Origin of the sequence: Domibacillus mangrovi (assembly GCF_001906925.1) — a bacterium.
GTDB classification, from domain to species: domain Bacteria; phylum Bacillota; class Bacilli; order Bacillales; family Domibacillaceae; genus Domibacillus; species Domibacillus mangrovi.
Genome location: NZ_MRWQ01000006.1, coordinates 173,015 through 288,357, shown reverse-complemented (window position 1 = coordinate 288,357; position 115,343 = coordinate 173,015). Strand labels below are relative to the sequence as shown.

At 38.4% G+C, this 115,343-nt stretch carries 113 protein-coding genes, 1 tRNA gene and 1 pseudogene (1 of these 115 cut by a window edge); 71 read left to right on the top strand and 44 right to left on the bottom strand.

Annotation, left to right across the window (positions count from 1 at the left end):
* On the bottom strand, positions 1-104 hold the 5' portion of the coding sequence (locus BLL40_RS18005) for a hypothetical protein (RefSeq protein ID WP_281247245.1). 19 nt of this gene lie to the left of the window's left edge; the window shows 104 of its 123 coding nt (coding positions 1-104); it begins with the start codon at positions 102-104; the stop codon falls past the left edge of the window.
* 118 nt (positions 105-222) lie between these two features.
* Between BLL40_RS18005 and BLL40_RS08670 the strand changes: the two genes are divergently transcribed.
* Both BLL40_RS08670 and BLL40_RS17540 read left to right on the top strand, forming a co-directional pair.
* Positions 223-645: an acyl-CoA thioesterase gene (locus BLL40_RS08670; protein WP_073711517.1), complete on the top strand. Its 423-nt coding sequence runs from the start codon at positions 223-225 to the stop codon at positions 643-645.
* A 34-nt stretch (positions 646-679) separates the two neighbouring features.
* Positions 680-847: a hypothetical protein gene (locus tag BLL40_RS17540; protein ID WP_173799908.1), complete on the top strand. Its 168-nt coding sequence runs from the start codon at positions 680-682 to the stop codon at positions 845-847.
* A 221-nt stretch (positions 848-1,068) separates the two neighbouring features.
* Here BLL40_RS17540 and BLL40_RS08665 read toward each other — a convergent pair whose 3' ends face one another.
* A complete protein-coding gene (locus BLL40_RS08665; protein WP_073711516.1) occupies positions 1,069-1,362 on the bottom strand; it encodes a HesB/YadR/YfhF family protein in 294 nt (97 codons plus the stop codon).
* 106 nt (positions 1,363-1,468) lie between these two features.
* Positions 1,469-2,068 (bottom strand): glycerol-3-phosphate 1-O-acyltransferase PlsY, encoded by a 600-nt coding sequence (plsY, locus tag BLL40_RS08660; RefSeq protein ID WP_173799916.1) that lies wholly within the window; start codon positions 2,066-2,068, stop codon positions 1,469-1,471.
* 232 nt (positions 2,069-2,300) lie between these two features.
* Here plsY and parE point away from each other — a divergent pair, with 232 nt between their 5' ends.
* The 4 genes from parE to mscL all read left to right on the top strand — a co-directional run bounded on the left by parE (position 2,301) and on the right by mscL (position 9,038).
* Entirely contained in the window at positions 2,301-4,277 is a 1,977-nt protein-coding gene (gene parE / locus BLL40_RS08655) for a DNA topoisomerase IV subunit B (RefSeq protein WP_073711514.1), read from the top strand.
* Between the two features lie 3 nt (positions 4,278-4,280).
* A complete protein-coding gene (gene parC / locus BLL40_RS08650; RefSeq protein ID WP_073711513.1) occupies positions 4,281-6,707 on the top strand; it encodes a DNA topoisomerase IV subunit A in 2,427 nt (808 codons plus the stop codon).
* 249 nt (positions 6,708-6,956) lie between these two features.
* Complete coding sequence (locus tag BLL40_RS08645) at positions 6,957-8,405, top strand: ATP-binding protein (protein WP_073711512.1); 1,449 nt, start codon at positions 6,957-6,959, stop codon at positions 8,403-8,405.
* Between the two features lie 252 nt (positions 8,406-8,657).
* A complete protein-coding gene (gene mscL, locus BLL40_RS08640; RefSeq protein ID WP_073711511.1) occupies positions 8,658-9,038 on the top strand; it encodes a large conductance mechanosensitive channel protein MscL in 381 nt (126 codons plus the stop codon).
* 168 nt (positions 9,039-9,206) lie between these two features.
* Here the strand turns inward: mscL and BLL40_RS08635 are convergent, their stop codons facing one another.
* A complete protein-coding gene (locus BLL40_RS08635; RefSeq protein ID WP_073711510.1) occupies positions 9,207-9,830 on the bottom strand; it encodes an HAD hydrolase-like protein in 624 nt (207 codons plus the stop codon).
* Between the two features lie 156 nt (positions 9,831-9,986).
* Here BLL40_RS08635 and map point away from each other — a divergent pair, with 156 nt between their 5' ends.
* Positions 9,987-10,730 (top strand): type I methionyl aminopeptidase, encoded by a 744-nt coding sequence (map, locus tag BLL40_RS08630; protein WP_073711509.1) that lies wholly within the window; start codon positions 9,987-9,989, stop codon positions 10,728-10,730.
* A gap of 280 nt (positions 10,731-11,010) precedes the next feature.
* Here map and BLL40_RS08625 read toward each other — a convergent pair whose 3' ends face one another.
* Both BLL40_RS08625 and BLL40_RS08620 read right to left on the bottom strand, forming a co-directional pair.
* Positions 11,011-11,664 carry a CoA transferase subunit B gene (locus BLL40_RS08625; RefSeq protein WP_073711508.1) on the bottom strand — a complete coding sequence of 218 codons (654 nt, stop codon included), beginning with the start codon at positions 11,662-11,664 and terminating at the stop codon, positions 11,011-11,013.
* A 238-nt stretch (positions 11,665-11,902) separates the two neighbouring features.
* Positions 11,903-12,598, bottom strand: a complete 696-nt coding sequence (locus BLL40_RS08620) for a CoA transferase subunit A (RefSeq protein WP_073711507.1) — start codon at positions 12,596-12,598, stop codon at positions 11,903-11,905.
* 338 nt (positions 12,599-12,936) lie between these two features.
* Between BLL40_RS08620 and BLL40_RS08615 the strand changes: the two genes are divergently transcribed.
* From BLL40_RS08615 to BLL40_RS08590, 6 genes are all read left to right on the top strand, one after another.
* The gene (locus BLL40_RS08615) at positions 12,937-14,076 is read left to right on the top strand and encodes an acyl-CoA dehydrogenase (protein WP_073711506.1); all 1,140 of its coding nucleotides are present in this window, start codon (positions 12,937-12,939) and stop codon (positions 14,074-14,076) included.
* Between the two features lie 227 nt (positions 14,077-14,303).
* A complete protein-coding gene (locus BLL40_RS08610; RefSeq protein WP_073711505.1) occupies positions 14,304-15,656 on the top strand; it encodes an acetyl-CoA carboxylase biotin carboxylase subunit in 1,353 nt (450 codons plus the stop codon).
* A gap of 195 nt (positions 15,657-15,851) precedes the next feature.
* Positions 15,852-16,064, top strand: a complete 213-nt coding sequence (locus BLL40_RS08605) for an acetyl-CoA carboxylase biotin carboxyl carrier protein subunit (protein ID WP_073711504.1) — start codon at positions 15,852-15,854, stop codon at positions 16,062-16,064.
* Between the two features lie 40 nt (positions 16,065-16,104).
* Positions 16,105-17,007: a hydroxymethylglutaryl-CoA lyase gene (locus tag BLL40_RS08600; RefSeq protein ID WP_073711503.1), complete on the top strand. Its 903-nt coding sequence runs from the start codon at positions 16,105-16,107 to the stop codon at positions 17,005-17,007.
* Positions 17,008-17,082: 75 nt separating this feature from the next.
* Entirely contained in the window at positions 17,083-18,627 is a 1,545-nt protein-coding gene (locus BLL40_RS08595; RefSeq protein WP_073711502.1) for an acyl-CoA carboxylase subunit beta, read from the top strand.
* Between the two features lie 306 nt (positions 18,628-18,933).
* Positions 18,934-19,728, top strand: coding sequence for an enoyl-CoA hydratase (locus BLL40_RS08590; protein ID WP_073711668.1), 795 nt, complete (start codon positions 18,934-18,936; stop codon positions 19,726-19,728).
* Positions 19,729-20,191: 463 nt separating this feature from the next.
* Here the strand turns inward: BLL40_RS08590 and BLL40_RS08585 are convergent, their stop codons facing one another.
* From BLL40_RS08585 to BLL40_RS08555, 6 genes are all read right to left on the bottom strand, one after another.
* Positions 20,192-20,443, bottom strand: a complete 252-nt coding sequence (locus BLL40_RS08585) for a DUF2535 family protein (RefSeq protein ID WP_073711501.1) — start codon at positions 20,441-20,443, stop codon at positions 20,192-20,194.
* A gap of 418 nt (positions 20,444-20,861) precedes the next feature.
* Positions 20,862-21,989, bottom strand: coding sequence for a carboxynorspermidine decarboxylase (nspC, locus tag BLL40_RS08580; RefSeq protein ID WP_073711500.1), 1,128 nt, complete (start codon positions 21,987-21,989; stop codon positions 20,862-20,864).
* Position 21,990: 1 nt separating this feature from the next.
* Positions 21,991-23,229 carry a saccharopine dehydrogenase family protein gene (locus BLL40_RS08575; RefSeq protein ID WP_073711499.1) on the bottom strand — a complete coding sequence of 413 codons (1,239 nt, stop codon included), beginning with the start codon at positions 23,227-23,229 and terminating at the stop codon, positions 21,991-21,993.
* A gap of 1,303 nt (positions 23,230-24,532) precedes the next feature.
* Positions 24,533-25,138 carry a YdhK family protein gene (locus BLL40_RS08565; protein WP_073711497.1) on the bottom strand — a complete coding sequence of 202 codons (606 nt, stop codon included), beginning with the start codon at positions 25,136-25,138 and terminating at the stop codon, positions 24,533-24,535.
* A 196-nt stretch (positions 25,139-25,334) separates the two neighbouring features.
* Positions 25,335-25,568: a hypothetical protein gene (locus BLL40_RS08560; protein ID WP_073711496.1), complete on the bottom strand. Its 234-nt coding sequence runs from the start codon at positions 25,566-25,568 to the stop codon at positions 25,335-25,337.
* A gap of 90 nt (positions 25,569-25,658) precedes the next feature.
* Entirely contained in the window at positions 25,659-25,892 is a 234-nt protein-coding gene (locus BLL40_RS08555; protein WP_073711495.1) for a hypothetical protein, read from the bottom strand.
* Positions 25,893-26,375: 483 nt separating this feature from the next.
* On the opposite strand from BLL40_RS08555, the gene BLL40_RS08550 reads away from it, so the two are divergent.
* The 9 genes from BLL40_RS08550 to BLL40_RS08515 all read left to right on the top strand — a co-directional run bounded on the left by BLL40_RS08550 (position 26,376) and on the right by BLL40_RS08515 (position 32,458).
* The gene (locus BLL40_RS08550) at positions 26,376-27,359 is read left to right on the top strand and encodes a metal ABC transporter solute-binding protein, Zn/Mn family (RefSeq protein WP_073711494.1); all 984 of its coding nucleotides are present in this window, start codon (positions 26,376-26,378) and stop codon (positions 27,357-27,359) included.
* Positions 27,360-27,545: 186 nt separating this feature from the next.
* Positions 27,546-28,028: a hypothetical protein gene (locus BLL40_RS08545; protein WP_073711493.1), complete on the top strand. Its 483-nt coding sequence runs from the start codon at positions 27,546-27,548 to the stop codon at positions 28,026-28,028.
* Between the two features lie 144 nt (positions 28,029-28,172).
* Positions 28,173-28,373 carry a cold-shock protein CspD gene (cspD, locus tag BLL40_RS08540; protein ID WP_018392868.1) on the top strand — a complete coding sequence of 67 codons (201 nt, stop codon included), beginning with the start codon at positions 28,173-28,175 and terminating at the stop codon, positions 28,371-28,373.
* 213 nt (positions 28,374-28,586) lie between these two features.
* Positions 28,587-28,934 carry a SunI/YnzG family protein gene (locus tag BLL40_RS08535; RefSeq protein WP_073711492.1) on the top strand — a complete coding sequence of 116 codons (348 nt, stop codon included), beginning with the start codon at positions 28,587-28,589 and terminating at the stop codon, positions 28,932-28,934.
* 383 nt (positions 28,935-29,317) lie between these two features.
* Positions 29,318-29,617, top strand: a complete 300-nt coding sequence (locus BLL40_RS08530; protein ID WP_073711491.1) for a hypothetical protein — start codon at positions 29,318-29,320, stop codon at positions 29,615-29,617.
* Positions 29,618-29,679: 62 nt separating this feature from the next.
* Positions 29,680-30,309 carry a metal-dependent hydrolase gene (locus BLL40_RS08525; protein WP_073711490.1) on the top strand — a complete coding sequence of 210 codons (630 nt, stop codon included), beginning with the start codon at positions 29,680-29,682 and terminating at the stop codon, positions 30,307-30,309.
* A gap of 130 nt (positions 30,310-30,439) precedes the next feature.
* Positions 30,440-30,844, top strand: a complete 405-nt coding sequence (locus BLL40_RS08520) for a sporulation protein (protein WP_073711489.1) — start codon at positions 30,440-30,442, stop codon at positions 30,842-30,844.
* Between the two features lie 393 nt (positions 30,845-31,237).
* Positions 31,238-31,375, top strand: a complete 138-nt coding sequence (locus BLL40_RS17535) for a hypothetical protein (RefSeq protein WP_173799910.1) — start codon at positions 31,238-31,240, stop codon at positions 31,373-31,375.
* A gap of 645 nt (positions 31,376-32,020) precedes the next feature.
* Positions 32,021-32,458 (top strand): hypothetical protein, encoded by a 438-nt coding sequence (locus tag BLL40_RS08515; RefSeq protein ID WP_073711488.1) that lies wholly within the window; start codon positions 32,021-32,023, stop codon positions 32,456-32,458.
* Positions 32,459-32,728: 270 nt separating this feature from the next.
* Here BLL40_RS08515 and BLL40_RS08510 read toward each other — a convergent pair whose 3' ends face one another.
* From BLL40_RS08510 to yfkAB, 4 genes are all read right to left on the bottom strand, one after another.
* A complete protein-coding gene (locus tag BLL40_RS08510; RefSeq protein WP_073711487.1) occupies positions 32,729-32,908 on the bottom strand; it encodes a hypothetical protein in 180 nt (59 codons plus the stop codon).
* A 138-nt stretch (positions 32,909-33,046) separates the two neighbouring features.
* Positions 33,047-33,331 (bottom strand): DUF6509 family protein, encoded by a 285-nt coding sequence (locus BLL40_RS08505; RefSeq protein WP_018392904.1) that lies wholly within the window; start codon positions 33,329-33,331, stop codon positions 33,047-33,049.
* Positions 33,332-33,349: 18 nt separating this feature from the next.
* The gene (locus BLL40_RS08500; RefSeq protein WP_073711667.1) at positions 33,350-34,723 is read right to left on the bottom strand and encodes an aminotransferase-like domain-containing protein; all 1,374 of its coding nucleotides are present in this window, start codon (positions 34,721-34,723) and stop codon (positions 33,350-33,352) included.
* Between the two features lie 4 nt (positions 34,724-34,727).
* Entirely contained in the window at positions 34,728-35,927 is a 1,200-nt protein-coding gene (yfkAB, locus tag BLL40_RS08495) for a radical SAM/CxCxxxxC motif protein YfkAB (RefSeq protein ID WP_073711486.1), read from the bottom strand.
* 202 nt (positions 35,928-36,129) lie between these two features.
* Between yfkAB and BLL40_RS18205 the strand changes: the two genes are divergently transcribed.
* Positions 36,130-36,270, top strand: a complete 141-nt coding sequence (locus BLL40_RS18205) for a recombinase family protein (protein WP_143180102.1) — start codon at positions 36,130-36,132, stop codon at positions 36,268-36,270.
* Positions 36,271-36,344: 74 nt separating this feature from the next.
* Here BLL40_RS18205 and BLL40_RS08485 read toward each other — a convergent pair whose 3' ends face one another.
* The 3 genes from BLL40_RS08485 to rpsN form a co-directional block, all read right to left on the bottom strand.
* Positions 36,345-36,545: a CobW C-terminal domain-containing protein gene (locus tag BLL40_RS08485; RefSeq protein WP_083566428.1), complete on the bottom strand. Its 201-nt coding sequence runs from the start codon at positions 36,543-36,545 to the stop codon at positions 36,345-36,347.
* A gap of 381 nt (positions 36,546-36,926) precedes the next feature.
* A complete protein-coding gene (locus BLL40_RS08480) occupies positions 36,927-37,283 on the bottom strand; it encodes a hypothetical protein (protein ID WP_073711485.1) in 357 nt (118 codons plus the stop codon).
* Positions 37,284-37,395: 112 nt separating this feature from the next.
* Positions 37,396-37,665, bottom strand: a complete 270-nt coding sequence (gene rpsN / locus BLL40_RS08475) for a 30S ribosomal protein S14 (protein WP_073711484.1) — start codon at positions 37,663-37,665, stop codon at positions 37,396-37,398.
* 403 nt (positions 37,666-38,068) lie between these two features.
* Here rpsN and folE2 point away from each other — a divergent pair, with 403 nt between their 5' ends.
* The 12 genes from folE2 to cntE (BLL40_RS08415) all read left to right on the top strand — a co-directional run bounded on the left by folE2 (position 38,069) and on the right by cntE (BLL40_RS08415) (position 52,582).
* The gene (gene folE2 / locus BLL40_RS08470) at positions 38,069-38,974 is read left to right on the top strand and encodes a GTP cyclohydrolase FolE2 (RefSeq protein ID WP_083566425.1); all 906 of its coding nucleotides are present in this window, start codon (positions 38,069-38,071) and stop codon (positions 38,972-38,974) included.
* 222 nt (positions 38,975-39,196) lie between these two features.
* Positions 39,197-40,372 (top strand): FAD-dependent oxidoreductase, encoded by a 1,176-nt coding sequence (locus BLL40_RS08465; RefSeq protein ID WP_073711482.1) that lies wholly within the window; start codon positions 39,197-39,199, stop codon positions 40,370-40,372.
* A gap of 295 nt (positions 40,373-40,667) precedes the next feature.
* The gene (locus BLL40_RS08460) at positions 40,668-41,726 is read left to right on the top strand and encodes a metal ABC transporter solute-binding protein, Zn/Mn family (protein ID WP_073711481.1); all 1,059 of its coding nucleotides are present in this window, start codon (positions 40,668-40,670) and stop codon (positions 41,724-41,726) included.
* A gap of 350 nt (positions 41,727-42,076) precedes the next feature.
* Entirely contained in the window at positions 42,077-43,168 is a 1,092-nt protein-coding gene (locus tag BLL40_RS08455; RefSeq protein WP_083566423.1) for an NAD(P)/FAD-dependent oxidoreductase, read from the top strand.
* Between the two features lie 11 nt (positions 43,169-43,179).
* Positions 43,180-44,796, top strand: coding sequence for a nucleoside recognition domain-containing protein (locus BLL40_RS08450; protein ID WP_073711479.1), 1,617 nt, complete (start codon positions 43,180-43,182; stop codon positions 44,794-44,796).
* Positions 44,797-45,103: 307 nt separating this feature from the next.
* Positions 45,104-46,717, top strand: a complete 1,614-nt coding sequence (gene nikA, locus BLL40_RS08445; RefSeq protein ID WP_073711478.1) for a nickel ABC transporter substrate-binding protein — start codon at positions 45,104-45,106, stop codon at positions 46,715-46,717.
* Between the two features lie 6 nt (positions 46,718-46,723).
* Complete coding sequence (gene nikB, locus BLL40_RS08440) at positions 46,724-47,665, top strand: nickel ABC transporter permease (RefSeq protein WP_073711477.1); 942 nt, start codon at positions 46,724-46,726, stop codon at positions 47,663-47,665.
* Complete coding sequence (locus tag BLL40_RS08435; RefSeq protein ID WP_073711476.1) at positions 47,662-48,477, top strand: ABC transporter permease; 816 nt, start codon at positions 47,662-47,664, stop codon at positions 48,475-48,477. Before nikB ends, BLL40_RS08435 begins: the two co-directional genes overlap by 4 nt.
* A gap of 14 nt (positions 48,478-48,491) precedes the next feature.
* Positions 48,492-49,349 carry an ABC transporter ATP-binding protein gene (locus BLL40_RS08430; RefSeq protein WP_073711475.1) on the top strand — a complete coding sequence of 286 codons (858 nt, stop codon included), beginning with the start codon at positions 48,492-48,494 and terminating at the stop codon, positions 49,347-49,349.
* 15 nt (positions 49,350-49,364) lie between these two features.
* Positions 49,365-50,195 carry an ABC transporter ATP-binding protein gene (locus tag BLL40_RS08425; RefSeq protein ID WP_083566421.1) on the top strand — a complete coding sequence of 277 codons (831 nt, stop codon included), beginning with the start codon at positions 49,365-49,367 and terminating at the stop codon, positions 50,193-50,195.
* A gap of 17 nt (positions 50,196-50,212) precedes the next feature.
* Entirely contained in the window at positions 50,213-51,370 is a 1,158-nt protein-coding gene (gene cntE / locus BLL40_RS08420; protein WP_073711473.1) for a staphylopine family metallophore export MFS transporter CntE, read from the top strand.
* 30 nt (positions 51,371-51,400) lie between these two features.
* Positions 51,401-52,582 carry a staphylopine family metallophore export MFS transporter CntE gene (gene cntE / locus BLL40_RS08415; protein ID WP_073711472.1) on the top strand — a complete coding sequence of 394 codons (1,182 nt, stop codon included), beginning with the start codon at positions 51,401-51,403 and terminating at the stop codon, positions 52,580-52,582.
* 131 nt (positions 52,583-52,713) lie between these two features.
* On the opposite strand, the gene BLL40_RS08410 is transcribed toward cntE (BLL40_RS08415), so the two are convergent.
* Together BLL40_RS08410 and BLL40_RS08405 are read right to left on the bottom strand one after the other, a co-directional pair.
* Positions 52,714-53,223: an IS630 family transposase gene (locus BLL40_RS08410; protein WP_073711471.1), complete on the bottom strand. Its 510-nt coding sequence runs from the start codon at positions 53,221-53,223 to the stop codon at positions 52,714-52,716.
* A gap of 7 nt (positions 53,224-53,230) precedes the next feature.
* Entirely contained in the window at positions 53,231-53,650 is a 420-nt protein-coding gene (locus BLL40_RS08405; protein WP_083566419.1) for a winged helix-turn-helix domain-containing protein, read from the bottom strand.
* A gap of 193 nt (positions 53,651-53,843) precedes the next feature.
* On the opposite strand from BLL40_RS08405, the gene BLL40_RS08400 reads away from it, so the two are divergent.
* From BLL40_RS08400 to BLL40_RS08390, 3 genes are all read left to right on the top strand, one after another.
* Positions 53,844-54,560, top strand: a complete 717-nt coding sequence (locus BLL40_RS08400) for a glycerophosphodiester phosphodiesterase family protein (RefSeq protein ID WP_073711470.1) — start codon at positions 53,844-53,846, stop codon at positions 54,558-54,560.
* Between the two features lie 103 nt (positions 54,561-54,663).
* Positions 54,664-55,167: a hypothetical protein gene (locus tag BLL40_RS08395; protein ID WP_073711469.1), complete on the top strand. Its 504-nt coding sequence runs from the start codon at positions 54,664-54,666 to the stop codon at positions 55,165-55,167.
* A gap of 102 nt (positions 55,168-55,269) precedes the next feature.
* A complete protein-coding gene (locus tag BLL40_RS08390) occupies positions 55,270-55,599 on the top strand; it encodes a hypothetical protein (protein WP_073711468.1) in 330 nt (109 codons plus the stop codon).
* A gap of 33 nt (positions 55,600-55,632) precedes the next feature.
* Here the strand turns inward: BLL40_RS08390 and BLL40_RS08385 are convergent, their stop codons facing one another.
* From BLL40_RS08385 to BLL40_RS08375, 3 genes are all read right to left on the bottom strand, one after another.
* On the bottom strand, positions 55,633-56,874 hold the full coding sequence (locus BLL40_RS08385; RefSeq protein WP_073711467.1) for a glutamate-5-semialdehyde dehydrogenase: 1,242 nt from the start codon (positions 56,872-56,874) through the stop codon (positions 55,633-55,635).
* 11 nt (positions 56,875-56,885) lie between these two features.
* Positions 56,886-58,001 (bottom strand): glutamate 5-kinase, encoded by a 1,116-nt coding sequence (gene proB, locus BLL40_RS08380; protein ID WP_073711666.1) that lies wholly within the window; start codon positions 57,999-58,001, stop codon positions 56,886-56,888.
* Positions 58,002-58,437: 436 nt separating this feature from the next.
* The gene (locus tag BLL40_RS08375; protein WP_073711466.1) at positions 58,438-59,073 is read right to left on the bottom strand and encodes an NUDIX hydrolase; all 636 of its coding nucleotides are present in this window, start codon (positions 59,071-59,073) and stop codon (positions 58,438-58,440) included.
* A gap of 161 nt (positions 59,074-59,234) precedes the next feature.
* Here BLL40_RS08375 and BLL40_RS08370 point away from each other — a divergent pair, with 161 nt between their 5' ends.
* Entirely contained in the window at positions 59,235-60,320 is a 1,086-nt protein-coding gene (locus tag BLL40_RS08370; RefSeq protein WP_095532835.1) for a branched-chain amino acid aminotransferase, read from the top strand.
* A gap of 180 nt (positions 60,321-60,500) precedes the next feature.
* Here the strand turns inward: BLL40_RS08370 and BLL40_RS08365 are convergent, their stop codons facing one another.
* The gene (locus tag BLL40_RS08365; protein ID WP_073711465.1) at positions 60,501-61,580 is read right to left on the bottom strand and encodes a tyrosine-type recombinase/integrase; all 1,080 of its coding nucleotides are present in this window, start codon (positions 61,578-61,580) and stop codon (positions 60,501-60,503) included.
* Positions 61,581-61,897: 317 nt separating this feature from the next.
* On the opposite strand from BLL40_RS08365, the gene BLL40_RS08360 reads away from it, so the two are divergent.
* Both BLL40_RS08360 and BLL40_RS17395 read left to right on the top strand, forming a co-directional pair.
* On the top strand, positions 61,898-63,841 hold the full coding sequence (locus BLL40_RS08360) for an S-layer homology domain-containing protein (protein ID WP_073711464.1): 1,944 nt from the start codon (positions 61,898-61,900) through the stop codon (positions 63,839-63,841).
* Positions 63,842-64,135: 294 nt separating this feature from the next.
* On the top strand, positions 64,136-64,285 hold the full coding sequence (locus BLL40_RS17395; protein ID WP_159434211.1) for a hypothetical protein: 150 nt from the start codon (positions 64,136-64,138) through the stop codon (positions 64,283-64,285).
* A gap of 177 nt (positions 64,286-64,462) precedes the next feature.
* On the opposite strand, the gene BLL40_RS08355 is transcribed toward BLL40_RS17395, so the two are convergent.
* A complete protein-coding gene (locus tag BLL40_RS08355; RefSeq protein ID WP_073711463.1) occupies positions 64,463-64,957 on the bottom strand; it encodes a L,D-transpeptidase family protein in 495 nt (164 codons plus the stop codon).
* 174 nt (positions 64,958-65,131) lie between these two features.
* Between BLL40_RS08355 and purT the strand changes: the two genes are divergently transcribed.
* The gene (gene purT / locus BLL40_RS08350; RefSeq protein ID WP_073711462.1) at positions 65,132-66,298 is read left to right on the top strand and encodes a formate-dependent phosphoribosylglycinamide formyltransferase; all 1,167 of its coding nucleotides are present in this window, start codon (positions 65,132-65,134) and stop codon (positions 66,296-66,298) included.
* Positions 66,299-66,336: 38 nt separating this feature from the next.
* Here the strand turns inward: purT and BLL40_RS08345 are convergent, their stop codons facing one another.
* The gene (locus tag BLL40_RS08345; protein WP_073711461.1) at positions 66,337-66,900 is read right to left on the bottom strand and encodes an SLOG family protein; all 564 of its coding nucleotides are present in this window, start codon (positions 66,898-66,900) and stop codon (positions 66,337-66,339) included.
* Between the two features lie 83 nt (positions 66,901-66,983).
* Between BLL40_RS08345 and BLL40_RS08340 the strand changes: the two genes are divergently transcribed.
* A complete protein-coding gene (locus BLL40_RS08340; RefSeq protein ID WP_073711460.1) occupies positions 66,984-68,858 on the top strand; it encodes an ABC-F family ATP-binding cassette domain-containing protein in 1,875 nt (624 codons plus the stop codon).
* Between the two features lie 118 nt (positions 68,859-68,976).
* Here the strand turns inward: BLL40_RS08340 and BLL40_RS08335 are convergent, their stop codons facing one another.
* From BLL40_RS08335 to BLL40_RS08325, 3 genes are all read right to left on the bottom strand, one after another.
* Positions 68,977-69,678: a hypothetical protein gene (locus BLL40_RS08335; protein ID WP_245797921.1), complete on the bottom strand. Its 702-nt coding sequence runs from the start codon at positions 69,676-69,678 to the stop codon at positions 68,977-68,979.
* 162 nt (positions 69,679-69,840) lie between these two features.
* Positions 69,841-70,089: a hypothetical protein gene (locus BLL40_RS08330; protein WP_073711458.1), complete on the bottom strand. Its 249-nt coding sequence runs from the start codon at positions 70,087-70,089 to the stop codon at positions 69,841-69,843.
* A gap of 140 nt (positions 70,090-70,229) precedes the next feature.
* Positions 70,230-71,126 (bottom strand): HNH endonuclease, encoded by an 897-nt coding sequence (locus tag BLL40_RS08325; protein WP_073711457.1) that lies wholly within the window; start codon positions 71,124-71,126, stop codon positions 70,230-70,232.
* A gap of 235 nt (positions 71,127-71,361) precedes the next feature.
* Between BLL40_RS08325 and BLL40_RS08320 the strand changes: the two genes are divergently transcribed.
* Complete coding sequence (locus BLL40_RS08320; RefSeq protein ID WP_073711456.1) at positions 71,362-72,375, top strand: zinc-dependent alcohol dehydrogenase family protein; 1,014 nt, start codon at positions 71,362-71,364, stop codon at positions 72,373-72,375.
* A 279-nt stretch (positions 72,376-72,654) separates the two neighbouring features.
* On the opposite strand, the gene BLL40_RS08315 is transcribed toward BLL40_RS08320, so the two are convergent.
* Positions 72,655-72,900, bottom strand: coding sequence for a YkuS family protein (locus BLL40_RS08315; protein ID WP_073711455.1), 246 nt, complete (start codon positions 72,898-72,900; stop codon positions 72,655-72,657).
* A gap of 169 nt (positions 72,901-73,069) precedes the next feature.
* Between BLL40_RS08315 and BLL40_RS08310 the strand changes: the two genes are divergently transcribed.
* Complete coding sequence (locus BLL40_RS08310) at positions 73,070-73,198, top strand: YuzL family protein (RefSeq protein ID WP_073711454.1); 129 nt, start codon at positions 73,070-73,072, stop codon at positions 73,196-73,198.
* A gap of 175 nt (positions 73,199-73,373) precedes the next feature.
* Here BLL40_RS08310 and BLL40_RS08305 read toward each other — a convergent pair whose 3' ends face one another.
* Complete coding sequence (locus BLL40_RS08305; protein WP_073711453.1) at positions 73,374-73,928, bottom strand: helix-turn-helix domain-containing protein; 555 nt, start codon at positions 73,926-73,928, stop codon at positions 73,374-73,376.
* Positions 73,929-74,035: 107 nt separating this feature from the next.
* Between BLL40_RS08305 and BLL40_RS08300 the strand changes: the two genes are divergently transcribed.
* The 6 genes from BLL40_RS08300 to BLL40_RS08275 all read left to right on the top strand — a co-directional run bounded on the left by BLL40_RS08300 (position 74,036) and on the right by BLL40_RS08275 (position 82,329).
* The gene (locus tag BLL40_RS08300; protein ID WP_073711452.1) at positions 74,036-74,620 is read left to right on the top strand and encodes a LysE family transporter; all 585 of its coding nucleotides are present in this window, start codon (positions 74,036-74,038) and stop codon (positions 74,618-74,620) included.
* Positions 74,621-74,872: 252 nt separating this feature from the next.
* Positions 74,873-76,531, top strand: a complete 1,659-nt coding sequence (locus tag BLL40_RS08295; protein ID WP_245797920.1) for a LytS/YhcK type 5TM receptor domain-containing protein — start codon at positions 74,873-74,875, stop codon at positions 76,529-76,531.
* The gene (locus BLL40_RS08290; protein ID WP_073711450.1) at positions 76,500-77,225 is read left to right on the top strand and encodes a LytR/AlgR family response regulator transcription factor; all 726 of its coding nucleotides are present in this window, start codon (positions 76,500-76,502) and stop codon (positions 77,223-77,225) included. The genes BLL40_RS08295 and BLL40_RS08290 overlap by 32 nt, the downstream gene beginning before the upstream one ends.
* 125 nt (positions 77,226-77,350) lie before the next feature.
* Positions 77,351-78,799, top strand: coding sequence for a carbon starvation CstA family protein (locus BLL40_RS08285; RefSeq protein WP_073711449.1), 1,449 nt, complete (start codon positions 77,351-77,353; stop codon positions 78,797-78,799).
* Between the two features lie 284 nt (positions 78,800-79,083).
* A complete protein-coding gene (locus BLL40_RS08280) occupies positions 79,084-80,052 on the top strand; it encodes a cation diffusion facilitator family transporter (protein WP_073711448.1) in 969 nt (322 codons plus the stop codon).
* A 165-nt stretch (positions 80,053-80,217) separates the two neighbouring features.
* The gene (locus BLL40_RS08275) at positions 80,218-82,329 is read left to right on the top strand and encodes a sensor domain-containing protein (RefSeq protein WP_073711447.1); all 2,112 of its coding nucleotides are present in this window, start codon (positions 80,218-80,220) and stop codon (positions 82,327-82,329) included.
* 24 nt (positions 82,330-82,353) lie between these two features.
* Here BLL40_RS08275 and BLL40_RS08270 read toward each other — a convergent pair whose 3' ends face one another.
* The gene (locus BLL40_RS08270; RefSeq protein ID WP_073711446.1) at positions 82,354-82,653 is read right to left on the bottom strand and encodes a hypothetical protein; all 300 of its coding nucleotides are present in this window, start codon (positions 82,651-82,653) and stop codon (positions 82,354-82,356) included.
* Between the two features lie 203 nt (positions 82,654-82,856).
* Here BLL40_RS08270 and BLL40_RS08265 point away from each other — a divergent pair, with 203 nt between their 5' ends.
* Positions 82,857-83,435, top strand: coding sequence for a spore coat protein (locus BLL40_RS08265; RefSeq protein ID WP_073711445.1), 579 nt, complete (start codon positions 82,857-82,859; stop codon positions 83,433-83,435).
* 87 nt (positions 83,436-83,522) lie between these two features.
* Here BLL40_RS08265 and BLL40_RS08260 read toward each other — a convergent pair whose 3' ends face one another.
* Positions 83,523-84,104, bottom strand: coding sequence for a YitT family protein (locus BLL40_RS08260; protein WP_073711444.1), 582 nt, complete (start codon positions 84,102-84,104; stop codon positions 83,523-83,525).
* A 91-nt stretch (positions 84,105-84,195) separates the two neighbouring features.
* On the opposite strand from BLL40_RS08260, the gene BLL40_RS08255 reads away from it, so the two are divergent.
* From BLL40_RS08255 to BLL40_RS08210, 10 genes are all read left to right on the top strand, one after another.
* Complete coding sequence (locus tag BLL40_RS08255) at positions 84,196-84,444, top strand: spore coat associated protein CotJA (RefSeq protein ID WP_073711443.1); 249 nt, start codon at positions 84,196-84,198, stop codon at positions 84,442-84,444.
* Positions 84,437-84,700, top strand: coding sequence for a spore coat protein CotJB (locus BLL40_RS08250; protein ID WP_073711442.1), 264 nt, complete (start codon positions 84,437-84,439; stop codon positions 84,698-84,700). The genes BLL40_RS08255 and BLL40_RS08250 overlap by 8 nt, the downstream gene beginning before the upstream one ends.
* A 24-nt stretch (positions 84,701-84,724) precedes the next feature.
* The gene (gene cotJC, locus BLL40_RS08245) at positions 84,725-85,294 is read left to right on the top strand and encodes a spore coat protein CotJC (protein WP_073711441.1); all 570 of its coding nucleotides are present in this window, start codon (positions 84,725-84,727) and stop codon (positions 85,292-85,294) included.
* Positions 85,295-85,445: 151 nt separating this feature from the next.
* On the top strand, positions 85,446-86,480 hold the full coding sequence (locus tag BLL40_RS08240) for an FUSC family protein (RefSeq protein WP_245797919.1): 1,035 nt from the start codon (positions 85,446-85,448) through the stop codon (positions 86,478-86,480).
* Between the two features lie 341 nt (positions 86,481-86,821).
* Positions 86,822-87,697, top strand: coding sequence for a dimethylarginine dimethylaminohydrolase family protein (locus BLL40_RS08235; protein ID WP_073711439.1), 876 nt, complete (start codon positions 86,822-86,824; stop codon positions 87,695-87,697).
* A gap of 235 nt (positions 87,698-87,932) precedes the next feature.
* Entirely contained in the window at positions 87,933-88,136 is a 204-nt protein-coding gene (locus BLL40_RS08230) for a DUF1657 domain-containing protein (RefSeq protein ID WP_018393045.1), read from the top strand.
* A 101-nt stretch (positions 88,137-88,237) separates the two neighbouring features.
* Positions 88,238-88,717: a stage V sporulation protein AC gene (spoVAC, locus tag BLL40_RS08225; protein ID WP_073711438.1), complete on the top strand. Its 480-nt coding sequence runs from the start codon at positions 88,238-88,240 to the stop codon at positions 88,715-88,717.
* A complete protein-coding gene (gene spoVAD / locus BLL40_RS08220; protein WP_073711437.1) occupies positions 88,717-89,727 on the top strand; it encodes a stage V sporulation protein AD in 1,011 nt (336 codons plus the stop codon). The genes spoVAC and spoVAD overlap by 1 nt, the downstream gene beginning before the upstream one ends.
* A 75-nt stretch (positions 89,728-89,802) precedes the next feature.
* Positions 89,803-90,009 (top strand): DUF1657 domain-containing protein, encoded by a 207-nt coding sequence (locus tag BLL40_RS08215; RefSeq protein ID WP_073711436.1) that lies wholly within the window; start codon positions 89,803-89,805, stop codon positions 90,007-90,009.
* Between the two features lie 33 nt (positions 90,010-90,042).
* Positions 90,043-90,903, top strand: coding sequence for a DUF421 domain-containing protein (locus tag BLL40_RS08210; protein WP_073711435.1), 861 nt, complete (start codon positions 90,043-90,045; stop codon positions 90,901-90,903).
* Between the two features lie 70 nt (positions 90,904-90,973).
* Here BLL40_RS08210 and BLL40_RS08205 read toward each other — a convergent pair whose 3' ends face one another.
* The gene (locus BLL40_RS08205) at positions 90,974-91,657 is read right to left on the bottom strand and encodes a DUF421 domain-containing protein (protein ID WP_073711434.1); all 684 of its coding nucleotides are present in this window, start codon (positions 91,655-91,657) and stop codon (positions 90,974-90,976) included.
* A 139-nt stretch (positions 91,658-91,796) separates the two neighbouring features.
* On the opposite strand from BLL40_RS08205, the gene BLL40_RS08200 reads away from it, so the two are divergent.
* The 3 genes from BLL40_RS08200 (at position 91,797) to BLL40_RS08190 (ending at position 94,880) form a co-directional block, all read left to right on the top strand.
* Positions 91,797-92,426 (top strand): MBL fold metallo-hydrolase, encoded by a 630-nt coding sequence (locus BLL40_RS08200; RefSeq protein WP_073711433.1) that lies wholly within the window; start codon positions 91,797-91,799, stop codon positions 92,424-92,426.
* A 320-nt stretch (positions 92,427-92,746) separates the two neighbouring features.
* On the top strand, positions 92,747-93,706 hold the full coding sequence (locus tag BLL40_RS08195; protein WP_073711432.1) for an aldolase catalytic domain-containing protein: 960 nt from the start codon (positions 92,747-92,749) through the stop codon (positions 93,704-93,706).
* Positions 93,707-94,049: 343 nt separating this feature from the next.
* On the top strand, positions 94,050-94,880 hold the full coding sequence (locus BLL40_RS08190; protein WP_073711431.1) for a 3'-5' exonuclease: 831 nt from the start codon (positions 94,050-94,052) through the stop codon (positions 94,878-94,880).
* A gap of 210 nt (positions 94,881-95,090) precedes the next feature.
* Here the strand turns inward: BLL40_RS08190 and BLL40_RS08185 are convergent, their stop codons facing one another.
* Positions 95,091-95,681 carry a branched-chain amino acid aminotransferase gene (locus BLL40_RS08185; protein ID WP_073711430.1) on the bottom strand — a complete coding sequence of 197 codons (591 nt, stop codon included), beginning with the start codon at positions 95,679-95,681 and terminating at the stop codon, positions 95,091-95,093.
* Positions 95,682-95,969: 288 nt separating this feature from the next.
* On the opposite strand from BLL40_RS08185, the gene BLL40_RS08180 reads away from it, so the two are divergent.
* A tRNA-Arg gene (locus BLL40_RS08180) sits at positions 95,970-96,043 on the top strand.
* Between the two features lie 240 nt (positions 96,044-96,283).
* On the opposite strand, the gene BLL40_RS08175 is transcribed toward BLL40_RS08180, so the two are convergent.
* Positions 96,284-96,544 carry a site-specific integrase gene (locus tag BLL40_RS08175; RefSeq protein ID WP_073711429.1) on the bottom strand — a complete coding sequence of 87 codons (261 nt, stop codon included), beginning with the start codon at positions 96,542-96,544 and terminating at the stop codon, positions 96,284-96,286.
* Positions 96,545-97,257: 713 nt separating this feature from the next.
* On the opposite strand from BLL40_RS08175, the gene copZ reads away from it, so the two are divergent.
* The 3 genes from copZ (at position 97,258) to BLL40_RS08160 (ending at position 100,737) form a co-directional block, all read left to right on the top strand.
* The gene (gene copZ, locus BLL40_RS08170) at positions 97,258-97,491 is read left to right on the top strand and encodes a copper chaperone CopZ (protein WP_073711428.1); all 234 of its coding nucleotides are present in this window, start codon (positions 97,258-97,260) and stop codon (positions 97,489-97,491) included.
* An 80-nt stretch (positions 97,492-97,571) separates the two neighbouring features.
* Positions 97,572-99,986: a heavy metal translocating P-type ATPase gene (locus BLL40_RS08165; RefSeq protein ID WP_073711427.1), complete on the top strand. Its 2,415-nt coding sequence runs from the start codon at positions 97,572-97,574 to the stop codon at positions 99,984-99,986.
* A 121-nt stretch (positions 99,987-100,107) separates the two neighbouring features.
* The gene (locus BLL40_RS08160; RefSeq protein WP_073711426.1) at positions 100,108-100,737 is read left to right on the top strand and encodes a YdhK family protein; all 630 of its coding nucleotides are present in this window, start codon (positions 100,108-100,110) and stop codon (positions 100,735-100,737) included.
* A gap of 186 nt (positions 100,738-100,923) precedes the next feature.
* On the opposite strand, the gene BLL40_RS08155 is transcribed toward BLL40_RS08160, so the two are convergent.
* From BLL40_RS08155 to BLL40_RS17775, 5 genes and pseudogenes are all read right to left on the bottom strand, one after another.
* Positions 100,924-101,439, bottom strand: a complete 516-nt coding sequence (locus BLL40_RS08155; RefSeq protein ID WP_083566413.1) for a DUF1131 family protein — start codon at positions 101,437-101,439, stop codon at positions 100,924-100,926.
* 137 nt (positions 101,440-101,576) lie between these two features.
* Positions 101,577-102,548 (bottom strand): F510_1955 family glycosylhydrolase, encoded by a 972-nt coding sequence (locus BLL40_RS08150; RefSeq protein WP_073711425.1) that lies wholly within the window; start codon positions 102,546-102,548, stop codon positions 101,577-101,579.
* Positions 102,549-102,580: 32 nt separating this feature from the next.
* On the bottom strand, positions 102,581-103,264 hold the full coding sequence (locus tag BLL40_RS08145) for a response regulator transcription factor (protein ID WP_073711424.1): 684 nt from the start codon (positions 103,262-103,264) through the stop codon (positions 102,581-102,583).
* Positions 103,261-104,634, bottom strand: a complete 1,374-nt coding sequence (locus BLL40_RS08140) for a sensor histidine kinase (RefSeq protein WP_245797918.1) — start codon at positions 104,632-104,634, stop codon at positions 103,261-103,263. Before BLL40_RS08140 ends, BLL40_RS08145 begins: the two co-directional genes overlap by 4 nt.
* A 330-nt stretch (positions 104,635-104,964) precedes the next feature.
* Positions 104,965-105,167: pseudogene (locus BLL40_RS17775) on the bottom strand (four-helix bundle copper-binding protein); the annotation flags it as partial.
* Positions 105,168-105,519: 352 nt separating this feature from the next.
* Between BLL40_RS17775 and BLL40_RS08130 the strand changes: the two are divergent.
* Positions 105,520-110,454 (top strand): DUF4011 domain-containing protein, encoded by a 4,935-nt coding sequence (locus BLL40_RS08130; RefSeq protein WP_073711422.1) that lies wholly within the window; start codon positions 105,520-105,522, stop codon positions 110,452-110,454.
* Between the two features lie 465 nt (positions 110,455-110,919).
* On the opposite strand, the gene BLL40_RS17770 is transcribed toward BLL40_RS08130, so the two are convergent.
* Entirely contained in the window at positions 110,920-111,663 is a 744-nt protein-coding gene (locus BLL40_RS17770; protein WP_073711421.1) for a hypothetical protein, read from the bottom strand.
* Positions 111,663-111,812, bottom strand: coding sequence for a hypothetical protein (locus BLL40_RS08120; RefSeq protein WP_159434210.1), 150 nt, complete (start codon positions 111,810-111,812; stop codon positions 111,663-111,665). Before BLL40_RS08120 ends, BLL40_RS17770 begins: the two co-directional genes overlap by 1 nt.
* 751 nt (positions 111,813-112,563) lie before the next feature.
* On the opposite strand from BLL40_RS08120, the gene BLL40_RS08115 reads away from it, so the two are divergent.
* Complete coding sequence (locus BLL40_RS08115) at positions 112,564-115,167, top strand: hypothetical protein (protein WP_073711419.1); 2,604 nt, start codon at positions 112,564-112,566, stop codon at positions 115,165-115,167.
* Positions 115,168-115,343 lie beyond the last annotated feature (176 nt).

Here is a 115,343-nt window from a genome sequence, read left to right as displayed (position 1 = left end):
AGCGATTTACAAAGTAATTTATTGTAAGAAGGGCTGTCTGTATTGACGAGTTTTTCAAGAAGTGCAATCATGTTCTTTTTTTCGTTTTTTAAATACGTAATCAAAATAAATTCCTCCTTGGGGCTGACCTTTAGCTGTACCTGAAAAGATAAAAAAGATAAACGTTAGCCGAAAACATGGTAAAATAGATAGTGATGCAAGTGAGATAAAGGAGTTTTTATATTGTTTATTTCAGAAATAGAGGTAGAAGTTCGCTATGCGGATACAGATGCGATGCAAGTCGTTTACCACGGCCAGTATGTGATTTGGTTTGAGATTGGCCGTACACGTTTAATTAAAGATCTTGGTTTCAATTATGCAGATATGGAGAAAAAAGGATTTGTTTCACCTGTTGTCGATATTCGCTTATCCTATAAACAGCCATTTCGCTACGGAGAAACAGCGACCGTACGGACGTGGATTGAGGCAAACAGTGGTATTCGCACGACGTATGGATACGAGATTGTCAATGAAAAAGGCGACGTATGTGTGTTAGGTTCAAGTGTGCATACGATTGTTAACAAAGATACATTTCGGCCAGTGAAATTTAAAAAAGAATTTCCAAAATGGTATCATGTATATGAACAGAAAAAGAAACCAGTTTAATAGCATTTGGACTTAAACGGGTCGATGTAGAACGATGGGAACAGGTCATATTGCATTTTTAACACATTACTGGTGCGATGAGCAGTTTCCATATTACCGCACTGTAACGAAAGTGGGCTGTATTTATCCCGCATTAACGGGCAGTAAGACCCCCGCTTCAAGCCGTCGAAAAGAAAAGGAGGATAAGCGGAACGCAGACTAAGATCGTCACGTCCTGTGAACCTAACCCCTACTGAATGAAAGTTTTACTTTATGTAGACAGATTGGCGGAATGGGGATATAGATACGGATTGATGCCGGAATGGATTGACATGCGTCCCCCATCCCGGCCGCATATTATTGACTTATTCGGTGAAAAACAGCTATTTATTTTAAAGCATGAAGGGTTAGAAAATCATATACGGAAATTTCAATTGGAATAGATCAATCGCGTATGTAATTATAAATTGGTTCGTCTAATTGTTCATCAAAATCGACGACTAGATGATGGCCGTCAAAATACCATAGATCTTTATCTTCAACAAAATAGGTGACATCGTTGTAAATGGCCGTCACAGCTGCTTCAATCGGTTCTTCTTTCGAAATGCCAAGTGAAAACCCATCATGCAAAGGACTAGATCCGCCATAGCGTACATAAAAACGGATAAAGTCTCCTTTAACTGCATACATTTCTTCTTCAAACCATTTTTTTGCTAGATTGTTCAATTCAATTTTCATGCGGAAATAACTCCAATTCTTTTTTCTCAGTGTAGCATGGAATAATGTGCCGTCAAAATAAAACATGAAATAAGCGGCTTAACGTGATAACGTTAAACCGCTTGTTTCAATTTTTTTTACCAAAATTGGCTTTCGGCTCTGTTTTATTTTTAAGACGGACAATATTGGCTCGATGACGGAAAAGGACGAAAAAGAATATAGCTGTAATCGCTGCGAGAAATGGGAGATCATTCGTATAAAACGTATGAATGATCGCATAAATGAATGCGACTGCAGCGGTCAACACTGAAGCAAGAGATACGTATTTTGTCAGTAAAAGGATAATAACAAAAATCGCGGCTAAAAATAAAAAGACGAGCGGATTGTAGGCAAGTAAAACACCAGCGGACGTCGCCACAGCTTTACCACCGCGAAAACCGGCAAAAATAGGAAACATATGCCCGATAACCGCAACAAGTCCAGCGATCAGTGGATGAATGCCTGCATCGAACGAGAGGGGCAGTAATGTAGCGACTGTTCCTTTTAAAATATCGGCAACAGTGACGACGGTACCTGCTTTTTTACCGAGAACACGGAATGAATTAGTCGCGCCAAGGTTCCCGCTGCCATGCTCACGTATATCAAGACCGAAAAAGACTTTGCCGGCAATGAGTCCAGACGGGATTGAACCGAGTAAATAGGCGATAATTAAAATAAGTGCTTGAATCAATTTCTCAATCTCCCTTTTCATAATGTATAATCATTTGAATAACGTACCTTCATCATTTTACCATGACGGGTGATGCGGCGGGAAAAATATTTCGGTTGATTCTCCCTTAAAAGTGACGTACTCTTTTAACGAAATACAGATGATATTGGTGAACGATTGACAAGTATGATATGATAGTCAGGAACATACGTTTCATCGTGCGGTTTTTTAGAAAGAGAGGGAAATTTTTATGGCGGATTCAAAGCAACGAGCAGTATACAATGATGAATCCATTCAGGTGCTTGAAGGACTTGAAGCAGTCCGGAAGCGACCGGGAATGTATATAGGTTCGACGGATGGGAGAGGACTGCACCATCTTGTTTATGAAATTGTAGACAACTCAGTCGATGAAGCACTCGGCGGACATGGCAAAGAAATCAGTGTGACAATCCATGCGGATAACTCGATCAGCGTGCGCGACTATGGCCGCGGTATGCCGACTGGGATGCATCGCACAGGGAAACCGACAACAGAAGTCATTTTGACGGTTCTTCATGCAGGCGGGAAATTTGGTCAGGGCGGTTATAAAACAAGCGGCGGATTGCACGGCGTAGGGGCATCGGTTGTAAATGCTTTGTCTGAGTCATTGACTGTCACTATATGGCGTGATGACTTCCGATATGAACAGCATTTTCGAGATGGTGGAAAGCCTGCCACGACACTTGAGAAAAAAGGTAAAGCCAAAACGACCGGAACAGAAATCCATTTTAAACCCGACCCGGCTATATTTTCGACGACAGTGTATCAATTTGATACGCTTGGTGAACGGTTGCGAGAGTCTGCGTTTTTATTAAAAGGATTAAAAATAACACTTGAAGATAAAAGGAAGGATCAGGAACAAGTAGAAGAATATTACTATGAAAATGGCATTGAAGAATTCGTCAAATACTTGAATGAAGAAAAAGACGCTCTTCATCCCGTTGCGTCTTTTTTCGGCACACAAAATGACATTGAAGCAGAATTTGCGTTTCAATTTAATGACGGTTTTTCAGAGAATGTTCTGTCATTTGTCAATAATGTCCGGACGAAAGACGGCGGAACACATGAAGCAGGGGCACGTGCAGCGATGACGCGCACATTTAATGAATATGCGCGGAAAAGCGGTCTGTTAAAAGAAAAGGATAAAAATTTAGAAGGAACGGATATCCGTGAAGGGCTGACAGCGATTGTATCCGTCCGTGTGCCGGAAAACCTGCTACAGTTTGAAGGACAGACGAAAGGAAAGCTTGGCACAGGAGAAGCGCGCTCGGCAGTTGATCAAATCGTATCGGAAAAGCTTCTTTATCTTTTAGAAGAAAACCCAGAAGTCAGTACATTACTCATAAAAAAAGCAGTAAAAGCGGCACAAGCGCGTGAAGCGGCCCGAAAAGCACGTGAAGAAGCCAGAAGCGGAAAAAAACGTAAAAAAGGCGAATCTATTTTGTCAGGAAAACTAACACCAGCACAGTCGCGCAATCCAGAAAAAAATGAACTGTACCTCGTCGAAGGAGACTCGGCAGGCGGTTCAGCGAAACAAGGACGAGACCGCCGTTTTCAAGCTGTTTTGCCGCTTAGAGGGAAAGTCATTAATACAGAGAAAGCAAAACTCGCCGATATTTTTAAAAATGAAGAAATTAATACAATTATTCATGCAGTCGGTGCCGGTGCGGGACCAGATTTTTCCGTAGAAGACGCAAATTACAATAAAGTGATTATTATGACGGATGCCGATACAGACGGTGCACATATTCAAGTGCTTCTTTTGACCTTTTTCTACCGATACATGAAGCCGCTCATTGATAGTGGAAAAGTATTTATTGCGATGCCGCCATTATTTAAAGTAAGCAAAGGCACCGGCAAAAAGGAAGTTGCAGAATATGTTTGGACAGAACGTGAACTTGATTCTATGCTGAAGAAAATGGGGAAAGGGACGACGATTCAACGCTATAAAGGTCTTGGTGAGATGAATGCTGATCAGCTCTGGGATACGACCATGAATCCAGAAACGAGAACGCTGATTCGTGTAACGATTGACGACATCGCCCGTGCAGAGCGCCGCATTACGGTTTTGATGGGGGATAAAGTCGAGCCGCGTAGAAAATGGATTGAGTCAAATGTTGCATTTGGGCTTGAAGAAGAAGCCGTACTCTTAGAAAATGATCAGTTGTCGGGCATCAGGGAGGAATAATTAATGGAAAAGGAAAACATTCAAGATTTACCGCTTGAAGACGTCGTAGGTGACCGATTCGGGCGGTACAGTAAATACATTATTCAAGAGCGTGCGCTTCCTGATGCACGTGACGGATTAAAACCAGTACAGCGCCGTATTTTATTTTCGATGCATACAGAAGGAAATACGCATCAAAAACCGTTCCGAAAAGCTGCTAAAACGGTCGGGAATGTCATTGGTAACTATCATCCTCATGGCGATTCATCCGTCTATGACGCAATGGTCCGTCTTAGTCAGGATTGGAAAATACGAACACCGCTCATTGAAATGCATGGAAATAATGGTTCTGTAGATGGCGACCCGCCTGCAGCCATGCGTTATACTGAAACAAGATTGTCTGCTATTGCAGGTGAATTGTTAACAGATATTGAAAAACAGACGGTTGATTTCATTCCGAACTTTGATGAATCAACAAGTGAGCCGGTTGTTCTTCCAGCGAGGTTTCCAAATTTGCTCGTTAATGGATCAACAGGAATTTCAGCCGGGTATGCAACAGAAATTCCACCGCATCGCCTTGATGAAGTAATTGACGCGGCGATTATGCGAATGGAACAGCCCGATTGTACGATTGAACAGTTGATGACTGTTATTCCAGGCCCTGACTTTCCAACGGGGGGGATTATTCAAGGTGTTGATGGCATTGAAAAAGCGTATAAAACAGGAAAAGGCAAAATAGTTATCCGCAGCCGGACAGAAATTGAAGACATCCGCGGCGGCCGTCAGCGCATCGTTGTGACGGAAATTCCATATGAAGTGAATAAAGCGTCACTTGTGAAAAAAATGGATGAACTCCGCATTGATCGAAAGCTTGATGGGATCTCGGAAGTACGTGATGAAACGGACCGAACGGGACTTCGAATTGTTATTGATTTGAAAAAAGAAGCCAACGCTGAGCTTACATTAAATTATTTGTACAAAGCAACGGATTTACAGGTCGCGTACAATTTCAACATGGTGGCGATTTACAACAGGCGTCCTGTTTTAATGGGGCTGAACCGTATGCTCGATGCGTATATTGAACACAGGAAAGAAGTCGTGACAAATCGGTCTATATATGACCTTGAAAAGGCAAAAGCGCGTCACCACATTGTAGCGGGCTTAATGAAAGCTTTGTCGATTCTCGATGAAGTGATTGCTTGCATTCGTGCATCTAAAGATAAACAAGATGCGAAAAACCGTCTTGTAGCGGAATTTTCTTTTACAGAAGCACAGGCGGAAGCCATTGTTACATTACAGTTATACCGGTTAACGAATACGGATATTACCGCCCTTGAGAAAGAATCGGCAGAGCTTGAAAAGACAATTGAGCAGCTGGAAGCTATTTTAGGGAGTGCCAATAAACTTGTATTAGTAGTTAAGCGCGAATTAAAAGAATTAAAAAAAACATATGCAACAGAGCGGCGAACGAGCATTGAAGAAAAAATACAGGAAATAAAAATTAATCGCGAAGCAATGATTACAAGTGAAGATGTCATTGTGTCTGTCACGCGCGAAGGATACATTAAACGAACGGGCATCCGCTCTTATACGGCATCCGGAGGGCTTCCGGCAATGAAAGAATCAGATGGTCTTTTATTTAAACAGGAGATGAACACGACCGATGTTCTTCTCGTGTTCACAAGCAAAGGCAGTTACTTGTATTTGCCGGTGCATGAGTTGCCAGATATTCGATGGAAAGATACTGGTCAGCATGCTGCTGGGCTCGTAAATGGGTTAAAAGATGAATCCATTATAGCCGTTTTCCCTGTCCATGATTTCACAAAATCGAACTACATTCTTTTTGCAACACAAACAGGCATGGTGAAACGAACGGAGCTGTCCCAATTTAAAGTACAGCGCTACTCGCGACCACTGGTGGCAATGAATGTAAAAGGCGATGATGAAATATGTACAGTCGTGATGACAGATGGCGGTTCGGATGTAATGATCGTCACTCATTTTGGCTATGGTGTCCGATTTGGAGAAGAAGAAGTACCAGTTGTCGGTCCTCGTGCTGCCGGAGTGAAAGGTCTAAGTTTAAAAGACGATGATTATGCGATTGCGGCCATCGCCTCTTCGAAAGGAGATGATGCGCAGTTTGTCGTTGTGACAAATCGGGGAGCTGTGAAACGGAGCGGATTTGATCAATTTGAACGAACGACACGTGCGAAACGCGGTGTAGTGTTGTTAAGAGAACTGAAAAATAATCCGCATCGTGTCGTCGGCGCTGCTCTTATTGATGAACATAATGCATACTGGTTGAGAACAAAAAAAGGGGAAGATACTGAGGTACATATACAGTTATTCAAAAAAGTAGATCGTTATTCAAATGGTTCTTTTGTTGTTGATGAAAAAGAACAGGGGATGGTTCAACGTCTTCTGTTGTCGGAAAAAACAGCAGATTTATAAAAAAGCTTTGCGTCATATTAACTGACGCAAAGCTTTTTTATAATAATTAGTTATTTATTTACAAAATTAACTATGTGCAAAATTCAAAATAATATAATTAAAAAACAATCAAACAGATAATATAAGTAAGGACATTTGCATAATTTATGGTAAGGGAAGAGGGATTTTCTATAAATATGCCGAAATGAAGTTACTAAATGAGTATAGTGTCTTGATTTTTTTGTAGAAAGAAAGGGGAATACACGATCAGTGGACAAACTTTTAAAATTAGAATGTCAGAAGCAGGGATTACTGTCTGCCAATCGTTTTACACACGTAAAGGGCAATCAATTTGAAGAAATTTGTGGACATGTAACAGAAGGGGTTTTATTTATTGATGATGAATGGAGATTAACATATATAAACGAGCAGTATGAATCACTACTAGGTGTTGAAAGTGGGGCATTGATCGGGGGAAATATATGGAGTATATTCCCAGATTGGAGCGGCAGTTTATATGAGCGGAATCTGCAAGAAGCGGCCGAGACACGACAGGTGAAGAAATTTGAGGTTTTTTCAAAAATGTATAGCCGTTACTTTGAAATATGTGTGTATCCTCAGCCAACAGGCTTGTCCATATTTACGAAAGACATACATGATCAATATATGATGTATGCCCGTCTGAGAGAAACAGAGCAGCAAATGACAGAAATGGGCGAAAATATAAGAGAAATGATTTGTATTTATACCGTTGGTGATATCGATATATTATATATAAGCGAAGCATTTGAAGATATATGGGGAATTAAGAGAGAAACGATTTATAAAAACCCTTTATCACTTATTGAAACTGTTTGTCTAGAAGACAGAGATATGTTTATTAGACAACTACACCACCCTGAAGGCACGTTTGATTATCAGATTATTCGGGCTGATGGCTGTATTCGCTGGATCCGCTCCCGCCAGAATGTCGTGTATAATAATCAGGATGAACCTGTACGTGTGATTAGTGTTTCTGAAGACATCACGGAAATAAAAGAAAAAGAGGAACTTATTCGCAATGCCGATACACTCAGAGCAATTGGCCAACTGGCAGCGGGTATTGCCCATGAGATTCGTAATCCAATGACGGCTATTAAAGGATTCGTCCAACTCTGGCAGCAAGAAACATTCAATCCTTATAGTGAAATTATTTTATCGGAACTCGCCCGGGTTGAGTTTATAATGAACGAATTTTTAATGCTTGCAAAGCCGCAGAAAACGAAAAAAATGAATGCAGTTAATTTGCGTGCCCTAATTGATGAAGTGGTCACATTTATGCGTGCGGAAGCGTCTTTAAAAGATATTGAAATTAAAATGGATATAGAAGATTCGCTGCCATTAATTGAGGCGGAACCAAAGCAAATTAAACAGGTCATGATTAACTTGATAAAGAACGGCATGGAAGCGATGTGTGATGGAGGATGTGTGACGGTTTCAGCAACAAGTGCACAGGAGTCCGTCCTCATCGATATTATTGATCAAGGAGTAGGTATTCCAAAAGAGGCTATTCCACGCCTTGGAGAAGCATTTTATTCAAATAAAGAAAAAGGAACGGGACTCGGTCTGATGGTCAGCATGAAAATGATTGCTCATCACAATGGCAATTTGTCTTTTACAAGTGAAGAAGGAAAAGGAACGAAAGCAACGATCACATTACCTGTAAATAAGGAAACTTGAGGTGAATATCGTGCAGATAATTAGTTTTTTTATTCATCTTTTCATTTACGCTATTCCTGTTTTTTTCGTGATGCTATTTATCCGCTTATTTAAATCAGAACAAAAATTGAATCGGCGTTTAGGGGAAAGAGATCAGTTGGAGAGAGAAGAGTAAGTCATTTTCACTCAATTCAATATTTTGTCGAAAAATAGGTTTCGCCACGCTAAAATGGTGATATATTGAAGTAGACAAAAGAATGAGAGGTGAAAATGATGATGAAAGAATTTAAAAAGTTTGCGATGCGCGGGAACGTCATTGATCTTGCAGTCGGGGTTATTCTCGGTGCAGCATTCGGTAAAATTGTGGCGTCACTTGTTAGTGACATCATTATGCCGCTTATCGGTCTTTTACTCGGCGGAATTAATTTCTCCAATTTATCAATTACTGTTGGCGATGCGGTCGTAAAGTACGGACTGTTTATTCAAACGATTGTTGATTTTGTGATTATCGCCTTTTCTATTTTCCTATTTATTAAACTATTTAATAAAATTTACATTCGTGAGAAAAAAGCTGAAGAGGCACCTCCTTCTTTAACGAAAGAAGAAGAGCTGTTAACTGAAATTCGCGACTTATTACAAACGAAACAGCTATAAAGAAATGTCCAGGCAGACGCCTGGACATTTTTTAATGAACTTTTTTCGTACGTATTTAATCTACGTGTACTAGAATTGAACGTTCAGTCATTATAGAAACGGATGTACATAAGGGAAACAGAGAAATTTTATTTGAAACGATAAAGTTGTTTACAGCTACTTTATCTGTTATCCTCTTGACGCAAACTCGACAATATCATCTGGTGTTGTTGCTTTAAAATCGGGACCGTTAATCAATGACTCGTCGTCATAGCCCCACGACGTCCAGACGACACGAAGACCGGACTTTTTACTTGCATCGATATCACGCTGTTCATCGCCTGCATAAAAGGCATCCTCTACTGCGTAACCGTACTGTTTAAGGAGCTTTTTAATAAGTTTGTCTTTGCTGAAAATGTATTTGGAAGATAAAATATCATGTACATAGTTGATGCCATTTAATTCAAGGCAATTTTTAATAATATCGCTTGCGTTAGATGAAATAATAGCAATATGAATGCCACGGCTGTTCAATTCGTCAAGCATTTGCTTTATACCGGGAAAAAGCGGAAGTGTTTCTCGGGATTCACGTATGTAGCGGTATAATTTCGGAGCGGCAAATGGTATGCTACGCATCGGAAAATTTAAATGACGGCACCGCTCAGGAATACTCATTTTTTTTAAATCATCCAAATCGTCCAGGTCAACTTTATTATAGCCTTCCTGTTCAGCAAAATTGTTATAGGCTTTAATAAACACCTGGAGAGAATCAGAAAGCGTTCCATCAAAATCAAATATTACACATTTTGCCATAAACATATCATCCTTTCGAATAAGGACAGAGTCGTCCACGTATACTGTTAGTTTAACACTGGAACGGTATGTCAAACATAAAAAAGATTTTTTTTCACGATGTACGCGTTCTGTTATAATAAGAAATGGAAAATCAAAAGAGAAGGAATGACCAAAATGATTGTAAAAACAGATAAAGAGCTACAAGCGTTAAAAAAAATTGGCGGCATTGTCGCAGTGATTCGTAATGAAATGCGAGCTTATACGAAACCAGGTGTAACAACAAAAGAAATTGATGAACTGGGGGGGCGTTTATTTAAAGAGCACGGTGCCATCTCCGGTCCTAAAAGTGAATATGATTTCCCGGGCTTTACATGTATTAGCGTTAACGATGAAGTAGCACATGGTATTCCAGGAAGCCGTGTTATTCAAGAAGGCGATCTTGTCAATATTGATGTATCTGGTTCCTATGATGGCTATTTTGCGGATACAGGCATTTCATTCGTCGTCGGTGAAGGCGAACCGATTTTAACAAAATTATGTGAAGCAGCAGAGCAGTCATTTGAACGTGGCCTTTTAAAAATAAAAGCAGGTGCCAAGCAAAATCAAATCGGGAAAGCCGTTGCTAATGAAGCACGCCGGAATGGATTTGCAGTCATTAAAAATTTAACAGGCCATGGTATCGGTAAATCACTTCATGAAGCACCGGAGCATATTATGAATTATTTTGATCCTTGGGATAACGCGCTTTTAAAAGAAGGCATGGTACTTGCGTTTGAACCGTTCGTATCGGAAAAAGCGGATATGATTAAAGAATCAGGAGACGGATGGACGTTCATAACACCTGATGGCAGTCGAGTCGCGCAAATTGAACATACGGTCATTGTAACGAAAGGCGAGCCAATTATTTTAACAAAGTAATCGGTCGCCGCTGCTGAATAGCTAATACATATCCTTCAAAATGCTCATATCTCAATGTTTCAAGCCCCATATAACAACAAATTATGGGGCTGTTTTTTTATGATAGTTACACTCTCTAATCATAAATTGACCATATTTAATTTGATTCCATGTAATCTATTTCTAAAAAATCTTCTTCTTTTTTTGGAACGACAACATGTTGCATAGGATTTCTTTCAATGTACTCCATTGATTAAATGTTTGATCTCTCTCCTAATGCTGACTGGGACAGTAATTTCATTCATTCAAGCTTCAACAATTCTGCAGAAACGTGAAATGCTGCTTCCGTTTTTTCTTTCACTTCCTCTATGGTCACACTATCCATTATTTCAATCAGTACCATGCCATCCGGTGTAAAATCAAATACAGCAAGGTCCGTAATCAACCGGTGTACAACGCTTTGACCCGTTAGAGGCAAAGTACATTCTTTTTTTATTTTCGACTCGCCATGCTTGTTTATATGTTCCATGACGATGACGATGCGTTTGGCTCCATTGACAAGATCCATGGCGCCGCCCATGCCTTTGATCATTTTGCCCGGAATCATCCAGTTGGCAAGATCCCCTTTTTGGGACACTTCCATTCCACCAAGAATGGCAAGATCAATATGACCGCCACGAATCATCGCAAATGATTCAGCGCTGTCAAAAAAAGAGGACCCAGGAACTGTTGTAATCGTTTCTTTTCCAGCATTGATCAAATCCGGATCTTCCTCACCATTTATCGGGTATGGACCCATGCCAAGTAGTCCATTTTCCGACTGCAATAATACGTTGATATGTTCAGGAATCTCATTTGCGACCAGTGTCGGCATTCCAATTCCGAGGTTGACATTCATCCCATCTTTAATTTCCTGCACTGCTCTTTTAACAATCGTTAAACGTGTGTCTTTCATTTTCATCCGCTCCTTTTATCCCGCATTAACGGGCTGTAAGACCTCCGCTTCAAGACTTAGAAAAGAAAAGAAGGATAAGTGGGGGATCAACTGCCCGTAAAAACCCGGTTGGTTCGGGCCAGGCTGAGCCCGGTCACTCAGGTATGGCCGCAGGACGCGGTGCTCATTACCTGAGTTTCTGTTTATTCATTGAGGGATGAAGAAAACCCCCCACTGAATGAAGTTTCACTTTATCGGGTTATGCTTGTCCAACAGTACGCCGCTCGATCCGCTTTTGATAGTTAGTGCCCACCAGAATACGCTGCACAAAAATACCTGGCGTGTGGATTACATCTGGATCTAGCTCGCCCGCCTCTACGATTTCTTCGACTTCAGCAATCGTGATTTTTCCTGCCATCGCTGCCAATGGATTAAAATTGCGGGACGTTTTACGGTATACAAGGTTGCCAAGAGTATCTGCTTTCCAGGCTTTCACGAGCGCAAAATCCCCAATGATTCCTCGTTCAAGAAGATAGGTTTTCCCGTCAAATTCTTTCATTTCTTTTCCGTCTGCGACGGATGTCCCAATACCGGTTGCCGTGTAAAAGCCCGGAATACCAGCTCCGCCAGCTCTCATCCGTTCAGCGAGTGTACCTTGAGGCGTTAACTCTACTTCGAGTTCGCCACTTAGATACTGCTGTTCAAAAATTTTGTTTTCTCCTACATAAGAAGAAATCATTTTTTTTATTTGCCGATTAGCTAAAAGAAGGCCAAGGCCCCAGTCATCTACGCCGCAGTTATTGCTTACAACGGTTAAATTTTTTGTACCTTGTTCGCGAAGTGCCTGAATAGAGAATTCCGGAATGCCGCACAAACCAAATCCGCCAACAATAAGCGTCGTGCCGTCTTGAATGTCTGAAACCGCTTTTTGAAAGGATGTCATCACTTTCTCCATAAAAATCCCTCCCCCATTTTTTTCTTATATAAGAGTTTATATATTGATTTTCTATAAAATACATAAAAAGAATAAAATCTACAGGAAGGAAACAGCGTTAAATAAATAGCATTAAATAACAAAATCAAGAATACTTTATAGATTATAAGACAAAACCACAAATTGTATTATCAATCTTATTTTCTATAATTAATCATCCAACGGTATTTTTATGTAAAATCTATAAATTTTAAATTTTCATGGAATAGAAAATCTAAAATGGGTATTTCTATTTCACTAACTAATTAGATAGTATTAATAAAATTTTTGAAAATGAAAAAAGAAAGGATCGAAGTTTAATGGATTTTGATTTAACGAAAGAACAAACGATGATCCGTAAGTTGATTCGTGATTTTACGGAAGCTGAAGTTGCTCCAGGTGCAGATCAAAGGGATCGTACAGGTGAATTTCCAAAGAAGATATTCGATCAATTAGCAGAATTAGGGATAATGGGTCTTCCTTTTCCTGAACAATATGGTGGCAGTGATGCAGATACAATCAGCTTTGCTGTTGTTGTAGAAGAGTTAAGCCGAGTATGTGGATCTACAGGTATCACCTATTCTGCGCATATTTCATTAGGTGGAGCACCTATCCATTTATTTGGTACGCATGAGCAAAAGGAGAAATATTTAACGCCACTTTGTACAGGGGAGTACTTGGGTGCTTTTGGTTTGACTGAACCAAATGCAGGTTCTGACGCAGGCGGAACACAAACAACAGCGATTTTTAATGAGGATCAGTGGGTACTTTCTGGTTCTAAATGTTTTATTACCAATGCAAGCTATGCCAAAAACCTCGCAATCACTGCGGTAACAGATCGATCAAAAGGAATTAATGGAATTAGTGCGTTTATTGTACCTACTGATGCACCAGGATTTACTGTGATAAGTAATTATGAAAAGATGGGACTTCATTCTTCAAATACAACGGAGCTAATCTTTAATGATGTAAGCGTTGCGAAAGAGAATCTTCTTGGTGTAGAAGGAAATGGATTTAAGCAGTTTTTAGCTACTCTTGATGGAGGAAGAATCGGGATCGGGGCAATGGCTGTTGGAATTGCTCAAGGAGCTTATGAGAAATCGCTTCAATATGCAAAAGAAAGAAAACAATTCGGTAACAGCTTATCTGCTTTTCAAGTCATCCAATTTAAGCTGGCTGACATGGCTATGAATATTGAATTAGCTCGCAACATGGTTTATAAAGCAGCATGGTTGAAAGATCAAGGAAGGGTATTTAAAAAAGAAGCAGCCATGGCTAAATTATATGCTTCGGAAATGTGTATGAAAGTATGTGATCAAGCCGTACAGATCCATGGAGGTTATGGTTATATGAAGGAGTATCAAGTGGAGCGATTCTTCCGTGACGCTAAGCTTTTAGAGATTGGTGAAGGAACCTCTGAAGTACAAAGAATGGTTATTGCTCGTCAAATCGGCTGTTAAGAAAAATACCCTATTTAAAAGAGATGGATCTCCTGTAAATGTTTACCATTAACCTACATGATGTGATTAATATGCAATACACATCGGGGTTTCCTAAAGGTATCATGTTCATTCATACAAACTTAGTCAACAATGCAGCGAATATAACATCCTATATGAATTTTGACTTATGTGGATCGTATGTGCATACCTGTCAAAAGATAGAGCAAAGGCAGAGGAGGCAAAGAATGTTTACAAAGGTTCTGGTCGCTAATCGAGGAGAAATCGCAGTTCGGATTATGCGAACGTGCAAGTCTTTGGGTATTTCTACGATAGGGGTTTACTCAGAAGCCGATGCGGAAGCGCCCCATGTCAAAATGGCCGATGAGGCCTATTTAATTGGAGGTCCGCGAGTAGCTGAGAGTTATGTAAACATTGATAAGATTTTAGAAGTCGCCCGATTATCTAAAGTGGAGGCAATTCACCCCGGATATGGCCTTCTCTCAGAAAATGCTGAATTTGCGCGCCGTTGTGAGCAAGAGGGGCTTATATTTATTGGTCCTTCTTCTGAAGTTATTTCTCGCATGGGCAGCAAAATTGAATCACGGAAGACTATGGAAGAAATTGGTGTTCCGGTAGTTCCGGGTATAACATATCCATTAGTTGACGCGGAGGAAGCGGTGCAAGTCGCCGATCGTATAGGTTACCCGGTTATGCTCAAAGCCTCAGCAGGTGGGGGCGGTATTGGGATGCAGATTGTTCGCAGTGCAGATGAAATTCGTAAAGCGTTTGGCGGGAATCAAAAACGAGCAACGGATTTTTTTGGTGATGGTGCTATGTACGTAGAGAAATATGTAGACAATCCAAGACATATTGAGATTCAAATCTTGGCTGATGGATTTGGAAATACCGTTTACTTATGGGAACGTGAATGTTCGGTACAGCGTCGTCATCAGAAAGTAGTAGAGGAAGCTCCTTCATCGTTTCTGGATGAAGTTACTCGCATCAAGATGGGGGAGGCATCAGTAAAGGCAGCTAAATCAATCGGATATCGAAATGCTGGTACGATTGAGTTTTTGGTTGATGCAGATAAGAATTTCTACTTTCTTGAAATGAATACTCGCCTGCAAGTTGAACATCCGGTCACGGAAGAAATTACTGGATTGGATTTAGTTGCAGAACAACTCCGGATTGCAGCCGGTGATTCCTTAAATATTATTCAGTCTGATGTAAAACTTGATGGGCATGCGATCGAAGTACGAATCTATGCGGAAGATCCGAAGACATTCTTCCCGTCACCTGGCACGATTACAAAATTAGTGTTACCCGAAGGACCAGGTATTCGCCATGAATTAGCAGTGAGCGATAAGTCAATCGTTACACCATTTTATGATCCGATGATTGCCAAACTCGTAATAAAAGGGAAGGACCGTAATGAGGCGATTAATCGTCTCCAATTTGCGTTAGCCCATTATCAAGTTCAGGGAATCAAAACGAATATTCCGCTGTTACAAGAAGTGGCAGCACATTCGGCATTCCGTTCAGGCGATACGACAACGAACTTTGTGGAAAAGTATTTATCCCGCATTAACGGACAGTAAGACCCCCGGCTTCAAGACTTCGAAAAGAAAAGAAGGATAAGCGGGGGATAGCGGGGAACGCAGACTAAGATCGTCACGTCCTGTGACAACGTCTGCATGATTCACATCCTGTGAACCTAACCCCCACTGAATGAAGTTTCACTTTATAAGAAAAACAAGGAACCACATAAACCGCGTGAAATAGGAGGAATAAAGATGAGTCAAGTATTAGCGATTATGGCGGGGAGTGTATGGAAGATTCTTGTTCAAGTTGGGGATCAGGTAGATGCAGGACAGGATGTGGTTATTTTAGAATCGATGAAAATGGAGATTCCAATTGCAGTGGACTTCCCCGGGACTGTCAAAGAAGTAAAGGTGAGTGAAGGTGATTTTGTTAATGAAGGCGATGTAATGGTGGAGTTTGAGTAATCCCCTAAAGATATGAAACGGGATGAAGGGAGACGTGGCGATGAACTGGCCGACCAGCGTAACGATAAAAGAAGTAGGACCAAGGGATGGATTGCAAAATGAGAAGGTGTTTATTTCTACGGAGGATAAAATCGCTTGGATCAATCAATTGTCTGGGAGTGGCTTGAAAAATATCGAGATTACTTCCTTTGTCAATCCGAAATGGATTCCTGCCCTTTCAGATGCAGTTGCGGTAGCAGCAGGTATTACGCGTGTGCCGGGTGTAACCTATACGGCTCTCGTTCCGAATCGCCAAGGTCTGGAGCGGGCGCTAGAAGCCAACATTGATACAGTGGCTGTGTTTATGTCAGCCAGTGAAACACATAATCGGAAAAATATTAACAAATCGATAGAGGATACGTTTCCTATTTTAAAAAAAGTGGTGGAAGAGGCCCAATCAGCAGGAAAGTCTAGTCGAGGATATGTTTCAACCGTATTTGGATGTCCTTATGAAGGTATCGTTGATATAGAAAAGGTTATTAGTGTATCGGAAACTTTATTTGAGATGGGAATTGGAGAGTTGTCTCTTGGTGATACGATCGGTGTGGCTAATCCGAAGCAAGTCCAAGAAGTGTTAGAGGCATTATTAAAACGTTTTCCTGCAAATAAATTTGCTTTACACTTCCATGATACTCATGGGATAGCATTAGCTAACATTTTAGTATCGTTAGACATGGGGATTACCATATTTGATGCCTCCCTTGGCGGTTTAGGGGGATGCCCATATGCACCCGGTGCATCTGGCAATGTGGCTACAGAAGATTTTCTTTACATGTTGAACAGTATGGGGATTAACACAGGGGTGAATCAGGAAAAGCTGCTTAGCGCATCCCGTTTTATTCAGGATAAGGTGGGAAGACCTTTACCGAGCCATAGTCTTCAAGTATGCAGCTTGACTGGATAAGCTAGGGGGTTATTCGGTATATGAAAATTTGCGTTGGCTTGTGGCATCCGGGTCGCGAATAAGGGAGGGAAAGCAATGTCATTTGATGCGAACTTCATGCAGCAAACGCTTCAAAAAAGAATGGAACGGATTCAACAAGGAGGAGACCCTAAATATCATCAGAAAAATAAAGAGCAGGGTAAACTGTTTGTTCGTGACCGTTTAAAGTTATTGTTTGATCCGGGCTTTGAGCTAGAGGACGCACTCTTCGCAAACTGCTTAGCTGAGGATCTTCCGGCGGATGGAGTAGTGACTACGATGGGGAAGATCAACGGCCAGGTTGTTTGCATTATGGCTAATGATTCAACGATAAAAGCGGGTTCTTGGGGATCTAGGACCGTAGAGAAAATGATTCGGATTCAAGAAACGGCTGAAAAAATGAGAGTGCCACTTATCTACCTTGTAGATTCAGCGGGGGCACGTATTACAGATCAAGTAGAAATGTTTCCAGGGCGTCGTGGGGCTGGCCGGATTTTTTATAACCAGATCAAACTTTCAGGTAAAATCCCTCAGATTTGTATTTTATTCGGTCCATCTGCGGCAGGGGGAGCTTACATCCCTGCGTTTTGTGACATTGTCATAATGGTAGATAAAAATGCATCGATGTATCTTGGGTCCCCGAGGATGGCAGAAATGGTTATTGGGGAAAAAGTAACATTGGAAGAGATGGGTGGTGCACGTATGCATTGTTCTCTTTCAGGATGCGGGGATGTACTGGCTAAAGATGAAGAAGAAGCCATTACGATAGCCCGAAATTATCTTTCTTATTTTCCTGCTAATTTTTCTGAAAAACCGCCGGTTCAGGAAGCATTCGCACCTAAACGCTTTGAGAAAACGTTGGAAGAACTTATCCCTTCCAATCAGAATACTCCGTTTAATATGTATGATCTGATCGATGGGATTATAGATAAAGGGTCATTCTTTGAGATTAAGAAGCTATTTGCGAGCGAACTCATCACGGGTTTGGCCCGAATGAATGGAAATTCAATCGGTATTATTGCTAATCAGCCACGTGTCAAGGGAGGCGTGTTGTTCCACGATACAGCGGATAAAGCAGCTAAATTTATTACCCTTTGTGACGCGTTTCATATCCCGCTTCTGTTTCTTGCTGATGTTCCTGGTTTTATGATTGGTACCAAGGTAGAACAGGCAGGTATCATTCGCCATGGTGCGAAAATGATTTTCGCTATGTCTGAAGCGAGTGTACCTAAAATTTCGGTCATCGTCCGTAAAGCATACGGAGCAGGTCTCTATGCCATGGCCGGCCCTGCGTTTGAACCGGATTGTTGTCTCGCCTTGCCTACAGCTCAAATTGCTGTTATGGGACCAGAGGCTGCGGTGAATGCCGTGTACGCCAAAAGAATTGCTCAATTACCTGAAAATGAAAGGGCCTCTTTTATTGAACAAAAGCGGGAAGAATATAAGCAGGATATTGATATTTATCGCCTAGCTTCCGAAATGATTATCGATGGGGTCATTCCGACCAATTCGTTACGTGACGAGTTAGTGAATCGATTTGAGGTGTATTCATCAAAGTATGTTGTCTGCTCTGAGCGAAAGCACCCAGTGTATCCAGTTTAAGCTACTATCATTTTGAAGTAAGCACGTTTTCCATGCATGTCTATGCCATAAGAGAAACATCACGAGCAAAATCACTTGAAATGGGAATCACAACTTTTGACAGTGCATTTGGAGGATTAAAAAGGATCCCGAAGAAACGTGGACACTGAGGACTTGCTGTATATGCTCCGTGAAATGAGTATAAAAACAGAGATTGACTTCAACGCAGTGGTGAAATCAGCTCAGCTTATTGAAAAAATACTCGGTAAAAAGCTGAATAGTCGCCGAATGGATATTTGGCATAAAGGAAGAAAGGAGGGAGTTGTTATGAATGAAGTCGTAAAAAAGACAGTAAGAGTTGAAAAGCGAAGTGACGGAATTGCTATCGTCATACTAAGTCGTCCAGATGCTGCTAACGCCTTGTCAAAGCAGATGCTCGATGATCTAAATAATATTGTATATGATTTGAAAAATGATCTGGATGTTCGAGTGGTCATCCTGACAGGTGCCGGAGAAAAAGCCTTTTGTGCAGGAGCTGATTTAAAAGAACGTAAAGGAATGACGGACAATGAGGTCAAGCAAGCCGTCCGGTTGATTGGTGCGACAGTGAATGAAGTGGAATCATTGCCACAGCCAGTCATTGCTGCTTTGAATGGGGTGGCGTTCGGAGGTGGACTCGAATTGGCGTTGGCATGTGATCTTCGCGTCGGTGCGCTCGAAGCAAAAGTTGGATTAACTGAGACATCCCTTGCGATCATACCAGGGGCTGGTGGAACGCAGCGGTTGCCACGCTTAATTGGTCTTGGTAAAGCAAAGGAACTAATATTCAGTGCTAAGCGGCTGACAGCAGAGGAAGCCGCAGCCATTGGTATCCTTGAATATGCGGTCCCACGTGAAAAACTGCTGGAGAAGACGCTGAAGATTGCTGAATCAATGGTGAAAAATGCCCCGCTTGCACTTATCCAGGCAAAAGCAGCGATCAACAATGGGGTGGAAGTGGATCTTTCTACCGGACTAAAAATAGAAGAACTGGCATACAACACATTAATATCCACTGAGGACAGGCTGGAAGGCTTAAGGGCTTTTGCAGAAAAACGTTCACCTCAATACAAGGGAAAATAGGAGGTAACAAGATAAACGTGACACAACCAAGAACAGACTGCCAAATCAAAAAAGATTCAATCTTTCAGGGTGCTAAGTAAATGGATAAAGTTCAACCACCATTTTCTTAAAATCGTCGTTATATTTACGCCTGTTTCTTGATTTCATGCCGGACACTACCTTTCTTATTTTCAGCATAGAGAGTTAACTAAACCGTGCCCATGAAACTATACTAACTCCACTACTAATAATAGCAATTTAGTTAGTATATAAAACCGCACTTAGACTACTTACGGAGAGCCTTATCGCAAGTAAATGAGGTTATTTTAGATTAATTATAATAAACCTGCCATAAGTAACTTGAAAATTCAAAAAAATCCAGCGGCACGTAGCTGCTGGATTACATTTTAGGTCATAATATAAATGTTTATTTTATTTCTTTATAGATCATATAAAATGCCAGGGAGCAAGACTGAATGTTTTCTTAAGCGTTGCTGCTGAATTCTTGAATACTAAATAAATCAATGAAATCAGACCATTTCATTTTTCGTTTCAAATAATCATAAAAGGAATAGCAGTTTTTTTGCTCAGGTTTATTGTAAATTGTTGAAATAAAAACTTGTAAACGAACTTGAATCATAAAATGATAACGATTATTTTTTTCTAATACAGGAATTTCAATGATTTTTACTTTCTGTCCAACAATATTTTTGAACTCAAGGCTCTTATATAACAAAAATATCATCCTCTTTTACCCGTTTTTTTATATTATACCTTATTATCATCCAAAACATGTATAAATAGGATGTGTTAAATAAAATTCGATATCCTTTTTAATCAACTGAAAAATATCGTTTATTTCGAGAAACATCTAGCTGATCTCTTAAGAATGGTGATTTATTAAGAAAGACTTCCTGCTACTTGCATTCCTCCACACAGATCAGCATCTTATCTAATATCAACATTAAAGATTACCAGAGCTTTTCTTAAAATTATGTTAAACCCGTCAAACAGGATTTTATATGATTTTGCACAAAAAACCAGATTCATGTTTCAGAATCTGGTTCTTTCAAAGGTACTATGTGAGGAGCTTCAATTTTAAGCCGTGCTCTCCATTACGGAAACAAATAACCTGTGAATTTTATACTGCTTCTTTAAGATAGCCTCATTTTAAAATCTTGATAGCCAAATTCACGCACGACCTGACAATCTCCATCTTTATCTTGTACAGCAATGGCTGGAAGTGCCATACCGTTAAACGTAGTATTTTTCACCATCGAGTAAATGGCCATATCACCAAAAACTAATCGATCCCCGCTCTTTAACGGTTGATCAAACGAGTAATCTCCTATCACATCGCCTGCCATACAAGTTTGGCCGCCAAGTCGATACAGAAATGGCTTTTCTCCTGCTTCCCCAGAATCAAAAAGAGGGGGACGATAAGGCATTTCCAACACATCAGGCATATGACAAGACGCAGAAGTGTCAAGAATAGCAATCTCTATTCCATTTTGAATCGTATCAAGGACAGTCGTAACCAGATATCCTGCATTGAGAGCAACGGCTTCACCTGGTTCGAGATAGACTTCTAAACCATATTTCTCTTGCATTCTCTTAATACAATCTTCAAGTAACGAAATGTTATAATCTTCCTTCGTGATATGGTGGCCGCCTCCAAAGTTGATCCATTCCATCTGCGGAAGCCATTGTCCAAACTTTTCTTCCACTGCCTGAAGAGTGGTTGCTAAATCGTCAGAGTTTTGCTGACAAAGTGTGTGGAAATGCAGCCCTGAAACACCTTCAAGCAATTCAGGTCGAAACTGCTCTTTGGTTACACCGAACCGAGAACCTGGTGAGCAAGGATCGTAAATGGCATGCCCATCTTGGGTCGAGCATTCTGGATTGATACGCAAGCCAACTTTTTTACCAGCTTGAAGCACTTTCGCTTTAAATTTTTCCACCTGTGAGAAAGAATTAAAGATGATATGATCACAAATCGAGATAATTTCGTCGATTTCATCCTCACGATAGGCAGGGGCAAAGACATGATTTTCTTTGCCCATTTCCTCGTAACCGAGGCGAGCTTCAAATAAGCCGCTTGCAGTCGTACCACTTAAATACTCTGCAATGAGCGGATACATCTTATACATTGAAAATGCTTTTTGTGCCAAAATAATCTTACATCCTGTACGTTCCATGACTCCATTCAGGATTTTTAGATTTTTTTCCACAAGACCTTCGTCGACTACATAACATGGCGTTGGTAATTGTTCAAACCGCATCTTAACGAACAAGCCCGGATTCTTTCACTTTAATAGGATCAGAATCTACAAGATCTGGATAAAGATCTTCTTGCCATGGAAGTCCCCACTTGTTCAATGCATCCATAAATGGATCTGGATCAAATTCTTCAATATTGTATACGCCCGGTTTATTCCATTTACCAGTCATCAACATCATGGCACCGATCATAGCAGGAACCCCTGTTGTATAAGAAACTGCTTGAGAACCCACTTCTCTGTAGCATTCTTCATGGTCACAAACATTGTACACATAATACGTTTTATCTTTTCCGTCCTTTTTCCCTTTGAAGATACAGCCAATGTTCGTTTTCCCTTTTGTGCGTGGCCCAAGTGAAGCAGGATCTGGTAATACTGCTTTCAAGAATTGAAGCGGAATGATTTGTTTTCCTTCGTATTCAATAGGTTCAATAGAAGTCATACCTACATTTTCAAGGCACTTTAGGTGAGTAAGGTAACTTTGGCCAAATGTCATGAAGAAGCGGATACGCTTAATACCTGGGATGTTTACAGCAAGAGATTCAAGTTCTTCGTGGTAAAGCAAATACATATCTTTTTCGCCAACTTCAGGGAAGTTATAAACGCGTTTGATTTCCATTGGTTTAGTCTCGATCCATTCGCCATCTTCCCAATATCTTCCGTTAGCTGAAACTTCACGGATATTAATTTCAGGATTGAAATTTGTTGCAAACGGATAGCCGTGATCCCCTGCATTACAGTCGAGAATATCGATATACTCAATTTCATCAAAATGATGCTTAAGTGCATGAGCAGAAAATACACCTGTTACACCAGGGTCAAATCCACTGCCTAAAAGAGCTGTAATACCAGCCTTTTCAAAGCGTTCGCGATAATCCCACTGCCATTTATATTCAAACTTTGCCGTATCTTCCGGCTCATAGTTTGCTGTATCCATATAGTTTGTTTTTGTTGCCAGGCAAGCATCCATGATTGTTAAATCTTGATACGGTAAAGCTAAGTTCATTACGATATCTGGTTTTACTGCTTCAATCAAAGCAATCAGCTCGTCCACATTGTTTGCATCAACCTGTGCAGTTGTAATTTTTGTTTTGCCGCCATCTAGTTTGGCTTTTAAGTCATCACATTTTGACTTTGTACGACTTGCAATACAAATTTCTTCAAATACGTCACTGTTTTGAACACATTTATGGATGGCTACTGATGCCACTCCACCACAACCTATAATAAGCGCTTTTCCCATTCTCTTATCATCTCCTAATAGATTTTTGTAAAGCAAAGAGGGACTCCATAACAGTCTATGGAAAAGATTATTGTAAAACCCCTCAAAGTTTTGAACAACAAAAAAAGCAAGTGCATAACGCATAATGGCGCACAACACTTGCTTTAAATATATTTACCAATATTAAAAAGAATAAGTATATCTATGATAAAAGTCATATGTATACGGCTACCTTAAAATGTTCTGGGACATTGTAGTAGAAGCTTATTAATATTCAAATATATCTTTATAAGATCAGAGTCTAAATAGCAAATAATTACTTTTATCACTCTTATTGACCGTTTCACAAGTTGTATGCATATGCACTGGTTGTAAAGTAACCAACTTATAAAATTTGAGCTTTTAACTCAATCAATAAGGCAACTGAAGTTGCCAATCGGCATTTGACCCGGCTGTCCGTATGGCCTTAACTACCTTAAGGGAAGTGGTCAAAAATTATCTGCTTGGAAAGACTCAAAAATTTTGAATATAAGCTTTCCAATTCATGCTTCTTCATATTATCAGCATATAATGAAAATAGCAATGAGCAAGTTTAGAAATTAATTAAAAACTTTGGCTAGCAATATAATTCATTGGCAGAAGCTTTAAGAGTAGTTCAAGAAACCAAAAAACGCTTATTTGTGAATTGACAGGGTAGAGGTCGCTGGTTTGAACCGAGTAGGAATCGTCTGGTGCCAAACCCTTGAAATTTCCGTCTTAACAAAGAAAATTGTCAGAAAAGATTATAGAAGGAGGAAACAGAAGTGGGTAACATAAAACGATATTAGCGACGGAACATATTCACAACGTCCTGTCACACGGGAGGAAGTTTGGTCTACGCTGCACCGGATGCTAAAATGAAAAAAGCAAAGCTCTGGTTAAGCCCAGAGTTACCTTTTATTTTTGCCTGTTATAATTTGATATATAGAAATCAGTAGCATGATTAGAAGTATCGGATAAATGATGACTATATCAACTCTTATTATTGGTCCAGAAACAGTACTAGCCCAATTTCTGACGTAAATTTCCCAAACGATATAACCAAGAATCAGTATTATGGTCATTACTTGTGTTTTAGTTATTTTTTTCATCCTATTCTCCTTGTTATTCATAAATCGTAGAGTGTATATTAGTCCGCTTTAATATTATCTACTAAATGACTATATCATAACATTTTATGACAAGAGAAGGAGTGTGGTCTATACTGTACCGGATGAGAGTAAGGTAAAATAATCGTGAGAATACCCCGGTTACGCGTTTGCAGCCGGGGCTGTTTAATTTATCTTTATTTAGCTGAAAGTTCACTTTCTGTTACCCATTTATGGTTTACTACTTTTTCTCCACCCGTAGTTGGAACGTAATCAATCATATACACAGTTGTTTGTTCAGCAGAATCAATTTCAGCAGTTGCACCATTCATCCCTTTCATATGGTCTGCTTCTATGGTAACTTCTGTCCCTGATTCTAACGTTCTGTCACCAGGATTTTCAATTTCTTCGTGAATCACCCACTTGTGATTTGTTACTCTTTCTCCACCAGTTGTAGGAGTATACGAAACTGCATAGGCTGTCGTATCATAGGCCCCGACAATTGTTGCTTCAGCTCCATCCATGCCTTCCATGTGGTCTGTTTTAATAATTGCTTGGTCCCCAATTAAAAAAGTTGGATTTTCTGTTGCTTTTAGATTTTCAGGAACTTCACTTGAACTGGAATGGTTCATGCCTTCGTGGTTATCCATGTTCATTTCTTCATTTGTAGTTTTTTGTTCTTCGGTACTGGTAGTTTCTTGTTCATTAGTACCGGTGGATTGGTTTTCAGAGGTTTTATCGTTTCCACATCCACTTAAACCAATAATTGCAGCGGTACCCAGAAAAGCTAGTTGCTTTTTCATCCAGTAACACTCCTTTTAATACTTAAAGTTGATCTTGGTAAAATAGTATACCTGCATATGGTATAAAAGCAAATGAAAAGGATTTTTAATTATCTTATTTAAGTCTATTCTTGGTACAATACAAACCTTGATAGAGCAAAAAGTTCTCAAGTTGGCTAGAATGGATTCTAAATAAAAAAAGACCGGCCGCAACCAGTCATCCTTGATCTTTGATCATCATTGGCAAAACTTGAACCTTCATTACCTTCCAGTTATCAAAATTAATTTCCTCTTCATGATACCAATCCAACATACCAGGATCCCAATCATTACTGTCGTCAACAATGCATTTTAAAATCTCACTAAAGACAAGGGGTTCAGTTACTTCTTTCTCTTGGATATTCCATAATCGAAATAAATCCTGATGCTTGACTGCTTCGAGTAATATCAACTTGATCAGCTCCTTCTCTTCTATTATATAAGGGAGAGATAAGGAGGTTTGTAAAGTTTAGGTAAAGAAAAAGACCGGCCGAAGCCGATCTTATATCATCATTCCGTTACACATATCATGTACCTGATCTAATCTAGCGGTTAAGATTTCTGCTTTTACAGGTTCATTAAGCTGAGCGCATAATTTTACATAACTCATCATAAACATTTCATCATTGCCGTTATCCACACAATCTGTCCAAAATGCAGCTTGCTGTTTGATATGGTCTTCATTCATTTTTTCTTTTAACATTTTTCCTTCGTTAAAAAAAAATCCATTAATCATAAATATCACCTCTAACGCTAATATACCCAATAAATAAGACAGGTGGTTTACAGTAGGGTAACATTTCCATAAATTTTTAGTGAAAAAGAATATACGTTTGTGTTTTTTGTTAATGAAAGAACACTTGTTTGGTTAAGTGAATATATTTAAAGAAGGGGGCTAGTAAAATGAACAGATTATTGCGTACCTCGAAAGAAGAAGAAGACGTTTATGTGTAGGAAAGAATGTATTCCTTCTGCGATATTCAAAAAATGAAATGACCATTAAAGATATTCTATGGTATAGCTATCTTTAAAAAACTCACTGAAGTGCCCATACACTGAAGAATATGATACAGTAACACTCGATATAATGTACATATGATTAAATAGAGGCATTCATCTGAAAATTGGTGAATGCTCTTTTAAATCGTAACAATTATTATTTGCAAATCGGAACCGTTACTATATAATAGACGATAGATCATCTATGGAGGGATTTATTGTGAGAAAATGGGCAGTTATTGCGGCCGTTATGTCGTTAGCATTAGCGGCATGCAGCAATGGAGAAGATAAGGGAGCAACATCAATAGAAAAAAATGAGGACAGCCGCATGACGGTTTATACAACCATTTATCCGCTTGAATATTTTGCTGAGCGGATTGGCGGTGATACAGTGAACGTGGAAAGTATTATGCCGGCAGGTGCAGATGAACATACGTACGAACCGACAACGAAAACAATATTAGAGCTGGCTAAAGCCGATTTGTTTTTATACAACGGGTTGAACCTTGAACCATTCGCAGAAAAAGTGGAAGAAACGCTGACAGAAGAAGATGTCAAGATCGTGAATATTGGTGAGCATGTTGATGTAGAAGTGGACAGCCATGAGGGGCATTCACATGCAGATGAACATATGCATGAAGGTGAAATAACAGAAGATGGTCATGATCATGATCACGGCGGTGTTGACCCGCATATTTGGATTGATCCGATGTTGGCGATTGAAATAGCAAGCGTTGTGAAAGATGAACTAGTAACGTTAAATCCTGATGATGAAGGGACGTATAATGAAAATTTCAAATCGCTAAAAACAGATCTTGAATCGCTGGATGAAAAGTTCCATGTGATGACTGAAGCTGCAGCACATAAAGAAATTCTTGTGTCTCACGCTGCTTATGGCTATTGGGAAAAATCATATGGTATCGAGCAAATTAGCATAGCTGGTCTTTCGCCAACAGAGGAACCGTCACAAAAAGAATTGAAAGAAATTGCCGATACGGCAAGAGAGCATGGTATTAAATATGTTATTTTTGAACAAAATATTACACCGAAACTAGCAAAAGTCATTCAAAATGAAATTGGTGCTGACTCTCTTCGTCTGCACAACCTGGCAACATTAACAGAGGAAGACATTGAAAATGGCGATGATTATTTTTCTATTATGGAGCAAAATATTGAAACATTGAACCTGGCTTTGTCCAAATAATGAAATGAAGGGTAAAATTTTGACGATTAAATAATAGACTGCCTTGATTCGCGTAAATATGAGAAAAAGCAGTTCGCTGCAACTAAATTTAGCGTATCTACCATTGTATGAAAAGTGATTCAATAAACAGGAATGTATTGTTTGAAAGTAGAATAATAAAAAATGAAGAGGAATGGAGGGGGACTCGTGCCAATTAGTTTAGAACGTTTAAAAGTACCGGATGAATTTATATTAACTCAGGAAGAAATTGTAAAAGAAGCGGTTCAGTTTTTAAATCAAAATGGCTGGACCGCTCATGTTGAATCTGCAACAGGAGGTCACGACATTCAAGCTGAAAAAATGGAGTGGACTGTCTATGTAAAGTGTAAAGGATCAAGAGGAAAACGTCAGCAAGAAGGAATGGTATATGATAATACACAACTCCGCTCAAATGCTGCCGATCAAGTGGAAAAACTAATGCGTATACAGGAAGAAGCGGAAACGCCGAGTCTATTTGTTATGGCTAATCCAGGACTTGAACGGATGAAATGGATTGTTTCAAAATTGTCTGGGGGCCTTGATAAACTTGATATTATTCGCATGTGGATTTATCCGGATGGCGTTGTAAAATGGGACGTTCCAGCACACCTTTTACACGTTGCAAAATCACTTGAAATTGAGAAAAATTGAAAGGTTTAGTTGCAAGAGAAAGGGAAAAATGGTACATTAGAGACAGCTGTTCGTACGTTTCAAAAGAGAATAGTTTATTATTTTTCCATCTTGAAATAGTCGCAAGCAGCAAGAATGATTGTGAAAGCATAAGGAGGACATGACATGTTACAAGGTAAAGTAAAATGGTTTAACGCAGAAAAAGGTTTTGGTTTCATCGAAGTTGAAGGACAAGATGATGTATTCGTACATTTCTCAGCTATTCAAGGTGAAGGCTACAAATCACTTGAAGAAGGCCAAAGTGTGACATTCGAAGTAGTTGAAGGACCACGTGGCCCACAAGCTGCTAACGTTGAAAAAAACTAATCTGATTGAAACTATAACAGGTGAAGCCTCGGCTTCATCTGTTTTTTGTTGTAGTTTTCTTTAGACATATTTCGTAAGCGCTGTCAATATGTTTGTGGAAAAAATGTCACGAAAACGTTATAAATTGGTCAAAGAATTGGATCTATTTTTATAAAAAGAGAGTACAATGGGTGAGAAGAGAGAAAATGAAATAGAACGATCAGGAGGATGAGCATGTTATATATCGCAGCAGCTATTGCCGTTGTTGTAGGTGTTGTACTCGTTAACCATTATTTAGCCGGCCATAAAGTAGAAGAAGGATTGCTTGTTGTCAAATCAGGGGACAGAGAAACGGCTATTCCGATGAATGAAATTGTTGAAGTATTTGAAATGGATCAATTCCCGAAAGATCCATCATTTATTGAAAAATATATTGTCCGTCCGTACGTCAAAAAGAAACGTGTAGCTGTTTACACTCGTTCCAATGTATCTTATTTATTTGTATTACGCAACAAAGATCGTCTTGTAAAATCAGTAAAAGCACAAAATCCACACGTTCATATAAAAGCAAAAGTTTTGTAAAAGCGGATGTTGATCTGTTTTATCTCACATTAACCGGCAGTAAGACCCTCGCAGGAGATCAACTGCCGGTAAAAGCACGATTGGTTCGGGCCGGCTGAAGCCGATCACACAGGTATTGCCGCAGGACGCGGCGCCCTTTACCTGAGTTCCTGTTTTATTCAGTGGAGGATAGCGGAACGCAGACTAAGATCGTCACGTCCTGTGAACCTAACCCCGATTGAATGAAGTTTCACTTTATTTTTCGTTTAAATAAATCATAATTTTATTATGTAAACTTAATGTTTTTTATCCATCAAATTTAAAGAAGAGAAAGTGACTATTTACAAAGGCTTTAGAAGCTGTTACGTTAGAGTAGTTATCATCAAGAAATGGGGTTATCTATAATGGTGATCTTTACAGAAGAGCAACCGGAGGCTATCGTAACTGGCATCTCATATTGCTGGAAGAAAAATATAGTCAAGATAGAAGATGGATACTTAAAAAGTACTGGCATGATCACGAATACGCGTATTCCTATTGTTCATATTGATACTGTTGTGTACTCTTACAATCCGAAAAAACCGGCCATTGTCCCGGTTTTAAAAATTATCGGCAAAGGTGCAGTTTTGTGTGAAATGGAGATTTCAGCTGAACATATTGAAGCTGTCCAAGACTGGATATTGTATGTGATTAATCCGTCGTGACCATACAGAGCCGCCTTTTATTAGGCGGTTTTTTTATTTGCAAAAAGAAAGGGAGTTAATCAATGAAAGGATCTACTCACGCGGTAATTGGTGCTGGATCAGGGCTTGCCGTCTCTGTTTGGATCAATGCTGCACCACTTGAAATGGTTATTTTAGCGGGAATTGGTTCCGTTGCTGCACTCGTTCCGGATCTAGACGTAAATGGGAAATTAGCTAATAAAATTACAGTTGAAAAGAAATGGCTTATTTTGTTTTTTTCGATAGCCGGTCTTTTTTTGATGTTTTACAGTTATTTTATGCTAATCGGCATTAAGCAGATAAGCGGTTTTCTAATTAGTATAGGTTTTCTTCTATTACCAAAGTTGTTCATTAAACAGCGAACAATGTTATTTGTCACTGGAATACTTGTGCTGTATGCAGGATGGTATATGAAAGAGATATGGGTCATGTATATAGGGTTGTTTATTATATTTGCTTCACTTGTCTCGCACCGTACATGGACACATTCTATTATTGGTGTTACATTTTTTTATTTTGTCGCCGTAGAAATTGTTAAAGAATATCCATTGCCTGGTTTATTTATGACGCTTTTGATTAGCTATATTTCTCACTTAATTGCTGATATGAAAATACTGCCGGTAAATAAAAAAGGAATAAAATGGTTTTATCCATTATGGAAGAAAGAATTTTAAAAAGTCATTTAAACGACTTTTTAATTTTTAATACACTATGTGTAAAATTCAAATAATAAATAAATAAAATAAGTATTTAACATATAAATTACGGGAATAGAAATAAATAAACGAATAGGAGATTATTTATATGTGGAAAAAATTTTTTTCAAGTATTGGCATCGGAAGTGTAAAGGTAGATACAATTTTACATGATAAAAAAGTGGCACTAGGTGAAACAATACAAGGGGATGTGGTGATTTATGGTGGCCAGACAGATGAGCCTATTCAAAAAATACATCTCCTTCTGTATTTGCAATATGAAGAAGTACGTAAAGACAGCGATTTTTCGTGGCATGATAAACATATAGACGAATTAACAATTGTTGTGAATCGACATATTAAAGCCGGGGAGAACGAGCGTATTCCATTTACGATAAAAATTCCAGATGAAGGTCCGAGAACTGGAGAAAAGCATAAATGGTTTTTGAAAACAACAGTTTTAATAAATCAATCCGTAGATCCTACTGATGAAGATGAGTTAATGATTGTATAAAAAGCAGAAATCCTTCTGCTTTTTTTATCCCGCATTAACTGGCAGTAAGACCCCCGCTTCAAGCCGTCTAAAAGAAAAGGAGGATAACCGGGGGATCAACTGCCCGTAAAAGCCCGATTGGTTCGGGCCGGCTGAAGCCGGTCACTCAGGTATTGCCGCAGGATGCGGTGCTCTTTACCTGAGTTCTTTTTTATTCAATTCATTCAGTGGGGCTAAGATGAAAGCAGACTAAGAATGTCACGTCCTGTGACAACGTCTGCATGATTCACATCCTGTGAACCTAACCCCCACTGAATGAAGTTTCACTTTATGAAAGGATTTGACAATGCGCCCACTCTGTTATATATTAATTTAAATAAAATAATTTTGTTATATAACAGAGGAGGTCGAATAATGGATATGTACAAAGAGGCTTATGAACGCTATACACAAATGTGTGAAAATTATGGCATGGACTGCATTCCTTTTTATCACTTTATGCACAACTTAACAGATGACCAGATTCAGCAGTACATACAAACAGCAAAATAACTTTGGAAAGGCTGATTTATCGCAGATTAACGGGCAGTAAGACCCCTATTTCAAGACTTAGAGAAATCGAAAAAGGATAAGGGGGGACAAACTGCCCGTAAAGGCCCGATTGGTTCGGGCCAGGCAGAGCCTGGTCACTCAGGTATTACCGCAGGACGCGGCGCTCTTTACCTGAGTTCTTCTTCCATCAGCGGGGGATGAAAGAAAACCCCCACTGATGGAAGATTCACTTTATTACGGAAAATGATGTCTAAAAACCCCGTTAACATCTTGCAAAAGTAGACGGGGTTTACGCATGTTTTTGCACATTCTGTTTCGCCGTAGATACACCGTAAAAGAGGTATTGGATGACAGCTTTTAGGGCGGTCATTTTTTTATGGTGAAAATGTGTAATAAAATTAAAAGACATTGAGGTCATAATACATCCATGGATTAATTTAAATGAGTTGAAGGTGGTATGGGAATTAGCCAGAGAAAAAGAAAGATATTACATTTTTAGAAAAAGTGTTAGCGTTATCACGAAGTGAATTGATGAACATGCGACGTATAAGCATGACACGCATAAATGGATAGCAGAACAGGCAAAACTATATAAAAACTATCCGTTTGCGCCCACTGCGGCGGGACTTGGAAGGATGTAGGCATATGAAGTACGACCAATTTAAAAAACGTTATGTCAAACGTATGATGCAAGACGCACCGCATGTGTATATTTCAGAAGATGACGTTGTGAAGATGTGGGATGCAATTATCGTCTTTAGTCAGCTGCAGAACGAAGAAAGGAAGCCATCATCAGAAACTGGCAACGAAAAAGAACCGACAGAGAAAATACAGAAACTAGCGAAAGATCTTATTAAAGAAGTGCAAAAAGAATTACAGAAAGAACCGATAGTAGCGGAACCTTCATCACAGATATCAGATACTTTTAAACAGGAAAATTCAATTGATGTAATAGAAAATAAAGAAGATATGTCATTTGTAGAGGCGTGTAAGATGTGTGACGGGCTTGGTTATTTATTGTTGGATGTGTCAGGAACACAACATACGCTGTGCCCGACTTGCCGAGGGGCGGGGGATAAATGAAGTACACTAACCGAGAAAAAACCAGAAAGAAGAGTCTGAGCTATTAGCATGCTGGGAGGGGTAATATGAAGACAGAGTAAATGAGTTAGTACTGATTAATATACGGAGCGGAATTTTAACATGTTGAGTATCGTTTTTCGTGAGCTAGCACATAAGAGACAATTACTAGGAATAAAAAAAGTCAAGGAAAGACCTTGACTATAACAAAGCTGAAAAACGACTGGAGCAGAAGGGGGAGACCGTTGAGCTAAAATCATTGTGTACTTATATTTAATAAATCTTAACTGTTGGCCGTTCCTTTATTTTATCCTCTGAAATAGTCGATGGTGTAAAGGTATTCTCTTTTTCAGTGTCTGAGGTTGGTTCTTTATATAGTGCAACTAAAGAACAAATAAAGATAACGCCTAAAATCATTGATAGTATCCATCCAAAAAGTTCGATGGGTAACATAATATGAAGTCTCCTTTCTTTAAATATTAAGAACTAGTATATGAAGAGAGAAACGTTTTTATGCTTACATATGACGAGTATTAAGTATCGACTAAAAAACCCCATCCACTTATAAAAGTGGATGGGGTTTACATGTGTTTATGCGTTTAAATGTATGTCACAGTACTCTTGTACCAGTTCAATTTCATCGTCTTCCAGTTCAAAATCAAGCACGCTATCATCTGCGCGATTATGCAAAAATAAGCCGGCTATCTTTTTCTCTGTTTCTGTTACGACATATAAGACACGAATGTAAAAGCCTTCAGCAGAGTATAAATCGTCATCTTCATCAACTGCCGCAAAAAGATGATATTCGTATCGGTCTCCTTCTAAAATGCCAAATGGGTCTGCGACCTTTTCTAATTTATGATCGGTAATATTCATGTTGTTGCCTCCTGTTTTTTATTTAGAAAGTGTAATAATCCATTTTTTCAGCCGCCGTATTCCTTCTTCAAACTGGACGGGTCCTGCGTATCCATAAGATAAACGGATAGAGCGGGAAGTCCCTTCTGTATAAATACTGCCCGGATGAAATAAAATACCTTCATTTACAGCTTCCGTGTATAATTCTTTTATTGAAATATCCTGTTTTAATTTCAGCCATATAAAAAAGCCGCCGTTCGGGATCCGCCAGTCTGCTAGTTCAGATAAGTGGCGTTCTAGAGCCGCAGATGCTTCTAGACGCCGCTTTAACAGCTCTTTCCGTACATATTCGAGATGATGCTCATATAATCCTTCTTCTAGCCATTCTGCGGCTACACGCTGCGATAATGAACTCGTCCCGTAGTCTGCTTGCCTTTTCAAATTAGACAAGCGTTCAATGACTGGCTCTGCACCAGCAACCCAGCCAATCCGCAGGCCAGGGCTTAATGTCTTTGATAAACTGCCAATATACAAAACATTACTGTTTGTGTCCATCGATTTTAATGAAGGTGGCGGTGGAGAATCGAGCCAGAGTTCCCGGTAAACATCGTCTTCAATAATCGGAAGACGATGGGCAGAACAAAATGACAATAATTCTTTTCGTCTTGACTCGCTCATCATGATGCCAGTTGGATTATGAAAGCAGGGTATCGTATAAAGAGCACTAGGATGATTTGGCTGCCATTTCGAGTGCAAATCCGCCGTGACCAATCCCTCAGCATCCATTTCAATGCCTGTAAGAGACATACCAAGCGATTGAAATGTATGGATGGAATATAGGTACGAGGGTTCTTCTAAATAAACAGAGGCACCTCGTTCCATAAGCCCTGAGGCGATTAGTTGAAGTCCTTGCATGGCACCGGATACAATTAAAATAGATGAAGAAGTGACAGGAGTGCCTTGCCTTGTCATATATCCTGCAACAGCTTCCCGGAGCGGTTCATAACCGCCACGCTCCTCATAACCGAGTGAATGGATTTTGCCAGACAATCGGGCGAGCACATCATTTAAATATCCATCGGGAAACACATCTTCTGCCAGCTCCCCTTTACTTAAATCTATAATACCAGTTTCAACGGGATGAGATGGCTCTGTATCTTTTGATCTTGGGAGTGACGCAAGAAGAGACCAAGTATCGTTAGCAATAATCGTACCTTTCCCCATGACCCCTTCTATAATTCCATCTTTTTTCAACTGTTCAAGTGCGGTCACGATGGTACTTCTGTTGACAGAAAATTGATCAGCAAGTACGCGCTGGCTCGGAATTTTCGCCCCGGTAGGGCCCCATTTACCAAGTTTAATCTGCTCTTTAATCCAGTCCGCGACGATGTCCGATTTCATTTTAGATTTCATTTTTTCATTGTCCAATGTTCGTTAAACCCGGGAATGCAGAACGTTTTGTGAAATCAGTCTCGGGATAATAGGCTTTTTTCACTAAAATATTGGGCCCAAGGCAGCGGACAGATGAGCAATGGCAGTCCGTTTCTTTCGCCAGTTTCGATGAGGTCCACGTTTCATAGGCTTCTTGAAATGAATTCGTTTGAATGTTGCCGAGTGACGGAGCATCCGCAAAATCGGTGACAATAATATCACCTGAAAAAATATTCACATTTAAACGCGAACGCCCATCAGGATCGTTACGTACCGTCACATGCTGCTCTTTTTGCAGGCGATAGACCAGTTCTCGATCTCGAACATCTCCACTGCAGGCAAAAAACGGAAGTGTTCCGAACAACATCCACACACTTGGGTCTCTTACGTCTAGCAGATGATGAATAGCTGCTCGCATGTCATCAAGTGAAAGAGATTCAAGAGCACTCGCAAAGTCACTTGGATACATAGATGGTGATGAATCTTGTGCGTTAGAGGATGCTGTCATACTAACATATCCACTATCATACATAGGATGAATTTCATGCCTTTTGCATCCCATCTCCTCTACTACCTGCTTATGAATTTTTTCTATGTGAGGTATTGTCCTGTTATTTAACATTGTCTCAGCAGATACTAAAACTCCCATATCAGATAAAGCCTTAGAGTTAGTTATCATCCTGTCAAATAATGCTTTTCTTTGTTCCCTAGTAGGCTTTCTTTCCATCATAGCAAAGCCTGTATCGATAAATTCATCCTCTGTTACCCAATTATGAGAGATATGTAATACATCTAAATAGGGTGTTATGAGCTTATATCTGTCTAGGTCTAATGTTAGGTTAGAGTTGATCTGAGTATATATACCTCTCTCATTAGCATATTTCAACAAGGGTAATACATAGTTTTCTACTGACTTTAAGGACATCATAGGCTCTCCACCTGTAATGCTCATAGTCCTTAAGGTAGGAATCGCATCTAATCTTTGCAGTAATAGCTCTAGAGGAAGTGCTTTAGCATCTTTATGAGTGAGGGTATGTCCTACAGCACAATGTCTACATCTCATATTACAGAGATGGGTGGTAGTAAATTCTATACTTGACAGAGTGGGCTTATCATACTTCTCTACATCTAGATAAGCCTCCCAAGCATCCGTCTGTGGAGTTTGTTTAAGTTTAACTTGTTTCATCTTATCTGCTCCTGTCTTTTTAATCCTTTTTCATTATGTATATTAGGATATTTTATGTCAATGAATTAAAATTTATTGTTAAGTACAATGGATAATAGACTGAATGAGGTTATAGATAAGATTTACTATTGGAAAGAGTCATCTGATGTAGGGGGAGAAAAACCTTTTGAAATAAGAATAGAATACAGAGGAGAGCTGTAGAATGAGCAGGATCATAGGCTATATGAGAATAAGCACAGATAAGGAGTCCCAAAAGTTTGACAGACAGCAGGTACAGCTAGAGGCATTGGGTTGTGACATTATTTACTCTGATAGGATGTTAAGAGCTAAGAGAGGGGCCTGAGCTTAACAAGATGCTATCTGATCTATATAGTATCACTAAGTTGGACAGATAAAATATAAAATAAGGGGCTGTAATTAGACCTTATCATTTTTGTCCGGCTTAGTGTCGACATTCCAATTTTTAAATTGTTGCTCTAACTCCTCTTTATTTAAGTCCTTCCCAATAAAAACAAGTTCACTTAGTCTTGTTTCATTTTTTTGCCACTTCTGATCCGGATTTTCTGAAAACAACATAAGAACATGATGCTTTTTATCACTTAAATCCCATGTTGCCATATGTGCTTTCCTCCGCGTAAATCATAATAATTATGATTTAAAGGTGATAACTGATTAACTTTAGACTTCTTAAACGATTGAAATTGCCTTTTATTACTACATATAGTACTGAGCAATCTCTTTTTAGCAGAGGTAAATTCTCAATAGATGAATGTTTACCAACTGATTAATGGAAGTTGATCTTTATACGCTTACTTTGGAAATCTTAGATTTTCTTAAATTTTCTAGGTCTTTCTGTAGTCTTACTATGACTCTGCAAGGGGATAGGGAAAACCTCTCAACAGAAAGAAAAGTAAGGAAAGTAATTTTATAAAAGATCGCAAACGGGTTATTTTTAACCCTCTGACTAAAAACCAACCTATTCGAAGCTTTACAACAACATTACATGATAAAAAGATAAAGCGACGTCTTACGGCTTGTTGTTTCTCTCTTTTTCGCTATAAACTCGGTACAGTCAATCCACTTTGCTTTTCTCATTTTCAAATGAAGATTTTCATCAATTTCGTTCTCGATTTCTTTCATGAGCTTGATGATTTCACCATGTGGCAGATTGAATCGTTTGGCTGCCTGTTTATGCGGGGCGTGTTTCACAAGCAATGACAAAAAGTGGTCCGATGTTTCTGCTTGCTGAGCCAGTTCATCTTCTAAATGAACGATAAACTGATAAAGCTGCCGCCGTTCTATGGATAAAGAAGCCACTATTTCTCTCGTCAATATTTCTACTAAATGTTCGTTCATTTTTATCCCTCCGAATAAATCGTTAAAGAAACTAGCTTATCGTGTCAGAATCTCATGGTCACGATAAGCACATTCCCCGAATTTCATGATTTTTGATAGACCTATTCAGCCATTACCAGCTAGATTTTTTCACACCTGGAAGTTGTCCTTTATGGGCAAATTCCCTAAAAGCAATACGGGACATTTTAAATTTGCGCAAATAGCCGCGCGGTCTGCCGGTAACTTCACAGCGATTTTTCAAGCGGGTTGGAGCAGAGTCTCTTGGGAGCTTTCTTAGTGCCTCGTAATCTCCTTTTTCTTTTAGTTCCTTTCTCAGCTCGGCATATTTCGCCACAAGCTCTTGCCGTTTTTTTTCTTTTACTACTTTTGATTTTTTAGCCAATTGTATTCGCTCCTTTTAATAATCGTAATCATTACGTTTTGAGAGTTATTAAACCATACCTTTTTTCTTTTGGCAATAAAAATTATGGAAGGAGGCTTCCTTTACTAAAAATGGACTGCTATCAGATTTTATCGAAAGAGTAGTTCCATAAGGAATGAAACAGCCTCATCAAACACAACTGCTTCGTTTATTCTTGTTAAGTAGGATTCTCGGGTCAATCATGTTTTGACTTTTTGTGATCGTGAACAGACGTTATGTTCATTATGCTTACATTTCATCAAAGCTTTTCGACTCAAATAAAACAAACTTTATGGGTTAGCCGATTTTAATATTCAAAAAACTCTTGCAAATAGGAACCATTACGTTTTATTATTAGGAAATGAATTTAAAAGGAGTATACTACATGGAAAATTTCAAACTACCCCCCAAAAAAGAAAGATTAATGCTGTTCGGTTCCATAGAACCTGGAATAAAAACAAAGCCAAGTGAAAAAGAAAAGATGCCCGATTTACAAAATGTAAGAGAGGATTTCTTGTTTGAAATTGATGCTGTTGGGATTACAAATGTTAAAATGCCCGTCTCCATTACTTCAGTGTTACACCCACTAACACAAACGACCATCGCTTCTTTTACTCTAACGTCTACAATTCCGCGTGATGTAAAGGGAACAAATATGAGCCGTTTTACTGAACAATTGGAGCTATATCGCAGACAAGGTTTCACGTTAGACTTTTCGCAGCTTTCCGATTTTGTAAAAGAATTAGCAGAACGTTTAGGCCAAAGAGATGCAAGTCTTGAAGTAACGTTCCCTTGGTTTTACGAACAGACGGCACCAGCCTCTTCTCTAGCGGGATTAAACCATGCGGACGCCAAAATTTCGGTCTCTTATCAGCATGGAAAGATAGCAGAAAGAATGGTTGAATTAACCTGTGCTGTAACGACTTTATGCCCTTGTTCCAAAGAAATTAGTGAATACAGTGCGCATAACCAACGAGGGTATATTAAAATGACGGCATTGTTGCTGGATGAGTATAAAGAATCATCTGATTGGAAGGCTCTGCTTTTACATGCTGCCGAGTCAAATGCCAGTGCCTTGATTTACCCGATTTTAAAACGTCCTGATGAAAAAACAGTAACGGAACAAGCATATGAAAACCCCCGCTTTGTTGAAGATATGGTTCGTCTTGTAGCCGCTGATTTATACGAAATACCATTTATTCAATCTTTTACAGTAGAATGCCGCAATGAAGAATCCATTCATCTACATGATGCTTATGCCTCTGTAACGTTCAACAAAAGGCATAAATAAGCTTTTACATATGTAAAGATTGCAAGTGGAAAGGGAAATTGAGAGAGAAGGGAACTCAGTAACAGAATCTTATTGAAATACAGTTCACCATTAATGATTCATTACTTATTTGAAGTGCTATCATTCAACAATTGATGTCCCTGGTCATTTTCGGAAAAAATGAGCATTTTCTTGCCTTTTTGTAAATAAGAATAATTACGATTTAAAAAGGAGATTGAGCCTATGTATAAATGGATCATTGTTGGCGGAGGCATCCAAGGGATCACTCTGGCTTCATTCTTGCGGAAACAGCAAAAAGCCTCTATTGACGAGGTGGCTATTGTGGATCCTCACGCAGAACCATTAGCCAATTGGAAAAGGTGCACAAATCTTATTTCTATGCCTTATTTACGTTCGCCGGTCGTACATCATCTTGACGTTCATCCGCTTAGTTTGCAAGCCTTTGTGAAAAACAAAGCAACGGATGAATCGGCTGCTTTTTACGGAAGGTTCAAGCGCCCGTCTCTCTCCATGTTTAATGAGCATTGTGATCACCTGGTTGGCGATTTACAGTTAAAAAAAGGATGGGTGCAAGGACGCGTTCAAACTGCCGAGCGAATTGAAAACAAATGGCGTGTTGAACTGCAAGATGGAAAAGAGCTAATAGGAGAGAATCTGGTACTGGCTATTGGCATTAGCGAACAGCCAGTTTGGCCCGACTGGGCAGAGGTATTAAAGAAAGAAGCACATGCTTCTGTACACCATATTTTTGAGGATAATCTTCCAAAGTTTGAAGAGATGGCACGCCCTTTTACCATTATTGGCGGCGGGATCACTTCCGTTCATTTAGCCTTAAAATTGACTGCTATGTTTCCAGGTGAAGTGACACTGCTGAAGCGGCACCCGTATCGCCTGCATGATTTTGACAGTGATCCGGCTTGGCTTGGTCCTAAAAATCAGCTTCCTTTCGGAAAAATTGACTGCTATCAAACGCGCCGGGAGCAAATTAAACAAGCCCGCCACAAAGGATCCTTGCCTCGTGATTTGTATATAAAGCTACGGCGCTGTGTTCGGCAAGATGAGTTGCTGATAATGGATGGGCAGGTGCAACAGGCTTTCGTAAAAAATGGTAAGGTTCAGCTAGAGGATGGGCAAGGCCGTCTGATTCACCAAACGGGCACGGTTTTATTAGCAACAGGATTTCAGCCGGCTTTGCCAGGAAAGCAGTGGCTGACGCCAATCGTTGAAAAACATGAGCTTCCATGCGCAGAATGCGGATATCCCATCGTTTCAAAATCACTGCAATGGGGACCAGGTCTATACGTAACCGGAGCTTTAGCAGAGCTTGAAATGGGACCGATCGCCCGTAATATTTCTGGAGCCCGTCAAGCAGCGGAACGGGTTGTTAGCAGCTTATAATCAGTTATTCATTCATTACCTATATAGTTGGAATGAATGGATTTCTCCATAAGATGTCTATTTTCAATATGAAATGAGATAACATCTCGATAGGAAGAAAAAGAGCTATTTTATCATCAATAAATCGTAATTATTATGATTTGGAAAGATGAAATGACGATGGACCGGACTACATTTTCTGATCCAATCCCAGCTATCACCGTCACCTAACTACTAGCCAGGAAGATAGGTTGAAGTATTTAAAGTACAATCATGACGGTCAAAATCATGCTTTTTATAGAAAGAGGAGAATACAATGAAAAAATTAGCTTTATTTTTTACTGCTGTACTCGCAATCGCCTTGTTATTATCTGGATGCGGGAGCACTCAAACAACAGAAAATACGAAGAGTCAAGCAGAAAAAGATCAACTCACGATTTATACAACCATTTTCCCTTTGGAGGACTTTGCAAAAAAAATTGGCGGTGACTCTGTCAAAGTAGAAAGTATTTATCCGCCTAACATCGATGCTCATACCTTTGAGCCGTCACAAAAAACAATGGTGAATATCGCTGAATCAGACGGTTTTATCTACACCGGGGCTGGTCTGGAAGGGTTTATTGATAAAGCCGTAGAGGCTTTGAAAAATGAAAACGTAAAATTAATTGAAGCAGCAGACGGGGTCACGTTTATTAAAGGTAGCCATGAACATGAAGGCGAAGAAGGCCATGAAAATGAACACGATGATAGTGAACATCCGGACGAACACGCGAGCGAAGAAAATCATGAAGAGGAGCATGCTAACGAGGATGTTCATCATCATACAGCAGGTGAAGAAAACCACCATCATGGCGATCTAGATCCGCATATTTGGTTAGACCCAATCCGTGCCATTACAATGGCTGAAAATATTAAACATGCATTAGTTGAGTTAAAACCAGAACAAAAAGAAGCGTTTGAGGGAAATTTTGAAGAATTAAAAAGCGAATTAGAACAACTTGATAAAGAATTCAATGACATCATTCAAAACGGAAAAACAAAGGAAATCATTGTATCACATGCGGCATACGGATATTGGAATGACCGCTATGGTTTAAAACAAATAAGCATTGCGGGTCTTTCTCCAACCGACGAGCCCTCACAAAAGGAGCTGCAAACGATTATTAAAGAAGCCCATGCAAAGAATGTAAAGTATGTTATTTTCGAGCAAAATGTTGCGTCTAAAATAACGGATGTTGTAAAAAATGAGATTAAAGCTGAGCCATTAACCCTTCATAATTTAGAGTCTATCACAGATCAAGAGGTTAAAAATCAGGAAGACTACGTCAGTTTAATGAAACGGAATATAGAAACGTTGAAAAAAGCATTAAATTAAATGATAAGGCCGTTGAAGGAATCTTAACGGCCTGTAAGTATTGAATTTAGATGTAGTAGCCTGAATAGGGTAACGAGGAGACAGAAATGCAAAAAACTTTATGTGTATGATTCGATACTTGATTGGAAAATAGTGAAAAGTTTGAATAGATAAATGAAAGAAAGAATACGCAGGATAACTAATCACTATTCAGGAGGTACTACTTATGATTCATTAGATCAAAAAGGCACCGCACCATAAATCGTAAACATTTCGATTTATATTAAAACAGATTTTATTTTTTGATCAGGGGCACTAAAGGATCATCTGATTTTATTTACTTTATAAAGAAAAAAGAAAGGATGACTCAATTGATTACTATCATAGGCGGAGGAGTAGCAGGCATCGGTGTAGGCATATTGCTGACCAAATTAGGAGTGGAAGAGTTTCTTATTATTGAAAAAGAGGAGATTGGTGCTTCTTTTTTAAACTGGGCAAAGGAAACTCGATTTATTACCCCCTCCTTTACGGGTCATGGATTTGGATTGCTGGATTTAAATGCTGTTTTTCCAAATAGTTCACCTGGCTATACAATGGGAACTGAGCATCTGACTGGCAGGATGTATGGCCAGTATTTAAAAGGGATCGCAGCGTATTTTAAGTTGCCTGTTTTAGAAAAAACAGAGGTCACAAATATCAGAAAAGAGGGCAATGAATACATTGTTCAAACTAATCAAAACGCCTACAAAGTAAACACTGTTATTGTAGCTTGCGGAGAGTACTCATTCCCGAAACGGCCTTTTCAGCATGGCATTCACTATGCAGATGTGGAATCTTGGAGTGATTTTGAAGGGGATCGAATGATTGTAGGAGGTGGAGAAAGCGCAGCTGATGCTGCTTTTCATCTATCAACCAACGGATGGAAAGTCGATGTTTATCATCCGGGGAAAGACTGGCTTGCGTTTGATGCCGATCCAAGCAGGTCTCTTTCTCCTTTTACTCGAGACCGTTTAAAAGGGGAAGATTCTCAGTGCATTCATGAACATCCTCATTCATCGGTTGTCTCGATTGAGTATTCTAAAAAGCTCTCTGCCTACACCGTGACGTTAAAAGATGGTTCAATTATTGAAACAAAACAGGAACCGCTTCTTTGCACGGGTTTTCACAGCGGGGCCTCTCAATTTCATTCGCTGTTTGAATGGACGGAAGACGGCTTGCCAATCGTAAATGAGTATGATGAATCTACTTTAGTACCTTCCGTTTATTTAACGGGGCCAAGTCTCCGGCAGCGGGAAACCATTTTCTGCTTTATTTATAAATTTCGCCAGCGATTTGCCGTTTTTGTAGAACATCTCCTGCGTCAGCATGGCATTTCTTATGATAAACAGGCATTAGAAGAATATAAACAATCGAATATGTATTTAGATGATCTGACTTGTTGTGAAGCAGGCTGTGAGTGCTAGGGAGTGAAAAAATGAAAATTGTGTTAGTAGGGTTGGAATCCTCAGGGAAGACAAGTATTTTATCCGCCATTTCTAAAAAAACCATTCCTGTACATGGTTCAAATGTTCGCGGATCAACTTCTTCTGTTTATGAGTACAGTGTACATCAGCAACAGTACATAGATACACCTGGAATTCGTGAAGAGAGTGAATTAGTCACCAGTTTATATACAAGAAAAACGGTAGAAAAAGCAAATGTTTTATGGTATGTCGTTCGGGGAACGCATTTTGTGAAAGAAATAACCCTTCTGTTTTCTATTTACCCGCCCGGAAACAAACCAGCAAAGATTATTGTGACCTTTGAAGACAAGCTTGGTGTGATGTCTAAAAAAGCAATAGATTTTTTAAAAGAACAATATTCTCTTCCTATTGTTCTCATTAATGCACGGGAACTCTCAGCAGAAGAGGTGGATAAGGTGAAGGTGGATGGACGCCTTTTATCAGAGATGGACATAAATCGTTTAAAATCCCTCCCGATAACAGAAACACAAGCACCTGTTCCGCTTTTTGAACATAGATGGCTCGGACCTGCTTTTTCTCTTTTGCTGTTACTCTGTACATTTGCACTTCCTGTGTTTATTTCTTATCGACTCTCCTCTTATCTTGAGTTAGTCGTGGAACAGGTCATGATAAGCCCCATTTTGAATCTCGTCAACGGATTTCCAAATTGGTTATCTACTTTACTCGTCGGAGATTACGGGCTTCTTTCGCTAGGTATGTATTCTTTTGTATGGGCGTTTCCCATTGTCCTTTTATTCAGCTTGATAGTTGCTTTAACAGACGAAAGTGGTTTAAAGGATCGAATAACCGATTCGCTCGATCCTTTTTTGCGAAAATGGAAACTGACCGGTCATGATCTCGTTCCGATTATTAGCGGATTTGGCTGTAATGTGGTCGCCATTCAAGGAAGCAGAAGCTGTCATGTTTGTTCTCGTAAAAATTGTATATCGGTCATTTCATTTGGCTCAGCCTGCAGCTATCAGATGGGAGCGACTCTTTCTGTCTTTGCTGCAGCAGGCCATATAGAGCTTATTTTACCTTATCTGTTCCTATTAGCGTTTTTCTCTCTTGTTCATGTGAGAATATGGAACAGAAACAGGTTGGTCCCTGTTTTCAAGAAACATGAAACGTATTTACAGTTTCCTTCTGGACGTACGTTATGGTACCGAATAAAGCCGGTTATCCAACAATTTATTCTACAAGCCATGCCCATTTTTCTAGTCATTTGTTTAATTGCTTCTCTGTTTTCAATAGCAGGGATTCTCAGAGTAATCCATGAATGGATGGGACCCATTTTTCACATAATTGGTCTTTCCGAAGCAGCAGCGCCCGCTTTTGTGGCAAGTATTTTCAGAAAGGATGGCATTTTGTTGTTAAATGAGGGTGGTGGAGAATTACTGGCAAGTTTAACAATGCCAGAGCTTCTAATAGCTGTTTATTTATGCAGCACGTTTTCATCCTGCCTTGTAACGTTACTAAAAATCGCAAAGGAATTATCATGGAAGGAAGCCGTTGAGTTGGCCGGAAAGCAGGTTGTAACGAGTATCGGCTCTACCATTTTGCTAAGTACGACTCTATTGCTATTTTAAAAAAGGAGGTTGTAATGAAATTGGAGTGAATTGTAAATGATTAGCAATATACTAATTTTTCATAAAAAGTTGAGGTGATTTTTATCAGTTATAGTAATTCTTATCGATAAGAATTTAAAACAATATTATTGGAGAAAACCAGGCAAAATAATAAATACAATAGTTCGGTTTAATAGGAAAATTAATTGTTTACAATCTATATAAAATATGATTTACTTTATAATGAAAATAGTAATCATTACGATTTAAGAAATACTTTGAAAGAAATCGTAGAAAAAAACAATGGATGAAAGAAGGCTCGATAAGCATGAAAAAACTAGCGTTGCTCGTACTGTCTTTTACACTTATGTTATTGGTAGCGGCTTGTAGTAATGAACAGAAAAGCAATCAAAAAACAAGCAAACAAGAAGAAGCATCGGCTAATGATACATTGACATTATCTTGGCCATTGGATATTGGAGCTGTAAATCCACATTTATATGCACCTAATGAAATGTTTGCTCAGGCGTTGCTGTATGATCCACTAGTAAGCTATGGTGATAATGGAGAAATACAACCTGCCTTAGCCACAGATTGGGAGATTTCAGAGGATGGGAAGAGTTATACATTCACTTTGCGTGAAGGTGTAGTGTATTCCGATGGTTCATCCCTTACAGCGGAGAATGTGAAGCGAAATATAGAAGCCGTTCTTCAAAATATGGAACGACATAGCTGGCTAGAAGCCGTAAGTATGATCGATAAAGTAGAAGTGATCGATGAACTAAAAGTGAAAATAGATTTAAAAGAATCTTACTATCCTTTTCTACAAGAATTAACGCTAATCCGTCCGTTGAGAATGTTGGCAGACAGTGGATTTCCTGAGGGTGGTTCAACAGCAGAGGAAATCGAAGCTCCTATTGGGTCTGGTCCGTGGATTTTAACAGATTATGTGAAAGGTAGTCATGCAGAATTTACACGCAATGATAATTACTGGGGAGAAAAGCCCAAAATTAAAAAAGTTATCATTAAGGTTATTCCAGACTCTCAAGCACGAATTATGGCCTTGGAGAAAGGTGATATTGATCTAATATTTGGAAGCGGTCAACTTGCTCCTGTTGAGTATCAAACACTGCAACAGAAGGGAACGTATCAGACGCTAATTTCAGGTCCGTTATCAACAAGAGTTTTGGCCATCAATTCAACGATTGCTCCAACGAATGAGAAAGAAGTCCGTTTAGCTCTGCAATATGCAATGGATCGTAAGACCATCGTCGAGCATATATTAAATGGTTTGGAGGAGGAGGCACAATCCTTATTCTCTCCTGGTTTCCCTTATAGTGATATTAAGGTGGGACAATATGAGAACAATTTTGAAGAAGCAAAGAAAATACTTGATCAAGCTGGATGGAAAATGGTAGAGGGACAACCATTCCGAATGAAAAATAATCAAGTCTTACAAGTAACGATTCCTTATCGCAGTACGGAGCTGGTACATAAAGAAATATTAGAGTATTTGCAAAGTGCTTGGCGTGAAATTGGGATTGATGTACAGCTGAAGGCGGAAGAATCTCAAATCTATACTCAAAAGGTTAGGGCAGGTGAATTTAACCTCACTTTTAATGATACATGGGGTGTGCCATATGACCCTCATATGTTTATTCGTACGATGATTGGCGAGAATCAATTAGGATTATATGTACAAAGTGGAACAGCTATTTCATCTGAATTTACTGCCAATGTTAATAAAGTGATTCGTTCAACGGATGAAAATGAACGTCGGGCATTGTATGAAGGGATTCTGCAAGGTATTCATGATGAAGCGATGTTTATTCCAATCTCTTATCGTACTAATTACTTAGTAGCTAATAACGGTGTTAAAAGGTTACAGTTTACTCCGCATCAATACGAAGTGCCGCTATCACTATTTGAATTAGAGGAATAGAAAAAAATGCAACGATTTCTAGTAAGACGGATATTAAGTATGATTTTGGCGCTGTGGGGTGTATCCCTTGTTGCTTTTTTCTTAATCAGGGTGATTCCAGTTGATCCTGTTGAAGCTTATTTTGCCATCAATCAAATACCAGCAAGCAAGGAATCGATGGATGCAATTCGAGAAAAGCAGGGGTTTAATCAGCCTCTGCTTTCTCAATATGCCAATTGGATGTGGCATGTGTTTCAACTTGATTTTGGAAAATCGTTTGTTTCTAAGCTGGATGTAGGGAAAGAACTCATAAGTAGATTTTGGATAACCTTTGGGATCGCCTCTACAGCCTTATTATTTGTAGTTATATTAAGTGTCACCATAGGTGTTTTATCAGCAGTAAAGCAAAATAGCCTATTTGATAGACTTACACGTACATCGATTTTCACGATTGCCTCCATGCCTAGTTTTTGGCTAGCCTTTATATTAATTTACATTGTGGCGTTAAAATGGGGGCTTTTGCCGCTAATGGGGTGGGGAACATGGCAGCATTTGATATTACCCTCATTAACACTGGCATTGGGGATAAGTCCATATTATATTCGGTTAATCCGAACAAGTATGATAGAACAGATGCAGCAGCCATATGTATTGTATGCTAGAGCTCGCGGTTTAAAAGAGAACGTTATAGTACGCCATCATCTGTTTAGGGGGACGTTACCTCCTTTATTAACATCATTAGCCATGACGTGCGGCGGATTATTAGGTGGAGCAGTAATTGTAGAGATCGTATTTACAATTCCAGGAATCGGTAGGTATATCTTGGATTCGATGGGCGCCAGAGATTATGTTGTATTACAAGGCTTTATATTGCTAATAGGGTTCTTTTATATTGCCATAAATTTTGTAGCTGATATCATGTGTGCCATGATTGATCCACGTATTCGTTTAAAGGGGGAAGGAAAATGAAAAAGCGAAACAAGCGTTTACCTTTAATCATCAGTAGCTCCCTTGTTGCATTACTTACTATGGTGGCTATATTTGAACCATGGCTTGTGCTTCACGATCCCCATGTAATCAATATGGCCATGAAGCTCCAAGGTTTTTCAGCTACCTATCCTTTAGGTACGGATCATTTAGGACGCTGTGTACTATCAAGACTCATCGCAGGTGCAAGAGTATCCTTGTTTACCACATTTTCGATTTTAATTGTTACCTTAATTATCAGTCTTGTTGTGGGTATTGTAGCTGGTTATGTTGGTGGAATGATAGATACTGTATTAATGCGTGTTTGTGATATATTACTAGCCATGCCCAACTTTATTTTTGCTCTTGTTATAGTAGGGACGCTTGGAGGTGGACTTTTCAATATGTTTATAGGGATTGTCTTCGTCTCTTGGGTTTGGTATGCCCGTATGATTCGAAATATGGTGTTAAGTCTTAAAGAAGCTCCGTTTGTCAAATATGCTCAGGTGACGGGAGTTTCTCGCTTTAATATTATGAGAGTCCATATTTTACCTTTTGTTTTCCCGCAAATATTCCTACTTAAATTAATTGGTTTAGGTTCTACGATTCTACTAATCTCTGAACTATCGTTTCTTGGCTTAGGAGTGACCGCTCCTTTGGCTGAGTGGGGAATGATGATTAGTGATAGCAAAACGTATTTATTAAGCAATCCAATGTTAATGTTTATTCCTGGTTTCATGATCTCGCTAACTGTGCTTCTCTTTAATTGGTTTGGAGATGCGGTTCGTGATGCTCTAGATCCAAAAACGTTATAGAAAGGCTGATTCTTTTGCTAGAAGTAAAAAATCTCTCTGTATTTGTACAACGTGACACAGAAGAAATCCAGGTCGTTCAGGATATAAGCTTTCAGGTTCCAAAAGGAAAAATTGTGGGTATTGTTGGGGAAAGTGGTAGTGGAAAATCAATGATATGTACTACGATTCTTCAATTGTTTCGTGAGAGCCGTCGAGTGTCCGGAAAGGTTTTATTTCAAGGTGAGTCTCTGCTTGCTAAAAACAAGGAGGAGATGCGTAAGCTAAGGGGGAAGGAAATTGCTCTTATTATGCAAAATCCCATGGCCATGTTCAATCCAATGCTCTCGATAGGAGACCACTTTATTGAAACAATACAAGCACACGTAAACATAAGCAAAAAAGAGGCGAAACAAAAAGCACTTGAACAGCTTTCTCGTTATCAGCTACCTGAAGAAAATATTTTACAAAAATATCCTCATGAGCTAAGCGGAGGAATGCTACAAAGAATTATGATTGCCATGGCAGTATCTCATCGTCCATCGTTACTTGTTGCAGATGAACCAACAACGGCTTTAGACACGATGACACAGCTACGCATCTTAGATGAGCTATTAGAATATCAGCAAGAAGCTGGCACTAGTATGCTTATTGTTTCTCATGATTTGGGAGTGATTGCTAAATTAGCTGATGATCTCATCGTAATGAGACGCGGGTTGATCGTTGAATATGGACCTGCTTCCTTAGTTCTTGAACAACCGCTTCATTCATACACGCAAGCCTTACTAGCGGTAAAAAAAGAGAATAGTACCTTAGAACAGTTGGTAGATCATTATGAAGAACCAATGCTAGGTTCCTTAGTAGAATGGAAACCTGGGTATTGGGTAAGGCAGTAAGCTGGAGGAATAACTATGATAGAGTTTAAAAACGTATCAAAACAGTATTTTGAGAGCAGAGGGTGGGGGCAGAAAAGAAGTATAAATGCTATGGATAATATTTCCTTTCGAATCAAGGAAGGCTCATGTTTTGCTATAGTGGGAGAAAGCGGCTCTGGTAAGAGTACTTTAGGAAAATTACTAATCGGGCTTGATAAGCCAGATAGTGGTCAGATTTTATTTAGAGGATTGGACTTGTTTGATATAAATAACCAAACTAGACAGCAATTACGCAGAGATATGCAAATTGTCTTTCAAGATTGCTTTAGTGCTGTCAATTCGCGTATGAAGATAAGGGACGTGATTGCTGAACCGATGCGTGTTCATTTACATTACTCCTCTACAGGAATAAAGGAAGAAGTAAAGAGATTGCTAGAGACAGTTGGATTAACCGCAGAGGATGGTGAGAAATATTCTTATCAATTTAGTGGTGGACAGCTTCAGCGTATCACGATTGCACGGGCAATCTCTATTCATCCGAAAGTTATCATCTTGGACGAGGTGATTAATAGTTTAGATGTGCTGGTTCAGATTAGTATTTTAAAGTTACTAAAAAGATTGCAACGTGAATTGAACTTAACTTATCTTTTCATAAGCCATGATTTACATTCAGTAAAACTGTTTGCTGATGAGGTAGTCGTACTAGATAAGGGAAAATTAGTTGATTATGCAGAAGATGTTAAGGATTTTGATAAACTAACGCATCCTGCAAGTAGAAGATTACTTGAAGCCCAGCTCCCTATTATGCCACAGCAAGCTAGTGAGGATATGTCGGTGAAGAAAGGAGTGATTGTATCAAAAAAGTAAGTCCACTCTCGATAAAAATGCTTCAATTATATGCACTGGCTCTTTTTTTCTATACAGCCAATGCAGTATTAACAGTCATTTTCCCTTTACAGGCAGCAGAGCATGGTTTTAAGGAAGCTGAAATTGGTATTATGATGGGATTATACATGTTTGTATGTATGGGATTACGACCTTGGGCAGGTCAATTGATTGCCAAGTACAGCGTGGTAAACATCATGAAATGGCTATTAGTAGGTCATACGGTAGCTTTGTTATTGTATGTTTGGTTAGGAGTGGAGAGCCTGTATATCGTCCGTGCCCTTCAAGGTGTGGTGACAGCATTCTTTTCGATGGCCATGCAAATAGGGTTAGCCTCGATTTTGTTAGATGAGGATAGAGGACAAGGAATGTCCATGTACTCCTTATCTACTGTGCTGCCTGGCTTATATGGGCCAGCCTTAGCTTTGCTGCTTTGGACTCAATATGACCATTTTTATTTATTACTTTTGATTGGCACCTTAGCCGTTCTACCACTTTTATTTGTATTCCGCTCTCCATTAAAAGCAACAAAACAGGAAAAAGGAATGTTTACGTTACGGGAACTGATGACTGCCTTCAAGGATACATGTCGGTGTAGAGGGCTTATGGTTTCTAGTCTTGTCATGCTGATTGGCGCATGTATTTTTGGAGCTATTACAACCTTTTTACCCTTGTATATGGTAACAACGGGCTATGGTAATGCCGCATTGTATTTATTATTACAGGCAATTGTTGTGGTGGTGAGCCGGTTTTTACTTAGAAAATCGATTCCTTCTGATGGGAAATGGCATCCATCCTTTATGTCGATTGTTTTAGTAAGTTCGGTTATTGGAACGATCCTTTTGGCATTCATGCCTTATATAGGTCACTTTATATATGTATCAGCTATTTTTAATGGATTGGCTACAGCGATGCTATATCCAACGATCATTACGTATATGTCTTTTGTCATTCCAAAGGAAAGCAAGCATATTTTACTCGGCGTTTTTCTTGCTTCTTATGATTTAGGCTTTGCCCTAGGTGGGTTTGTTATGGGATTTGTTATACAAATGAGTTCTTTCTCAACAATGTTTATTATTTGTTCAATCATAGGTCTGGCTGCCATTGTGTTCATTTGGGGAAATAGGAAAGAAGCAGATGTCCTCGTAATGGATTAGGGTGCCGTCTCTTAAGAAAGGGGAAAAAATGTGAGAGGAGCATTGTCTTGGCCTTTTTTACGCTTATATTTATTAGTTCTTCTATATTTTAGTGCCAACTCTATTTTAAATGTTATTATCCCGTTAAAAGGAGAATCATTAGGTGCTAGTAATACAACGATCGGAATTATTATGGGAGCCTATCTATTTACCACTATGTTCTTTCGCCCTTGGGCAGGTCAAATGATTCAGAAACATGGTCCGATAAAAGTGTTACGAGTTATTTTACTTCTTAATGGCTTTGCCTTAATACTCTATACATTTACGGGATTAGGAGGGTATTTTTTCGCCCGTATGCTACAAGGGGTATCGACGGCATTCTTTTCCATGGCACTACAGATAGGTATTATAGATGCTTTGCCAGAGGAAGATCGTTCTCAAGGTATTTCATTATATTCGTTATTTTCTTATGTACCTGGAATCATAGGTCCATTACTTGCTTTAGGGATTTGGCAAGCTGGTGATATGAATTATTTTACAGTTGTGATGATAGCAATTGCGGTTTTTACAGGTATGGTTGGCTATAGTGCGAAAATGGATAAAAACACTGAACAGCCTGTTACGAGTAATGCTGACCAGGGTGTCAATATGATTCAATCATTTAGCCAATTAGTAAAAAATCCGTTTTTATTTAAATGTAGCGTACTCATGTTGACTTCTTCCATGGTATTTGGAGCTACTACAGTCTTTATCCCATTATATGCTATGCAATTAGAAAGCGGTAATGCAGGAATTTATCTCATGCTTATGGCAGGAACAGTTGTCTTTTCTCGCTTTACTTTAAGAAAAAGAATTCCTTCAGACGGGAAATGGCATTCTTCTTTTATTATGGGAACTATGCTTATTCTAGCGTTAGCAGCCCAGTGTGTAAGTATTACTATAACGGGAGGACCTATCTTTTTTTATGTAGGTGCAGTATTAATGGGGATAGCTCAGGCACTTATCTATCCGACGTTAACAACATACTTGACTTTTGTTTTGCCTAAAGCAAATCGTAATGTATTACTTGGTTTATTTATTGCTTCTGCTGATTTAGGAGTTTCGCTTGGAGGCGTTATGATGGGACCGTTAGTAGATCTTTTCTCCTATTCATTTATGTATATGATTTGTGCTTTTTTAGGAGTGGCAATGATTATTTTTGGCTATGAGCGAAGAAAAATATTTGTTGGATAATAGAGAAATCTATGTATGTAGTATTAATTTTAGTGAGGAATAAGATTGTATCTATAACAAGATCCAATCTTCAACAATCGGGCCTTTATTTACTCTATATATGAGTGATTTAATTTTTCGACCTATCATACTCAATGAATACCAAGGCGCTGCAGTACCGCATCCGGCCTAGTTGCGACTTCAGCTAGAAAACATTTTAAGGCTTCTTCAATGGATGCTTTTGTTGGATGAAACTTGTTGGCAATCACTTGCTCTTTAAGCCACTTCCACAACCGTTCAATTGGATTCAGGTTAGGTGAATAAGGTGGAAGTCGAACGGTCATGAGGTGATCTTGATTCTTTTCTAAAAAGCCTTGAATGAGTTGGCTACGATGAATAGGCGAACCATCTATGACTAAAATGATAAACTTCTCTTTGTATTCTTTAAGAAGCCATTGTAAAAATTCGAGGAACTGCTCCTGTTTTCCTTTTGAAGTGATGGAGGTGACGATTTTTCCTGTTCCGACCTCTACCGTTCCAAACACGGTCACGTAAGCATGATGTCCATACGTTGGAACTTTCATTTGAACGCCAGATTGTGACCATGTGGCACGCAAGCTTTGATAGGATCGAATATGTGTTTCATCTTGATACAAAAGCACTGTCTGTTCATCTAAGGCGTTTTTTTATCCAATTCAGCTGATGAGAAAAGGCTTCCTGCTTCTTAGGATCTGCCTTTTTCAACACATAAGTTGGGCGTGTGTAGGAAAGAGAGAGACGCCAAAGCATGCGCAATACACCTGTTCTTGACAGTTGGACTCCATACGTACGTGTGATATGTTCACGAATAAGAGGGACACTCCAAGACACAGCTGTACCAAGTTCACAGTCTTCCGGAGAACGATGCAAAACCGTTTCCTTCAGCTCTTCCCGTTGTTTTTTCGTTAATGAACAAGGACGCCCATTACTACACTTTCGTTTCAAGAGACGTTCTAGTCCTCCTTCATTAAAACGTCGAACATATTCTGAAACGGATTGACGGTGCAGGTTACAGATTTCAGCTACTTCTTTCCCCCGTTTTCCTTCCATTTTAAAAGAAAAAGATTGTGATAGTAATAATTCAATACATTCATATAAAAAACGAAGATGTTGTAAAGAAAGAGAATGGTTTATTCACCCTTTGTTCATATTTCTTATACATATTTATGTTAGTTTCTATACATTAAGTTCACATCTTCTTTATATTTGATGCGTACAATAAATAGGAGGATGGGGGGAATGTATGAAAATTATGGCCCGCCGGGGAATATCAAGTCTTTACCCGGAAAACACAATGGCATCATTCCAAGCAGCCGCAGATTGCGGGGCAGATGGCATTCATTTTGATGTGCATATGACAAAAGATAGACAACTGGTCGTCATTCAGGATGAACACGTAAACAGAACGACAGATGGGGCAGGTTTAGTCGCTGATTACACAGCCGCCGGGATTCGCCAGCTACATGCTGGAAGCAGTATAAATTCCACGTTTTCAGGTGAAAAAATACCTTTTTTGGAAGAGGTGCTTGAATGGGCAAAAGAAGAAAGAATGTCTTTATCGATCGAACTGAAAAACAATATGATCGGCTACACGATGATGGAAAATACATTATTGCAAGCCTTATACAGGTTCGGTCTCGAAGACCGCGTTATTCTTTCTTCGCTCAATTTAAAAAGCATGCTCAAAATTCGCCGCCTTGACCCGTTTATCGGGACGGCTTTACTTTGTACAGGAAGGCCATCTAATGCTGTACAAACGATGAATAAACTAAAAGCAAATGAAATTCATTGTGAAACAACATTTTTATTTTCCAGCAGCGGCCGTCAAGCTGCAGACCAACATGTACCCTTGGCTGTCACGATATCAAATGATACAGGAAATAGAGAAATTTTACGTAATCTAGGCGTGGATACGATTATGACAGATTGCCCCCATCGGTGGTTTGCTCTCACCTTATAATAGGAAAAACAGTTCATTTGTGCTGTTTTTAATCATATTGCTTTTCATTACTGGAAAAAACCAGTATGATTTGAAGTATGAACACAGGAGGGGGAATTACATAATGAATAGAGTAACAGGTTTCATAGGTGCTTCAATCCTAGCAGGTGGCGTACTTGCAGGCTGTTCTGCTGATTCTGAAAATGCGGTTCCAGAAGAAAATACAGCTGAAGAGGCGGTAACACCCGTTGAAACAGAAGAAACAGAGTCAACGGTCGAGAGCGATGTAACGGATACAGATGCTGTAGAGCAAAATACAACTGAAACTGATGATGCTGTCGAAGAGGTCCCATTAGATGATGGACAAGAAAGTGTTGATAATACTACTACAACAAATGAAGAAGAACTAGCTTTGGATGCAATGGAAGGAAAGGAAGCAACGGGAACGTTTAATGGATTAGCTGATCCTCATACCGTTGAAATTGAAGTGGATGGAGTCCCAGCTGCTTATCAGGTTGATCCAGACGGGGAAACAATGGCTAAGTTTGCGAAATTAACTGAGGGTGACAGCGTGACATTCGTGTATGTTGAGAACGGAGAACAGCTCGTTATTAACGAAGTGAAATAACGAAAAAAGCGCATCTGAAAAAGATGCGCTTTTTTCGTTTAAAAGAAAGAGTAGAAGGGAATGGATATAAAAATATAATTTACGGGACTGGAGAGACAAAATATGAATACTTCAGGAATGTTAAGAGACTATTTGGCAAAAGTAATGGATCAAGAAAGTTTCTTTTTTCATGTTATTAATTGTATGGAAAAACAATTAATCGATTGGGGTAACGATACAATGCTTCTATTCGATTGGGTTAAAATGTCAAAAAACGTATCAGGGATATTTATTATTGACGGATATTCATATGTCTTTACATTTGAAAAAAAACAATTAAAAGTGCTTCAAGAACAGGCTCCTTATGCACTCGATCGACTTTTGTGGGAAGAGTTGGTTGAAAACGGATTTGTTTTAAAAGAAAGCCATTATATTGATAAAGCTTTTATATAAAATAAGCGTCAGGAATATTCCTGACGCTTATTTTTATGAACGGATTTGACCAGTGCCGCGAACAAGCGATTTGACGGTTGTGATCGCATTTAATCCCATTGGCCCCCGTGCATGGAGCTTTTGCGTACTAATGCCAATTTCTGCGCCGTACCCGAACTGTTCTCCATCTGTAAAGCGTGTTGATGCATTGTGATATAAAACAGCTGCATCAATACCTCGGAAAAATAAATTAGCGTTGTTATTATTTTCGGTAACAATCGCCTCAGAATGTTTCGTACCATACTGATTAATATGTGAAATCGCTTCACGTGTATCCTTAACTATTTTCGCTGATAACGTCATGGATAAATATTCTTGACCCCAGTCATCCTCTGATGCCAATGTTACAAAATCATATTTGTTCGCTAGTAACGCATCTCCGTGCACTTCTACATCTGCTTGCTTCAATGCATTCAGTAATTCATTTTGGTAGGGCCAGTTTTCATGAACGAGTAAACTTTCTGCTGCGTTGCATACAGATGGACGATGCGTTTTTGCATTAATCACAATATCGATCGCCATGTCTTTCTCAGCAGATTCATCAATAAAGATATGACAGTTGCCGACACCTGTTTCAAGAACGGGAACGGTTGCTTGTGTGATGACGGATTGAATGAGGCCAGCTCCGCCACGTGGAATTAACACGTCTAAATATTTATTTAACTTAAACATTTCCGAAGCTGTTTCGCGGCTCGTATCTTCTAACAGCTGCAAAGCATCCGTTGGAATAGGTGAAGCTTCGAGTGCTTCTTTCATAACCGTTACAAGGGCTTTGTTAGAGTGCAGAGCAGATGTACTTCCGCGAAGAAGAACGGCATTGCCTGCTTTTAAACAAAGAGTTGCAGCGTCAACGGTCACGTTAGGACGTGCTTCATAGACCATACCGACAACGCCTAGCGGCACACGAATGGTTTCGATTTCGAGATCATGTTCTGTTGTCCATGATTCGACTGTTTCGCCAATCGGATCCGATAGCTCTGTTAACTGACGGACAGCACCGGCAATTTGGGCAATACGTGCTTCTGTTAATTGAAGGCGGTCAAGAAGGGACTCAGTGAATCCAGCTGCGCGGCCAGACACCATATCTTGTTCATTGGCATTTAGAATATCGGCTGTTTTTTCGATTAACGCATCCGCAATCAATAATAAAGCTTCGTTTTTTTCTTCTGTTGATTTTGTGGCCATATCAAATGAAGCTTGTTTTAATAAACTTGCTTTTTGTACTAATTCGCTCATTTCATTCACTCCTATTGATCTGTTTTTAATGTTACCCAGTTATCGCGGTGAATCACTTCAGCCCGCTGATTGATAGAGTAGGCTTTCGTTTCTTTGTTTGGCAAACCTTTTACTTTTTTTAGATCAACCGATGAATAATAAACTTGTCCGCGTCCAAGAAGTTCTCCAGCTTCGTTTACGACTTCAATGACATCGAGCGCATCGAATAATCCATCGACTGCTTTTACACCAGCAGAAAGCAAACTTTTTCCACCTTTGACAACAGCGTTTTCAGCACCAGAATCAATCATAATCGAACCTTTAGGCTGAGCATGATGTGCCAGCCACTGTTTTTTTCGCTGCATATGAGGCTGTATCGGCGATCCAATATATGTACCTTCGCCTTTACCTTTTAAGATATCAAGTAATTTCTGTTCACCAGAGCCATTTCCGATAAAAACAGAGACACCAAGCGACTGTGCTTTATCGGCAGCTAGTAATTTTGACTTCATGCCGCCTGTTCCAATAGAAGAGCCACTTCCACCAGCCATTGATAACATATCTTCCGTGACAAATGGAACAAAATTAAATCGCTTCGCATTGGGGTTTGTTTTAGGATTGCTGTCATACAATCCGTCGATATCAGTTAAAATAAAAAGTCCATCTGCCTGTAAAAAGCCACTGACAAGAGCGGATAACATATCATTATCACCGTACGTTAACTCTTCAATGGATATCGAATCATTTTCATTAATAATTGGCACTGCCCCACGATTTAGGAGGCTTGTCATAGCTTGATAAAAGTTTTGGAACCGATCTTTTGAATAAAAATCGCTTTTTGTCAGCAACATTTGAGCAACCGTATAGCCTTTTGGTCCAAGGTGAGCGATATAACGCTGAATAAGTAAGCTTTGCCCGACAGCAGCCGAGGCTTGCCTTGCGGACATTGTTTTGGGCCGTGTCTTGTAACCAAGTTGTTTAAATCCTGCTGCCACTGCACCGGACGAGACAATAATGACTTCATGGCCGGCTTCTTTCATTGCTGCAATAGCAGATGTATGATCTGCTATTTTTTCATCTACAATATTTCCATCATCATCGGTTAACGAGCTACTGCCGATTTTGACAACAATTCGTTGTTTTTTCATTATGATCAGTCCTTTTCGATAAAGTGAAACTTCCATCAGTGGAGGACGAACCCTCCACTGATGGTTAGTTGAACCAATCGGGCCTTTACGGGCAGTTAATCCACACACTTATCTTCTTCGAATCCTCAAAATCTTGAAGTAGAGGTTTTACTGCCCGTTAATCTGCGATAAAAAAAGCACACCTCACCATCCAATAAAGGACGGGGTATGCTTGCCGTGGTACCACCTTTTTTGGCGCTCAAATGCGCCCGCTTTAAGTCCTTAACGCGGAGAACGGCTTATGTTTTCATAAGCAATGTACGTGCAGGGCAGGTTCAATGGTGTTTACCGCAGGAGTCTTTCAGCCGGTGGATTCCTTTTCTTATCCGGTTACATGCCATTTACTAATCCCATCATTTTTGATATCCAGTTCTTTTTTTATTATCGTATATTCTAACTATTTGTCAAGTCTATCTGGAGACACTCGGATAATATCTAAGAAATGCTTTAATACACGGGCTGTCAATCCCCAAATAATTCGGTTTTCATAAAAATAAAAGTATTCTTCCATTGACCTTATTTGCCAGTTATAATCTTTTCCGTGTGCAATTAAGTGATATGGGAAATCTTCTTCTGGTTCAGGTCGAAGTTGAATATGATGAAGAGTGGGTTCTGTCTTTAGCAAAAAGGAGAGAGGGACAGTAAAAACTTCTTCCACTTCCGCTTCATTCAATTTCATTTCTTTTAAATCAATAAGTCCTACGTAGCTGTATATAATGGTACCGAATGGCGACAGTATAAAATCAAGTGGAAACAAGACACTAATATGATCCATTGGAATGCCAAGTTCTTCATGTGTTTCGCGTATTGCAGCGTAATCGGGCCCCTTGTCACCTGGATCAATTTTGCCGCCTGGAAAACACACTTCACCAGGTTGGCTCCGCATGAAAAGAGAACGTACTTCAAACAATAGGTGGAGCTCATCACCTTTTTGAATGAGTGGCAGCAATAAAGAAAATTTAGCGAAATTTTCGCTACCTAGAATATCTGGTGTTCGGTGTTCAAAAAATGTTCTTAACCCATTAATATCCATATTAGCAACTCCAGCGCATTTATTTCTATTATAATGGAAATAGGCAAGATTGTGAAAAAAATGATTTTATAGTGTGAAAATAGACGAAAGAATTGTAAAATGAGATAAGCACATACATCAGCACTTTGCTGACGAATATTTACAATGAGGAGTCCTTGATCATGACAGAACAAATTAACGTACAATTAGCAGCGACGCAAAGAGAAAAACCAGATCAAACGAATCTTGGATTTGGCCGTATTTTTACCGATCATATGTTTATGATGGATTATACGGAAGGGAAAGGCTGGCACGACCCACGGATTGTCCCATATCAGCCAATCACACTCGCTCCTTCTGCTATGATATTCCATTATGGACAGACGGTTTTTGAAGGAATGAAAGCATACTTAACAGAAGATAAACGCGTTTTTTTATTCCGGCCTGAAAAAAATATGGAGCGGCTGAATCGCTCAAATAACCGACTTTGTATTCCGCAGATTGATGGTGAATTTGCTATTGAGGCGTTAAAGAAATTAATTGAGGTAGACCAAGAATGGATTCCGACAGCGGAAGGCACATCTTTATACATTCGTCCTTTTATTATTGCAACTGAGCCCTTTTTAGGTGTTGCCCCGGCAAAAAATTATACATTCATGATCATTATGTCACCGGTTGGCCTTTATTATAAAGAGGGGATTGCTCCGGTTAAAATTTTAGTGGAAAATGACTTTGCGCGTACAGTAAAAGGCGGAACAGGAGAAGCGAAAACAGCTGGCAACTACGCATCAAGCCTAAAAGCTCAGGAAATAGCAAGTGAAAAAGAATATTCACAAGTATTGTGGCTTGATGGGGTAGAGAAAAAGTATATTGAAGAAGTTGGCAGCATGAACGTGTTCTTTAAAATTGATGGAGAAGTTGTAACACCTGCATTGAATGGAAGTATTTTACACGGAGTGACACGGGATTCGGTTATTCAATTATTAAAACATTGGAATATACCGGTATCAGAACGCCGTCTGTCAATGGAGGAAGTTGCTGAGGCGCATCGCGACGGTAAATTGGAAGAAGCATTCGGTACGGGTACGGCTGCGGTTATTTCACCGATCGGGGAATTTTTCTGGGAAGAAGAAAAAATGGTACTGAATAATGGCAAAACAGGTGAATTATCGAAAAAACTCTATGATACGATCACGGGTATTCAATATGGGACGATTGAAGATCCGTTCAATTGGGTAATAGAAGTACCGATTGCTTCATCAAAATAATTCGTATAAGACGAACTGCTATTAAGCAGTTCGTCTATTTTTTTAAATGAGGAGCACTCTATTGGAGATAGTTTCATTAGAATTTGATCTGTCATTTTCTATCAAATATCGTTGCATTGAGATGCATGATTACTCAAATTTAGCAATTTCGATGCACGAGAGAGCGAATCTCAAGCATCATCAAAAACGTACATTTTTTAAATGGTCGTGCATTCGATCTTCTTGAATCCGTTCCAAATATAAGTTAGTAATCGATATATCGGCATGTCCAGCTAAATCTTTTACAACGGCAAGCGGCACATCTTGTTCAAGAAGCGACGTCACAAATGTGTGGCGGAACCAGTGGGGACTGACTGACGGATTGCTTCCAGCGATATTTACCGCTTCTTTCACAATTTTATAAAGCGCTGCGTAGGACAGGCGTTTTTTGTTCACGCCGGGATCGATCTTATTATATATGGAATAAAAAAGAGGTTCTGTTACATTTGGATTAATGTCTGTTGAATCATCACAAATTTTACGATATTCAAATAAAATAGATGCTGTTTCACCCATAATAGGTAAAGTCCGTTCTTTTCCGCCTTTTCCGAGTACATCCACAAGTAACTCGCCGCGGTTGTTATGGCGGAAACTTCCCCAATTTAGCTGGATTAATTCCGATGCTCGGATGCCAAGTGTCAATAATAGAAAGCCAATCAACCGGTTGCGCGCTTCAATTTGCGGCCGGTTTTTTTGTGTTTTTACTGCTTTTGAAAAGCAGTCGATAATTATTTTTGCTTCATGGGTAGATAATTCGCGCATGATCGTTCGGTTTCCGTTTGAATCTGCGACATGCCCTTTTTGAATCTGCGGTTTTTGAATCCATACAGAGAGGCGAGTCGAGTAAAAGTTTGTGTTAAAGCCAAATTCAAGAAAACGGCGAAAAAATTCGAGCTTACGGAGCGCGCTTTTCGGTTTGTATGTTTCAATCATGAAGCGGTTGAATGTTTTAACTTCCGGGAATCCAATATCACGAAAAGAAAGCGCATGAGCGGCTAGGAAAGAAAGGAGTGTCTTGGCATCACTCCGATACGCTTTAATAGTATGAGGTGAAAACGTCCGATTGTCTTTTAAAATGCCGATTGCAAAAAAATACTCCAAAAACTCTTCATCTGTGCAGTTCTCAAGCGATAAATTACGGTTCCCATCTAATAAATGCTTTCTTGACTGAAGCATTTCTAAAAACGCATCTTGCGATTGAAAAATAGACAGTTCAAACATGAAATCCCTCATTTACTGTAAATATATTATGTATAGTATAGATAATATATAGTTATCTTGACTTCTTAAGTATAGCTTTTCAGTGGAAACTAATCAAGTATATGGTAAAATAAAGTGAATCTTCCATTCGTGGTGTTGTACTGTCTTTTGTAGTCGGGTAGATGTTGTTCTTTTTTTGCCATCTTTGCTTCAATCGACTGCACAGTATATTCGCAACGATTCATCAGAAAAATGAACAGGTTTATAGATATAGTTTGAAAAATTTGTGAATGATTAAAATTACAGATAAACCGCTAGTTTAGAAGGGGGAGAGAGGTATGAGGAATAAGAAAAATTCGAAAAAAGTCGGAATTGCCATGCTAGCAGCTATGATAGGAACCGGTAGTCTCATTCTACCTATAGAAAATAAGACGAATGTACAAGCAGAGGAGTTAGCCAGTACAATTGCTCCGATGAATGCTGAACAAGTAGCAAGCACATTTATGACAGCGGTTACGAATGAGAAGTGGGAAGAGGCGTACGCCTTATTGAACGAAAATCTCAAACAACATGTTTCAAATGATATGCTGTCAATCATTTGGAAAGCAAAAACAGCTCCTTTCGGTAAAGCGGGAAAACAATTGTCCATCAAGAGGGAAACAAACAGTATTCATACAAATGTTGTGATGACGTATGAAGGATCTGTGTCCCCAATGGACGTGACGATTAATCTCGATAAAGCGGGAAATATTGATGATTTTTATATACCATTTTACTATACGCCGCCGAGTGAGTATAAGGAGCCATCATATGAAAAGAAAGAGAATTATGTAGAGCGGCAAATGGAAATTGGAGAAGGAGAATTTGCTCTTCCTGGCACATTAACATTGCCAAAAGGAGAAGGGCCTTTCCCTGCAGTCGTTCTTGTGCATGGTTCGGGACCGAATGATCAAGACGAATCCCTTTATTCTACGAAAGCTTTTCGTGATCTAGCAGTCGGTTTAGCAAATGAAGGAGTTGCTGTCCTACGCTATGAGAAAGTGACAAGAGAGCATCATATTAAAACAGCGATGAACAGGAAATTCAGCATCTATGAGGAGACAATCAATGATGCAATGAAAGCCGTCAACCTCTTGCATACGATCCCTGAAGTGAGTGATGAAGTTTATGTATTAGGTCATAGTCAAGGCGGATATGCGTTGCCGCGTATTTTGGAAACGGATCATAAGCACCAAATTGATGGAGGCATTATCGTAGCAGGACCAAGTGGCAAGTTCCAGGATGTCATGTTGTGGCAGCAGCAAGAAGCTGTGAAAAGAGCGGAAAAACAAGGGGTGCCTGCCGAACAGCTCAAAGCGTTACGAGCAAATCTTGATTTTTGGCAGCAGCAAATTGCACTTATCAACAATCCATCTTACTCAAAAGACAATATTCCGGAAGCGTTCCTTCTATCAAATGCTTATTGGTGGTACGAGCTTCGTGATTATGTCCCTTCACAGTTAGCAGTGGAACAGGAGGTTCCTCTTCTTATTATGCAGGGAGGAAAAGACTTGCAAGTACCGCCAACCTATTTGGATGAGTGGGAATCTGCTTTAAAAACGCGGAACAATGTTATTTACAAAATGTACCCGGATTTAATTCATTTGCTCGTCAATTATGAGGGAGAACCAAATTTTTCGGAGTACGCTATTCCAGCGAATGTACCTGAAATGTTTATTCAAGATACAGCAAACTGGATCAAAGGGGCAAAAAGCTCTCCATCATTTTCAGATGTAGATACAGACTTCTGGGCGTATGAAGAAATTATGTTTTCAGCCGAAAAAGGGTATTTAAATGGGTATTCTGATGGAAAGTTCCAGCCGAATAGAGCGATAACGAGAGCTCAAGCTGCTAAAATCGTAGCGAATGCTTTACAGTTCGAGAAGGATAATGTAACAGATCAGACGGTCTTTAAAGATATACAGTCAAACAATGAATTTTTGCCATACATTCGCTTTTTGAAGCAAAAAGACATTATGTCTGGCTACGAGGATGGAACCTTTAAACCAAATGAACCACTAACCCGTGCTCAAATGGCGCGCCTATTATCAACAGCTTTTCAACTAGACGGACATGCGGCTAAGCCTTTTACAGACGTGAGAAAAGATCACTGGGCTGCGCATTATATTGATACCTTAGCTGCAAATAACATTACAGTTGGAAATTCGAACGGTACATTCGGTCCTAGCCAACATGTAACTCGTGCTCAAACAGCTGCATTTTTATATCGTGCGATCAATTAACATTACTGATTTGTTGTATCAGTGAGAAATCAAAAACGCCAGAACGAAAAGGTTATGGCGTTTTCTTCTATTATGTTACTAGGTGAATGATGCAAATAACGATTTTAATTTTTAGTATACTATGGCTTTTCAAGCAAGGTCTTTCATCTATCATTTACATGCTTATAGAAGTATAATACTATTGTGAATAATTGAACTATTTTAATAAACTAGAGAGAAGAAGGACTCAGGATGCTTTTTTTCGATTGTAGTCCATAATGGATAATTATTTTATCAAACTTAGGAGGTGATCGAATGGAATTTTTATCATTTATTGGTACGGTTATTATGTTGGCGGGTATCCTTTCTTTTTTTATGAAACGGATGAGAAGACGGCCAGGTGCAAAAAGAAGTTTTTACATGATTGTTGTGGGCTTTGTCCTTGCTTTCATAGGCGGTATTTAAATTACAGCTCGACATCAAACCAAACCGAGTTTTCATGCTATTTTTATATGCGGGGGATAGCGAGAAGCAGCGAGAAGCGCAGACTAAGATCGTCACGTCCTGTGACAACGTCTGCATGATTTATATCCTGTGAACCTATCCCCCACTGAATGAAGTTTCACTTTATTTATATTGACGCTAGGGCCTTATAAAAACGGAGGTGCCGATTGGAACGGTTTTTGCCAGCTCATCAACATCTTTATTGTACATGCGGACGCAACCTTTAGATACATATTTTCCGATTGAAGATGGATCATTGGTCCCGTGTATGCCATACCCTTTTTTAGATAAACTCATCCACATCGTTCCGTAAGGCCCGCCTGGATTTGGCGCTTTATTAATAATAATAAAATCTCCAACCGGTGTTTCATGTAACATTCTCCCAACACCGATCGGATATACTTTTCTCGTCTGTCCTTGATAGAGTAAAGTGAGTGTTCTTTTTGCCAGTGAAATATGAATGGAAAAAGGTATTGTGGTGGGAGAAGGGAGGCCGGGGATACGGATGCTTTGCCCGATATAAATCATATTTGGTGTGACGCTTGGATTCGCTGCAATAAGTGATGCTAATGAAACCCGATAATCTCCAGCAATTGATGAAAGAGTTTCGCCTGCTTTAACCGTATGAATCATGTTAAAACTCTCCTTTACGCATTGATACTACATCTTATTCCTCGCCATTTCAAAATTGAACGTTAATTGTATTACTGGACATGGGTCGTGTAGATATTCCTGCTTATTTTTATTGAATCATATTTTTCTGTGCGCTATGATGGAGGAAATAATGTGCGTCAAGGAGTGGTTTGGATGAGTGGACTTAAAGCGAAAAAAATAATGTTGCTCGGTTCTGGGGAACTGGGAAAAGAAGTAGTAATAGAGGCGCAGCGTTTAGGCGTAGAAACAGTAGCAATTGACCGGTATGAAAATGCGCCGGCCATGCAAGTGGCGCATTCATCGCATGTGATCAATATGCTTGATGGCGTGGCACTACGTGAACTTGTTGAACGGGAACAACCTGATTATATTATTCCGGAAATTGAAGCGATTGCGACGGAAACGTTGATTGAGCTTGAAAAGGAAGGCTACAACGTCATACCAACCGCAAAAGCAACGAATTTGACGATGGACCGGGAAGGAATCCGCCGTCTTGCTAGGGAAACACTTGGACTGCCGACCGCAAAATATGAATTTGCGGATACGCTTGATGAATTGAAGAAAGCTGTGCAGAAGATCGGTACGCCGTGTGTCATCAAACCGATCATGAGTTCATCAGGGAAGGGACAAAGTGTTTGCCGCTCAATAGATGATGTTGAAACATCATGGAAGGAAGCAATGGAAGGCGGGCGGGCGAAAAAAACACGTGTGATCGTTGAAGAATTTATCACGTTTGAATCAGAAATTACACTTTTAACGGTCCGTTCTGTCTCTGGTACAACGTATTGTGCACCTATCGGACACATTCAGCAGGACGGCGACTATATTGAATCGTGGCAGCCGCATAACATGACGGAAGCACACATTGAAGAAGCAGAAAACGTGGCGAAAAAAATCACCGATGCACTCGGTGGATACGGGCTGTTCGGTGTGGAATTATTCATCACACAAAATGGTATTTATTTTAGCGAAGTGTCGCCACGCCCGCATGATACTGGTATGGTTACACTTGTTACACAAGACTTATCTGAGTTTGCTCTTCACATTCGTGCGATTTTAGGCTATCCAATTCCAGCGATCCGCCTTTTAAGACCAGGTGCAAGCCGTACGATTAAAGCGTGGGAAGAAAGTACAAACTATCAGTTGGATGGTGTTGAGACAAGCTTAGAAACAGTAGATACGCAAGTTCGTCTTTTCGGAAAGCCCGAAACGAAAGTCGGCCGGCGTATGGCTGTTGTATTGAACGCAGCGGACTCCGTTGAACAAGCACGTGAACGAGCAAAACAAGCCGCTTCGTACATAACCATTTCGTATAAGTAAAGAGAAAGCTGTTCCGCTTTTTTGCGGAGCAGCTTTTATCACCAGTCTGACTGCTCTTTTTCTTGAATTTCTTCCGCGATGGTCTGTAAATCATACATATTAATTATCATGATGGAATACTTATCGGACTCAAGCCGTCTGTCGGCCGCTTCTTTCAAAAATTTTGGCGAGCCATCTTTCTCTTCATCGTAAACGAGCAGAAGAGCATCTGTATGATCGAGTGAGAACTCATCGCGCGCTTTAAACTGCCAAGGGGCTATATACGGCTTTTTTGAGACCACATCAACAAAATCAGCCTGATCCATAATCATCTGATAATGCTCTTTTCGTTCCTCTTTCCAATTTTTCTCTTGTTCTAAAAAGGGCATTAACACACCTAATTTTAACTTAGGAAACTCGTTTTTTAACTCCAAGACTACTTCTGCTGCCCATAGTTCAACCCCGGGCTGACCGCCAATAATGACCCATTCCAGTCCGTCTTCTACGAGTGTGCGCAGCTGTTTTTCAATCGCTGTTTTTATAATAAAGATGCCTGGATTTTTCATATCCCAAATGCCGAGTTCGTGGCTTTTATAGCCTGAAAGTAAAATCGTTTTGATCAATGAACTCACCTCACGTTAATTATACACGCATTACATACAACAATGTTAAAATAGGAAAAAGACTATAAATGAAGGAGCTCAACATGAAAGTTTATACGATAGACGGTTTAACAAAAACGCTTGGTGAAAAAACACTGTTTAACGATATTTCTTTTTCGATTGCGGAAGGGGATAAAATTGGCGTCCTAGGTATCAATGGAACTGGAAAATCAACGTTGCTTAATATTATCGCAGGACTCGACGATTATGATAAAGGTAAAAAAGATCATCCAAATGATTATTCGATTTCGTATTTATCGCAAAATCCGCATTTTAATGAAGATTTATCCATTATGGAATTTCTTTATGCAAGTGAATCACCCGTTTTTACAGCCATCAAGGAATATGAAAAAACACTATTGCAGCTGCAAAATAACCCGGATGATACAGAATGGCAGAGAAAATTAATGAATCTTCAACAGCAAATGGACGCGTTAAATGCATGGGACACGAGCGCTGATGCTAAAACCATTTTGACAAAACTTGGTTTGCCAGACTTTTCGAAAAAGCTGGCTGAGCTTTCAGGCGGCCAGAAAAAGCGGGCAGCTCTTGCAAAAACGCTTATTGAAACTCCAGACCTGCTTATTTTGGACGAACCGACCAACCATCTCGATTATGACAGCATTAAATGGCTGCAGGAATACGTGCAAAAATACCAGAAAGCGGTCTTATTTGTGACGCATGACCGGTACTTTTTAGATGGGGTTTCAAGCGAAATATGGGAGCTTGAAAAGGGGAAGCTATTTGAATACAAAGGAAATTACAGTGATTTTCTAGAATCGAAAGCAATAAGAGAAGAAAATGAATTACTTGAACAAGGAAAAAAAGAAAGTTTATTTAAAAAAGAACTCGCATGGATGCGAAAAGGAGCAAAAGCGCGGACAACGAAACAAAAAGCCCGTATCCAGCGTTTTGAAACACTCGATGAAGACGTGAAAAATAAAACGAACCAGGATTCACTGGAAATTGAACTGAGTGGCGCGCGTCTTGGCAAAAAGGTACTTGAGCTAAAAAGTGTGGCAAAATCTTTTGACAGCCAGCCCATTCTTCGTGATTTCTCCTTCTTATTTAAACGGGGCGACCGGATTGGCATTGTCGGGCGCAACGGGTCCGGCAAGTCGACATTATTAAATATCGTCGCAGGCAGAGAGAGGATTGATTCAGGAGAGCTGGATACGGGGCAGACGGTCAAAATTGGCTACTATACGCAGGAAACCGACGATATGAATGATAATTTGCGTATGATTGAATATATTCGTGAGACAGCTGATTCCATTCAATTGAAAGACGGCAGCTACATTTCAGCTGCGCAAATGCTCGAGCGGTTTTTATTTCCGATGCATACGCACGGTACACCGATTCGGAAGTTATCTGGAGGAGAGAAACGCAGACTGTATTTGTTGAATATTTTAATGTCTGCACCGAATGTCTTACTTTTAGATGAACCGACGAATGATCTTGATACACAAACATTGACGATACTAGAAGACTATTTGGAAACCTTCCCAGGCGTTGTCATTACTGTATCCCATGACCGTTATTTTCTTGATAAAGTATGTCATCAGCTGCTCATATTTAAAGGGACTGGCGTTATCGATTACTATTACGGCAATTACTCAGACTTTTTAGAAGAAAAAGAAGAACCCGCTGAATTGGAAGTAAAAACAGCTCCGGCTCCGCAGCATCGTCCTGAACGAAAAAAGAAGATGTCGTATTCTGAGACGAGAGAATGGGAAACTATCGAGGAGGATATGGAAGCGGCGGAACAGCGTTTGACTGATATTTCATCAGAAATGGCGACTGCCGGAAGTGACTTTGAAAAACTCCGCTTGCTCATGGAAGAAGAAGCAGAGTTGAAAACAAAACTCGATCATCTGTTAGAACGGTGGGAGTACTTAGCAGAAATAGCAGAAGGCTAAATTACTTGGCACTAAAGTACGGAGATTCCTGCGAAGACCAAACTAACGCTTCGACTAAAGCATAGACCAAAAAGGCTTCCTTAAAAAAGGAAGCCTTTTTGGTCTATGCAAGATTTTCTTACCTAATAATTGTAGCACTCCAATTTCCGCCGCCACGGTCACATGTGAACTGACCGGTCACTGTTCTGCCATTAGAGCTAAGAGTTCCTCTATACGTGCAATTATTCCCATCGCTACTATTTCTCCGTTGAACACGGACATTGTTTCCCTCTATCGTAATCGTCAATACAGCGGTAATATCTCTTTGGCCAGGCTGAGTCCACCTGCCGTCAAAGACATTGCTGTTCCCCCGTCGAATCCAAACGGCTCGCCATGCACCTTCTTGTACATCCCATCTTCTTCCCAATCTGTCTTGCGGTTGGCCCCGGCGTTCAATAACAGCGCTCCAATTCCCACCGCCACGGTTACAAATATTCGTACCTGAAGCTGTTCTGCGATCACGGCCAAATGTTCCTGAGTAGTTACAATTATTTCCATCACTGCTATTTCTTCGTTCAATAAAGACGAAGTTACCTGATGTATACATGGTCAAAACGGCCGTAATATCCCTTTGTCCAGCCATTGACCATCTGCCGTCAAAAACATTGCTGTTGCCCCGTCGAGTCCAAATAGCTTGCCATCCGCCTTCCTGGACGATCCATCTTTGTCCTAAATCAAAAGGCTGCTGAGCATAGGCGATATTAGTAGGAACGGCCTCATAAAATGGAGTTTCTGGGTAGTATGGGTTTCCATAGTAATACGAATACCAATTGTTATACATATGCATTCTCCTCCGATAGAATATAATCTAAAAAAAGACTTCGAATCATCATATGTAAAAAACAAAAATGGGTACATTTTTGATGAAAAATGAATGCAGAAAAGTAGCCATTCTATATAAAATCATATAGAATGGCTAGCTGGAGTTTTTATAAAAAAAGAATTATTTGTTTGCGATCGAAGAAATAGTTTCATATTCAGATTTTTTTGCAACACTCGTACTCGTCGTGATCGGATGTTCCTCTTTTTCTTTTTTTTGAATGGATTGGTTAAGTAAGCCTTGAATCCCTAAGATAAAGGCTAGTTCCACTTTTGGACTAAGTTTTCCTCCTGATTCAATAAGATCATTTAATTCTTCCAACTTGTCCAACATAATATCGCTAATAAATTTAAGATCTTCTTTCAAATACATCAGCTCTCCTTCACACGCAAATTATGTTTGATCTATAATCATCAAGTATATGCAACAATTATCAAGTATATGCAACAAATTGAACATATAAACCTCAAAAAAAGGATGATTGCTGTTGTGAAGTAAATGAACGGAAAAAGTTACCGATATTCGCTTCCTCCACCCCAAAGTTCCCGCCCGCCTGTATGACCAGTGTTTTGATGAGCCTCGTGATCTACTAATTGAAGGACACCCGGCTGTTCGTTATGATGCCAAACATACCCTTCAGGAGTTACACCATTCGCAAGACCTTGTACGTCGTAATAGGATAAACCTAGCTCTCTTGCTAGACTTGGATTTTCTTGGATGGACTCGTATAACGTTTCGTTTGCGATGTTAAATTGAGTGTAATCACTCTCTAAATACATTTCTTCAGCAAGAACAGCACTAAATTTTGATTCAAATACAGGAAAAGCACCTGTTTGTAAATCTCCGTTAGGCAATTCAATTGTCTTTTGTTCAAAAGGAATCTCTGTCTCTGCGTGTTCTACTCCATTTAGATGATCATTTCTCGTGTCTATTTCTTCCGCTTGTATCATATCAGCACCGTCTACAACATCAATAATACCTACTGCAAAAGTTGTTACTGCTGCAACCTTCCCAAGATTCTTTACCCCTTGGAGAACTTTTTCTTTATCTTTATTTTTCAAACCACTTACTGTTATTCCAGCACTCTTCACCGTATAGTTAATACTTGAACCGATCCCTTTTATTGTACGGCCAGTTGAATCTTTTATATCATCCCATCCTTGGCGTTTAAGGGATTCATCTTTTTTAACTGCACCATAGGCACCTCGTACTGCTCCATCTGTAAATTGAGTGACAGAATCAACAGCACCTTTTGAAGCTTCGATAACACTATTACCTACATCCTCAATATATTGCCCGAAATCTTCATGTTTGGTGGAGACTGCTTTACTTATAATCTTTACACCACCTTTAGCTGTTCCTCCCACAACTGAATTTACAACTTTACCGAATCCTCGAAAAACGACCATGATGACCTCTCCATTCTACGCCTTATTTATAATAGGATAATTGTACCATGCATGTTATACAAAGGAGTGCAGTTGTTCTCACTAAAATTAATTGACAGAATGTAAGTAGGAGGTTTGTGAAAAAGAACCTATGCCTGTTTATAAGTGACGTTCTTTTAAGCACTTCTAGTATTATAGAATGAATACTTTTGCTAAAATAGCGTTATGAAAGCGAATTCAAATAGGGGGAACGAAAATGAAAGCATTAGTCATTGAAGAACCATATAAAGCAATCGTGAAAGAAGTGCCTTATCCATCACCATCGTTTGGGGAAGTAACGATTAAAGTAAAACACACAGGGATTTGCGGTACAGATATTCATATTTTTAAAGGCGAGTTTGTGTCACCCTATCCCATTATTCCAGGGCACGAGTTTTCCGGCGTTATTCATGAGGTTGGCGAGGGAGTGACAGGATTTGTCAAAGGAGAAAGAGTCACGGCAGACCCTTCTTTATTTTGTGGAGAATGTGAATTTTGTTTAACTCATCGAGGCAACCAATGTGAAAATTGGGGTGCTCTCGGAAACACCACTGATGGGAGTATGGCGGAATATGTAAAAGTCCCTGCACGAAACGTTGTGAAAATTCCTGATTCCCTTTCTTTTGAAGAAGCTGCATTCATCGAACCGATGGCATGTGTTGTTCATGCGATGAACCGCCTTGATTTACAAGTAGGAGACCGGGTTCTATTATTTGGAGCTGGAGCAATGGGCCAGCAGCTTGTTCAATCTTTAAAAATGGCTGGTGCATCTGAACTTGTCGTTGTCGATATTGATCAAGCGAAACTCAATATGGCGCTGGAGTGGGGGGCTACGAAAGGCGTACTAAGTCAAGAAACTCAAAAACATCTGAATAAGGATACATATCCGAATGGATTTGATGTTGTCGTAGATGCCACAGGAATTCCCGCAGTGATTGAAACGGCATTTGGCTATCTTGGAAAGGCGGCGAAATATTTACAATTCGGTGTCACACCTCAAGATGCAAAAGTAACCTTGGATCCATTTAAATTATATAATCATGATTGGACCATTTTAGGTTCTATGGCCATTAATTATACATTCCTGCCTGCTTACCACTGGGTGAAAGAAGGAAGAATTCAACTTGGTCATCTCATTTCCGATCAGTTGTCTCTGGAGGAAGCGATTGATTTCTTAAAAGGTCCGCGCAGCAGCAGTCAATTTAAAGTACAAGTGCAAATCGACAAATAAACATTTGCCCCGTTCAGATCAAATCTTTAAGGCAGGAGGCAGAACGTTTTGTTCTGCTTCTTTTCGTTAATCCCTATTGAAAGCAATACATTTTCATGGGGGGAAGACAGTGAAAACATCATTATGAAGTGATATAGTTGTAGAGCCTATGGCTTTAGCTAGTAGTGGGAGCCTCAATAAGGAAAACTTTAAAAAATAAAACCGGGGCTAGGATTCGCCTAAGCAACCGGTTTTATTTTTTATTAGACAAGTAATTCCTATTGGCACAGATAACTATTATTAGTGCATGCTTTCCTCCACTTGTCGGCAAACTTCATTAGCGGACAAGCCGCTTGCCTCAATGACAGGGGCTAGTGTTGAGATATCTTGTATCCCCATTACGTTTGAATCCATCCCCGTTACAACACAAGCAGAACAATTTTTTGCATCCTCGGCTGACTTTAAATCAACCACATCATAGCCTTTTTCTCGAAGAGCCTCGGTAACATTTGTTAATGACTGTTCCACAGCAATTTTTTTCGTCATTCATTATCCCTCCTCATGTTAATCCCACATTAACTTCCATCAGCGGATCAGAACTTCTCGCTAATGGAAGTTTCACCTTATAGATTGTCTTTTTGATCTTTTTTTATACTGCATTTTTCAGAGAATAAAAATCGAAACTAATTGAGACTATAAAAGGGGAGGTGATAAAATGGGAAAACGAAAAAAAGATCCGTCAAAGGCAGAATTAGGTTCACCAGAAGTCAAAGGACAAGGAACAACGAATATAGAGACTGATGGAAAAACAGTATCTTCAGATCGACATAAAAAGAAGAAGTAGAATGTATGATCATTAGTGATCAAAAAAAGCGTTTTTGATTAAGACAGTAGGGGTTAATTTCTTGAATAATGTAAAAAATCTTTTCCATAAAAAAGCAGGAAGGGAGAAGGTGAGTCCTTCCTGCGATATGAAGACTTTGTCCACAATCGGCTCCTTTCTACAAGAACGGGGTTTTTTAAGCTGGATAATAAATCATCATACTTAATCGAGTTAATGTATCCCCTGAATTATAATAGTTATGGGGTCTGTCAGCATTGAATCTGATAGAATCGCCACTTTTCACTGTATATTCAATGTTATTTATACTGACAATTAATTCCCCATCAAAAACAGTTAAAAATTCCTCCGTTCCTTTTCCATGCGAATCCGCACTTAGAAACCCGCCTTTTTCGATCTCGACACCATACACTTCAAAGCGTCTATCATCTTGAAAAGGGAAATAGGGATAAACTCGATACTTTCCGTTATCCTCATATAATGGTTGAACTTCTCTTTTTAAAATAACTGTGGTATCTGGTTGCGGAGTATTGATTAAAGAAGTAAAAGAGATCTTTAAGCCATTTGCAATTTTCCAGATCGTTGTAATAGTAGGACTCGATTGGCCTCTTTCAATTTGACCAATCATTGTTTTACTTACTCCAGTCAGCTCTGCGACTCTCTCAAGGCTTAACTTTTTATCTACTCTCAAGGCTTTTAAGTTTTTCGCAATGATCATATTTATTTCCTCCATAAATACACCCCCCATTTACAATATAACGTCTATTTTGTACAATAAAAAGTAAAACGTTATAATGTTCATTTTGGTCATTATAACATAATTTGAAAAAGGGGGCCAATATGCCTTTATTGTCGTTTTTGCTATATGTTTTTGTTACTAGTTTTACTCCAGGTCCTAATAATATTATGGCCATGTCATTTGCTAATAAATACGGATTTAAAAAGACACTTAGGTTTTGTTTAGGAGTAGGTGCAGGCTTCTTTGTCATCATGTTATTATCTAGTTATTTTAATCTTTTGCTTAAAAATTACATTCCCAAAATTGAATTTATTATGACGATCTTAGCCGCAATCTATATGCTGTATTTGGCTATAAAAATAATGGGGAGTAAAAATAATGGTAAAGACGATGATGAGGATAAAAATAACGGTTTTTTTACAGGTATGCTTTTACAATTCGTAAATCCAAAAGGTATTTTATATGGCATAACAGCAATATCAACCTTTATCCTGCCATATCATACTTCAAATTTCAGCTTACTAGGATATTCATTATTTCTCGCTTTTGTTGGTTTTCTTAGTACTATGTGTTGGAGTGTGTTTGGTTCACTGTTTCAAAGGTTTCTAACAAAGTATAGTAGTCCGTTTAATATTATTATGGCTTTGTTATTAGTGTATAGTGCCGTATCGATTCTTGTAGAATAAAACAGGTATCTTGTTCAACTAAAGGGCAGGTTAGATACACAAGACTATCGACTTTTTTAAGATTTGAATTTGCTTAGCGTACAAAAATCACTGAAATGTTGACAATACTTCTTCTATCACGATTCGTGATTGTTGTATATTTCCATATAAAAAAATAAGTCTTTTTTGAACGGCATTGTATAATAAAAGAGGGGGTGATCTGCCATCATCGAACTTTTATTCACCATGCTTGAGCGGCTTGGAATTATCGTTATGATTGCCTTTGTTTTAACACGCCTGTCTTTTTTTCGTGAAATCATTTACCGTGATCACCTTGAAAATGATCAGCGAATTAAGGCGATTTTCTTTTTTAGCTTTTTCGGTATTATTGGGACGTACTCCGGTATAGCATTTAACTCCGATTCTGGCCAATTTAATGTCTGGGCATTTGATCTGGCTAATGAAGAAGCAATTGCCAATTCTCGCGTGATTGGCATCGTGATGGCCGGGTTGTTTGGCGGATGGAAAGTGGGGCTTGGAACGGGCCTGATTGCAGGTATCCATCGTTACACACTTGGTGGCTTTACAGATATTGCGTGCGGATCTGCTTCCGTTTTGGCTGGATTGATTGCAGGTCGATTCCATCAAAAGAAAAATGGTATAACATTGTCAACAGCCTTTTTTGCCGGTGCATTAAGTGAATGCTTGCAGATGGGGATGATTTTGCTCATTGCTAAGCCTTTTGACCGTGCTCTGATCCTCGTGGAGCAGATTGGCATTCCAATGATTCTCGCCAATGGACTTGGTGCGGCATTATTCCTGCTTATTATTAAAAGCGTCATCAATGAAGAAGAAAAAGCAGCTGCTTTGCAAGCTCAAAAAACGTTGCGTCTCGCCAGTGAAACGATTAAGCATTTACGAAATGGACTTGATGCTGAATCCGCTCAACTCATTTGCGAAATCGTTCATAAAGAAGTTCCGACGAGTGCTGTTTCCATTATGAATCATGAACGAATCCTTGCTTTTGTGGGGACTGGTAAGCCAGCTCCACCCTTAAACGTGGGAAATAGTGCTTATACGATAACAAAAAGCGGATACGATACTGTTATAGCAGCACCGATTCAACAAGGGGCAAAAAATGCCGGGCTCTTGCTGTTTTATTTCCGTTCTGAAAAAGAAGCAACTGAACTCGCCATTGAATCACTGCTTGGGATCAGTTCGCTGCTAGGTAATCAGCTGAAAATGGCTGAAATAGAAAAAACGTTCAGCCTGGCGAAAGAAGCAGAAATTAAAGCTCTTCAAGCACAAATTAGCCCGCATTTTTTATTTAATTCATTAAATACAATTGTGTCATTAACAAGAATTGAACCGGACAAAGCAAGGAGACTGCTTCTATCACTTTCGCATTTTTTAAGGAAAAATTTATCTGCGACTACAGCAGAATGGACGACGTTATTGGAGGAGCTGCAGCATGTAAAGGCCTATCTTTCGATTGAAGAAACTCGTTTTGAAGACAAGTTATCAGTGCGGTATCACATTGATGACACGATTCTGCATGCAATGGTTCCTCCGCTCACCTTGCAGCCGATCGTGGAAAATGCGGTGAAATACAGCCTGTCAGAAACAAACAGCCATAGTGAAGTGACTGTTTCCATTAAGCAGTGTAAAGATTCTGTCATCATCTGCGTCTGTGATAACGGACCGGGTATTGAAGTCGAACAGCTGGCCATCATCGGTCAACAACCGGTTTCATCTGATAATGGGAGTGGAATTGGTTTATATAATGTAAATCGCCGGCTGATCATGCTGTTCGGAGAAACATCAAAACTCATTTTTACGAAGCGGGAGTCTGGAGGCACAAGCGTCTCTTTTTCTGTACCTATGAAAGGAATGGTAAACGATGAATCATCAAATACGAGTACTCGTCGCTGATGATGAGCCCTACAGCCGTAAAGAACTTATTCATTTACTTTCAAATCATCCATCTATTGAGGTAATCGGTGAAGCAGATTCGGGCGAGCAAGCTGTTGTGAAATGTGTCCAGCTGCAGCCGGACGTAGTCTTCTTAGATATTGAAATGCCTGGTATGAATGGGATTGATACTGCAAAATCAATACGAGAGCTGAAAAAAGTACCTGGCATTGTGTTTGCTACGGCCTATCCGCAGTTTGCGGTTGAAGCCTTTCGTTATGAAGCCGTTCATTATTTATTAAAGCCGTTTGAAGAAGAGGATATAAAGGAAACTGTCAGCAGGATTCAAAAGCTGCTCCCAGAAAAAAGAGTCGTAAAAAAAAACACAGGAAAATTTGCAGTGGAATCAGACGGAGAGATTATATATATTAATCCAAATGACATTATTTATGTGACACGTGAAGAGAAACTAAGCAAAATTGTTATAGCAGACAGTGAGTATGAAGTGAAAATGACATTAAAAGACTTGGAGTCCCGCTTCGAGCAATATCCATTTTTTCGTATTCATAAAAGCTTTCTTGTTCATCTGGATTATGTTCAAAAGCTGACGCCATGGTTTAATGGCGCATATCAGCTCGAACTAAAAGGACGGCAGGAAGTATTATCGGTCAGCCGTAACTACGCGAAAGAACTGCGCCATCAGCTTGAAATATGACACGTTAGCGCTTTATCTTTACATGATAAGCGCTTTCACGTACATGTCATTCCATTTCTCTCTTTTTCATATTCTCTTTCAGTATACTAATTGAAAACGATTACAAAAAATGAGGGGGAGTTACGATGTATACATTTCTAGGCGCATTAGTCTTACTAGTTGTCGGGTATTTTACATATGGAAAGTTTATTGAAAATATGTTTGGCGTCAAAGAAGAGCGTTCGACACCAGCTTATACACATCAGGACGGCGTAGATTACCTGCCAATGAATACGAAGAAAAATTCATTAATTCAACTGCTCAACATTGCCGGTGTCGGCCCGATCTTCGGGCCCATTATGGGTGCATTATATGGTCCAGTTGCATTCATTTGGATTGTCGTTGGCTGTATTTTTGCAGGAGCAGTGCATGACTATTTAACAGGAATGATTTCCATCCGTAACCGTGGTGCACACTTGCCAGAACTAGCGGGAAAATTTTTAGGCAAGGCCATGAAACATGTTGTAAATGCCTTTGCTATTTTGCTATTACTTTTAGTCGGTACAGTATTCGTCACATCACCGGCAGATCTTTTGTACAACTTAATGGATGGGTGGATGGGTATCAGCCTCATTGTTGGAATGATCTTTGCTTACTATATTTTGGCGACACTTTTACCAATTGATAAAATTATCGGACGTTTTTATCCGATCTTTGGTGCTTTGCTGATTATAAGCGCCGTTGGTGTTGGGGTTTCACTCGTTGCGACAGGTGCACCTATTCCAGAATTGACGTTGACTAACATGCACCCAGATAACTTGCCGATATTCCCGCTCTTGTTCTTAACTATTTCATGCGGTGCATTGTCCGGTTTCCATGCGACACAGACGCCCATTATTTCACGGACGACGCAAAATGAAAAACAGGGCCGTAAAATTTTCTACGGCATGATGATTGCAGAAGGTATGATTGCTATGATTTGGGCAGCAGCAGCGATGAGCTTGTTTCAAGGACCAGTTGGTTTAAACGAACTTTTAGCTAATGGGGGACCAGCAGCTGTTGTCAGCGAAGCGTCTATTTTATCACTTGGTGCTATTGGCGGTACGCTGGCAATCCTTGGTGTAATTGTCTTGCCCATTACATCAGGCGATACAGCATTTCGCAGTGCCCGCATGATTATTGCGGACTACATGAACGTCAGTCAGATGAAATTATCAAGCCGTCTTTGGATAGCCGTACCTTTGTTCATTATTTCATTCGTATTAACGAAAATTGACTTTAATATTTTATGGCGCTACTTCTCGTGGGCAAACCAATCGACAGCAGTTATCGCGTTATGGGTTGCGGCTGTCTACTTGTTCATTGCCGGCAAAAATTACTTTGTCGCCATGATTCCTGCCATTTTCATGACGATGGCGACTATGACTTACATTTTGAACGCCCAAATTGGCTTTAATCTGCCGCTTGAAATCGCCTATTACGGCGGTGCAGTCATTACAGTTATTATTATAGGGCTTTTTTATAAAAGAGCCATTCGAGCACGAAACGAAAATGTGCCGCTTGAAGAAGACATAACAGATCCGCCAGCCGCATAAGCAAAAAAGGCTCTCTTGTTTTGATGAGGCCACTGAAAAAGTACCTTCAAACTAAACAGCGCTCCTTTCCTCGATTTATCGAGGAAAGGAGCGCTGTTTTTATTGTATACTTGAAGTACTAATTTCAGGTGGTGTCCCGTACGATTTCAAACTAACAATCTTTTCAACTAACTTATCGATTGGTAAATCTTTTATTTATTCATTTATAAAAACTTTAATAAAGGTCGGGATACAAACAAACACTTCTAGGGTATAGTGATATATGGAAAAATAGGAGGTCGTATATGGCGATTGTTCAGTTATTGAAAAAAGGAAATACATCTTCAGGTATTGCGGCGATAGGCAATACCGTGTTAGCGGTTTTGAAATTTATTGCGGCCTCGTTTAGCGGAAGCGGGACGATGTTTGCATCTGCTATGCATTCACTAGCAGATGCTGTGAATCAGGGATTTGTGTATTTTGGCAGTGCACTGGCGGAAATGAAGCCGTCAAAACGGTTCCCAACCGGATTCGGCCGGGTTGTGAACATCTTTTGTATGATCGCCGTCATCGTCGTTACAATTATGGCATACGAAACGATTTTAAAAGGATGGAAATTGCTTCAGCATCCAGAAGAATCTACAGACTTTTTACTAAATGTAGCTGTTCTTGTAGCAGCCATCATTATTGATGGATTTATTTTATTTAAAGCGATGAAAGAAATTTTGGAAGAAGCACACGTTGAAAAAAGCGGAAATATTTTGACACAAGCGTTTCGAAATGTCGGCAAAGCATCACCTGCAACGCGCCTTGTCTTTTATGAAGATTTAGTCGCGACATCGGGCGCCTTTTTAGCGCTTATTGGGATTACACTTGCGCAGTTTTTTGGTATCCTTGCAGCAGACGGTGTCATTACAATATTAATTGGATTATTGATGGTTTTTGTTGCCTTCCGTGTCGGATATGACAACATGGTCGGTCTTATCGGTGTGGCAGCTCCTGTTGAAGTAGAAGAAAAAGTAGCAAAGGTTATTTTAGAAGATGCGGATACAGTAGACATTCATCATTTACGCATTTTACAGGAAGGCCGCTCGTATCATGTTGACGGCATCATCGAACTGCGTAAAGGATTATCACTTGCAGAAGCGGACGACATTAAATTCCGAGTCAGAGACCGATTGCTAGGAGAAAAAGAAATTGCAGATGTTGCGCTCGGCATTATTGAAGATGACGATAATTCGAGCTGGCAGATGACAACTACTAATAAACAATGAAGCAAAACCGGATTGATATTGATATGAATCAATCCGGTTTTTATAGTCAAAAAGGACTATATGTCTTATAATGATAAAAATGTATGTTTTTTCTTTTTATTCTGCTTTAATAGGCAATAAGCATCCACTGAATGATGTTTCACTTTATGAAAGGAAGATGGATAAATGGATGAAATGTATAATCTGTTTTACTTAGGGACGTCTCGTTACGAAGAGGAATTACCCCTTGATTATGAGCGTGTTATGAAAGATTTATATGATATTCAGTACGCACTCGATCAGTCTTCCATCCTCGTGATTACCGATGCGGCCGGTATGATTACCTATGTGAATGATCGTTTTTGCGAAATATCTAAATATGAACGTCATGAACTCCTAGGGCGAACACATCGCCTCATCAATTCTGGTTTTCACCCACACTCCTTTTTTCAGCACATGTGGAAAACGATCAAGCAAGGGGATATTTGGAAAGGCGATATTAAAAATCGGGCGAAAGACGGCTCAGAGTACTGGGTAAACACAACGATTGTACCGTTTCTCGATGATCAGGGTCATCCTTACCAGTTTGTCTCGATCCGAAGCGATATTACGGATCGGAAAAAAGCGGAAGAACAACTGAAAATGGCACTGAAAAATGACTTTCGACAAACGGTGAAAAATTTGCACAATGCCGTTTTTAAATACAAACAGACCGATGAAGGAGAATTTCAGCTGACGTTGCTGGAAGGAAAAATTTTGGAACCGTTAGGTTATACGACAAGTTTTGTGCAAGGGAAAAAGCTGGATGCCCTTTTTTCAGCGAAAGTGGTGAGAAAAATAAAAGCCTATTTCGCTAAAGCGTATAAAGGAAAAGCGGTCGACTTCGAAATCGGAATTTTCAAACACACACTTCTGATTTACTTATCACCCATTTTTGAAAAGGGTGAAATTGTCGAAGTGGTGGGAACAGCCACCGATATTACCGAGCGGAAAAAAGCAGAAAAAGCGATCTACCGTGTCGCTCATTACGATTACTTAACGGGGCTGCCAAACCGCCGGTTATTTCAAGAAAACATGAAAGCCGTTGACTCTTTGAGTCCCCATTATCCATTTGCCGTGGTCTACATCGATCTGGACCGCATTAAAAATATTAATGATACGATGGGCCACAATCTTGGGGATCAAGTGTTGAAGTTGATCGCAAGACGGATTGAAGAGTGCCTGCGCGCAGGGGATATGGTCGCCCGCATTGGTGGAGATGAATTCGCCCTTTTATTGCCTCATACAGACCGCAAAGAAGCAGAAGCACTGGCGGCGCACCTGATCCATTATATAGGGGAACGGATCGCTATTCATGAAATAGAGATTTTCGTGACGGCCAGCATCGGCATTAGCATGTACCCGGAGGACGGACAAGACAGCGAGACATTGATTAAACACGCCGATGCAGCGATGTACTTAGCGAAAGAGAACGGCAAAAATAATTATCAATTTTTCACGAAAGAACTCGATGAAAAAAATGCGAAAAAAATGAAGATGGAGCGAGAGTTACACAAAGCATTGGAACGCGGCCAGTTTCACTTGCATTATCAGCCTCAATTCGATCTTCAATCGGGCCACATATTAGGGGTGGAAGCACTGATCCGCTGGGAACATCCAGAGCTCGGGATGATTTCACCCGCTGACTTTATTCCGCTCGCGGAAGAAACCGGTTTAATTATACCGATTGGCAAGTGGGTGCTGCAAACAGCCTGCCGGCAAAATAAAAAATGGCAGGAGGCCGGTTTTCCAGCCATACGAGTCAGTGTCAATGTGTCTGTCCGACAGTTCACACAGCCTACGTTTGTCAACACTGTGAAAGAAGTCCTTGAACAAACCGGTTTATCACCGGATTGGCTGGACCTTGAACTAACGGAAAGCATGATACTTGAAGGGGAATTTCTCCATTCTGTTTTGCAAAAGTTAAAGGACTTAAACATCCATGTGAGTATGGACGACTTTGGGACAGGCTACAGTTCCCTCAGTTCGCTCCGTCATTTTCCAATTAATCGGCTTAAAATTGACCAAACATTCGTTAAAACACTGGATGACACGAATAAAGCCATTGTGGCGATGATCATTACACTCGCTAAAAATTTGAAGATGGATGTCCTTGCAGAAGGCGTGGAAACGATCGAACAGGTCACCTTTTTAAAAGAAATGAACTGCCAAGAAGCACAGGGTTATTTTTTTGCAAAACCGATGTCTGCAGAAAAAATGGACACTTTTTTTATGCATCCATTTGCTTATTTAGCTTAATAAAATCGCCTAAAAGGCTACTAGTTATTTTTTGTCATATCCCATTTTTTTCGTCACGATAAACGCTAAATCATCGTTTCCGTAAAGTGACAGCACGTTTAACATTGTTTCATTTGCAATAGTGCCTGCTTCTTCTTTAGGCACAGTTAACTCGATGGCTTGTTTAAGTGCGTCGTTAGCCACCTGATTCGGATAGGCTCTCGTATACAGCTCAATTGGATCAAAATCGTTATTAACACACCACTGAGCGAAAATAAACACCATCATTTGTTCATCACGCTGATAATTTTCAATTATACTGTTTTCTAGCTCTTTTTTATTCAATTGTCTTAACCCTTTCCATTTCCATATTGTAAATAGTTGACCCTATCATTCATTTTTACATAAGCAAGAGGAAAAAGACAGCATTGTGATACATACCATTTTCATTTCACAAGTAGCCGATGTCAGTAAATAATTCCATCGTATAAAAAAAAATCGGTGCTCCATAATAAGCGCGTACCACAATCTTGAGGAGGCGAATACACATGAATATTTCCCCACAGTTTAACCATGGTGCACATGAGATTTTTGATGTCCATGAAGTATTATCATGTACAATCGGCGCATTAAACAAATACACGGTGCTCCGGTCAAAAGTAAAAGATCAGGAATTGTTGGACATATTGGATCGTCAGCATCAATTTATGCAGCAGACGTACAACACCATTGTTGATTGTTTTAAATCGGGTCAAGATCCGGCAGTACCGACAAAAACTTATATGATGAAAGAAAACAACACATTCAAATTTGGACTAACACCAACTCAGCCAAAAAAACCGATTCAATCAGAAACCGAAATTAATGATGAGATTATTTCTGGATGGATGCTTGGCTCGGCGAAATCATTAGCTACAGTAAAAACAGGTGCTGCGATGGAAACGACAAATCCTGTCGTACGCCGGGTGTTAGCTGATTCGATTCCAAACTGTATTGAAATGGCGTATGAGATCTCGATTTATCAAAATAAAAATGGCTACTATCAAGTGCCGCAGCTTCCAATTACAGACATGCAGGCAATCATGCAATCGTATGCACCAGCTTCTGAGGCAGTTGCAGCACGTTAATTAAAAATAATCCCGCTGTCTTCGTGACAGCGGGATTATTTTTACACTTACATATAAAAGTATTTAATGAAAAATTTTGCTTTTACGTTATTTATTCTTTATTGAAAATAGGCTGCTCATGATCCCTACACAAAAAACGGTGAGGCAGGATAAAAAAGGGGAAGTATTTAAAAAGAAAATGCTTCCGGTAAAAACAATGAAGAAATCAATAAGAAAAATCACTATTCCTGGATTCAGGTTTATATACCTCGCAAACATTTGACCAAGCAAATCAGTTCCGCCGATACTTGTATCAAATCGAAGCATAAGGCCAAGCCCTGATCCTACAAAGATCCCTCCAATTACAGCATTTGTAAGAGGGGCTAGATATAAATTTGTTCCTACAGAATGCAGCGGATAGAGCATATCGATCATAAGGGAGGAAAATAGCATTCCATGAAGGCTGTTATACAAATAAGAGCGTTTATACACCCATGACAACATAAAAATGGGAATACTGATGATAATCACAACGAACCCGACTTTTATCCCCGTCAAATAGTGCAAGATCAGACCGATTCCAATGGTTCCTCCATCCAATAATTTATAAGGAACGAGAAAAATATTCACCCCAACACCTAATAAGAAGCTTCCCACCATAATTGCAATTGTTTTGTGTAAAAAGTGCATGTTACTCCCATCTCTAATAAGATGTTTTAGCATATACAGTAGGGGAAATGTATATGATTACAAAGCAAGTCATTTAGTGAGGTGAAAAATAATGAAAAGTAATCCAGAGACGTTTACAAAAGTAAAATCGTACGTTCCGTTTCACGGCCCTTGTGATCCATGTCCACCTATTGGTCGCAAATATTATAGTACTCCGCCGAACTTATATTTAGGGTTTCAACCGCCAAATCTTCCACAGTTTTCTCCTGCAGAGGCATTGAAAAGTGGTACATTATGGGCTTTTTTCTATGATTTTTATGAAAATCCTTATAAAAAGAGAGCAGGTAAGGGAAATGGTTAAAACGTTGCCTCAAGAGTATTATAAGCAGTTAGAGGAAATTCAAGTGGCTGACTTTGTTCTCATTGAATTGACGTTATACTTAGACACTCATCCCACTGATATGCAAGCGATCCAGCAATACAATCAATATGCTCATTACAGCAAACAGCTTAAAGAAAAGTTCGAAGCAGCATTTGGTCCTCTAGAGCAAGGTAGCCTTAATCGTACACCTGAATTTTGGGCATGGAAAAGTGGTCCGTGGCCGTGGCAAGTATAACGAAATGGAAAAGGTGGGAATCCAATGTGGAGTTATGAAAAAAAACTTCAATATCCTGTAAAAGTCAGTACTTGTAACCCCACTTTAGCCAAGTATTTAACGGAGCAGTACGGTGGGGCAGACGGTGAACTTGCGGCTGCTCTTCGCTATTTAAATCAACGTTATACAATTCCGGAAAAAGTAGTTGGATTGCTAACAGACATTGGTACAGAAGAATTTGCTCATTTAGAAATGATTGCAACGATGATTTACAAATTAACAAAAGACGCAACCCCACAGCAGTTAAGAGATGCAGGACTAGGTGAGCACTTTGTCGCCCATGACAGCGCTTTGTTTTATAATAATGCAGCGGGTGTCCCATTTACCACTTCTTACATTCAAGCAAAAGGCGATCCGATTGCTGATTTATATGAAGACATTGCAGCGGAAGAAAAAGCGAGAGCGACTTATCAGTGGATTATCGATATGTCCGATGATCCAGATTTGAATGATTCACTCCGTTTTTTAAGACAAAGAGAAATTATTCACTCACAGCGTTTCAGAGAAGCTGTTGAAATATTAAAAGAAGAACGTGATCGCAAAAAAATATTTTAAGTTTTAAACGGAACAGCATAATGAAAAAATAAATTACGTATTCCGCATTATAATACGAATGTCTTTATTTATACGGACACTTTCACTAAAATCAAGTGGAAGTGTCTTTATTCATTTGTATATTTAAGAAGGGTGACGGAATGGAGATGGAATGATGATTTTAGGACCGCGTGTACTGAAAACAGGAATAGCTGTTACACTGGCATTATACATATGTATGATTTTGAATTTGGAACCTGCTGTCTTTGCGGGAGTAGCTGCGATATTCACGGTCCAGCCGTCAATTTATCGTACATGGAGGCAGATGTTTGATCAGATTATAACGAATACATTAGGTGCAGCAGTTGCTCTCTTTTCAATTTATTTTTTAGGGGATAATCCAATTATAATTGGATTTGTCATTGTGTTAGTTATTTCTTTAAGTTTAAAAATGAAGATGGAAAGTACGATCCCACTCACACTCGTTACAGTATTAGCGATTATGAGTGCGCCAGGGAATGAAGAGCTTTTTTTTACGATGAATCGCTTTTTCATTATTATGATTGGGATTGGATCAGCGCTACTTGTTAACCTCTTCATATCACCTCCAAAATATAAGGAAAATTACTTGGAAAAAGTGCACTCCATTTTTCAAAATATGTCGCTACTTCTACGCACAGCTGTTTCAAACGAGATGACCGAGACATCATTTCAAGAACACAGTAAAAAGTTACAGACCGACGTTCGAAAGTTAGAAGAACAATTTAAAATCTTCGATGAAGAGAGAGAAAAAATGGCAAAATTAAAACCAGTGAACGTGCGAGAAATCGTTGTATTTAAACAAATGTTAAAAACGCTTCAACAAGGGGAAGAAGTACTGGAAAATATAGAAGAGCACTATTTCCAAAGTAAGGCGACAGATGAGGAAGATCATCTATTCGATGCACATCTTGAACAGCTGACGAGATATCACGAATATTTATTTTTGAAATATGAGGGGAAAATAAGAAAGCAGGAAGATGATATTGAACAGGGTATATCAAGCCAAAGCGGAGTATTTTTTGAACAAGCATTGGAACGGTACATCCAAAACAAAGATCAAAAATTGCGGTTATTTATTATTGCTTCTTCTATAGTGGAATATACGTTTCATTTACAGCGATTGGATCAATTAATCGATCAGTATTATAAAGTAAGAAATAAATAAAGTGAAACTTCATTCAGTGGGGGTTAGGTTCACAGGATGTGAATCATGCAGACGTTGTCACAGGACGTGACGTTCTTAGTCTGCCTTCCTCTTAGCCCCCACTGAATAAAAAGGAACTCAGGTAAAGAGCGCCGCGTCCTGCGGCAATACCTGAGTGACCGGCTTCAGCCGGCCCGAACCAATCGGGCTTTTACGGGCAGTTGATCCCCCACTCATCCTTCTTTTCGATGTCTTGAAGCGGGGGCCTTACTGCCCGTTAATGCGGGATAAATATGAATACTCAAGTGCATGACTAACGGGAAGATTATATTAAAAGTGTATACGTCCTAGGAGGGTGCAAAATGATAGCTGTTTCAAATCAACCTAAGCGAATTCAATGCAATAACGAATATGATGATCTCCAAAAAGTTATTTTATGTGAACCTCAATTTATGGCCATTCGCGAGGTTATTAATGAAACACAGGAGCATTTTAAAAACGAAAATATTAATATTGATCGTGCGACGTGGCAGCATGGTCAATTTAGTCAATTGCTTAGCGATCATGGGGTAGAAGTCATTAAGCTTCCATCCATCCAGCATTACCCGGAACAAGTCTTCACAAGAGATATCGGGTTTACAATCGGCCAAACGATTTTCATTGCTGAAATGGCTGCTGATATCAGACAAGGAGAGGAAAATGAATTGCAAAAATGGCTTGAAAAAGAGCATATTTCATTTCTTAATCTAATTGAATATTCGATTGAAGGCGGAGATGTTATTGTCGATGGAAACACTCTCTATATTGGGAAGAGTAGCCGAACAAATGAAAGAGCAATTCATCAGTTAAAAAGCATCCTTCCTGATTATGAAATAATTCCTATTTCATTTAATGAAAAATATTTGCATTTAGACTGCGTTTTTAATATTATTTCGCCAAATGAGGCATTCATTTTTCCGGAAGCAATTGATCATCATACTGTAAAGATGCTATCATCGCGATTCGATTTAATCGAAGTGACTGAAAAAGAACAGTTTACACTTGGAACGAATGTGCTTTCAATCGGACGAAAAAAAGTATTTAGTTTGATGGGAAATCAGGATGTAAATAATCAGCTTACGAAGCGGGGATATGAAGTGATTGAGGTGGATATTTCAGAGATCATTAAATCGGGAGGCTCTTTTCGCTGTTGTACATTGCCGATTTTACGTCAATCAGACAAAATAAGTATTCACTGAAAAATAAACTAAACATTTTGAATTTTTTCCAGGAGTGAAAGGATATTATTATAGCCGTTTCGATGGTATAGCATCGAAACGGTCTTTATTTTCCAGAAAAATAAAACCGGTTTCATTTAACGAATAATCAATATGAGAAAATCGGTTTTCATCATTGGGTATATTTTCAATTCATAAAAAAAACTTTTTACCTCATCCTAACGTTGTTCTTAATGATTTCGAGGAGGAATTAAATATGACAGTAATTAATGATGTAAAGCAAACAATGGCCGGACTTAAAACGGTCCAAGCAAGCTTTGAAACGTTTGCGCTTAGTACGGATAATCAACAAGCAAAAACGCTCTATCAGAATGCTGCTCAGCAAGCACAGACAATTATTGATAATTTCTCTCCGCGCATTGAGCAAATTTTACAAGAAGAACCTCAATACAAACAGTAATAATAGGCTGAAAAGGCTGGTTATCTTCACCAGCCTTTTTGCCATTTATCAAATTACGAAATTGAAGGCATAAAGAAAACAGAACTGGAAGTGGTATACGTATGTCAAATAATCAAAAAAAAGAATTAACACCTGTTCAACAGGAATACCAAGTTCTTCAAAAAGAGCGAGAAACAAAACGACCTGTTGCTCGCAATTGCATAAAAGCTTTTTTTATAGGTGGATTGATCTGTTTAATCGGGCAGGCTATTCAATTCTTTTATATATTTTTTTTCAATTTTACCGAACAAACAGCTTCACATCCAACGGTAGGAACGTTAATTTTCATCGCTATGCTTTTAACAGGCTTTGGTGTTTATGATCGACTTGCTCAATTTGCAGGAGCAGGATCGGCTGTACCGATTACCGGCTTCGGAAACGCCGTCATATCGGCTGCTATTGAACATCGGACGGAAGGATTTGTGCTAGGTGTGGGCGGTAATATGTTTAAATTAGCGGGTTCTGTTATTCTGTTCGGCGTTTTTTCCGCTTTCGTAGTTGCTACGATTAAAACCATTTTGATACAGTGGGGTGGTTTTTAATGTTAGCGGGTCACCGTACATGGGTCTTTGATCAAAAGCCGGTTATTATCTCCACTGGAACGGTAGGCGGACCGTTCGAAGCAAACGGGATGCTTGCAAATGATTTTGACCTTCTTCATTCTGATTTATGGTTAAAACAAGATACGTATGAACAGGCTCACCGAGTACTTTTTGAAGAAGCTTGCCAAAAAGCAATGGAAAAAGGCGGTCTGCGAAAAGAGCAAGTTCAGTTTCTTCTTGGAGGAGATCTCATTAATCAAATGACGCCGACAAGTTTCGCCAGTGGGACATTGGGGACTCCTTATCTCGGTTTATTTGGTGCCTGCTCAACTTCTATGGAGGGGCTCGCTCTTGGCGCCTATATCGTAAACACGAAAGGAGCTAAATATTTATTAACAGGAGCTTCGAGTCATAACGCAGCGGTTGAAAAGCAATTTCGTTATCCAACTGAATACGGAGCACAAAAACCGCCTACCTCACAATGGACCGTAACAGGAGCTGGAGCTGCTTTGTTGAGTGACGAGGGGGAAGGTCCCCACGTGACGTCTGCAACAATCGGCCGTGTCGTTGATATGGGATTGACCGATCCGTTAAATATGGGTGGGGCGATGGCGCCGGCAGCTGTTGATACGATAGAGGCGCATTTAAGAGAACGAAATCTTGATCCTTCCTACTATGACTTGATTGTAACGGGAGACCTTGGACGAGTCGGACATGAAGTTTCCCTTGATTTATTAAAAAAACACGGGACACCTATACAAGAAGAGCAATATAAGGATTGTGGACTGATGATTTACCGGGAAGGACAGCCGGTTCTGGCTGGAGCCAGTGGACCAGGATGTTCAGCAACGGTTGTATATGGTCATTTGTTAAACCGTATGAAAAAAGGGGAATTCAAACGAATGCTCGTTGTCGCGACAGGGGCTTTATTGTCACCATTAAGTTTTCAACAAGGTGAAACAATACCTTGTATCGCTCATGCCGTGTCGATTGAATATGGGGGTGAATAACGCAATCTGATTGTATTCTTTTCTTTGTGAGGAACAACTTTGATATGTAAATGAAAAAAGAAGGGAGAGTATGGGATGACTGTTGCATCCAGTGTAAAACAATGTCTAGCTAGCCTTAAAGGCGCAGAAGCTAGCTTATCCAGTTTAACTTTGCGAACACAAGACGATGAATCAAGGCGGACTTTGCACGAAGCTATGATGGAAGTAAATGAAATCGTAACGGATTTAAAAATACGAGTTGGAGAATTAGAACGAGAAGAACCTCAGTACAAAGGTTTTTAAAAAAGGATTATAGTGTGCAGGAGGTGTTAGGCAGTGCCAGAATGGTTCGAAGTAGTACTGCGGAGCTTATTGTTTTTAACGGTTCTTTTTGCCACGACGAAGTTACTTGGTAAAAGGCAGCTTTCTCAATTGTCTTTTTTTGAATATGTTGTCGGTATTACCATTGGCAGCATCGGTGGGGAATTGGTTACAGGGGTTGAAAAAAATATTATGCATGGTCTTCTAGGACTGGCTGTTTTTGCGGCGATACCCTTTTTAGTTGGATTCATTTCATTAAAGAACAAAGCCTTTCGCGATTTTATGGAGGGCAGAGGAGTTGTCTTCATTAAAAACGGAAAGATTATGGAAGACAATTTGAAGAAGGAACGGTATACAATAGATGAATTAATGGAGTTACTTCGAAAAAAAGACGTTTTTCAAGTTTCTGATGTTGAATTTGCTGTATTAGAGGCCGCAGGTGATTTGAGCATATTACTGAAAAAAGAAAATCAACCGTTGACACCTAAAGATTTAAACTTACAAGTCCCTTCTATAAAAGAGCCACAAACCGTTATAATGGACGGTAAAATACTGGATGAGCCATTGTCCACAATCAATCAAAGCAGAAATTGGTTAAACACTGAACTAGACAAACTAGGCGTTACCATTGAAAATGTCTTCCTTGGACAGGTGGACTCTTATGGACAATTAACTGTTGACCTTTTTGACGATAAAATTGAAGTCCCGCCGCCTACAGAAATGCCTTTACTGCTCGCAACAATGAAAAAATGTCAGGCTGACTTAGAGCTTTTTGCTCTAGGAACAGAAAGAAAAGAAGCAAAGAGTATGTACAGTAAAAACAGTGAAAAGTTACAAAAAGTCATTGATAAAGTGGAACATATTTTAAAAGGGTAAATGATATCATGATCAAAGCCACTATTTCGAGTTCGAATCAGTGGCTTTACAGCTAAAAAGTTAAAAATTTTTATTTAGGACTTATATGAAGGCCTTCACTATCCCGCCAATCCGCAAATAAGATCTCTTTTTCATCTTGATATCCACTGGCCTGTATTTCTTTAATTAACCACTTCTGATCAAATCCAATTTCCTGTAAATTATCTTTCAATATTTCGCCATCGATAATTAAGCTGACTGGCAGATCTACAGAAGTGTCTGGAAGATTAAGGTCTTGTCGGTTCGGATTGTCATACTTGGATTTCAGCAATATGCTGATATTACCATTGGGTTCCAATATGCCATATTTAACTTCACGTATGGAAAATACATTGTCTTGTCGAAGCAAGCTTGCTACTTCATTGACGTCTAATTTATTTTTACTAAGCATCTCGCGGTCTATAATACCATCCCGGATGATAATAGATGGATTCCCTTCCAAAAGAAAACGTGTTGATTTTTTTTTTTGTGTAATAAATTCTATCCCTAACATACAAAGTGTCCATAATCCGGTTGCGTACAAAAAATGATAAACCTCTATCTCGTCATCGTATAAAGTATTTCCTAATAAGTCTCCAAGTACTAACACAAAAATCAAATGATAGGGTGTTAATTGATTAATTGATGTTTTGCCTGTTAAGATAACAATAAAAAATAAAACGGCAAAACCAACAATAACTTTGATTGTCAGCATACCAATAAAAATGTTTTCCATCCCCCAATCTTATTTTTTCAGCGTTTTATCAGTATAGACAGATAAAAGGAACGATTATACGTCTGAAGGATCATTTAGTGCGGCAATTTATTAAAATTTCATCTAAATCATGGTACACTTATCACCAAGAGGTGACATTATGGAATGGATTCAGCTGCCACTTGGGCCGCTTCAAACAAATGCGTATATTATTTATAACGATGAAAGGTCTTGTTTAATCATCGATCCTGGCGGAGAGGAACAGAAAATTCGTCAGTTTATACGAAAGAAAGGATTACAGCCAAAGGCGATCCTGCTTACACATGCCCATTTTGATCATATCGGTGCAGTAGATACGATCCGTAAAGGTTACAGCATACCTGTGTATCTTCATCGAGCCGAAAAAAAATGGTTATCGAACCCATCATTAAATGGATCTTCTCGTTATGAGGGAATTCAGCCAATGTTTGTGAACGAGGCAGATGAGTTGTTTACAAAAGACGGGGAGCTTTTAATTGAAGGATTTTCCTTTTATTTGTATGAAACGCCCGGTCATTCTCCAGGAGGCGTTAGCTTTTACTTCAAAGAGGATGGTTTTATTATCGTCGGAGATACGCTTTTTGAGGGTGGAATTGGCCGCACGGACCTGCCAGGCGGACAAGAAGAACAACTGCTAAAAAGCATTCATAACAAGCTTTTAACATTGCCTAAAGATACATATGTATTACCAGGACACGATGGTGTCACAACGATTGGCCAAGAATTAGATCATAATCCTTTTTTAAAATAACTCGTGCTTTAAAGATGTAGATAGAGAGTAATATTAAAATTGCTTCATTTGCTCTGGTTATGAATATAAATACATTCAGATGAATATTTTGGTGGTAATTAGCGTAGTTACATTCTTATGAGTGAATATTAATCCATTTAATAGGGAATTAGGCTGATCGAATAAACTAATGTATGTCATTGTTAATTCTCCCATTACAGTTTAGAACGTTCACCTTTTGAAAAATAAGTTTGACACCTTTAAATGAATCATGATATAAAGCATAAATATTCAAAAATAATATGATTAATGAGCTTAATCAACAGGAGGAAGTTACAACTATGGAACACCGCAGCAAAATTTTAGACTGTACCATCCGTGATGGAGGTTTAATAAACAATTGGGATTTCAGCATTGAATTTGTTCAAGACCTGTATAATGGCTTAAGCGCAGCAGGTGTTGAATACATGGAAATCGGCTACAAAAACTCAGCGAGGCTTCTTAACGCGACTGAGCCCAATCCGTGGAGATTTCTTGATGATAATTTCCTGAAAGAAATTATCCCTGAGAAAAAGTTCACGAAGCTATCTGCATTAGTAGATATCGGTCGTGTAGACTCAAATGACATTCTGCCACGTGAGCAAAGTGTTTTAGATATGATTCGAGTAGCATGCTATGTCCGTGAAGTGGATAAAGGCTTAGAACTTGTACAAATGTTCCATGATTTGGGTTATGAGACGTCGCTCAACATTATGGCTTTATCTAGCGTCCCTGAGCATCAGCTTATTGAAGCGTTTGAAATGGTGAAAGAAAGCCCGGTCGATGTTGTGTATATCGTGGACTCCTTTGGGAGCATGGATCCTGCGGATATTGAGCATCAAGTGAAAAAATTTCAATCAATGGTTCCTAACAAACAGCTCGGGATCCATACGCATAACAATATGCAGCTGGCATTCGCCAATACATTAACTGCGATGAAAAATGGGGTTACTTTCCTTGATTCGTCTGTTTATGGCATGGGTCGTGCGGCGGGTAACTGTAATACAGAGCTTCTCGTTAGCTATATACAAAAACCACGTTATGAAATGAAACCCGTTTTAGGCGTCATTGAAAAGCATATGTTAGAAATGCGTCAAAAGTGGGAATGGGGCTATATCATCCCTTACATGATCTCTGGTGTGCTCAACGAACACCCTCGTGTCGCCATGGCTTACCGTGGCAGTGCAGATCGGGATAATTTTGTAGATTTTTATGACAAGGTAACAATACCCGAAACTACTTTGGCCTCAGCATCGAAGTAGATTAGATTATTAACTGTAATTCATATTCGTATCTTACAGTTGCCTGCGGGCGGTTCTTTTTATTTATTATGGAATCAAGAGGCAGGTTAGCATGATTGTACTTGAACGAACGGATGCTTTACTTCAATAAGAAAGGTTGCTGAGGCAACCTTTTTCTTATGGGACTAACAGGGCAAGTTAGTACTATAAATATTGTATTAATATTCGGATAAAAAAAGGAAATGGACGGGGGCCAAATTTGTATTCCTATTTCTTTCGAAGAGTCCGAAAAACACATTTTTCCCTGTTTCTTTTTTCAAATGGCTGTATAATGAGAAACAGACAATAAGAGAGGCAGGATACTGTGAATTACATCGTACTTGATATTGAATGGAACGCATCGAAATGGGACCCACACCACCTGGAAGAAATTATCGAACTCTCGGCCCTGAAAGTGTCGCCTGCTACATTAGAGGTGGTCGATGTCTTTTCATCTCTGGTAAAGCCAGCAGAACGGTTAACATCGTTTACGAAAAAACTAACAGGCATCACGCAGCAAGATGTGTCTTCCGCCCTGGCCTTTCCGCACGTATTAAAGAAATTTAAGGTGTTTCTTGGCACGGAGGAATCTTGTTTTGTGGCATGGGGAAAAGAAGATTTTCGGTTCTTGGATAAGGAATGCGAACGTTACAGACTTCCTTCTCTGAACCTGTCCAGTTATATTGACATATTGCCGATTCTTCAGTTTGGCCTATATGATACCTTCAACGGCAACACCCCCAGCCTGGCCAAAACCATGGAGGTGTTCCAAATCGAAGCAGATGGGCAGGCACACAACAGCTTCGATGATTCGATGAATACCTTAAAAGTGTTTCGCTATCTTCACGGAAAACTGGATGTTCATGCGACGTACAAATCAAACAAAACACCTGAAGAACGGTATCTGTATGAGGATACACTGAAATCCAGCGGGAAAAGGCAATTAATGAAATGCATCTTTGCGTATATGAAGAAGCATGACGTAGACGATGTGGCATTCGATGCCTTCTTTACCAGCTCCATCTGGCTGGATCGGGCCGCTGCACTTGATCTGAATGAACACGTAACGGCTGTTTTTAAAACCGAGTTTGACGCGCAAAAACAAAAGGCATCTGAGAAGTATATAGCCCAGAAAGCATTGGTGCTTGTCAAATGATAAAATGTCAACACGATAGTTTGAGTGAAAGAGATGTCTGAATAAGACACCTCTTTTTATTTATAAAATATTTGCACTTATTCTAGCCGTGCAAGCTTAAAAAACCTTCCTAAATTAATTACTGGAAGGATTTCACTATACGCTGACTATAAAGTCATACGAATGCAAAATAGCCCTCATCTTTAGCTGATGGGGGCTGTTTATAATTACTTAATTATCTTCTTCGATTGTTTCAACAAGAATAAACAGAAAATGATAGATGAGGCTTAAAGCATCACCTAAAGACATCTTTTCCTTAAATCCTTCTACACTATTCAAGGAAAAATTGACATCCCATAGTCCATCACTTTGGTTGAACATTAAACTGTATGTTCCAATCTCTCCTTGGAGTTCATTATTTAAGTAAGCCTTTAATACATTCCCCATTTTCTTCTGGAATTTCAAGCCGAACAAGGCATTGTATGTTCCGAACACATCATCGACTTCCAATGAAAGTGTCTCAACTCCGATTAATTCAAACCATGAAGATTCGAAGTAAAGGAATTCGCTTTTATTGATTTTTAGGTATTCAAGGGGTTGTGATAAAAATGCAGCTGATTCTTCTGAAATCAATTCTTCGGTTTCTTTATTACTCCGCTCGATATAAGCATCATTAAAGCGGGTACTATTTTCTATTTCTACTATAGTAAAATCATTTGTCAGGTGATGCCTTTCTACATAATCCTTTTCCTCTTTAAATAATTCAACCTTATTCTCACTTAAAGCTTTTGATATGTATATTTCCATTTGTTTTTTTAACATGGTGAGTGTCCTCCTAATATCTTTTCATACCTGTTTCATTCAATCATAGCATATAAACCACGGGTTAAATAACTGTAACCGATATTTAAGAAATAAGGGATGAAAAGCCTTCAATATAAGGATTTTCATTGTATTTTTTAAAAATCAACATTGAAATTTAACAGAGCCATTATATAAAGAGTACCATATATCCACAGTTTCGATCATAATAGACAAATTAGTTAATGCTGATTACTTGAAAAGTTTTCTTTTTAAAAATATACTGGAGCAGTTCATGTTATTTTGTATGTCCCAGTAGCTCAGTAGGATAGAGCAACAGCCTCCTAAGCTGTAGGTCGTAGGTTCGATTCCTATCTGGGACGCTATTTTACATTTCAAACCTTGATATGAAAGGGTTTTGGACAAATAAGGGATGCTAACACAGATTAGAACACTGTGGTAGAATCCTTTTTTTATCTCTACAATATCCCTACATGCTTCTACTTATCTCCATTACTTACATTGGAGGAGACAGTGTGACAAAGAAGAAAGGCATTTTTGAGGTTGAGGCAGACATTACTCTTTTTAAACAAGAAAAGGGCAAAGCTGTACAGGAAAAGCTCTTAGTTTTCAAGAAGACAAAAATTTGAATAGGAATGCAAACAGGGAATACGCGGATGTATCGTTTTAGCGCTGACTTTGTACTGCAAGACCTGGTTCTGTACAAAATGGCGAATTGTGTGATACATCGAGCGGTTATGCGCAAGAAGAAATTGTTCCAGTGATTTTAAGTCGTATGCGTAGCCACTCAGCGTATTGGCGGCATGGTTTTTTTCGACCTGTAAATACAATAAAAACTCATCGACAGCATGATGAAAGTTCAATGTCAAAACTTCCTTGAGAAATGGTGAATGGTTATCGTTAAAAATAAGCATATTATCGAAACAAGCTCGGTTGTTATGGATACAGGAGATAACACTCAAATTATCGTTAACTTGAGATAACGATATCAATTATTATGGGGAGTTGAGAGGACGAAGCCTGATTTAATAATTTTTTGAAGTTAACATAATATTTATTCAATGGCCGAAAAAGTCAATATTATAGGACATTCACATAATTATGTACTCGAACCTTTTCTTATAAGGAAAGACCTTAAGAATTATAAGTTGTCTATTCCATTTATTAAGGAAACTTAGAATAACCATATCCTATGCTTCTAGACAAACAGTAGCATATAAAGGATCCTCCTTCAATAATTAAAATATGGAATGAGCAGTCATCCAGTACTTTAGCTTGAATTCAATAAGGTTAACGTGACCCAGTGATCCATGAATTCGAATGTTGTTATACCAATGTACGCAATTGTCAAGTTCAAGAATGGGCTTTTCAAGGAAGACAAAGGTACTCAGCATTTGTGAATTCAGTTTTAAATACTGTGAGCATTGCTTCGCCTACGGCATTAACATACAGGATATTAATGATTCATCTACCATTTTAATTAAGTTAAAAAATATAATTTTATTCATTTATATAGGATAGGGGGGTATAGTATAATACGGTTAAGGTGGCAAGGTAATGGATAAAAAAGCTAATTATGGTCATTACCCTTCTGAGAAGAGAAAATGTCATCATACCAATGAAAGAAAATGGTATGTCTTGTGGTCACTGTGTGAAAGCTATTGAAGGAAGCGTTGGTGAATTAGCAGGTATCCATTATGTTAAGGTTCATTTAGATGTTGGAAAAGTAGATGTAGAATTTAACCCGTTAGAAGTTTCTTTAAATAAAATTAAACAGACAATAGATGATCAAGGTTACGATGTTGAATAATGGAGGATAGCGTGCTTTCATAGCGCGTTATCTTTAACAAAAAAATATACCCCCATATCGTATAAAGGAGAGATGATTTTATGAGTAGTGAATTAAAAGAAACCAATTATCAAATTACAGGAATGACTTGTGCATCCTGTGCTACAAGAATCGAAAAAGGGCTTAATAAGATGGACGGTGTGCAAGAAGCCAATGTGAATTTGGCTCTAGAAAAGTCAACAATTAAATATGACCCGACAGTTGTATCTGAGAAAGATTTCCAAAAGAAAATCAAGGATTTAGGATATGATCTCGTATCGGAGAAAAAAGAATTCGATATAACAGGAATGACCTGTGCGGCATGTGCCACACGCATCGAAAAAGGCTTAAACAAGTTAGATGGCGTCAATAAAGCGACGGTTAATTTAGCTTTAGAGAGTGCGACGGTAGAATATAATCCTTCCTTAATAGACACACAAGATATAACCAAACGCGTAGAGAAATTAGGATATGGAGCAATTTCCAAAGAGAATAAAGAAGATAACGTGGATTATCGTGAAAAGGAAATCAAGAAACAACAGACTAAGCTTATTGTTTCCTTAATTTTGTCACTGCCATTATTGTGGGCAATGGTTAGCCATTTTTCGTTTACATCATTTATCTACTTACCTGAGGCGCTTATGAACCCATGGGTTCAATTGGTACTTGCCACTCCAGTCCAATTTATTATCGGTTTGCAGTTCTATGTGGGTGCTTATAAAGCCTTACGGAATAAAAGTGCTAACATGGACGTACTTGTGGCATTGGGAACGTCAGCAGCGTATTTTTATAGCTTGTATTTAACCATAGATTCTATTGGGTCTCATGCACATATGGTGGAATTGTATTTTGAAACAAGCGCGGTCTTGATAACCTTAATTCTTTTAGGAAAACTATTTGAAGCAAAAGCAAAAGGCCGATCATCAGAAGCCATCAAAAAGTTAATGGGTCTGCAAGCAAAAACGGCTATTGTCGTTCGTGATGGGGTTGAAAAAGAAATCCCGCTGGAAGAAGTAATAGTAGGCGACATCGTCTATATTAAACCAGGGGAAAAAGTGTCAGTAGATGGTGAGATTGTCGAAGGTCGTTCAGCACTCGATGAATCCATGCTTACTGGTGAAAGCGTACCAGTAGATAAAGCGATCGGTGATGCAGTAATTGGTGCGACCATCAATAAAAATGGATTCTTGAAGATAAAAGCGACGAAAGTTGGAAGAGACACTGCACTCTCACAAATTATCAAGGTTGTGGAAGAAGCTCAAGGATCCAAGGCACCAATACAACGCCTTGCCGACCAAATCTCAGGGATTTTTGTTCCGATTGTTGTAGGCATTGCAATTGTAACCTTCTTAATTTGGTTCATATGGATTAGCCCAGGCAGTTTTGCTGAGGCACTTGAAAAATTAATTGCAATATTAGTCATTGCTTGCCCTTGTGCCCTAGGTCTTGCTACACCGACTTCCATCATGGCTGGATCGGGTAGAGCAGCTGAATTTGGGATTCTCTTTAAAGGTGGAGAACATTTAGAGATGACCCACAAATTAGATACAGTGATCTTAGATAAGACTGGTACAGTCACAAACGGTACTCCAAAATTAACAGATGTTATTGTAAATGAAAACATGGATGAAAATGAGTTTTTGTCTCTTATTGGCTCTGTGGAAAATCAATCGGAACACCCATTGGCACAAGCTATTGCCCAAGGGGTGAAGGAGAAAAATATATCGTTAAAAGAGGTGCAGGAATTCGAATCTATTCCAGGTTATGGCGTAAAAGCAAACGTTGATAACAAAACCATTCTTATCGGAACACGCAAGCTTATGAGCCGTGAAAACATTCATATAGCAGACGCAACAACAAATATGGAATGTTTTGAAAATAACGGAAAAACGGCAATGCTTGCAAGCTTAGATGGGAAGTATATGGGCATTGTTGCCGTAGCAGATACCATCAAGGAAACATCTAAAGAAGCGATCCAGCGGTTAAAAGATCTAAACATTCAAGTTGTGATGATTACTGGAGATAATACAAGGACAGCTGGGTCCATTGCTAAACAGGTTGGAGTAGACCATGTCATTGCTGAGGTTCTTCCAGAAGGAAAAGCGGAGGAAGTTAAGAAACTCCAAAGTCAGGGAAGAAAAGTGGCAATGGTCGGTGATGGCATTAATGATGCCCCAGCTCTTGTGGTTGCAGATATTGGAATGGCGTTGGGTACTGGTACAGATGTAGCCATGGAGGCAGCGGATATTACTCTTATAAGCGGTGATTTAAATAACATTGCGGATGCCATCATTATGAGTAAGAAGACGATTCGAAATATCAAACAAAATCTGTTCTGGGCATTTGCGTATAACGTGTTAGGCATACCGATTGCCGCAATGGGACTCCTTGCACCATGGTTAGCTGGTGCAGCAATGGCATTCAGCTCTGTATCAGTTGTTTTGAATGCACTGCGTCTGCAACGAGTTAAACTATAAGACGAATGAACAGCAAGTTTTCATTAATGGGCTTGCTGTTCAGAGTAACAAAGTATAAATGCACAATTTCTGCAAATTTTTGTTGTAGCATGTAATTATTAAGTTATAGGAGGAGATTTCAATGGTAGGAAAAAAGCTTACACTATTTATTATGTCTTTACTAACGGCATTGGTATTAGCCGCCTGTTCAGATGCTGGTAATGAAAACGAGCAAGAAAATACAAAACAAGGGAATACGGAACAGGAAAATGCAGAGCAAGGGAATACAGAACAAGAGAACAATTATGATGGCAATATGGATCATTCAGAGATGAATCACTCCAGTTCAGGGGAGATTCCTGAAGGGTTGAAAGAAGCAACGAATCCAACTTACCAAGTCGGTAGCACAGCGCTTTTAACAACAGACCACATGGAAGGTATGAAAGGGGCAGAAGCTGAAATTGTAGGCGCCTATGATACGACGGTCTATGCCGTAACTTACACTCCAACAACTGGTGGAGATAAGGTTGAAGAGCATAAATGGGTTATTCACGAGGAATTAAAAGATGCAGGGGATAAACCCTTTGAAGCAGGAGATGAAGTAACCCTTGAGGCAGACCATATGGAAGGTATGAAAGGGGCAAAGGCTACCATTGATACAGCCAAACAAACGACCATTTATATGGTTGATTACACCCCAACAACAGGCGGAGAAAAAGTGGAAAATCACCAATGGGTCACAGGTGATGAACTTTCCCTCTCAGGAAAGTAATGATGGAGAGCATTCTAGTCATTAATGAGTTAACAAAAGAAAGAGCATCTGTATAATAAGTAGTTCAGATAATGTGGAGAAAACTAAAAAACAATTAAAACAGTAAGTAAAATAGCATCCCAGTTAAACATCTTTTAACAACCATATTATCAGTAAAAAAGTAAAGCTAAGCACAATTGCTTAGCTTTACTTCATTGATTTATTATCAAGTCTATAAAAATTAACTTTGTCCTCCAATAACCAGAATTCTATGGATATATCTCTTTTTTTATCTACATAGCCGATAATATCTGCTCCTTGCTCCGAGCGAGAATAATGACTATTTCCATACGCTTTTATCATGTCGTCCTTTTTATCACCAATTTTTATTCCTTTTGCCGTTTCCAAATTTCTGTCGTTTATAATAAACCTTGTAATTTTACCTGTTTTATTTACAGCTATTTCAATTCCTTTCTTTAACTCAAAATAATTATAATCTGTTACATCTCTACTTTGTTCTGTTTTCATCCCATCCTTTTGTGATATTTCTTCGCTATAAAAATCATCATTTAAAAACAGACCTTCAATGTTTTCCTTACCTAAATCTGTTGTTTTGGTAAACGTGTGATGATATGAGCGAGGGAAAATATGGTTAAATGAAAATGCAGATAATAAAAGAATAATTCCAATTGTAGTAGTAAAAATGATTATATTTCGTCTCATATAAAACTCCTTTTAAAACTCCTTTGTAATTTTGAGTGTATATAATTATTTTACCATATATTTCATAATATCTGCCGAAAAGTGTATAAATGATTAAAGAGCATCGAATATTCGATGCTCTTTCTTTTCATTATAATTTATTTTAAAGTTTTCCAAGTGGCTCCATTATCGCTCGTTTGATAAATGTCATTTTTGTAGGTAACCACTGTGATTTCATCCCTCTTTTTAGGATTGGAAGCAATAAACATAATAGGATTTTCCCCATTGATGTCAGAAGGGGTGTTCAGTTCAATATTCTTCTGATTCGATAGATCTTGTTTATAGAGTACGGGAGAACCAGTTTCTAACGAATAGTATAACAGAGAATTTTCCTGAAACTCTAACGCAGTAATCTGGTTTGCTTTAGAAATCAACTTAAAGATTTCTCCATGATTATCAGAAATAAAAACACCTTTATCAGATGAGATCCCAATGATATTGGATTTATCAGGGTGTGTTGCAATATTTCCAATAGAACTAGCCGTGAATCCTTGCATTTTGCTTTGTGTCCAGTTCTCACCTTCATCTTCCGTGTAGAACAGACCAGAAGATTTCAACTTTGAATTAGGCTCTTGATTAAGTACATAAATGATATTACTGTTATACCCTGCTGCTAAATAATGAAAATCTGTTTCCCCGTATAAGGTGAGTTTTTGAAACGATTTTCCTGTATCTGTACTCTTAATCAATCCTAGAGGATTTTTTAAGTCAGAACCTGGTTCAGGATGTCCACTCGAATAGAATCCCTCTTTAGTTGCCTGAAAACCCATATAGTCATGTTTGTTTTTGATCGAAGTGTACCATTTGCCGCCTGCGTATTTGACTAAACCATGATGGGTAGCCAAGTACAATTCATTTTCATTTCCGACGTAGCCTATACCATGAATATGTTCAATTTTTACATCATCAGCTTCTTCAAAAATCTCTGAACTATTCAAAGCCTGTTTCCCTTCATTTTGTTCAGTAGTTTTCTGTTTATTTTGGTTGTTATTTTCGTTTTCGTTTCCGCCACAAGCAGTTAAGACTACACTGCATAAAACGATAGTTATGATGCTTTTTTTTAGTTTCAATTTTACGACCTCCGCAAGTTTTATATTAAAATTTATTCATCCATAGGAATCCACTTGTAACCAATCCCCCAAACGGTTTTCAAATGGTCATCCACAGGAAAACCAACCTTTCGCAGTTTTTCCCTGATGTTTCTTATATGGGAGTCAATTGTTCGGTCCTCGGTTTCTGTTTTAAAACTCCATAGTGTCGATAGTAAATAATCTCTAGAGAACACTTTGTTGGGGGACTTTATAAATAGACCCAAGATCGAGAACTCCTTTGGTGTTAAGGTGATCGGTTCATTTTGATAAAATGCTTCATAAGCAGATTCATCCAAGGTTAATCCGTTAAATGAAAAATGATCTTGCGGGATAGTTTGGGTTCGACGCATGACTGCTTCCATCCTTGCAAGTAACACTTCCTCATTAAAGGGTTTTGTCACATAATCATCTGCCCCTTTTTTTAAACCCTTCACCATTTCTTCATCCGCCGTCCGAGCTGTCAACATGATAATGGGTACGTTTGAGAATTGTCGGATTTTTTCACACGCTTCCCAACCATCCATTTTAGGCATCATCACATCCAAGATGACTAAATCAACCTGTTCCTTTTTCAAGAACGTAAGAGCCTCATATCCTGAACTTCTTTTGACACAATCGTATCCGTGAGGCTCGATATATAACTGTAATAAATCGAGCATTCTCTTTTCATCATCCACTAATAGAACTGTCTTCATTTATAATTCTCCTTCAAAGCAATAGTGAAACGAGTACCTTGCCCAATGCTGCTTTCGACTGAGATTGTACCTCCGTGGATATCGACTACTTGCTTCGCTATCGCAAGTCCCAAACCATATCCTCCAGTTTCTCTGGAACGTGATTTTTCCACTCGGTATAAGCGGTCAAATATATAAGGCATTTCTTCTTGTGGAATACCCATTCCCTGATCAGATAGGGCAACCTGAACATTGTCTTCTTTTTTGAAAGCCTCGATACTCGCAACGGTACCCATCTTCGAATATTTCAGCGCGTTATCAAGTAGATTTAGAATAACTTGTTCGAAACGGGCAGGGTCTAGATCAACGAATAAGTCATTGTCACAATTGAACTGCAATTGTATCTTCTTGTTTTCAAAAGCGGGTAGATATTTTTTATAAATGGAATGCAGGAATGGGTAAAGGTGAACTCTTTCTTTTGCAATGGAAAATGTGTTTTGATCCATCTTGGCAAGGTCGAATAGCTCTTCTAATAAATGGTTTAGTCGCTCGGACTCTTCATGTATGATATTCAGGTATTGTGTTCGTTCTTGGAATTCCAAATCAGTTCGTTTGGCAATATCAGCGTACCCTTTTATATAGGTTAACGGGGTTCGGAGTTCATGAGAGATACTGGCAAGAAATTCATTTCGTTCCTGTTTCATATAATATAAGTCATTCGCCAATGTTTGAATGGACTTGGCAAGTTCACCTAATTCATCATTTGACCGAAGAGGAAGAGATACTGAAAAATCCCCTTTGCTTAACTTAGCGGTCGCTTCCTTCATAATAATGAGCGGTCTTGTAAGAGCTTTTGATAAAAGGAATATTGTGATGGACATAAAGAACAAGATGAGCATCGATGCCAAAAGAAAATGCCTATTTAGTTGGGAAATAAATGCTTCAACATCCTCTGTGTTCTTAAACATATATAAATAACCCATATTCTCTCCATTTGTCTTAAACGGTGTAACGGTTGCTATATACCTTTCTTTCCTCCAATCAGATTGAACGATAAGACCATTTCTAGGGACATCAGATAGTGAACGATCAAGTATTTGCTTCATTTCGCTATTGACCGATTCGGATGTTACAAGGACTCTTCCAGTAGAATTAGTAACCACAACATCCGTATCGGTGTGAGACTCCATTAAACCGATGTGGCGAAGGGTTGCGGGATCAAGAGAAATTTCTAGGACGTCACGGTGGCTATTCCCTCGTGCTTTTAGTGAATCTAATTCCTGGTCAATTCGGGAATGTACCATATTACTGTGCAAAAAAATCATGGAAATGGACTCGATCAATAAAATGCAGATAAAAATCCATAATCCTAATTTCAAGGAGATTTTCAAAATGGGTCACCCTCTTATTTAACGATATAAGTGTAGCGAAAAAATATGGAGAAAGTGTGCAGTTTCTCTCAAAAACAGCAGATTATTAGTAAAACATTATATCATGAAGATATATTTTATTTTAGACAACCATAATCTGAAATCACCTATGGGTGCAAGAGAGAGAATTGAAATGATTACTAATAGATCCTTTAACATAATTATCCCCCCAAGAATGATTACTCCTGGGGGGATAATTATGTATGCTTTTACTAATATTCATAAAAAAAGAGAACAAGCTGTTGTTCATTATCAGCGTGTTCTCTCATGGAATTAGGCTGCCATTTTGCGGCACATTTCTGCACATAGGGCACAGATTTGTGAAGCAAATGGACTATTCGTTTGCATAGCTTTAGCTGCAAAGCTACACATGTCCGCGCACTCTCTATCTAATCAATGCACTCCGCCATCATTTGTACATGCTCCTCTTTTAAACAAGCGTCAAAACAAGTATTGCAAGCTTCCATACATTCTGTATATTGCTGCTGGATCATAGTTATCCAGGTTCATTTTCATTCTACCCAGTTCATTTTTAAAATAACGCGATATTCAAAACTCCTAACAATCTGCACATTTAGGTAATCAAAAAGAGCGTTACCTGATTAGTACCGTTTCACACAAAAAATTTAGATGTATTTTTAACGTGCCAGGTATTGTTTATAGAACTTTTTATGTATTTGTATTTAGTCGTAACACGTGTCTTACAAGGAATAATGTTTCTTTATATAAAAACATTCACAGACGTATTATAATTCATTGTTATATGGCATAATTGGGTAAATAGGCACAATGTGGCATTTTATTTACCTAGGGAATAAGGTCTTCAAGGAGAAAAGGGGTTTTTTGATGAATGATTCAAAGTTAGATAAAAAAATCGAACAATGGAAATCACGACTCTTGGATTTATCAAAGAGAAATCGATTATTAAATTTTAAAACTAATAAATCAACGGTAAAAATTGATACAGATACTCAAGAAGTATTTAATTTTTTATTAAATGATAAAAGTTTACGTGTAAACGCGTTTGTAAATATCGAAAATGAAGCAAAAAAATTAACACAAACTATTGAAGTAAAGGATTATAGTAAAGATGAAATTGATGAATTGTATCAGAGGAATATAACCAAGGTAAAACAGAAATTAGAAAAACAATTAAATGATATTCGTCTTAAAGGAAAGGCTTCCATAGATGAAAAAGGTGTTAACACACTTTATTTAGCTTGTGGTTTTTTAAATTGGACAGAAGTAGATTACAGTAAAACAGTTCTTAAGTCACCTATATTGTTAGTTCCGTTAACGTTATACCGCGAATCAGCTAGAGATCCTTATTTTATGCAAAGTATGGACGACGAAGTAATACTTAATCCAGTTTTAGAACAAAAATTAAAGATTGATTTTGGAGTAAATTTAAGCCCACTTGAAGAGTTAGATTATGAATCCTTTGAAGACATAATTAATTTATATGAGAAAGAATTAAAAATTGAAGATTCTTGGACTATAACTCAAGAAAGTTATATTGGGTTATTCTCTTTTAACAAATTAGTTATGTTCACGGATTTTGAGCAATACGAAAATGATGTGAAAGAAAATCCATTTGTGCAAGCTTTATCGGGGATTGAGCAAGAAAGGGATATCTGTGAAAGAGATAATATACAAGATATTAAAACTTATGATCAAAAAGGATCTTCTGAACGATCGTTTCAAATATTAGATGCTGATTCAAGTCAGCAAGAATCCATTTTAGCAGCAAAAAACGGTGTGAGTTTTATTATGCAAGGTCCTCCAGGTACAGGGAAAAGTCAAACTATTACAAATATTATTGCTGAATCTTTAGCCGATGGGAAGAGAGTTTTATTTGTAAGTGAGAAAAAAGCTGCTTTAGATGTGGTTAAAAAAAGAATAGATGATAAAGGCCTTTCCGATTATTGTTTAGATTTACATAGTCATAATTCTAATAAAAAAGCAGTGTTGGAAGAATTAAAAAAAGCATTAGAACAAAAACACTCTCCGTTATACGCATTTCAATCTTATTCGGAATTTGATGATACTAAACAAAAATTAAATCAATATGTCGCAGCACTACACAAAAAAATTGAGCCTTTAAATGAAACACCACAAAAGATACATGGGAAATTATCGGTATTAAATGAAATCCCAGAACTTCTTTTTGAATTATCAGATGTTCAGGCTTATGATACTAGAAAGCTAAATGAAGCACGCAAAAGTCTCATCAGATTGGAAAGAGTGAAAAGTTTAATAGGTAGAGAAGAGAAGCATTTGTGGAAGGGAGCAATACCAAAAGAAGCAACCTTTGAATTAGAATCAAGTATTAAAGCGAATTTTAATTCTTTATCTGAAAATTTAAAAGAATTATCCCTTATATTTAAAAATGCTGCTGAGATGGTAGCGTTCAAAGGTGAGCTCTCTTTAATTGGAATAGATCATATTCTTGATTTAAATAAGATGATGTCTAATAAACCAGATGCGCCTATTACATGGTTTAGCGACAAGGGCAAAGAATTACTTGAAAAAGCCGATGAACAATATGAAAATTATCAATTATTGTTTACAACAATTAATAAATTAAAGAAAGAACTTTTAGTAAATTATAAAAGTGATATTCTAAATATAAAATATAATGAACTTTATAACATAATTACAACTGAATACAAGGAAGATATTCTTACCTATGTAGACCATTACGATGGTTTTGTTGAAAAAATTTTTTTAAAGGGACATGAAGTAGAAAAAGCAGTTGAAAAGGTATGTGGTTATTTTAATGAGATAAATAAGGCTAAAGAAGAATTTCGAAATTTGACTGGGTTTCAATTTGAAATTTTTAATGAAAAAGAAATATTATTCTTTGAAAAATTTTATGATTTAATAAAAGATAACCCTTCTCCAACAGAACAATGGTTTCATTCGGAGAAGAGGGATGAAATAAGAAATATTATTAAGGAAAATAGAGAATTATTTAAAGCATATAATTCTGAGAAAATAAAGTTAGAAAAAGAATTTGATCTTGGAATTTTAAATGAAAATCTTGATGACATTCTAAATCGCTTTACCCAAGAATACACTTCTTTTCTCCGCATCCTTAAAGGACAGTACAAGAAAGATAACAATTTAATAACATCCTATTTAGTTGAAAAGAAAAAGTTGCAATATGATAAAACAATAAAAGATATCCGAGCACTAAATTCTTTAAAAAAGTTGAAAAATAAAATAGAAGATCAAAAAGATAATTTATCAGAACTATTCGGTTTAGAATATAATGGTGAAAAAACAGATTGGGATAAGGTTTCTTCAAATATTGAAAATATTTTTTCATTAGATGTATTTCTTATACAAGGAAATAAACAAGACCTTTTTAAACCATTTATATTGAAAATGGAAACCCAGTCAGTAATAATTTTCAGAGATTTGATCCATAAATTTAGGAGCTTATACCAAGAAATTAATAATGAATTACTTTTTCTAAGAAAAGAATTTATGCCAAAGTTATGGAACATTGATGAAAATACAGATTTATATAAATTCATAGATGAAAAACAAAAAATTAACGATTTTATAAGTGGATTATTAAATGCAAAAAACAAAGTAAATTCTTTATCTTTAACAGAACAAAATATTACATTTAATAATATTAACGAATTATTTAAAGTCTTGAATAACATAGAAAGAATATCAGAGAAAATTGATGGTGAAACGGAGAACCTTTCGTTGCTTTATGGGGAGCTATTCAAAGGATATGATACGGATTGGTTTGCAGTAAAAGAAGCCATTGATTGGATGTCGAAAGTAAAAGAAAGTTATGAGGAATGGTTCCCAGAAGCTTTTGTGGATGTGATTAATAGCAAGGACAAGTTGTCGGGTTTTTCTGCTATATGTTCTCAACTTGAAATGAAGGAAGAATTACTTGAACATGGAGTAAAGTTTTATCAAAGTATATTCCCTTATGATGAGAAGATATTTAATGGACAATCCTTTTATTATGCAGATCTTTCACAAGTTTGTTTAGTATTGGATAGATTATCGGAAAGCACCTTCAAGCTTCAAGAATGGATCACTTTCCAAGAAGCTCTCAACAGAGTGTATGAGCTAGGTCTTGAAGACTTTGTTAGGAAAATTATTGAAAATGATAAATTAAACTCTGAGTTTGAAATAGTCTTTTTAAAACGTTTTTATCAACTGTGGCTAGATAATGCATATCGCCTACGACCATCTCTCAAACAGTTTAGGATAGATCAACATGAAAGATTACTTGAGGAATTTAGGTATGATGATCTTTCACACATTGATATAAATAGTTCGCGACTTCATGAAATTCTTACAGAAAGAAAAGAATCATATTTAGAAAATTATGCTTATAAAAGTTCAGAAGTAGCTGTTCTAAGACGTGAAATACAAAAACAAAAAAGACATAAACCTATTCGTAAACTTTTTTCTACAATACCAGATTTACTTATGTCTTTAAAACCTTGTATGATGATGAGCCCTTTATCAGTTAGCCAATTTATTGATCCATCAATATTAAAGTTTGATGTAGTTATCTTTGATGAGGCTTCTCAAATAAGGCCAGAAGATGCAATTGCAGCAATAATGAGAGGGAAACAACTTATTATTGCGGGAGACAATAAACAATTGCCTCCAACATCATTTTTCAGTCAACAAGTTGAAGTAGATGAAGAATTTATTGATGAAGAAGATGAGGATATTTATGAAAATTTTGAAAGTATTTTGGATGAATGCCTGTTATTCATGCCGCAGATGTCTTTAAAATGGCATTACAGAAGTAAACAGGAATCGCTAATTGCTTTCTCAAACAAAGAGATCTATAATAATGAACTTTATACATTCCCAAATTCACTTCAGCGTGAACATGATGGAATATCACATGTTTATGTTAAAGATGGTGTTTATGATCGTGGGGGATCAGGCAGGAATCTTAAAGAAGCAGAAAAAGTCGCTGAACTCGTCTTTGAACATATTAATAGATCAAAAGATCGTTCTTTAGGAATTATTGCATTCAGTGAAAAGCAACAAGGGGCCATTCAGGACAAGATTGACGAATTAAGGAAGCAATATCCAGAACATGATGATTTCTTTAATGAAAATCGATTTGAATCCTTCTTTGTAAAAAACCTTGAAAATGTTCAAGGGGACGAGAGGGATACCATTATTATCAGCATTGGTTACGGGAGGGATCTCCAAGGTCGTATGTATTATAATTTTGGACCACTTAATAAAGATGGTGGTGAGAGAAGGTTAAATGTCGCTGTTTCCCGTGCAAAAAAGGAAATAAAGGTTGTATCAAGTATTTTAGATATTGATTTGGATGATACAAAATTAACAAAGCGTGGACCTAAATTATTGAAAGCTTATTTAGCCTATGCCAAAAGTGGCGGAGAATTCAGCTACAACACGGGCATCGAAAATGATGGAGAGGTTGACAGTCCATTTGAACAAGATGTTTATGATACCCTTCGGAACAAGGGATTGGAACTAAGAAAGCAAGTCGGCTGCTCAGGCTATCGCATTGATTTAGCCGTAGTAGATCCAAAACAACCAGGTAAATATATTTTAGGAATTGAATGTGATGGTGCAACTTACCACTCATCTAAAACTGCGAGAGATCGTGATCGGTTAAGACAAAATGTTTTAGAGTCATTAGGATGGGAAATTGAAAGGATTTGGTCTCAAGATTGGGTGAAAAGGAAGAAGGTAATATCTGATTTAATAGTCGATAAGGTGCAAAAAAAATTAATTTTATCTTCTTAAAAAGTTCATTATATAAATTTAATATAACAAAATTAGCATTAAAACCCTGAGCCTATATCATAATGAGCTCAGGGTTTTTGGTTATTCTGGATTAATTACATACACATTTTGTTTTTAAAACCTTGTAAAAATATTGTACTTTGTAAAATTAGGGCATATAGAATATATTGTATCGCTTTGATGCGCAATGGTGCAATATTTAAAGACCACACAGAATGGATAGGGGGAAAATACTTATGAAGCATTTGTATCACAAGATAAATTTGATAAAATTCAGGAGATTTTTACATGGATCAACTGATATGATAGCCTGTCTAAAATGAGCTAGCCTTGATAAAACGGAGTACTACTCACGTCCGCAGAAAGCTCCAAAATATGTATAGATTCTTTACACTATGCCGAAGAAAAGGATAGAGTTAATTTAATTTGATAGATTAATAAACCCACAGAAAGTTATTCTGTGGGTTAAACGTACCGTTTTGAAATATGAAAAATAGTAGTCTTATCTAGATGTGCCCCTGAGTAAAACTTATGGACAAAATCACTGTCTAATGTAGCAAAATAATCTGCCTCGTTTTGTTTAGCAACTGCTAAGTGTAGTGAATCTTTAACTTCTAACTGAAGTTCACTCATAAATACTTGAGCCATATAAAAAGTAGATTCATCTGAAGACACATGTTCAGTTTGAATGTTGAACTCATTATTTAAATTACTAAATAGATCATTAAAAATCTGTAATACAGATTCATAGTAATAGTTGAGCGAATCTCTATCAGTGTACCGTTCTTTATACAATTTTATAGTTTCTTTTACAGGTATAAAGACTTTATTACCAGTTCGGAACCCTCGTAATTCCTGCTGATCAACAAGCTGCATTAATTTCCTAGCGATAAATGGGTCGCCTAGAACATCTTTTTCATCAGCAGAAAGATCTTTTTTTAATACGAATTTCCGATATGCTAGATGTATAACACTGTAAATATGACCTAAAAATAAATGTTGAACGACTTCAGAAAAAACATGGTTACTAATTAAAAGTTTTTTTATATTATCATTTTGCATTTTGATTAAAACACGCTCTACTAATTCCCCATCCTCATCTCCATTTGCATCTAAGAAAGCCAATAAAAAACAAGCATCGACATAAATGGATGCCTGTTTAAAAGAGTTATAATTAAGATCTTCAATTCTGAGTATTTTTACAGGCATTATTGACCTCTTCTGTAAAGCTCGACAAGGGAATGTCCAGGAGCGGTTTTTATTGCGAGCATTTTTCTTAAATCAGAAATAGTTTGAGGTTTTTTGCTTTCATTTTTAGGTTGTTTTACTATTTCAGGGAGCGTTTTTACAGTTGACATATTAATCACTCCAAAATTATTATTTTTCTTATTATATCTATTAATGGAATTCTTGTCCATACCTAATCACCTCAAATTTATTGGTATTATACAAAGTATTAGTTTGCAACAAAAAAAGAACTACTATATATTATTTTTCCCACTCTAGATAGTTCTTACACCATGATTTTTGAAATTAAATAATTAGTGAAGAAAAAGCTTCATGAAATTGAAAACCCCAAGACAGTTTATAATTTTAATCAGAGCATATCTGAAATCATTTACACTTTATTTAAGTTATTTAAATTAACCAAGAAATCCGATTAAGATTGAATTAGTCTAGGTAAATTTGAAAATATTATTAATTACTAAAATGAAAGTAATATTAATTAAAGACAGATTTTCATTTATATTATCAAAGGCTGCTCGCCAAAATTGTTGAAATTTGATCGGAATTCATATAAAAGGAGTGAGCATGTATGAAGCTAATGTTTATCCTTTTTTTATCAACGTTTAAAATTTTCAAAGTATATTATATCTTAGCTTTATAATCAAAAATGTTTTATCCTCTCTTAGGAAAAAAATATGAAAATCTTTTGATCAATGGAAAAGTAAAATTATATTCAATTAATTTTGATTTAAAAATCTAACCTCTTTAGACAATAAGATAATTCGCTGATAAGATAAATATAGGACTATTGTATATAATAATTAGAATAGTCCAAATGTTTTTTTGAACTTTGTAGAAGTTGAACAATGGGGGGGCGAAGGATTGTCAAATAATAAAACATATAGCAGCCATGAAAAAGTAAATGATGCATTTTGGAGAGAATTGAAAATTAGGATAGATGCATTTAATGAGTACTCTGAAGAAATAAAAACAAGCTTGTTTCACTTAACGATTGAAAAATGTACTCTTGAAGAATTAAAAGAAATTTTATCTTTTTTTGATAAGAGTATCGAAACAAAAGAGAAAGTAGAATTAATAAAACAAGCTAAATTAATTAATAAAAATGATCAATGTTTATTATTAAAAGCAAAAGAGTTCCTGCACCGCAAAAAAGGTTCAATAAAGTCTTATTACAACTTAGTTAGTAACAGTTTTGAAGATACTTACTCTACACCTTTAGTACAACTTCTTCATTTGTTTAAAAAGTCGCCAGCTAACCTTTTTTCTTTTTACACTTACCATTTATGGAGTGTTAGAGGTTCGGGCGATCTTCTTTCTCTAAATAAAAAAGTTTCAGTAGAAAAATCAAAGGATTTAGCAAAAAATAGTGAGTTTGAAAAAGAATTAGAGAATCGTTTATTTAAGGGATCAGGTGAAAAAAATAAGTATCGAATTTTCTCTTATTGTATTCTAGACAATCAGAGAGTTATTGTTCTTTGGTATAAACGATTAAACGATATTTCACGACCTGACTTCAAAGAGGCTATTAGAAATCAGGAAGTGGATGAAATGATGTATGAGGTTAGTTTGGATAATCAATCTGTGGAAATAAAAATCAAGACTGAAACTGAAAAAAGAATTATTAAAAAATATTTAGAAGAAACATTTGAAGGCGAACTTACACTGGTAAAGTCGGAAGTATTTAACCGTTATAATAAACAAATGGTTTTAGATAGCTTTCTTTTAGGCAAGTCTGCTGTTGGAAAAACCATTGTTGACTTTCAAGTAGAAAGCATTCATTTCAGAGAAAGTTTGCTGAAAAATTCTCCAGAAATAACTATAAAGGCTAACCATATAGACGTATGGGCATCTATTAAGGATGCTTATGAAAAAAACTGTATTCACATGACTAGTATAAAGGACATAGCAGGAATGGCTGTTATTGCTGAAGGAACTAGAAGGATCATTCGTTCCTCTGTTTTAGAGAACGGCCATATTTTATTAACAATGGATGATAGTCGCTTGGAAAAAGACAGGAGAAAATCATTTATGGATAAGTTTTTGGAACGTTTCGGAATACCACTATTTCAGGAAATTTCAAATGAACATTTTACTGATGGACAATCAGATTTAGTGGATTATGCAATGTCGCAAGTGAATTCTGAAAACATTCAGGAGAATGAACAGTATGGGAAGTTGATTGAGAAAAAAATGTTGAAACTAATACCTGAAGAAACGGCTTATTGTCAAGAGAGGGACTGTACATACGAAGAAAGAAGATCAGATGATCAAACGATTCCAACAGAATGTCCAGTTTGTGAAGGGATAATTAAAACTAAATCGAACATACTTTTAAAAACGGATATAAAGCAAATTAATCAATATATACAGTCTCATATTAAAATTTTGGAGAAAAGTGGTGACTGGAAAAAACTAAATAACTCTATAATGACTTTCGGAAAAAGAAAATATGAGTTTATTAACATAGAACGCAATGTAGATGGTAAATTGTTTCAATTGATAATTACAGAAGAAACTCTTCCAAGGCCTTTTTTAAATAGATTGATAAAACAGATGACACCGATAATTATTATCTTTGTCGGTCATCAAGATCTGTATGTTGAAAAGTTTACAACCGATTCAATCCAAACAATGACTTTTGGTAAGTTATTTGTGTTGGATAAAGAAGAAGAGATTCTAAATTTCTATATACCACTTATGAATACTTTAGCTTTAAGATCCAAAGCTTATATTGCATCAGCAGCTAGCAAAGCATATGAATCGCTTTGTCAGCTTCCACTTATGATAGAAGAAGAAGTAAAGGAATATGATGAAGATACATTAGAAGACGATGTGTTTGCGATCTTAAAGGATATTTTTACGAATGCAACAAAATGGGGAAATAACAAAAAAGGACAAGCTGTACCAGAGGGAGTTTTTACTATTTCTTGTAGAAATGGAAAATACACTAAAGTATTGAATGATACTTTTACGTTCGACTGCAAGTATACAGAAAAAGATCATTATAATTTAGAAAGAAGTGAAAAGCGAAAAGCTGTGGAATATGTGAAAAGCCTAGGTGTAAATGCTTATATTCAGCGGTTTAGCAATGTGTCAGAAATTAGTGCTCATTTGTTTATTTCTAACAAGGATTTTATGCCAATACAAGTTAAATCTATGGTGAAATATTTCGAAGATGAATTATTAGATGATGAAGAAAGAGAAGAAGAAATTTCGACGGTTCCTGTTTTTATTACTACTGAGGTTCTTACTTATTTGCATGAATTATACAGAGGTCACATAGAAGAAATACAACTTGCGCCTAATCTCTTTCTAAGAGAACTAAGGAAAACTCTGTTACCAAAAGAACATATAGTAACGAAAGATCATATAGATCAAGTATTTGAAAAAGCCTTAGATGAAGAACTTAGAGAACTGGATAGATTGAATATGGTGAAACTAAACAAAGATGTCTCGGTATCTTAGGGGATTACTCGATAAATTGTAGGTACCTATACGGAACGAAGGTAAAGCATTATTTGGTATAGATCTTCAATGTAGTGTTGTTCAATCAGTAACGAATGGTTGCACTTCCCCTAAAACTTTTTAAGTAATCCTAATGGCTTCTCCTAAAAAGAAGCCTCTTTTTTATTATTATTTCG

Excerpts from the sequence above, each read along its gene's own strand:
- BLL40_RS17540 (WP_173799908.1), top strand. The coding sequence starts at position 680 with ATGGGAACAGGTCATATTGCATTTTTAACACATTACTGGTGCGATGAG.
- BLL40_RS08665 (WP_073711516.1), bottom strand. The coding sequence starts at position 1,362 with ATGAAAATTGAATTGAACAATCTAGCAAAAAAATGGTTTGAAGAAGAA.
- parE (WP_073711514.1), top strand. The coding sequence starts at position 2,301 with ATGGCGGATTCAAAGCAACGAGCAGTATACAATGATGAATCCATTCAG.
- parC (WP_073711513.1), top strand. The coding sequence starts at position 4,281 with ATGGAAAAGGAAAACATTCAAGATTTACCGCTTGAAGACGTCGTAGGT.
- mscL (WP_073711511.1), top strand. The coding sequence starts at position 8,658 with ATGATGAAAGAATTTAAAAAGTTTGCGATGCGCGGGAACGTCATTGAT.
- BLL40_RS08635 (WP_073711510.1), bottom strand. The coding sequence starts at position 9,830 with ATGGCAAAATGTGTAATATTTGATTTTGATGGAACGCTTTCTGATTCT.
- map (WP_073711509.1), top strand. The coding sequence starts at position 9,987 with ATGATTGTAAAAACAGATAAAGAGCTACAAGCGTTAAAAAAAATTGGC.
- BLL40_RS08625 (WP_073711508.1), bottom strand. The coding sequence starts at position 11,664 with ATGAAAGACACACGTTTAACGATTGTTAAAAGAGCAGTGCAGGAAATT.
- BLL40_RS08620 (WP_073711507.1), bottom strand. The coding sequence starts at position 12,598 with ATGGAGAAAGTGATGACATCCTTTCAAAAAGCGGTTTCAGACATTCAA.
- BLL40_RS08615 (WP_073711506.1), top strand. The coding sequence starts at position 12,937 with ATGGATTTTGATTTAACGAAAGAACAAACGATGATCCGTAAGTTGATT.
- BLL40_RS08610 (WP_073711505.1), top strand. The coding sequence starts at position 14,304 with ATGTTTACAAAGGTTCTGGTCGCTAATCGAGGAGAAATCGCAGTTCGG.
- BLL40_RS08605 (WP_073711504.1), top strand. The coding sequence starts at position 15,852 with ATGAGTCAAGTATTAGCGATTATGGCGGGGAGTGTATGGAAGATTCTT.
- BLL40_RS08600 (WP_073711503.1), top strand. The coding sequence starts at position 16,105 with ATGAACTGGCCGACCAGCGTAACGATAAAAGAAGTAGGACCAAGGGAT.
- BLL40_RS08595 (WP_073711502.1), top strand. The coding sequence starts at position 17,083 with ATGTCATTTGATGCGAACTTCATGCAGCAAACGCTTCAAAAAAGAATG.
- BLL40_RS08590 (WP_073711668.1), top strand. The coding sequence starts at position 18,934 with ATGAATGAAGTCGTAAAAAAGACAGTAAGAGTTGAAAAGCGAAGTGAC.
- nspC (WP_073711500.1), bottom strand. The coding sequence starts at position 21,989 with ATGCGGTTTGAACAATTACCAACGCCATGTTATGTAGTCGACGAAGGT.
- BLL40_RS08575 (WP_073711499.1), bottom strand. The coding sequence starts at position 23,229 with ATGGGAAAAGCGCTTATTATAGGTTGTGGTGGAGTGGCATCAGTAGCC.
- BLL40_RS08565 (WP_073711497.1), bottom strand. The coding sequence starts at position 25,138 with ATGAAAAAGCAACTAGCTTTTCTGGGTACCGCTGCAATTATTGGTTTA.
- BLL40_RS08555 (WP_073711495.1), bottom strand. The coding sequence starts at position 25,892 with ATGATTAATGGATTTTTTTTTAACGAAGGAAAAATGTTAAAAGAAAAA.
- cspD (WP_018392868.1), top strand. The coding sequence starts at position 28,173 with ATGTTACAAGGTAAAGTAAAATGGTTTAACGCAGAAAAAGGTTTTGGT.
- BLL40_RS08535 (WP_073711492.1), top strand. The coding sequence starts at position 28,587 with ATGTTATATATCGCAGCAGCTATTGCCGTTGTTGTAGGTGTTGTACTC.
- BLL40_RS08530 (WP_073711491.1), top strand. The coding sequence starts at position 29,318 with ATGGTGATCTTTACAGAAGAGCAACCGGAGGCTATCGTAACTGGCATC.
- BLL40_RS08525 (WP_073711490.1), top strand. The coding sequence starts at position 29,680 with ATGAAAGGATCTACTCACGCGGTAATTGGTGCTGGATCAGGGCTTGCC.
- BLL40_RS08520 (WP_073711489.1), top strand. The coding sequence starts at position 30,440 with ATGTGGAAAAAATTTTTTTCAAGTATTGGCATCGGAAGTGTAAAGGTA.
- BLL40_RS17535 (WP_173799910.1), top strand. The coding sequence starts at position 31,238 with ATGGATATGTACAAAGAGGCTTATGAACGCTATACACAAATGTGTGAA.
- BLL40_RS08515 (WP_073711488.1), top strand. The coding sequence starts at position 32,021 with ATGAAGTACGACCAATTTAAAAAACGTTATGTCAAACGTATGATGCAA.
- BLL40_RS08510 (WP_073711487.1), bottom strand. The coding sequence starts at position 32,908 with ATGTTACCCATCGAACTTTTTGGATGGATACTATCAATGATTTTAGGC.
- BLL40_RS08505 (WP_018392904.1), bottom strand. The coding sequence starts at position 33,331 with ATGAATATTACCGATCATAAATTAGAAAAGGTCGCAGACCCATTTGGC.
- BLL40_RS08500 (WP_073711667.1), bottom strand. The coding sequence starts at position 34,723 with ATGAAATCTAAAATGAAATCGGACATCGTCGCGGACTGGATTAAAGAG.
- yfkAB (WP_073711486.1), bottom strand. The coding sequence starts at position 35,927 with ATGAAACAAGTTAAACTTAAACAAACTCCACAGACGGATGCTTGGGAG.
- BLL40_RS18205 (WP_143180102.1), top strand. The coding sequence starts at position 36,130 with ATGAGCAGGATCATAGGCTATATGAGAATAAGCACAGATAAGGAGTCC.
- BLL40_RS08485 (WP_083566428.1), bottom strand. The coding sequence starts at position 36,545 with ATGGCAACATGGGATTTAAGTGATAAAAAGCATCATGTTCTTATGTTG.
- BLL40_RS08480 (WP_073711485.1), bottom strand. The coding sequence starts at position 37,283 with ATGAACGAACATTTAGTAGAAATATTGACGAGAGAAATAGTGGCTTCT.
- folE2 (WP_083566425.1), top strand. The coding sequence starts at position 38,069 with ATGGAAAATTTCAAACTACCCCCCAAAAAAGAAAGATTAATGCTGTTC.
- BLL40_RS08465 (WP_073711482.1), top strand. The coding sequence starts at position 39,197 with ATGTATAAATGGATCATTGTTGGCGGAGGCATCCAAGGGATCACTCTG.
- BLL40_RS08460 (WP_073711481.1), top strand. The coding sequence starts at position 40,668 with ATGAAAAAATTAGCTTTATTTTTTACTGCTGTACTCGCAATCGCCTTG.
- BLL40_RS08450 (WP_073711479.1), top strand. The coding sequence starts at position 43,180 with ATGAAAATTGTGTTAGTAGGGTTGGAATCCTCAGGGAAGACAAGTATT.
- nikA (WP_073711478.1), top strand. The coding sequence starts at position 45,104 with ATGAAAAAACTAGCGTTGCTCGTACTGTCTTTTACACTTATGTTATTG.
- nikB (WP_073711477.1), top strand. The coding sequence starts at position 46,724 with ATGCAACGATTTCTAGTAAGACGGATATTAAGTATGATTTTGGCGCTG.
- BLL40_RS08435 (WP_073711476.1), top strand. The coding sequence starts at position 47,662 with ATGAAAAAGCGAAACAAGCGTTTACCTTTAATCATCAGTAGCTCCCTT.
- BLL40_RS08425 (WP_083566421.1), top strand. The coding sequence starts at position 49,365 with ATGATAGAGTTTAAAAACGTATCAAAACAGTATTTTGAGAGCAGAGGG.
- cntE (WP_073711473.1), top strand. The coding sequence starts at position 50,213 with ATGCTTCAATTATATGCACTGGCTCTTTTTTTCTATACAGCCAATGCA.
- BLL40_RS08405 (WP_083566419.1), bottom strand. The coding sequence starts at position 53,650 with ATGGAAGGAAAACGGGGGAAAGAAGTAGCTGAAATCTGTAACCTGCAC.
- BLL40_RS08400 (WP_073711470.1), top strand. The coding sequence starts at position 53,844 with ATGAAAATTATGGCCCGCCGGGGAATATCAAGTCTTTACCCGGAAAAC.
- BLL40_RS08395 (WP_073711469.1), top strand. The coding sequence starts at position 54,664 with ATGAATAGAGTAACAGGTTTCATAGGTGCTTCAATCCTAGCAGGTGGC.
- BLL40_RS08390 (WP_073711468.1), top strand. The coding sequence starts at position 55,270 with ATGAATACTTCAGGAATGTTAAGAGACTATTTGGCAAAAGTAATGGAT.
- BLL40_RS08385 (WP_073711467.1), bottom strand. The coding sequence starts at position 56,874 with ATGAGCGAATTAGTACAAAAAGCAAGTTTATTAAAACAAGCTTCATTT.
- proB (WP_073711666.1), bottom strand. The coding sequence starts at position 58,001 with ATGAAAAAACAACGAATTGTTGTCAAAATCGGCAGTAGCTCGTTAACC.
- BLL40_RS08375 (WP_073711466.1), bottom strand. The coding sequence starts at position 59,073 with ATGGATATTAATGGGTTAAGAACATTTTTTGAACACCGAACACCAGAT.
- BLL40_RS08370 (WP_095532835.1), top strand. The coding sequence starts at position 59,235 with ATGACAGAACAAATTAACGTACAATTAGCAGCGACGCAAAGAGAAAAA.
- BLL40_RS08365 (WP_073711465.1), bottom strand. The coding sequence starts at position 61,580 with ATGTTTGAACTGTCTATTTTTCAATCGCAAGATGCGTTTTTAGAAATG.
- BLL40_RS08360 (WP_073711464.1), top strand. The coding sequence starts at position 61,898 with ATGAGGAATAAGAAAAATTCGAAAAAAGTCGGAATTGCCATGCTAGCA.
- BLL40_RS17395 (WP_159434211.1), top strand. The coding sequence starts at position 64,136 with ATGGAATTTTTATCATTTATTGGTACGGTTATTATGTTGGCGGGTATC.
- BLL40_RS08355 (WP_073711463.1), bottom strand. The coding sequence starts at position 64,957 with ATGATTCATACGGTTAAAGCAGGCGAAACTCTTTCATCAATTGCTGGA.
- purT (WP_073711462.1), top strand. The coding sequence starts at position 65,132 with ATGAGTGGACTTAAAGCGAAAAAAATAATGTTGCTCGGTTCTGGGGAA.
- BLL40_RS08340 (WP_073711460.1), top strand. The coding sequence starts at position 66,984 with ATGAAAGTTTATACGATAGACGGTTTAACAAAAACGCTTGGTGAAAAA.
- BLL40_RS08335 (WP_245797921.1), bottom strand. The coding sequence starts at position 69,678 with ATGTATAACAATTGGTATTCGTATTACTATGGAAACCCATACTACCCA.
- BLL40_RS08330 (WP_073711458.1), bottom strand. The coding sequence starts at position 70,089 with ATGTATTTGAAAGAAGATCTTAAATTTATTAGCGATATTATGTTGGAC.
- BLL40_RS08325 (WP_073711457.1), bottom strand. The coding sequence starts at position 71,126 with ATGGTCGTTTTTCGAGGATTCGGTAAAGTTGTAAATTCAGTTGTGGGA.
- BLL40_RS08320 (WP_073711456.1), top strand. The coding sequence starts at position 71,362 with ATGAAAGCATTAGTCATTGAAGAACCATATAAAGCAATCGTGAAAGAA.
- BLL40_RS08315 (WP_073711455.1), bottom strand. The coding sequence starts at position 72,900 with ATGACGAAAAAAATTGCTGTGGAACAGTCATTAACAAATGTTACCGAG.
- BLL40_RS08310 (WP_073711454.1), top strand. The coding sequence starts at position 73,070 with ATGGGAAAACGAAAAAAAGATCCGTCAAAGGCAGAATTAGGTTCACCA.
- BLL40_RS08305 (WP_073711453.1), bottom strand. The coding sequence starts at position 73,928 with ATGGAGGAAATAAATATGATCATTGCGAAAAACTTAAAAGCCTTGAGA.
- BLL40_RS08300 (WP_073711452.1), top strand. The coding sequence starts at position 74,036 with ATGCCTTTATTGTCGTTTTTGCTATATGTTTTTGTTACTAGTTTTACT.
- BLL40_RS08295 (WP_245797920.1), top strand. The coding sequence starts at position 74,873 with ATGATTGCCTTTGTTTTAACACGCCTGTCTTTTTTTCGTGAAATCATT.
- BLL40_RS08290 (WP_073711450.1), top strand. The coding sequence starts at position 76,500 with ATGAATCATCAAATACGAGTACTCGTCGCTGATGATGAGCCCTACAGC.
- BLL40_RS08285 (WP_073711449.1), top strand. The coding sequence starts at position 77,351 with ATGTATACATTTCTAGGCGCATTAGTCTTACTAGTTGTCGGGTATTTT.
- BLL40_RS08280 (WP_073711448.1), top strand. The coding sequence starts at position 79,084 with ATGGCGATTGTTCAGTTATTGAAAAAAGGAAATACATCTTCAGGTATT.
- BLL40_RS08275 (WP_073711447.1), top strand. The coding sequence starts at position 80,218 with ATGGATGAAATGTATAATCTGTTTTACTTAGGGACGTCTCGTTACGAA.
- BLL40_RS08265 (WP_073711445.1), top strand. The coding sequence starts at position 82,857 with ATGAATATTTCCCCACAGTTTAACCATGGTGCACATGAGATTTTTGAT.
- BLL40_RS08260 (WP_073711444.1), bottom strand. The coding sequence starts at position 84,104 with ATGCACTTTTTACACAAAACAATTGCAATTATGGTGGGAAGCTTCTTA.
- BLL40_RS08255 (WP_073711443.1), top strand. The coding sequence starts at position 84,196 with ATGAAAAGTAATCCAGAGACGTTTACAAAAGTAAAATCGTACGTTCCG.
- BLL40_RS08250 (WP_073711442.1), top strand. The coding sequence starts at position 84,437 with ATGGTTAAAACGTTGCCTCAAGAGTATTATAAGCAGTTAGAGGAAATT.
- cotJC (WP_073711441.1), top strand. The coding sequence starts at position 84,725 with ATGTGGAGTTATGAAAAAAAACTTCAATATCCTGTAAAAGTCAGTACT.
- BLL40_RS08240 (WP_245797919.1), top strand. The coding sequence starts at position 85,446 with ATGATGATTTTAGGACCGCGTGTACTGAAAACAGGAATAGCTGTTACA.
- BLL40_RS08235 (WP_073711439.1), top strand. The coding sequence starts at position 86,822 with ATGATAGCTGTTTCAAATCAACCTAAGCGAATTCAATGCAATAACGAA.
- BLL40_RS08230 (WP_018393045.1), top strand. The coding sequence starts at position 87,933 with ATGACAGTAATTAATGATGTAAAGCAAACAATGGCCGGACTTAAAACG.
- spoVAC (WP_073711438.1), top strand. The coding sequence starts at position 88,238 with ATGTCAAATAATCAAAAAAAAGAATTAACACCTGTTCAACAGGAATAC.
- spoVAD (WP_073711437.1), top strand. The coding sequence starts at position 88,717 with ATGTTAGCGGGTCACCGTACATGGGTCTTTGATCAAAAGCCGGTTATT.
- BLL40_RS08215 (WP_073711436.1), top strand. The coding sequence starts at position 89,803 with ATGACTGTTGCATCCAGTGTAAAACAATGTCTAGCTAGCCTTAAAGGC.
- BLL40_RS08205 (WP_073711434.1), bottom strand. The coding sequence starts at position 91,657 with ATGGAAAACATTTTTATTGGTATGCTGACAATCAAAGTTATTGTTGGT.
- BLL40_RS08200 (WP_073711433.1), top strand. The coding sequence starts at position 91,797 with ATGGAATGGATTCAGCTGCCACTTGGGCCGCTTCAAACAAATGCGTAT.
- BLL40_RS08195 (WP_073711432.1), top strand. The coding sequence starts at position 92,747 with ATGGAACACCGCAGCAAAATTTTAGACTGTACCATCCGTGATGGAGGT.
- BLL40_RS08185 (WP_073711430.1), bottom strand. The coding sequence starts at position 95,681 with ATGTTAAAAAAACAAATGGAAATATACATATCAAAAGCTTTAAGTGAG.
- copZ (WP_073711428.1), top strand. The coding sequence starts at position 97,258 with ATGGTCATTACCCTTCTGAGAAGAGAAAATGTCATCATACCAATGAAA.
- BLL40_RS08165 (WP_073711427.1), top strand. The coding sequence starts at position 97,572 with ATGAGTAGTGAATTAAAAGAAACCAATTATCAAATTACAGGAATGACT.
- BLL40_RS08160 (WP_073711426.1), top strand. The coding sequence starts at position 100,108 with ATGGTAGGAAAAAAGCTTACACTATTTATTATGTCTTTACTAACGGCA.
- BLL40_RS08155 (WP_083566413.1), bottom strand. The coding sequence starts at position 101,439 with ATGAGACGAAATATAATCATTTTTACTACTACAATTGGAATTATTCTT.
- BLL40_RS08145 (WP_073711424.1), bottom strand. The coding sequence starts at position 103,264 with ATGAAGACAGTTCTATTAGTGGATGATGAAAAGAGAATGCTCGATTTA.
- BLL40_RS08130 (WP_073711422.1), top strand. The coding sequence starts at position 105,520 with ATGAATGATTCAAAGTTAGATAAAAAAATCGAACAATGGAAATCACGA.
- BLL40_RS17770 (WP_073711421.1), bottom strand. The coding sequence starts at position 111,663 with ATGCCTGTAAAAATACTCAGAATTGAAGATCTTAATTATAACTCTTTT.
- BLL40_RS08120 (WP_159434210.1), bottom strand. The coding sequence starts at position 111,812 with ATGTCAACTGTAAAAACGCTCCCTGAAATAGTAAAACAACCTAAAAAT.